General features: G+C 72.5%; 84 protein-coding genes and 4 pseudogenes (1 of these 88 running past the window's edge). 50 read left to right on the top strand and 38 right to left on the bottom strand.

Annotation, left to right across the window (positions count from 1 at the left end; translation table 11 throughout):
• The 3 genes in view from ABEA82_RS10300 to ABEA82_RS10290 are tightly spaced (at most 5 nt apart) and all read left to right on the top strand, a layout consistent with a single transcriptional unit that may run on beyond the window.
• A protein-coding gene (locus tag ABEA82_RS10300) for a carboxyl transferase domain-containing protein (protein WP_345661091.1) crosses the window boundary here: on the top strand, positions 1–1150 show its 3' portion. The gene continues 455 nt to the left of window position 1, outside the view; 1150 of the gene's 1605 nt are visible here — the last part of the coding sequence; the start codon falls outside the window, past its left edge; its stop codon occupies positions 1148–1150.
• 5 nt (positions 1151–1155) lie between these two features.
• Entirely contained in the window at positions 1156–3141 is a 1986-nt protein-coding gene (locus ABEA82_RS10295; RefSeq protein ID WP_345661090.1) for an acetyl/propionyl/methylcrotonyl-CoA carboxylase subunit alpha, read from the top strand.
• Complete coding sequence (locus ABEA82_RS10290; RefSeq protein ID WP_345661089.1) at positions 3138–4412, top strand: ATP-grasp domain-containing protein; 1275 nt, start codon at positions 3138–3140, stop codon at positions 4410–4412. Before ABEA82_RS10295 ends, ABEA82_RS10290 begins: the two co-directional genes overlap by 4 nt.
• A gap of 594 nt (positions 4413–5006) precedes the next feature.
• Here the strand turns inward: ABEA82_RS10290 and ABEA82_RS10285 are convergent.
• Entirely contained in the window at positions 5007–5204 is a 198-nt protein-coding gene (locus ABEA82_RS10285; RefSeq protein WP_345661088.1) for a hypothetical protein, read from the bottom strand.
• Positions 5201–5479 (bottom strand): hypothetical protein, encoded by a 279-nt coding sequence (locus ABEA82_RS10280; protein ID WP_345661087.1) that lies wholly within the window; start codon positions 5477–5479, stop codon positions 5201–5203. The genes ABEA82_RS10285 and ABEA82_RS10280 overlap by 4 nt, the downstream gene beginning before the upstream one ends.
• A gap of 962 nt (positions 5480–6441) precedes the next feature.
• On the opposite strand from ABEA82_RS10280, the pseudogene ABEA82_RS10275 reads away from it, so the two are divergent.
• Positions 6442–7122, top strand: a pseudogene (locus ABEA82_RS10275) (AfsR/SARP family transcriptional regulator); the annotation flags it as partial.
• 114 nt (positions 7123–7236) lie between these two features.
• Positions 7237–8928, top strand: a complete 1692-nt coding sequence (locus ABEA82_RS10270) for an AAA family ATPase (RefSeq protein ID WP_345661692.1) — start codon at positions 7237–7239, stop codon at positions 8926–8928.
• Here the strand turns inward: ABEA82_RS10270 and ABEA82_RS10265 are convergent.
• From ABEA82_RS10265 to ABEA82_RS10255, 3 genes are all read right to left on the bottom strand, one after another.
• Positions 8905–10092 (bottom strand): cytochrome P450, encoded by a 1188-nt coding sequence (locus ABEA82_RS10265; RefSeq protein WP_345661086.1) that lies wholly within the window; start codon positions 10090–10092, stop codon positions 8905–8907. The two genes, ABEA82_RS10270 and ABEA82_RS10265, sit on opposite strands and share 24 nt — an antisense overlap.
• Positions 10093–10273: 181 nt before the next feature.
• Positions 10274–11809 (bottom strand): flavin monoamine oxidase family protein, encoded by a 1536-nt coding sequence (locus ABEA82_RS10260; protein ID WP_345661085.1) that lies wholly within the window; start codon positions 11807–11809, stop codon positions 10274–10276.
• Between the two features lie 248 nt (positions 11810–12057).
• Positions 12058–12951 carry an NAD(P)-dependent oxidoreductase gene (locus ABEA82_RS10255; RefSeq protein WP_345661084.1) on the bottom strand — a complete coding sequence of 298 codons (894 nt, stop codon included), beginning with the start codon at positions 12949–12951 and terminating at the stop codon, positions 12058–12060.
• A 153-nt stretch (positions 12952–13104) separates the two neighbouring features.
• On the opposite strand from ABEA82_RS10255, the gene ABEA82_RS10250 reads away from it, so the two are divergent.
• On the top strand, positions 13105–14124 hold the full coding sequence (locus ABEA82_RS10250) for a GlxA family transcriptional regulator (RefSeq protein ID WP_345661083.1): 1020 nt from the start codon (positions 13105–13107) through the stop codon (positions 14122–14124).
• A gap of 62 nt (positions 14125–14186) precedes the next feature.
• Here ABEA82_RS10250 and ABEA82_RS10245 read toward each other — a convergent pair whose 3' ends face one another.
• The 6 genes and pseudogenes from ABEA82_RS10245 to ABEA82_RS10220 all read right to left on the bottom strand — a co-directional run bounded on the left by ABEA82_RS10245 (position 14187) and on the right by ABEA82_RS10220 (position 43645).
• A complete protein-coding gene (locus ABEA82_RS10245; RefSeq protein ID WP_345661082.1) occupies positions 14187–14615 on the bottom strand; it encodes a YybH family protein in 429 nt (142 codons plus the stop codon).
• A gap of 175 nt (positions 14616–14790) precedes the next feature.
• A complete protein-coding gene (locus ABEA82_RS10240; RefSeq protein WP_345661081.1) occupies positions 14791–15627 on the bottom strand; it encodes an NAD(P)H-binding protein in 837 nt (278 codons plus the stop codon).
• 84 nt (positions 15628–15711) lie between these two features.
• Positions 15712–17058, bottom strand: coding sequence for an NAD(P)/FAD-dependent oxidoreductase (locus tag ABEA82_RS10235; protein ID WP_345661080.1), 1347 nt, complete (start codon positions 17056–17058; stop codon positions 15712–15714).
• Positions 17059–17112: 54 nt separating this feature from the next.
• Positions 17113–23595 carry a type I polyketide synthase gene (locus tag ABEA82_RS10230; RefSeq protein WP_345661079.1) on the bottom strand — a complete coding sequence of 2161 codons (6483 nt, stop codon included), beginning with the start codon at positions 23593–23595 and terminating at the stop codon, positions 17113–17115.
• Between the two features lie 84 nt (positions 23596–23679).
• Positions 23680–29250 (bottom strand): annotated as a pseudogene (locus ABEA82_RS10225) (type I polyketide synthase); the annotation flags it as partial.
• Positions 29251–29374: 124 nt separating this feature from the next.
• A complete protein-coding gene (locus ABEA82_RS10220) occupies positions 29375–43645 on the bottom strand; it encodes a type I polyketide synthase (protein ID WP_345661075.1) in 14271 nt (4756 codons plus the stop codon).
• 297 nt (positions 43646–43942) lie between these two features.
• On the opposite strand from ABEA82_RS10220, the gene ABEA82_RS10215 reads away from it, so the two are divergent.
• Positions 43943–45526 carry an aspartate aminotransferase family protein gene (locus ABEA82_RS10215; RefSeq protein WP_345661073.1) on the top strand — a complete coding sequence of 528 codons (1584 nt, stop codon included), beginning with the start codon at positions 43943–43945 and terminating at the stop codon, positions 45524–45526.
• Between the two features lie 136 nt (positions 45527–45662).
• Here the strand turns inward: ABEA82_RS10215 and ABEA82_RS10210 are convergent, their stop codons facing one another.
• Positions 45663–46094 (bottom strand): PPOX class F420-dependent oxidoreductase, encoded by a 432-nt coding sequence (locus tag ABEA82_RS10210; protein WP_345661072.1) that lies wholly within the window; start codon positions 46092–46094, stop codon positions 45663–45665.
• A gap of 148 nt (positions 46095–46242) precedes the next feature.
• On the bottom strand, positions 46243–47118 hold the full coding sequence (locus ABEA82_RS10205) for an AraC family transcriptional regulator (RefSeq protein ID WP_345661071.1): 876 nt from the start codon (positions 47116–47118) through the stop codon (positions 46243–46245).
• Between the two features lie 212 nt (positions 47119–47330).
• Here ABEA82_RS10205 and ABEA82_RS10200 point away from each other — a divergent pair, with 212 nt between their 5' ends.
• Both ABEA82_RS10200 and ABEA82_RS10195 read left to right on the top strand, forming a co-directional pair.
• Positions 47331–48224, top strand: a complete 894-nt coding sequence (locus tag ABEA82_RS10200) for a glycosyltransferase family 2 protein (RefSeq protein ID WP_345661070.1) — start codon at positions 47331–47333, stop codon at positions 48222–48224.
• Between the two features lie 395 nt (positions 48225–48619).
• Positions 48620–50434, top strand: a pseudogene (locus tag ABEA82_RS10195) (AfsR/SARP family transcriptional regulator); the annotation flags it as partial.
• A gap of 192 nt (positions 50435–50626) precedes the next feature.
• On the opposite strand, the gene ABEA82_RS10190 reads toward ABEA82_RS10195, so the two are convergent.
• From ABEA82_RS10190 to ABEA82_RS10180, 3 genes are read right to left on the bottom strand one after another with little or no spacing between them, the layout of a single operon-like run.
• Positions 50627–52318, bottom strand: a complete 1692-nt coding sequence (locus ABEA82_RS10190; protein ID WP_345661069.1) for a bifunctional 3'-5' exonuclease/DNA polymerase — start codon at positions 52316–52318, stop codon at positions 50627–50629.
• 58 nt (positions 52319–52376) lie between these two features.
• Entirely contained in the window at positions 52377–53120 is a 744-nt protein-coding gene (locus tag ABEA82_RS10185) for a Clp protease N-terminal domain-containing protein (protein ID WP_003991953.1), read from the bottom strand.
• Positions 53121–53177: 57 nt separating this feature from the next.
• Positions 53178–53822, bottom strand: a complete 645-nt coding sequence (locus tag ABEA82_RS10180) for a LysE family translocator (RefSeq protein WP_345661068.1) — start codon at positions 53820–53822, stop codon at positions 53178–53180.
• Positions 53823–53971: 149 nt separating this feature from the next.
• On the opposite strand from ABEA82_RS10180, the gene ABEA82_RS10175 reads away from it, so the two are divergent.
• On the top strand, positions 53972–55072 hold the full coding sequence (locus ABEA82_RS10175) for a DUF2786 domain-containing protein (RefSeq protein WP_345661067.1): 1101 nt from the start codon (positions 53972–53974) through the stop codon (positions 55070–55072).
• A gap of 7 nt (positions 55073–55079) precedes the next feature.
• On the opposite strand, the gene ABEA82_RS10170 is transcribed toward ABEA82_RS10175, so the two are convergent.
• From ABEA82_RS10170 to rpmB, 4 genes are all read right to left on the bottom strand, one after another.
• Positions 55080–55622, bottom strand: coding sequence for a DUF4232 domain-containing protein (locus ABEA82_RS10170; RefSeq protein WP_345661066.1), 543 nt, complete (start codon positions 55620–55622; stop codon positions 55080–55082).
• Between the two features lie 137 nt (positions 55623–55759).
• The gene (locus ABEA82_RS10165; RefSeq protein WP_425588503.1) at positions 55760–56320 is read right to left on the bottom strand and encodes a hypothetical protein; all 561 of its coding nucleotides are present in this window, start codon (positions 56318–56320) and stop codon (positions 55760–55762) included.
• Positions 56321–56563: 243 nt separating this feature from the next.
• Positions 56564–56869: a 30S ribosomal protein S14 gene (gene rpsN, locus ABEA82_RS10160; RefSeq protein ID WP_345661065.1), complete on the bottom strand. Its 306-nt coding sequence runs from the start codon at positions 56867–56869 to the stop codon at positions 56564–56566.
• Positions 56869–57105: a 50S ribosomal protein L28 gene (gene rpmB, locus ABEA82_RS10155; protein WP_345661064.1), complete on the bottom strand. Its 237-nt coding sequence runs from the start codon at positions 57103–57105 to the stop codon at positions 56869–56871. Before rpmB ends, rpsN begins: the two co-directional genes overlap by 1 nt.
• A gap of 65 nt (positions 57106–57170) precedes the next feature.
• On the opposite strand from rpmB, the gene rpmG reads away from it, so the two are divergent.
• The 5 genes from rpmG to ABEA82_RS10130 all read left to right on the top strand — a co-directional run bounded on the left by rpmG (position 57171) and on the right by ABEA82_RS10130 (position 60005).
• Positions 57171–57335: a 50S ribosomal protein L33 gene (gene rpmG, locus ABEA82_RS10150; protein ID WP_003991959.1), complete on the top strand. Its 165-nt coding sequence runs from the start codon at positions 57171–57173 to the stop codon at positions 57333–57335.
• 2 nt (positions 57336–57337) lie between these two features.
• Entirely contained in the window at positions 57338–57595 is a 258-nt protein-coding gene (locus ABEA82_RS10145; protein WP_345661063.1) for a type B 50S ribosomal protein L31, read from the top strand.
• A 3-nt stretch (positions 57596–57598) separates the two neighbouring features.
• Complete coding sequence (locus ABEA82_RS10140) at positions 57599–58936, top strand: CobW family GTP-binding protein (protein ID WP_345661062.1); 1338 nt, start codon at positions 57599–57601, stop codon at positions 58934–58936.
• Between the two features lie 6 nt (positions 58937–58942).
• A complete protein-coding gene (gene rpsR / locus ABEA82_RS10135; RefSeq protein ID WP_345661061.1) occupies positions 58943–59176 on the top strand; it encodes a 30S ribosomal protein S18 in 234 nt (77 codons plus the stop codon).
• A 610-nt stretch (positions 59177–59786) separates the two neighbouring features.
• The gene (locus ABEA82_RS10130; RefSeq protein ID WP_086847633.1) at positions 59787–60005 is read left to right on the top strand and encodes a DUF397 domain-containing protein; all 219 of its coding nucleotides are present in this window, start codon (positions 59787–59789) and stop codon (positions 60003–60005) included.
• Positions 60006–60098: 93 nt separating this feature from the next.
• Here the strand turns inward: ABEA82_RS10130 and ABEA82_RS10125 are convergent, their stop codons facing one another.
• The gene (locus ABEA82_RS10125) at positions 60099–60614 is read right to left on the bottom strand and encodes an ATP-binding protein (RefSeq protein WP_345661060.1); all 516 of its coding nucleotides are present in this window, start codon (positions 60612–60614) and stop codon (positions 60099–60101) included.
• Between the two features lie 342 nt (positions 60615–60956).
• On the opposite strand from ABEA82_RS10125, the gene ABEA82_RS10120 reads away from it, so the two are divergent.
• The 6 genes and pseudogenes from ABEA82_RS10120 (at position 60957) to ABEA82_RS10095 (ending at position 66468) form a co-directional block, all read left to right on the top strand.
• On the top strand, positions 60957–61781 hold the full coding sequence (locus tag ABEA82_RS10120; RefSeq protein ID WP_345661690.1) for a helix-turn-helix domain-containing protein: 825 nt from the start codon (positions 60957–60959) through the stop codon (positions 61779–61781).
• A 96-nt stretch (positions 61782–61877) separates the two neighbouring features.
• Positions 61878–63341, top strand: a complete 1464-nt coding sequence (locus tag ABEA82_RS10115) for an aldehyde dehydrogenase family protein (RefSeq protein WP_345661059.1) — start codon at positions 61878–61880, stop codon at positions 63339–63341.
• Between the two features lie 143 nt (positions 63342–63484).
• Entirely contained in the window at positions 63485–64036 is a 552-nt protein-coding gene (locus tag ABEA82_RS10110) for a DinB family protein (RefSeq protein WP_345661058.1), read from the top strand.
• Between the two features lie 10 nt (positions 64037–64046).
• Entirely contained in the window at positions 64047–64688 is a 642-nt protein-coding gene (locus tag ABEA82_RS10105; RefSeq protein WP_345661057.1) for a PadR family transcriptional regulator, read from the top strand.
• A 73-nt stretch (positions 64689–64761) separates the two neighbouring features.
• The gene (locus ABEA82_RS10100) at positions 64762–65712 is read left to right on the top strand and encodes an ATP-binding cassette domain-containing protein (RefSeq protein WP_345661056.1); all 951 of its coding nucleotides are present in this window, start codon (positions 64762–64764) and stop codon (positions 65710–65712) included.
• Positions 65709–66468 (top strand): annotated as a pseudogene (locus ABEA82_RS10095) (ABC transporter permease). Before ABEA82_RS10100 ends, ABEA82_RS10095 begins: the two are co-directional and overlap by 4 nt.
• A 36-nt stretch (positions 66469–66504) precedes the next feature.
• On the opposite strand, the gene gad reads toward ABEA82_RS10095, so the two are convergent.
• Entirely contained in the window at positions 66505–67911 is a 1407-nt protein-coding gene (gad, locus tag ABEA82_RS10090; RefSeq protein ID WP_345661055.1) for a glutamate decarboxylase, read from the bottom strand.
• Positions 67912–67954: 43 nt separating this feature from the next.
• A complete protein-coding gene (locus ABEA82_RS10085) occupies positions 67955–69241 on the bottom strand; it encodes an ion channel protein (RefSeq protein WP_345661054.1) in 1287 nt (428 codons plus the stop codon).
• A 102-nt stretch (positions 69242–69343) separates the two neighbouring features.
• Between ABEA82_RS10085 and ABEA82_RS10080 the strand changes: the two genes are divergently transcribed.
• The 5 genes from ABEA82_RS10080 to ABEA82_RS10060 all read left to right on the top strand — a co-directional run bounded on the left by ABEA82_RS10080 (position 69344) and on the right by ABEA82_RS10060 (position 75145).
• Positions 69344–70117 carry a MerR family transcriptional regulator gene (locus tag ABEA82_RS10080; RefSeq protein ID WP_345661053.1) on the top strand — a complete coding sequence of 258 codons (774 nt, stop codon included), beginning with the start codon at positions 69344–69346 and terminating at the stop codon, positions 70115–70117.
• A gap of 215 nt (positions 70118–70332) precedes the next feature.
• Entirely contained in the window at positions 70333–72267 is a 1935-nt protein-coding gene (locus ABEA82_RS10075) for an ABC transporter ATP-binding protein (RefSeq protein WP_345661052.1), read from the top strand.
• Complete coding sequence (locus ABEA82_RS10070; RefSeq protein WP_345661051.1) at positions 72264–73757, top strand: phytoene desaturase family protein; 1494 nt, start codon at positions 72264–72266, stop codon at positions 73755–73757. The genes ABEA82_RS10075 and ABEA82_RS10070 overlap by 4 nt, the downstream gene beginning before the upstream one ends.
• Positions 73758–73995: 238 nt before the next feature.
• Positions 73996–74754: a class I SAM-dependent methyltransferase gene (locus ABEA82_RS10065; protein WP_345661050.1), complete on the top strand. Its 759-nt coding sequence runs from the start codon at positions 73996–73998 to the stop codon at positions 74752–74754.
• A gap of 28 nt (positions 74755–74782) precedes the next feature.
• Positions 74783–75145 (top strand): helix-turn-helix domain-containing protein, encoded by a 363-nt coding sequence (locus ABEA82_RS10060; protein ID WP_345661049.1) that lies wholly within the window; start codon positions 74783–74785, stop codon positions 75143–75145.
• A gap of 52 nt (positions 75146–75197) precedes the next feature.
• On the opposite strand, the gene ABEA82_RS10055 is transcribed toward ABEA82_RS10060, so the two are convergent.
• Positions 75198–75380 (bottom strand): hypothetical protein, encoded by a 183-nt coding sequence (locus ABEA82_RS10055; protein ID WP_345661729.1) that lies wholly within the window; start codon positions 75378–75380, stop codon positions 75198–75200.
• On the opposite strand from ABEA82_RS10055, the gene ABEA82_RS10050 reads away from it, so the two are divergent.
• From ABEA82_RS10050 to ABEA82_RS10035, 4 genes are all read left to right on the top strand, one after another.
• Positions 75336–76241 (top strand): alpha/beta fold hydrolase, encoded by a 906-nt coding sequence (locus ABEA82_RS10050; RefSeq protein ID WP_345661688.1) that lies wholly within the window; start codon positions 75336–75338, stop codon positions 76239–76241. The genes ABEA82_RS10055 and ABEA82_RS10050 overlap by 45 nt on opposite strands.
• Positions 76242–76243: 2 nt before the next feature.
• Positions 76244–76825: a hypothetical protein gene (locus tag ABEA82_RS10045; protein ID WP_345661687.1), complete on the top strand. Its 582-nt coding sequence runs from the start codon at positions 76244–76246 to the stop codon at positions 76823–76825.
• A gap of 141 nt (positions 76826–76966) precedes the next feature.
• Complete coding sequence (locus ABEA82_RS10040; protein WP_158681081.1) at positions 76967–77140, top strand: linaridin family RiPP; 174 nt, start codon at positions 76967–76969, stop codon at positions 77138–77140.
• Positions 77141–77281: 141 nt separating this feature from the next.
• Complete coding sequence (locus tag ABEA82_RS10035) at positions 77282–78160, top strand: hypothetical protein (protein WP_345661048.1); 879 nt, start codon at positions 77282–77284, stop codon at positions 78158–78160.
• Positions 78161–78248: 88 nt separating this feature from the next.
• On the opposite strand, the gene ABEA82_RS10030 is transcribed toward ABEA82_RS10035, so the two are convergent.
• Positions 78249–78623, bottom strand: coding sequence for a YbjQ family protein (locus ABEA82_RS10030; protein ID WP_345661047.1), 375 nt, complete (start codon positions 78621–78623; stop codon positions 78249–78251).
• A 136-nt stretch (positions 78624–78759) separates the two neighbouring features.
• Between ABEA82_RS10030 and ABEA82_RS10025 the strand changes: the two genes are divergently transcribed.
• Entirely contained in the window at positions 78760–79623 is an 864-nt protein-coding gene (locus ABEA82_RS10025) for a DedA family protein (RefSeq protein WP_345661046.1), read from the top strand.
• 117 nt (positions 79624–79740) lie between these two features.
• On the opposite strand, the gene ABEA82_RS10020 is transcribed toward ABEA82_RS10025, so the two are convergent.
• Both ABEA82_RS10020 and ABEA82_RS10015 read right to left on the bottom strand, forming a co-directional pair.
• Positions 79741–81438, bottom strand: a complete 1698-nt coding sequence (locus ABEA82_RS10020; RefSeq protein WP_345661045.1) for a threonine/serine exporter family protein — start codon at positions 81436–81438, stop codon at positions 79741–79743.
• Between the two features lie 123 nt (positions 81439–81561).
• Positions 81562–82053, bottom strand: a complete 492-nt coding sequence (locus ABEA82_RS10015; protein WP_003991985.1) for an inorganic diphosphatase — start codon at positions 82051–82053, stop codon at positions 81562–81564.
• A gap of 79 nt (positions 82054–82132) precedes the next feature.
• Between ABEA82_RS10015 and dacB the strand changes: the two genes are divergently transcribed.
• From dacB to ABEA82_RS09980, 7 genes are all read left to right on the top strand, one after another.
• Positions 82133–83713: a D-alanyl-D-alanine carboxypeptidase/D-alanyl-D-alanine endopeptidase gene (gene dacB, locus ABEA82_RS10010; protein ID WP_345661044.1), complete on the top strand. Its 1581-nt coding sequence runs from the start codon at positions 82133–82135 to the stop codon at positions 83711–83713.
• 647 nt (positions 83714–84360) lie between these two features.
• Complete coding sequence (locus ABEA82_RS10005) at positions 84361–85488, top strand: zinc-dependent metalloprotease (protein ID WP_345661043.1); 1128 nt, start codon at positions 84361–84363, stop codon at positions 85486–85488.
• Positions 85489–85683: 195 nt separating this feature from the next.
• Positions 85684–86760, top strand: coding sequence for a tRNA lysidine(34) synthetase TilS (gene tilS / locus ABEA82_RS10000; protein ID WP_345661042.1), 1077 nt, complete (start codon positions 85684–85686; stop codon positions 86758–86760).
• Positions 86761–86821: 61 nt separating this feature from the next.
• Positions 86822–87382 (top strand): hypoxanthine phosphoribosyltransferase, encoded by a 561-nt coding sequence (gene hpt, locus ABEA82_RS09995; RefSeq protein WP_345661685.1) that lies wholly within the window; start codon positions 86822–86824, stop codon positions 87380–87382.
• 184 nt (positions 87383–87566) lie between these two features.
• Complete coding sequence (ftsH, locus tag ABEA82_RS09990) at positions 87567–89609, top strand: ATP-dependent zinc metalloprotease FtsH (RefSeq protein ID WP_345661041.1); 2043 nt, start codon at positions 87567–87569, stop codon at positions 89607–89609.
• A 130-nt stretch (positions 89610–89739) separates the two neighbouring features.
• Positions 89740–90345, top strand: a complete 606-nt coding sequence (gene folE, locus ABEA82_RS09985; protein ID WP_345661040.1) for a GTP cyclohydrolase I FolE — start codon at positions 89740–89742, stop codon at positions 90343–90345.
• 69 nt (positions 90346–90414) lie between these two features.
• Positions 90415–91404, top strand: a complete 990-nt coding sequence (locus ABEA82_RS09980) for a hypothetical protein (protein ID WP_345661039.1) — start codon at positions 90415–90417, stop codon at positions 91402–91404.
• 12 nt (positions 91405–91416) lie between these two features.
• Here ABEA82_RS09980 and ABEA82_RS09975 read toward each other — a convergent pair whose 3' ends face one another.
• From ABEA82_RS09975 to ABEA82_RS09950, 6 genes are all read right to left on the bottom strand, one after another.
• Positions 91417–91905: a DUF3180 domain-containing protein gene (locus tag ABEA82_RS09975; RefSeq protein WP_345661038.1), complete on the bottom strand. Its 489-nt coding sequence runs from the start codon at positions 91903–91905 to the stop codon at positions 91417–91419.
• A gap of 60 nt (positions 91906–91965) precedes the next feature.
• Positions 91966–92577, bottom strand: coding sequence for a 2-amino-4-hydroxy-6-hydroxymethyldihydropteridine diphosphokinase (gene folK / locus ABEA82_RS09970; protein ID WP_345661037.1), 612 nt, complete (start codon positions 92575–92577; stop codon positions 91966–91968).
• The gene (folB, locus tag ABEA82_RS09965) at positions 92574–92933 is read right to left on the bottom strand and encodes a dihydroneopterin aldolase (protein ID WP_345661035.1); all 360 of its coding nucleotides are present in this window, start codon (positions 92931–92933) and stop codon (positions 92574–92576) included. Before folB ends, folK begins: the two co-directional genes overlap by 4 nt.
• A gap of 295 nt (positions 92934–93228) precedes the next feature.
• Positions 93229–93732: a nuclear transport factor 2 family protein gene (locus tag ABEA82_RS09960; protein WP_345661034.1), complete on the bottom strand. Its 504-nt coding sequence runs from the start codon at positions 93730–93732 to the stop codon at positions 93229–93231.
• Entirely contained in the window at positions 93729–94619 is an 891-nt protein-coding gene (gene folP, locus ABEA82_RS09955; protein ID WP_345661033.1) for a dihydropteroate synthase, read from the bottom strand. Before folP ends, ABEA82_RS09960 begins: the two co-directional genes overlap by 4 nt.
• 62 nt (positions 94620–94681) lie before the next feature.
• Positions 94682–96526 carry a phosphatidylglycerol lysyltransferase domain-containing protein gene (locus ABEA82_RS09950; protein WP_345661032.1) on the bottom strand — a complete coding sequence of 615 codons (1845 nt, stop codon included), beginning with the start codon at positions 96524–96526 and terminating at the stop codon, positions 94682–94684.
• Positions 96527–96764: 238 nt separating this feature from the next.
• Between ABEA82_RS09950 and ABEA82_RS09945 the strand changes: the two genes are divergently transcribed.
• Together ABEA82_RS09945 and ABEA82_RS09940 are read left to right on the top strand one after the other, a co-directional pair.
• On the top strand, positions 96765–97883 hold the full coding sequence (locus ABEA82_RS09945; protein ID WP_345661684.1) for an alpha/beta hydrolase: 1119 nt from the start codon (positions 96765–96767) through the stop codon (positions 97881–97883).
• A 145-nt stretch (positions 97884–98028) separates the two neighbouring features.
• Positions 98029–99255: a hypothetical protein gene (locus ABEA82_RS09940; RefSeq protein ID WP_345661031.1), complete on the top strand. Its 1227-nt coding sequence runs from the start codon at positions 98029–98031 to the stop codon at positions 99253–99255.
• 73 nt (positions 99256–99328) lie between these two features.
• Here the strand turns inward: ABEA82_RS09940 and ABEA82_RS09935 are convergent, their stop codons facing one another.
• Together ABEA82_RS09935 and ABEA82_RS09930 are read right to left on the bottom strand one after the other, a co-directional pair.
• Positions 99329–100624: a PH domain-containing protein gene (locus ABEA82_RS09935; protein WP_345661683.1), complete on the bottom strand. Its 1296-nt coding sequence runs from the start codon at positions 100622–100624 to the stop codon at positions 99329–99331.
• Between the two features lie 410 nt (positions 100625–101034).
• Complete coding sequence (locus ABEA82_RS09930) at positions 101035–101610, bottom strand: PH domain-containing protein (RefSeq protein WP_345661030.1); 576 nt, start codon at positions 101608–101610, stop codon at positions 101035–101037.
• A 31-nt stretch (positions 101611–101641) separates the two neighbouring features.
• Between ABEA82_RS09930 and ABEA82_RS09925 the strand changes: the two genes are divergently transcribed.
• On the top strand, positions 101642–102793 hold the full coding sequence (locus ABEA82_RS09925; RefSeq protein WP_345661029.1) for an NADH-quinone oxidoreductase subunit D: 1152 nt from the start codon (positions 101642–101644) through the stop codon (positions 102791–102793).
• Positions 102794–102818: 25 nt separating this feature from the next.
• Here ABEA82_RS09925 and ABEA82_RS09920 read toward each other — a convergent pair whose 3' ends face one another.
• Positions 102819–103829, bottom strand: coding sequence for an SAM-dependent methyltransferase (locus ABEA82_RS09920; RefSeq protein ID WP_345661028.1), 1011 nt, complete (start codon positions 103827–103829; stop codon positions 102819–102821).
• Positions 103830–103947: 118 nt separating this feature from the next.
• On the opposite strand from ABEA82_RS09920, the gene ABEA82_RS09915 reads away from it, so the two are divergent.
• Entirely contained in the window at positions 103948–105138 is a 1191-nt protein-coding gene (locus ABEA82_RS09915) for a sensor histidine kinase (protein WP_345661027.1), read from the top strand.
• 53 nt (positions 105139–105191) lie between these two features.
• Positions 105192–105863, top strand: coding sequence for a response regulator transcription factor (locus tag ABEA82_RS09910; RefSeq protein WP_345661026.1), 672 nt, complete (start codon positions 105192–105194; stop codon positions 105861–105863).
• Between the two features lie 34 nt (positions 105864–105897).
• On the opposite strand, the gene ABEA82_RS09905 is transcribed toward ABEA82_RS09910, so the two are convergent.
• A complete protein-coding gene (locus ABEA82_RS09905) occupies positions 105898–107010 on the bottom strand; it encodes a DUF5937 family protein (protein WP_345661025.1) in 1113 nt (370 codons plus the stop codon).
• A 159-nt stretch (positions 107011–107169) separates the two neighbouring features.
• On the opposite strand from ABEA82_RS09905, the gene ABEA82_RS09900 reads away from it, so the two are divergent.
• Positions 107170–107391 carry a hypothetical protein gene (locus ABEA82_RS09900; protein ID WP_039933360.1) on the top strand — a complete coding sequence of 74 codons (222 nt, stop codon included), beginning with the start codon at positions 107170–107172 and terminating at the stop codon, positions 107389–107391.
• Here ABEA82_RS09900 and ABEA82_RS09895 read toward each other — a convergent pair.
• Complete coding sequence (locus ABEA82_RS09895) at positions 107381–108565, bottom strand: threonine aldolase family protein (protein ID WP_345661024.1); 1185 nt, start codon at positions 108563–108565, stop codon at positions 107381–107383. The genes ABEA82_RS09900 and ABEA82_RS09895 overlap by 11 nt on opposite strands.
• A gap of 194 nt (positions 108566–108759) precedes the next feature.
• On the opposite strand from ABEA82_RS09895, the gene ABEA82_RS09890 reads away from it, so the two are divergent.
• From ABEA82_RS09890 to ABEA82_RS09865, 6 genes are all read left to right on the top strand, one after another.
• Positions 108760–109689: a Rossmann-like and DUF2520 domain-containing protein gene (locus ABEA82_RS09890; RefSeq protein WP_345661023.1), complete on the top strand. Its 930-nt coding sequence runs from the start codon at positions 108760–108762 to the stop codon at positions 109687–109689.
• Positions 109686–110678 carry a pantoate--beta-alanine ligase gene (panC, locus tag ABEA82_RS09885; RefSeq protein ID WP_345661022.1) on the top strand — a complete coding sequence of 331 codons (993 nt, stop codon included), beginning with the start codon at positions 109686–109688 and terminating at the stop codon, positions 110676–110678. The genes ABEA82_RS09890 and panC overlap by 4 nt, the downstream gene beginning before the upstream one ends.
• On the top strand, positions 110675–112438 hold the full coding sequence (locus ABEA82_RS09880; RefSeq protein WP_345661021.1) for an L-aspartate oxidase: 1764 nt from the start codon (positions 110675–110677) through the stop codon (positions 112436–112438). Before panC ends, ABEA82_RS09880 begins: the two co-directional genes overlap by 4 nt.
• Positions 112439–112443: 5 nt before the next feature.
• Entirely contained in the window at positions 112444–113418 is a 975-nt protein-coding gene (nadC, locus tag ABEA82_RS09875) for a carboxylating nicotinate-nucleotide diphosphorylase (protein WP_345661020.1), read from the top strand.
• A 14-nt stretch (positions 113419–113432) separates the two neighbouring features.
• Positions 113433–114230 carry a type III pantothenate kinase gene (locus tag ABEA82_RS09870; RefSeq protein ID WP_345661019.1) on the top strand — a complete coding sequence of 266 codons (798 nt, stop codon included), beginning with the start codon at positions 113433–113435 and terminating at the stop codon, positions 114228–114230.
• A 525-nt stretch (positions 114231–114755) separates the two neighbouring features.
• On the top strand, positions 114756–115343 hold a 588-nt coding region (locus ABEA82_RS09865), incomplete at its 3' end, for a hypothetical protein (protein WP_345661018.1).

Below are 115343 nucleotides of genomic sequence, written 5' to 3'. Positions count from 1 at the left end.
CCAGGAGGATCTGTTCCCCGGCGAGCACCACCTGGGCCGGATGTTCCGCAACATCGCGGAGATGTCCGCCCTCGGCCTGCCGCAGATCGCCGCCGTCATGGGATCGTGCACCGCGGGCGGTGCCTATGTTCCCGCCATGTGCGACGAGACGGTCATCGTCCGCGGGAACGGCACGGTCTTCCTGGGCGGCCCGCAACTCGTGCGCGCGGCCACCGGCGAGGTGGTGGACGCGCAGACCCTCGGCGGGGCCGATCTGCACACCCGGGTCACCGGTGTGGCCGACCACCTCGCGGAGAACGACGAGCACGCCCTGGACATGGTCCGGGACATCGTGCGGCGCAGTGGCGCACGGCCGGTCGCCCCGCCCCCGCAGGCACCCCGGCCGCCGCTGTACGACCCGGCCGAGCTGGCCGGCATCGTCAGCGCGGGGCTGCGGGAGCACATCCCGGCCCGCGAGATCCTGGCCCGGCTGCTCGACGGCAGCGAGTTCACCGAGTACCGCGCCCGGTACGGCCCGACCATCGTCTGCGGCACCGGACATGTGGGCGGCTACCCCGTGGGGGTCGTCATCAACGACGGCGTGTTGTTTCCGGAGAGCGCGCAGAAAGCGGCCAATTTCATCGAGCTGTGCGTCCAGCGGGATCTGCCCCTGCTGTTCCTGCACAACATCAACGGGTTCATGGTCGGCGCCGAGTACGAGGCCGACGGCATCACCAAGCACGGCGCCAAGCTCGTCAACGCGGTCTCCTGTGCCGCTGTACCCAAGTTCAGCCTGGTCATCGGCGGCAGTTACGGGGCCGGGAACTTCGCGATGTGCGGCAGGTCCATGGGCCCCCGGCTGATGGCGATGTGGCCGAGCGCCAGGTCCACCGTCGTCGGGGCCGAACAGACCGCGACAGTGATGGCCCTCATCCGCGGCGACCAGCTCGCCAAGGAGGGGAAGACCCTGTCCCCGCAGGAAGAGGAGGCCATCAAGCGGCCCATCATCGAGACCTACGAACGGCAGTCGACCCCGCTGTACTTCGCGGCCCGCCTGTGGGTGGACGCCGTGGTGGACCCGACCGACACCCGGGAATGGCTGGCCCTCTCCCTGGCGATGGCCGCCGACGCCCCCCGACAGGACACGCGTTTCGGCGTGTTCAGGATGTGACACCCATGCCCAAACGTGTCCTGATCGCCAACCGAGGCGAAGTGGCCCGCCGTATCGCCCGCACCTGCCGTCGGCTCGGCGTCGAGTACGTCACCGTGTACTCCGAAGCCGACCGGGACGCCGCGCATCTGGAGGGCGCCGTCGACCGGATCCGGATCGGCGGGGCCGCCGCGGCCGACAGCTATCTGAACACCGGTGCGCTCGTCGACGCGGCGCTGCGCACCGGCTGCGACGCCGTCCACCCCGGCTACGGCTTCCTGGCGGAAAGCCCGCGGTTCGCCTCGGCCGTCGCCGAGGCGGGTCTGGTGTTCGTCGGCCCGTCCCCGGCGACGATCGCGGCCATGGGCGACAAGGCGACCGCCCGGGCGCTGATGGCAGAAGCGGGCGTGCCGGTCCTGCCCGGCTCCGGCGAGGCGACCGAGTCGGCCGAGCGGCTACGGGCCGACGCCCGCCGCATCGGCTTCCCGGTGATCCTGAAGCCCGTCGCCGGCGGGGGCGGCAAAGGCATGCGGGTCGTGGAGAGCGAGGACGGCATGGCCGAGGCGGTGGCCGCCGCCGTCCGGATCGGCCGCAGCGCCTTCGGCGACGGGCGGCTGCTGGCCGAGCGCTATGTCGCCCGTCCCCGCCACATCGAGGTCCAGGTCTTCGGCGACACGCACAGCGGCGTCGTGCACCTCTTCGAGCGGGAGTGCTCCCTGCAGCGCCGCCATCAGAAGATCGTCGAGGAGGCGCCCGCCGTGGGCCTGCCGCCCGGCGTACGCGAAGAACTGCTCGACGCGGCGGTGCGCGGCGCGAGGTCGCTCGGCTATGTGGGAGCGGGCACCTTCGAGTTCATCGTGGATCCGAACGGCGGCTTCTTCTTCCTGGAGGTCAACACGCGCCTACAGGTGGAGCACCCGGTAACCGAGGAGATCACCGGCGTCGACCTGGTGGAATGGCAGCTCAGGGTGGCCGACGGTCGGCCGTTGCCGCTGGCCCAGCACGAGATCACCGCGAGCGGGCACGCCGTGGAATGCCGCGTCTACGCCGAGGACCCGCGGTCCGGGTTCCGGCCGGCCCCGGGCCACGCCCAGGTGGTGGAGTGGCCCGCGGGTGTGCGTGTGGAGGCGGCCTTCGACGAGGCCGGGACCGTCCCGGCCTTCTACGACCCCATGTTCGCCAAGCTGATCGCGCGAGGCCCGGACCGGTCGGCAGCCCTGCAGCGGCTCGTGGCGGCGGTGCGCGACACCTCGGTGATCGGGCTGACCACCAACCTCGGCTTCCTCGCCGGTCTCCTGCAGGCCGAGCACGTCGTCACCGGACGGCTGGACACCCATGTCGTCGACACCTTCGTCACCGAGAACGCACCCGACGACCACCTGGCCGAGGCGGCGGCGTGCGCGGCGGCGATGGAACTCCCGGTCACCGACCTGCCGTACGCCTCGCCCTGGCTGGGCACCGTCGGTCCCGCCGACCGCCGCCACCTGGACCCCGACGCACCGCTGGGCCGACTCACCGTGCTGCACGGCGGCCGGGAGCTGCGGGCCGCGCTGACCGGCCGCCGCGGCGACTCCGTGCGCGTGGACTGCGGCGACGGCGAGCTGGCTGTGACCGTGGCCCACCGAGACGGACTGTTCCGCGGCACCGTCGGGGAGCACCGCTGGACAGGCCTGCGGACCGCCGAGGGGTACGAGCTGGTCGTCAGCGGCGGGCGGGTCGCCCTCGCCTCCAGAACGTACGACGCCGTGGGTGCCGAGGCCTCCGACAGTGCCGTCAGGTCTCCCATGCCCGGCACCGTCGTCGGACTGCCGCGTGCGGCAGGCGACGTCGTCGAAGCCGGCGAGGTGCTGGTGATCGTCGAGGCGATGAAGCTGGAGAACCGCGTACTCGCACCCCTCCGGGGACGCGTCGACGAGATCAGGTGCGCCCTGAACGACATCGTCTCGGCCGATCAGATCCTTGTCTCGCTCACCCCCGAACCTGCCACCCCACCATCGAAGGGCTCGCCGTGACCGACCTGCCAACTCCCCCGTCCCTCCTGCTGGTCGGCGGGGCACGACCGGTGTCGATCAGCGTCGCCATGGTGCTCGAAGCCCTGGCCCAGGCCCGCGCCCGGGGTCTGCGCACCCATGTCACCGGCCCGGCGGAGGCACTGGCCGCCACCGCACAGGTCGGCTCCGCCGCGGACGCGGTCTCCGCGGTCCGGTTCGTGCCGCCCGAGGAGACCGCCGACTGGGCGCGGCGCCAGGCCGCCCAGGGCGAGCGCTTCGACGCGGTCTTCGCCCTTCAGGAGATGGCCCAGATCGCCACGGCCCAGGCAGCCGAGGCGATCGGGGCGCCGGGGAATCCGCCCGACGCGATACGCCGCATCCGCACCAAGGACGCCTGCCGCGCCGCACTCGCCGCCGCAGGCTTCGCGCAGCCGCGGGTACGGCTCTGCGCCGGCCTGCGGGAGGCGGAGGCCTTTCTGCAGGAGTCGCGCGGCCCCTGGATCGTCAAACCACGGGATGCCATGGGAAGCATCGGTGTGAGCCGGGTGACCGGGCCCGACGGGCTGCCCGCCGCGCTGGAACTGCTGCCCGACACCGCGCCGTTCCTGGTCGAGGAGTTCGTCGAGGGGCCGGAGTTCAGTGTCGAGGGCGTGTTCTTGGGCGGAGCGCCCCGGATCCTGGCCGTCACGGCCAAGGAGAAGGTGGCGCCCCCGCACTTCGTCGAGGTCGGGCACGTCCTGCCCGCCGAGCTCCCCGACCAGGACCGGCGGAGGATCGAGCAGCAGGTGTCCTCTGCCCTCACCGTCCTGGGACTGCGGACCGGGGCGTTCCACGTCGAGCTCTGGCTCACCCCTCGGGGCGTCGTCCTGGGCGAGGTGCACGGACGCTTCGGCGGCGACTGGATCCACCGCATGGTCGAGTACGCCATCCCCGGCTTGGAACTCTTCGGTCTCGTCTACGACGACATGCTGGGCCGTGCCGATGGCCCCGGCCCCTTGGAACCGCTCCGCGGCGCCGCTGTCCGCTACCTCACCCCGCCCCCGGGCCGGCTCCTGGCCGTCCACGGCTGGGATGCGGTCCGGGCCCACGGCGCCGTCCTCCACGCCGAGCTGACCGTGTCACCCGGCGACGTCATCCACCCCCTCCACCGCTCCAGCGACCGTGTGGGCCTCGTCGTCGTCGGCGCCGACACCGCGGCCCGGGCCCACCAACTCGCCCTGGAGCTGACTGAGTCGGTGCGGTTCGAGACCGATCCAGTGCCCGCCGGTACGGTGCCGGCGACACACCGCTGAGGCCCCATCTGGGAGACAGGGCGGACCCATAGCCGCGTCCAGGTATCCGCACGGGTGGCGTTCACGAAGGAAGTGGACGCCATCCTGCGGGAGGGCCGGGCGATCACATGGCCGAACGGCATCCGGCCGGAGGGTCGGACGGCATCGCGGATGTCGTCACGCTCAGGGCGCGGTCGATACGACTCCAGCGACGAACGGAAGAAGGATCCGGCGACCTTGTGCGCGCCGAAGTCGGCGGGACGGCATCCTGCGTGCCGTCCCGTCTGTCCAATCCAGACAAACCGCGTCAGCATGGTGTGAGCGAGAGGCTGTCCGTGCACGTGTACCGCTTCGCCAGGGGATGGGGAGCGCACGGGGAGCGCGGACGCCTTTGGACGGTGCAGCACGCGACGCGATGAGCGGGATCGTGATACGCACTCTGATCTGCGAAAACAGGATCCGGCAGGGTCGTGCGGCACGCGTAGGTCTCGGGTTCGAATCCCGAAGGCGGCTCCATGGGAAACCGCAGGTCAGGGCAATGCGTAGGTCAGAGGTTTCGCCCTCCGGCATGGTGGCGTGCCTATCGCGCCCTGGCTGGCCCGGCATCGCAATGTGTCAGATTTTGATTACACGGATGCCCGGGCCGCACAGCATCAGGAGGTCCTCGGGGTCGGAGGTCAGGACGGTCACGGGGGAGGGCGAGGCGATCGCGGTGGCGGCCACGATCGCGCCGACGGCGTACTTGTGGCCGTCGGGTGTGCGTCGTACGAGTTTGGACAGGCCTTCGCAGTCGAGGACGAGGGTGCCGCTCACGCGGCGTCCGTCGAGCCGGCTGCGTCACCGCGCAGGATGGCCCGCTTGGCCTCGACCGCGGCCTGGTCGACGGCTCCGTGTTCGGCTTCGGCGGCCTCGATGAGTTCGCGCAGCCGGTCGCGCTCCAGCTGTCGCTGGATGAGGGCTTCGACGTAGGCGGACATGCCGCGCTTGCCGGTACGCGCCTTGAGAGCGGCGATGGTGCCTTCGTGGAGGGAGACGGAGACCGGGCGGACGGGGCCTTCGCCGGGAGCGGGGTCGGGGGTGGTGGCCATGAAGCCAGATTCGCGAAACTCTTGTTATTGGGTGGGGTGATTCTGCGACCGTGCGGCTTGGCAGGAGGGCAGGTGGCGGATTGACTCGCGGGGTACTCGGCTGTCACGCCCGAGGCGGAAGGAGGCGGCCTTCCGTCGAGCCGCTGCCGTTGCTGTGTGTGCTGCTCTGCTCGTCGGCGTGAGGCGTGTGTGCGGGAAGGCCGGGCGCGGTGGCGGTGGCGTGGTCGCGCGAGGTGAGGGGGCGTGGTGAAGAAATGCCGGGCGGGATGTGACGTCGGGATGCGACGATGTGGGTGGATGCACGAACCTGTTCGAGAGGTTCCTGAGTGTCTGGTGAGGTGCGGAGGCGCCGCGCCGCGTGCGCTGTGAAGATCCCCCCGGTGCGGAGACCTGGGGCTGGTCGAGGTGAGCCAACAACGGAACGTCTGGTTTAGACGCTTCCCGCGACCGTGGACGTAGCGGCCGTACGGCTCGCCCGGCGGCATGGCCGCCGCCCGGGAAAGGGGCCGGGACCGGCCTGTGGGCGACGCCGAACCGGTCCGGCGGACAGGCGGGTTGGGTGGCGCCGCCGCGCTGCTCCTCGACGGCCCGGAGCTGCTGGAGCTGATCCCGCGAGGGCGCCCCGGTCGGCCCCCGATCGGCCCCCGTCGGCCCCCGATCGGTCCCGGTCGGTGGACCACTACCGACCTGGGTGGCCGGCCTTTATCACCGGCCTCAGTCTGTGCGGAGCCTGTGAGCCGCCTGGATTCGGCCATAAAACGACCCGCTTCCAGAGAAAACTTGACCGGAAGACAAGGCTCGTGGGTCACTTGGAGAAAGGTATTCGTGATCGACTCGGCGGGTCGACTTGCGGACACGGGGGACACGGGGGTGGCACGGTTGACACCTGGGTATGCCTGTGCAAGGGGACCTCGAAGGCGATCGCTTGCAAGAACTTAGTAATCTTGTAATGGGGGAAAGCGATGCGGTTTCGAATGCTGGGCCCATTAGAGGTCGTTTGCAGCGACCACTTGGTCGGACTGGGCGGAACGAGGCAGCGCGCGACACTCGGGTTTCTGTTGTTGAACACCAACCGGGTAGTGGCGAGCAGTCAGTTGATAGAGGCGTTGTGGCCGGTCGGTAAAGCACCCAAGTCGGCCCGGAAAATATTGCAGAACTCCGTGTGGAGGCTACGCAGGGCGCTCTCCCCGGACGAGCGCGACGCCGGGTGTGTGGAGCTGCTGAGCCAGGCCCCGGGCTACATGCTGCGTGTCGCGCCCGACCGGACGGATCTCCACAACTTCCGTGGACTGGTCGAAAAGGGGCGTGCGGAACTGGCGGCGGGATCGCCGGAGAAGGCTTCCCTGCTGCTGCGCGACGCACTGGCCCTTTGGCGGGGACCGGTGTTGGCGGATCTGGTTGAAACAGGAATTGACTGGCCCGAGCTGACTTCCGTCAGGAACGCCCGGCTGGACGCTCTGGAGGACTATTTCGAGGCGGAGTTGGCATGCGGTCACCATCACCGGATCATTGCCGAGTTGGAGAAAACCGTCACTACCGATCCGCTGCGGGAGCGGCTGCTCGGGCAACTCATGCTGGCGCTCTACCGATCGGGGCGGCAGACGGACGCGTTGGATGTTTACCACAGCGCTCGCACCGAAATGGTGGAAAAGCTCGGACTTGAACCGGGCCATGCCCTCAAGGCATTGCAGCAGGCCATTCTCGCCCATGACCGTGCACTGGTCCCGGCAGGCGTTCGGCAGCAGATCGATTTGCTCATGACGGGCGCCCCCCGGGACCGCGCGGAGCCGGCCCTCCAGAGGGTGCCGGACAGTCCGGACGGCGTATCCGCACCGCCGGAGAACCCCGCCGCAGTGGCCGTACCCCGCGAGCGCAGGCTCGACCAGGGCCCGGCCCCCGAGGAGCCGGCCACCCGGCCGCCGACCGTCGAACTGCCGCCGGTGGACACCCCCGTGCTGCGGACCATGGTGGCCGAACGCAAGGACGTCAGCGTCCTCATCGTGCGCGCCCAGCTCAGCACGGAGGACGGCGACAGCGATCCGGAGCGGATCGACGAGGCCGCCGAGAACGCGGCCACGGTCATCCGTGAGGAGGTCGAGTGCCTCGGCGGTACGGTCGCCGCCTCGATCGGCCCGATCTGGCTCGCCCTGTTCGGGGTGCCCCGCACCGGCGAGGACGACGCCGAACGGGCGGTGCACGCGGCGATGACGATCCGCGACCGCCTCGGTGTCGCGGCGTCCCCCGCCGGATCGGCCACGGCCGCCGCGCGCGGGGTCTCCATCCAGGCGGCGGTCGCCACCGGCGAGGCGCTCGTCCGCTACCAGCCCGACCGCGGCGAGGTCCCTCCGTCGGTCAACGGCGCTCTCCTCGACGAGTGCCACACCCTGCTGTCCCTCACCCCCGTCGGCGAGATCCGGGTCTGCGACGACACCCGCCGCGCCACCGAGTTCGCGGTCACCTACCACCGCGGCGACTCCTCGCCCGGCTGGCAGGTCGGAGGCTTCCGTCAGGAGTACGTCGCCCTGCACGCCGTACCCGTGATCGACCGGGAGTACGACCTGGACGTGCTGCGCGGCCTGCTCCAGCGCACCCGGCACCAGGCGACGCCCCATCTGGTGACGGTGCTGGGGGAGCCCGGCATCGGCAAGACCCGGTTCATCATGGAGTTCGAGCGCCGGGTCGCGGCCAACCCGGAGGCCGTACGGCTGCTGGTGGTGCGCAGCCGGCCCGTCATCGGCGAGGAGCCGCTGGAAGTCCTGTACGACCTGGTGGCGTCCTGCTGCGGGATCCTGCGGGGCGACTCGGCCGAGACGGCACGGGCCAAGCTCACCGCCACCGTCGAGCGGCTGGTCGAGTCCGAGGAGGAGCGGCAGTGGATGCGGACGTGTCTGCACCCGCTCCTCGACGCCGAGGTCTGCGCGAGCACCCGGGTCGCGGTCGGCGACGCCCTGGCCGCGGCGCGGCAGCTGCTCGCGGAGATCGCGGGGCGGGGCCCGCTGGTGGTGGTCTTCGAGGACCTGCACTGGGCCGACGACGTCCTGGTGGACTTCGTCGAGGACCTCGCGCCGTCGGTGGGCTCACTGCCGCTGCTGGTGATCGCCACCACCCGGCCGGAGCTGCTCAAACGGCGCCCGGAATGGGGCAGTGGTATCCGGCACGGACTCACCCTCACCCTGGAGCCCATCTCCGACGCGGCCATCGACCGGCTGCTGGAGTTCCTGATGTCCACCACGGCCGGCGGTCTGAACACCTCCGCCGGGGGACTGCTGGAGGCGCTGCTGGAGGGGGCGGGTGACGATCCGGGCGCCCGTCGCGCCCAGTTGCGCCGCATCCTGGCGTCCGGCTCGGCCTCGCTCAGGGACGAGCGGTGCGGCCCCGGCGCGGGCGGTGCGCACACCGCCGCGCCGGACCTGTGCCTGCCGAGGTCAGCCGGACACCCGTATCGGTAGCCGAGTGGGCGAGATCAGCTGCCTGGGGTTCTCGAACTCCAGGGAGCCGGTCTCGTCCACCGCGATGTCCCGGTAACGGTCCATCAGGATGTTCAGGGCGATCTTCGCCTCGAGTCGGGCCAGCGGCGCGCCGAGGCAGAAGTGGATGCCCTGCCCGAACACCAGGTGGCTGGTGGTGCGGTGGATGTCGAACCGGTCGGGGTCGGGGAACCGGGAGCCGTCCCGGTTCGCGGCCCCGATCCACGGCGTCACCAGCGACCCGGCGGCGATCGTGTGACCGCCCAGCTCGGTGTCGGCGGTGGTGATCCGGGCCAGCCTCGGGAACGGCGGCCGCAGCCGCAGCACTTCCTCCAGCGCGCCCGGCAGCAGCGAGCGGTCCGCGCGCACCGCGCGCGCGACCTCCGGGTGCTGGTCGAAGAGGAGGACGGCGTTGCCGATGAGGGCCATCGTGGTGGCGTGCCCGGCGAACATGGTCAGACCGGTCACCCCGACGATCTCACCGTCGTCCAGGTACGTGCCGTCGACCTTGGCGCCCGCGAGCCTGCTGAGCACGTCGTCGGTCGGGTTCTTGCGCAGCCGCCGTACGTGCTCCAGCAGATAGGCGTTCATCTCCCGCACCGCCGGGGCGACTTCGTTCTCCAGCTGCTCCGGGGGGACGGTCGCGGCGTCCACGGTGCCGAGGGCCTCGCCCCACACCCGGAACAGCGGCTCGTCCTCGACCGGCAGGCCCAGCAGTTCCAGGATCACGTTGATGGGCAGGGCGTAGGCCAGTGAGTCGATCAGGTCGAAGCGGTCGGCGCCCTCCACCCCGTCGAGCAGGGCGTTGGTGATCTTCTCGATCCGGGGCGTCAGTCCGGTCACGGCCCGTGCGGTGAACACGGAGCTGATCACCGAGCGGAGCTGACGGTGCCGGGGCGGGTCCGTCGTCACCAGATTGCCCATGTCGAAGAAGTCGAGATCGGGCTGCGGCGGATTGAACGCGCGGGCGGTGTCCGAGGAGAAGGTGGTCGTGTCGGCGAGGATCCGGGAGATGTCGGAGTAACCGAACACCTGCCATCCCTTTTCCGGGTCCCGGTACACCGGCTGGGTGTCGAGCATCGAACGGAACCAGGCGAACAACGACTCCGCCGGATCCTTTGCGAGAGTATCCGAAGTTATGCTCATGGTCCTGACCTTATCCTCGCGTTTCTCGGCCCACGGTGAATTCCGCGGGCATAAAAGGAATGCGTGAGAGATCTGAAACCGACAGCGGACCGAAGTCCGCTGTCGGTGGTACGGCGCCGATGTCCGGAGACCGTCCGTAGACCGTCGGAAGATCAGGGGGAGACCGGGCCGGGAGTGCGGCTCAGAACGCCGACATCGAGCGGTACAGCCGGCGGTCGACCTGCGGGGCCCGCAGGGCCGCCGCGCTCGTCAGGCGCTGGATCTCGGCGGTGGTCAGGAGCTTGCCGCCGGCGACACGGATGCCCGACTCGACGGCGCCGTCCATGTAGCCGCTCCAGCCGTCGGCGATGTCGCCGCCGGCGAACTTGACGCGGCCGTGCGGCTGCTGGATGGCGCGGTGCAGCCGGGTCAGCTGGAACGGCTGACGGAAGGCGCCGACGCCCAGCGCGAACTCGTCCGTGTGCCAGTCGTGGGCGGTGTAGCCGACCAGTTTCGCGTCCGGGAGGATGTCCTTCACCGCCGCCTCGACCTGCTTGGCGTCCCGTACGTCGAAGGTGTCCTTCACACTGAAGGCCACCACCGGCTGGCCCACGTCGAAGCGGCCCATGATGCAGATCGGGTGCCCCTCCGGGGCCTCGGCGACGAAGCGGTCGGCGGGCTGCTTCAGGTCCAGCCAGAGCTTCTTCTCGTGCGGCACGCCGATTCCCGCGGCGGAGGCCGTGCGGTGCGCCTCCGGCAGCCCCGGGGTGAACTTGATCGTCTTCCACACGTTGACCGGTACGGCCATGATGACCTCGGGGGCGACGAACTGCTCCCCGGCGCGGGTGACGACGCGGACCCGGGCGCCGTCCTGCTCGACCGAGGCCACCGGGGAGTTCAGGCGCAGCGTGGGCGCCGCCTCCGCCAGGATGGCCTTGAGCAGGGAGATCGTGCCGTCCTTCGGACGGTAGGTGTTGACGCCGTGGAAGCCGTCGAAGTTCCACCCGGACAGCGCCCACCACTGGGTGAGGTGGGTCAGCGCGCCGCGCTTGCTGGAGCCGCCGTACAGCGAGGTCGTGCTGGTGAGCCGGATCTCTTCCTCAGGGGCGTACTTCAGCTGGTCGAGCCGGTCGCGCAGCGAGAACCCGTCGTGCTTGCGCACCAGGTCCTCGCGGTAGAGCGGCTCGTAGGGGCGCTCGAAGTACTCCCGGTTGCCGTCCTCGAAGAACGGGGTGAACAGCTCCTTCTGGCGGGCGTACGCCTCGGCCGGGTCGTACTCCTGGAACCCGTCGAGGGTGGGCAGGATGCTTCGCTCGACACCCGCGTCGGCGACGATCGGGACCTTGTAGCGGGTCAGCTCCCGCCACACGTACGGCTGGAGCGGGTCGACCCAGGCGCCGCCGCGCTCGATCTGGTGCCCCCGGTAGGTGTCGGTCCAGGTCCGCCCCCCGATGCGGCCCCGCGCCTCCAGCAGGAGGACTCGCTTGCCCTGGGCCTTCAGTTCGCGCGCGGCGGTGACACCGGCGAGGCCGGCGCCGACGACGATGACGTCGAAGTCCTCCTTCAGCTCCGCCGCCGCGGCCGGCCGCGTGACGGCCGCACCCGTGGCGGTGACGAGCGTGGTGGCTCCGGCCGCTTTCAGCAGGGCGCGCCGCGGCAGCCGTGACGCGGTCCGGCCGGAACCGGACGCCGTGTTCTCGTTGGCCGATATCGCGCCGTGCTCGTTGGGTGTACTCACGTTTCTCCTCGATGTGTCGCCGGCATGAATGCCGGGCACTCCCCCGGATCCTCGGACTGTGTCCGGAAAACGCTGCCAAACGTAGTCGAGCAGCGGCGATTTTCGGTCTTCCACGGGTAATTCCGTTTGGCGGACCGCAGGGGGATGGTCGGGGATTGAAATGTGAGAATTGCATGCAGCTGGAATGCAAAAAGCCTCCGGGGCACGGCTGGTGGGCCGTACCCCGGAGGCCGGGTGGAACGCGTCCGTCAGGCGGAGGGCTTGCGGAACTGCTCGATCATTGCCGCGTAGCCGCTGTCGGCGTGGCCGTCGGCCACCGCGCGGTCGGCGAGCGCCTTGAAGAAGCGGGGCAGTTCGGCGCTGATGCCGAGGGTCTCGCTCTCCTCGGCGAGGTGCGCCATCGCGTCCTGGTGGACCGTCATGGTGGCGTCGCCGGCCGGGTACTTGCCCTCGTCGATCTGCGGGGCGTACGTGGTCACGTACTCGGTGATCACGTTGATCATGGTGTTGGCCAGCGGGGCGAAGGTGGTGGCCTTCACCTTGGCGGTGCCCAGCAGGGCGGCGCCCTGGAGGAAGCCGTTGAGGACACCCCACATGATGCCCAGCAGCGACATGTCGTAGAGGGCGGACAGTCCGTGGTCGGTGTCCAGGTAGGTGGTGCCCGCGGCGCCCAGCGCGCTCAGCGTCGCCTCGTGTTCGTCGAAGGCGGCCTTCGGGCCGCTGTACAGCAGGACGGCGGCGTCGGTGGCGATGTCCGGCGGGATCGCCATGATGGCGCCGTCGAGGTAGGTGGTCTCCACGCCCGCCGCCCACTCGGCGGTCTCACGGGCCTGCGTGGAGGTGCCCGTGGTCAGGTTCACCACGACCTTGCCCTTGAGCGAGCCGGCCAGCGGGTCGAGCAGCTCGCGCACGGCGGTGTAGTCCGTGACGCAGACGACGACCAGCGGACTCGCGGCGATCGCGTCCGCGACCGAACCGGCGCGGGTGGCGCCGTCGGAGACGAGCTGATCGGCCTTGGCGGCCGTGCGGTTCCATACGGTGGTGGGGTGCCCCGCCTTGAGGAAAGCAGCGGCTAATGCCTGGCCCATCAGGCCCAGGCCGATGACCGACACCGGAGCTTGGGCTGCGTTGGTGTTCGACATTGCGTACTCCCGTTTCGATTCACACTGTGGTTTGCATGGTTTGCATCTCGGCGATGGCCAACCCGCTGCTCGCAACCCTCGCACCGCGGTGCGGGCGACGGACAGTGGCAGAAGTGCCGACCTTCGCAAAATTCCTGCCGTAGGCTTGGCGGTATGAATCCTGGGTCGGTCGCCATCGCTCTGGTCAATGACACGGACATGCAGGTGTGCGAGATCTACGAGACGGCCATCGCCTACGCGGTCTTCGGCGATCCCCAGCCGGACCTCGCCGACCCCTGGTACGACCTGCGGGTGTGCTCGGTGACCCCGCCCTCCGCCGCCGGCCCGGCACGGGGGTTCTCCGTCCGCACCAGCCACGGCGTCGAGGACCTCGTCACCGCCGACACGGTGATCGTGCCGTCGGTGCCGGACGCCGTCGTCAACCAGGGGGCCTCCCTGCCGGCCGAGTTCGTCGACGCGCTGCGCCGCGCCTACGACGCCGGCGCCCGCGTGGTGTCCCTGTGCACCGGGGCGTTCGCACTCGCGGAGGCCGGTCTCCTGAACGGCCGCCGGGCCGCCGCGCACTGGCTGAACACGGCCGACCTGGCCAAGCGTTACCCCGAGGTGGAGGTCGACGACTCGGTCCTCTACGTGGACGAGGGCCGGGTGCTGACCAGCGCCGGCATGACGGCCGGACTCGACCTGTGCCTGCACATCGTGCGCCACGACCTCGGCGCCCATGTCGCCAATCAGCTCGCCCGCCGGCTGGTGGTCTCCGGGCACCGGCCCGGCGGGCAGAGCCAGTTCGTGGACCTCTCCGTCCCGGTCACCGACGACGACAGCCTCGCCCCCGTCATGGACTGGGCCGCCCGCCACCTCGACCAGCCCCTCACCGTCGACGGCATGGCCAAGCAGGCCGGGATGAGCACCCGGACCTTCTTCCGGCGCCTCCAGGCCGCGACCGGGATGACCCCGCTCAAGTGGCTGCTCAACCAGCGCCTCGCGCACGCGCAGACCCTGCTGGAGACCACCGACCTGCCGATCGAGCGGGTCAGCGAGTTCAGCGGCCTGGGCACGGCGGCCAATCTGCGCCGCCACTTCACCCTCCACGTCGGGGTGACGCCCACGGACTACCGCCATTCCTTCGGCGGAGCCCCGGCCCGCCGCAACGTCCTCGCCGACGGGCGCCGTTGAACCCACGGGGCCGTTGAACCCACGGGGGCCCGGACGCCCATCGCGCCCGGGCCCCGCGGGGGCTACGCTCCGGCGGCCTCCTCGGCGCTGCGGGGGCCGCTGACGCCGTAGGGGTTGTCGATGAGGTAACGCCAGTTGCCGTCCTCGCCGCGCTGGAGGACGTCCACCGCGACACCCTCCAGGTGCTCCGGATTGCCGTCGGCGTCCTTGGTCTCCATCGACCACTCGACGATGAGCATCGCCGTGTCACCGGTCACGAGGGTCTGGAGCACCTTCGCGTCCACGCTCGGGCCGTAGGACATGAACTCCTTGACCCGGTCCCGGCGGGCTTGGCCCGCCAGCGGCACACCCGGGTCCCAGACACCGACGGCGTCCTCGGTGTACATGGAGTTGACGGCGTCCGCGTCACCGGAGTTGAACGCCTCGCCGAACATCTCCTGATGCGTCTCGATGTCTCTCGACAAATACTTGTCGTACTTTCCGCTGGCCATGGATGAGCCGCTCCATTCACTCCCTCGCTGGGGAGTCGGACGAGAGTTGACAGATGGACATCGGGCGGATTGGGCATCGCGCCGCGCATTTCGACTCCGTGAACGCTACTGGCCGCCCGGAACGACCGGGCCTTACCCCGGTAACCGCCCCTGACCAGCGGTGGAGTATCGGCGGTTACTGTTTCGAGACCGCGCTCCAATCCGTCTCGGCCGCGTACTCGCGGAAGTCGCGCGGCTCCCGGCCGAGAGCGCGCCGCACACCGTCGGAGAGATAAGCCGTCCGGCCGTCACGAATGGTGTCGAAGAGCTCGTTCATGAAATCCGCGAAATCCCGTGGGTAGCCTCGCCCGACCAGATGCCGGGCGTATTCCTCGCGGTCCACCACGACCGGGCGGATCTTCCGGCCCGCCGCCTCGGCGATCAGGTCGACGCACTCGCCGAACGTCATCAGCCGCGGCCCCGACAGGACGTACAGCTCGCCCGCGTGCCCCTCCTCGGTGAGCGCGGCCACGGCGACGGCCGCGATGTCCTCGGCGTCGATGAACGGCTCCACGCCCTGACCGTCCGGCAGGATCACCTCGCCGGCGGCGACGTCCGGCGCCAGCAGCCGGTCCTCGCTGAAGTTCTGCGAGAACCAGGTGGGCCGCAGGATCGTCCACTGAGCCCCCGACTCCCGCACCGCCCGCTCGGCGGCGAACCGGTCCTCGTCGTGCGCCCACTGCTCGAGCGTCCGGGCGGACAGGAACACCAGCCGCCCGACGCCCCGCCGGGTGGCGAACGCGGCGAAGTCGGCGAGGAGTTCCGCCGCGTGGGGCCCCTGCTCGTCCACCACGTAGACCGCCTCGACGCCCTCGACGGCCGCCGCCCATGTCTCCTTGTCCCGCCAGTCGAACCGCTGGGGGCCCGAGCGGGACGCCACCCTGGCCGTACGCCCGCGCTCGGCGAGCTGCCGCGCGACGCGGCGGCCCGTCTTGCCTGTACCGCCGAGCACCAGAACGGGAGTGTCGTTCATGTCACCTGCCATCAGAGAGAAGCCGTCACAGAGAAAGCCGTCGGGGAAGTTCGCGAAAGGCCGGGGAAGGCCGGAGGCGAAGGGTCAGCGGGGCTCGGCCGCCAGGGGGGCATCCGGGGACGCCGCGCGGACGGCCGCCTGGATCTCCGGGGCGACGAGCGCTTCCGGCGGGTCGACCAGGAAGACCACACGGGCGTACGCGGTCAGCAGCGAGTGGTCGCGGGTGGCCGCCTCCAGGAGCTGTCCGACGTACGACTGCTCCTGGTGCCACTCCTCGGTGCGCTCGCCCTCGACGCCCGGGAAGGCGAGATCGGCGCCGGTCGTCATCGACCACACCGCGTCCACCGCCCCCTCCGCGAGCTCGGCGAAGTACTCCTCGGCACGCGGCACGCCCGGCCGGGACACATGGTCGCGGAGCACCATGGCACCGAGGGCGGCGACCGTCATGCCCTGCCCGTACACCGGGTTGAAGCTGCACACCGCGTCGCCGAGGACGAGCAGCCCGACCGGGAACGAGGTCATCAGCTCGTAGCGGCGGCGCAGGTTCGCCGGGAAGCGGTACGCCACCGGGTCGCCCAGCGGCTCGTGGTCCTTCACGGTGTCGTAGATGTCCGTCCCCGACAGTGACTTCAGGAACGCGAGGAACCCTTCCGAGCCGTGGGGCGGGTAGTCGCCGAGGAAGCCGTACGCCGTCACCACCGTGCGGCCGCCCTCGATGCGGGCGCAGATCGCGCCGCGCCCGGTCTCCGGCGTGGCCACCACGTCGATGGAGATGTCGTCGCCCATCGACTCGGGCGGCAGCCGGAAGTACTGCGTGGCGTAACCGACCCCGATCCGCTGCTCGACCTCCTCCACCTCCGGGAACCCCAGCTCCGCCAGCCACGCCGGGGTGCGCGAGCGCCGCCCGGTGGCGTCCACCACCAGGTCCGCGGCCAGCTCGCGCGACCGGCCGTCCTCCACCACCGACACCCCGGCCACCGTCCGCCGGTCGTCCGACGTCAGCAGCCCGGTGATGTCGTGCCGGTGCAGGAACGACACGTTCGGCAACGCCCGCACCCGGGCCCGTACCCGCTGCTCCAGGTGCGGCCGGCTCATCGACAGCAGCAGCATGTCCGAGTGGGGCTGCGGCATCCGCCGCCCCTCCATGACCCAGCGCACGTTCCCGGTGACGTCACCGGTCACCGCGCCGGTGGAGACCAGCTCGTCGGTGATGCCGGGCAGCAGCTCCTCGATGATGTGCCGGCCACGCGCCAGCAGGGCGTGGACGTGGTTGCCCTGCGGCACGCCCTTGCGCGGCAGGTCGTCGTCCCTCAGCTCGTCCCGGTCCACCACGACGACCTCGTCGTAGGCGTCCGCCAGCACACACGCCGCCAGCAGCCCGGCCATGCTCGCGCCCAGCACGATCGCGCGGCTCCGCTCAGCTGTCCCCACGGTTGTCGCTCCTCACTGTGTAGAAATCCGAAGCCGCGCGAAGGGGGGCGCGGCTCATGCGCCGACCGCCGGCACCAGGTGGGCGCCGGCCTTCGGGAAGTAACCGGCGCGCTCGAAGAACCCCACGTACTTCTCGAACAGTTCGCGCCCGATCTCCGGGCACTCGACGCCGGTGCCGGCCAGCGCTCGCTCCGTCTCCGACACGTCCAGCGGCGGGTAGGTCGCGCGGCCGTCGCCCGCCATGAGGGCCTCGAAGGCGTCCAGCAGCGGCACGAGCGCGTTGTCGCGGTCGGCCCGGACCCGCTCCCGCCAGCTGTCCCAGTCCAGGACCGGCAACGCGTAGCCGTAGGACCGGAGATGGCCGACGAAGTCGGCGAAGGCCTGGTCCTGCTCGTTGAACAGGTGGAACGTGCCGCCCGCGGCCTCCTCCCGCGTCGCGAGGGTGGTGATCGTCGCGCTGACGTAGTCCACCGGCACCATGTGGAAGGACCCGGCGAGCCGGTCCGGCACCGCGCCCGCCTGGAGCAGGCCCTTCAGGCTCAGCCAGACGAAGTCCTTCGTCTGGCAGGCACCGGCCCGCTGGTCGCCGCAGACCACGTCCACCCGGTACACCGAGACCGGCAGCCCGCGCTCCCGCGCGATCCCGATGACCTGCTCGGCGACCCACTTGCTCTGCAGATACCCGTTCCACAGCTCCTCGGCGGGGCCGGTCGGGTCGGTCACCTTCGCCGGGACGCCCTCGGCGCCGGGCGCCGGCGCCGGGAAGACACCGCTCGTCGAGACGTGGTGCACGGGCACGGTGCGATGCCGGGCGGCCAGCCGCAGGACCTCCCGCGTCCCGTCCACGTTGGACCGCCGCAGCTCGGTGTACGGCCGCAGCCAGCTCACCGTGGCGCCCGCGTGGTAGACGACGTCGACGAAGCGCGCCAGATCGTCGAACCGCTCCTCCGTCAGCCCCAGCCGGGGCGCGGAGAGGTCGCCGACGACCACCGAGATCCGGTCCGCGTCCACCTCGTCGAGGACGCCGTACCACTCCAGGTTCGCCCGCAGCCGCTGTTCGGCTTCGGCCCGGTCGGCGCCACGCACCAGGCAGTGCACACGGGCCCGCGTCGAGCGCATCAGGTCGCGCAGGAGGAACGCCCCGAGGAATCCGGTGGCGCCGGTCAGCAGGATCTCGCGGGGGTCGACGCAGACCCGGCTGATCTCGTCGGCCGGCCGCACGTCGTCGTCGAGCCGCACCTCCGCGGCGAAGTCCACGACGGCGGTGGCGGGAGCCGCTTCGGGGGCGCCCGTGAGCAGTTCGGCGCACAGGTGCCGCGTCAGCGCGGCCGGGGTGGGGTGCTCGAAGACCACGGAGGCGGAGAGGCGGAGTCCCGTCGCGGCGCCGAGCCGGTTGCGCAGTTCCACCGAGATCAGCGAGTCGAAGCCGAGCTCGGAGAAGAGCCGGTCGGCGCCGATCCCGGACGCGTCGCGATGGCCGAGCACCAGGGCGACCTCGCCGCGCACGAACTCCGCCACGACCTCGCGCTGCCGCTCCCTCGGCAGCCCGTCGAGGCGCTGCGCCAGCGACCGCGTGCCCGCGGCGTCGTCCCGGGCGGACGGGCGGGCCGGTGTCCGCGCCAGACCGGCGAGCACGACCGGGACCTGGGCGGGGCGGGCGCGCAGGGCGGCCACGTCGAGCGGTGTGGCCACGAGCGCCGGCCGGCCCAGCCGCAGCGCGGTGTCGAGGAGCCCCGGGCCGTGCTCCTCGGTCACCGGCAGCAGACCGGTGCGGGCGATCCGCTTCAGGTCGGCCTCGCTGAGGGCGCCGCCCATGCCGCCCGCCGCGTCCCAGAGGCCCCACGCCAGCGAGGTCGCGGGCAGACCGCTCGCGGCACGGTGCTCGGCGAGCGCGTCGAGGAAGGTGTTCGCGGCGGCGTAGTTGGCCTGGCCGGGACCGCCCACGAGACCCGCCACCGACGAGAACAGCACGAACGCCGACAGATCGTGGCCGCGCGTCAGCTCGTGCAGGTTCCACGCCGCGTCCACCTTGGGGCGCAGCACGGCCGCCAGCCGTTCGGGGGTCAGATCCGGGATCAGGCCGTCATCGTTCACCCCGGCCGTGTGCACGACCCCGGTGAGCGGGTGCTCCGCCGGGACGGTCGCGAGGAGGGCGCCGAGGGCCTCCCGGTCCGCCAGGTCGCACGCCGTGATCATCACCTTGGCGCCCAGCTCGGCCAGCTCGTCGGCGAGTTCGTCCGCACCGGGGGCGGCCGGCCCGCTGCGGCTGACCAGCAGCAGCCGGGAGACCCCGTGCTCCCGGACGAGGTGCCGCGCGAAGAGGGCGCCCAGCGCGCCCGTACCGCCGGTGATCAGGACCGTGCCGTCGCGCCGCCAGGGCGTGGGCGCCGGCTCGTCGTCGGCCGGTGCCAGGCGGGTCACACGCGGGACCAGCACCGTGCCGCCGCGCACCGCGACCTGGGGTTCGCCGGAGGCGACGATCGAGGGCAGGGCCTTGGCCGACGCCGGGTCGTCGTCCAGGTCGACCAGCACGATCCGGCCGGGCATCTCCGACTGGGCCGAGCGCAGCAGACCCCACACCGGGGCGGCGGCCAGGTCGGACACCCCGGCCCACCGGCCGGCACCCCGGCCGGTGGCGACCGCGCCCCGGGTCACCACGACCAGCGGGGTGTCGGCGGACCGCTCGTCCGACGGCCACGACTGGACGAGAGCCAGTGCCCGCCGGGTCGCCTCCCGCGCCCGCGCCGCCTCGTCGCCGCCCGGCGCGAACACGAACGGGGCGAGCAGCGCGTCGAACGGGGCCGGCGAGTCCAGGGCCGCGTCCACATCGGCGAACCTGCGGACGTCCTCGAACCCGAGGTCCCCGCTGCCCGTTTCCAGCACGGCCAGCGCGGCGCAGTCCCGGCCCTGGGGAACGACCGGGTTCCAGGCGACCCGGAACAGCGAGTCCAGCGGCCGCGACCGGGCCACGGCGACCTCGGCCGCGTCGGCCGGGCGGGTCACGGCCGAGGCGACCGACGCGACCGGCCGCCCGGCCGGGTCGGCGAGCCGTACCGCCCAGCTGCCCTCGGCCCCGGGAGTCAGCCGCACCCGCAGCGCGCCGGCGCCGACCGCGTGCAGCCGGGCCCCGCGCAGCTCCGCGACGACCCCACCCTGCCCGGCCGCGCGCAGCGTGCCGTGCAGGGCGGCCTCCAGCAGCGCCGGGTGCAGCCCGTACCCGGTGACGTCGGTGTCCTCGTCCAGTGCCACCTCGGCGAACAGCTCCCCGTCGCGGTGCCAGACCGCCGAGACACCCGGGTACGCCGCCCGCTGCCCGCCGGCCACGTCCAGGGCCTGTGCGCCCGCCGGCGGCCACGCCCCCAGCTCGAACGGGGATTCCCGGCCGGCGGGGCTCAGGGTCCCCGAGGCGGCGACGGTCCACGCCGGGTGGTCCTCGTCGGCGCCCGTGTGGACGCTGAAGGCGCGGGTGCCCGTGGCGTCCGGCGCGCCGACCGTCAACTGGACACGGACCCGGGAGCGTTCGGGGAGGACGATCGGGCGGCGTACGGTCAGCTCGTCCACGATCGTGCAGCCGACCTCGTCGGCCGCGCGGACCACCACGTCCAGCAGCGCGGAGACGGGCAGCACGACCTCGCCGTGCCGGGTGTGCCCGGCGAGCCAGGGGGCCGAACGGGCCGTGAGCCGGGCCGTGAGGACCAGTTCGTCACGGCCGGCGATCTCGACCGCCGCGTCCACGAGCGGATGACCGGCCGCGCCGCCGGAGCGCCCGGACGCCTCGGTGGGGCCGGACTCCAGCCAGTACCGCTTGCGCTGGAACGCGTAGCTCGGCAGGTCCACCCGCTTCCGGGGCCCGGCCGGGGCGAAGAAGGCCGGCCAGTCCACCGTCACGCCCGCGCTCCACAGCCGCCCGAGCGCCGCCACCGCGGCCATGGGCTCGGACAGACCGGACCGTACGGCGGCCACGGCGGTCACGGCACCGACGCCGGACACACAGTCGTCGACCATCGCCGTGAGCACCCCGGCCGGGCCCAGCTCCAGGGTGGTGGTCACCTGCCCCTCGGCGAGGGTGCGGACCGCGTCCACGAAGCGGACCGGCTGCCGTACCTGCTGGATCCAGTAGTCGGGCGAACGCAGTTCCGCCTCGGTGGCGACGCGGCCGGTGACCGTGGACACCAGGGGGATCTCCGGGGCGTTCAGCGACACGCCCCGCACGACCCGGCCGAACTCCTCCAGCATCGGCTCCATCAGGGGGGAGTGGAACGCGTGGCTGACCACCAGCCGCTTGGTCGCGCGGCCCCAGGAGCGGACCGTGGACGTGATCCCGGCGACCGCTTCCTCGTCGCCCGACACCACCGTGGACGACGGGCCGTTGAGCGCCGCGACGCCCACGCGCCCGCCGGCCCCGGCGAGGAGCGGCTCGACCTCGTCGGCCGTGGCCTGAAGCGCCACCATCGCCCCGCCCCTCGGCAGGGCCTGCATCAGCCGGCCCCGGGCGGCCACCACGGCCGCCGCGTCCGCGAGGCTGAGGACACCCGCCACATGCGCGGCGGCCAGCTCGCCGATCGAGTGCCCGGCGAGCAGATCGGGCCGTACGCCCCAGGACGCGAACAGCCGGAACAGCGCCACCTCGACGGCGAACAGGGCGGGCTGCGCGTACCCCGTCTCGTCGAGCCGGTCGCCCGACGCGATCACCTCGCGCAGCGGCCGGTCCAGCAGCGGGTCGAGGTGCGCGCACACCTCGTCGAAGGCAGCCCCGAACGCCGGGAACGCGGCGTGCAGTTCGAGGCCCATCGCGGCTCGCTGGGCGCCCTGCCCCGTGAACAGGAAACCCAGTTTGCCCGTGCCGGCCGCGCCGCGCGGCAGGGCCGGAGCCACCGCGTCCGGCGTGAACGCGCGCAGCGCGGCGAGGAGTTCGGCGCGATCGGCGCCCACCACGACGGCCCGGTGCTCCAGCCCGGCCCGCGCGGTGGCCAGTGCGTGCGCCACGTCCTCGGCCGGCACCTCAGGGTGCCGCTCGACGAACTCGGCCAGCCGCTCAGCCTGCGCCCGCACGGCACCGGCCGTCCGCGCGGACAGCGTCCAGGGGATGGCGGGCAGAGGGACCGGGGGATCGGGGAGCCCGGCGTCCGGCGCGGTGTCCGCCGGTGCCTCCGTCGGCTCGGGGGCCTGCTCGATGATCACGTGGGCGTTGGTGCCGCTCACCCCGAACGCGGAGACGGCGGCGCGGCGCGGGCGGCCCGTCCGCGGCCAGGGGCGCTCCTCGGTCAGCAGTTCCACCGCGCCGTCGGACCAGTCGACCAGCGGTGTCGGCCGGTCGACGTGCAGGGTCCTGGGCAGCACCCCGTGCCGTATCGCCTGGACCATCTTGATGACGCCGCCCACCCCGGCCGCGGCGACCGCGTGCCCGATGTTGGACTTCAGCGACCCCAGGTACAGCGGGCGCTCCGCCGGGTGGGCGGTGCCGTACGTGCCCAGCAGCGCCTGAGCCTCGATGGGGTCGCCCAGCCGGGTGCCGGTGCCGTGCGCCTCGACCGCGTCCACGTCGGCCGCGTCCAGCCGCCCCTCGGCGAGCGCCCGGCGGATGACCCGCTCCTGGGAGGGGCCGCTGGGCGCGGTGAGGCCGTTGGAGGCGCCGTCCTGGTTGACGGCGGTGGCCCGCAGCACGGCCAGGACGCGATGCCCGTTGCGTACGGCGTCGGAGAGCCGTTCCACGAGGAGCAGTCCCACGCCCTCCGACCAGCTGGTCCCGTCGGCGGCGGCCGCGAACGACTTGCACCGGCCGTCGGCGGCGAGGCCCCGCTGCCTGGAGAAGTCGACGAACCCGCCCGGCGTACCACTGATCGTCACCCCGCCCGCCAGGGCGAGCGCCGACTCCCCGCTGCGCACGGACTGCGCCGCGAGATGCAGCGCGACCAGCGACGACGAGCACGCCGTGTCCACCGTGACGGCGGGCCCCTCGAACCCGAAGGAGTACGAGACCCGGCCGGAGACCACACTGCTGAGCTTGCCGGTCATCAGATAGCCCTCGAACTCCTCGGGCCCCTCCAGACCGAGGTAGGTCTGGTCCACCGCGCCGACGAAGACCCCCACGTTGGACGTCGTCAGCCCCGTCGGGTCGATGCCGGCCTGCTCGAAGGTCTCCCAGGCGGTCTCCAGCAGCACCCGCTGCTGCGGGTCCATCGACAGCGCCTCACGCGGCGAGATCCCGAAGAACGCGGCGTCGAAGTCGGCCGCGCCGTCCAGGAACCCGCCCTCGCGGGTGTACGACGTGCCGGGCGTGTCCGGGTCGGCGTCGTACAGCCCCTCCAGGTCCCAGCCCCGGTCGGAAGGGAACTCCGAGACGGCGTCCCGGCCCTCACGGACCAGTCGCCACAGATCGTCGGCCGAGGCCACCCCGCCGGGGTAGCGGCAGGCCATGCCGACGATCGCGACCGGCTCCAGCCGTCCGGACTCCAGCTCGGCGATGCGGCTGCGTGCCTTCCGCAGGTCGGCCGTGACCCATTTCAGGTAGTCGGCCAGCTTCTTCTCATCCGCCATGGGGCAACTCACATCTTCTCGGGGACGGCAGTGACAGCGGTGCGGGACACCGGGGCGTGCGGGACGTCGCGTGCGCGCGGGACATCAGCTGCCCGCGCGGCCGAGCTCGTTGTCGATGAAGTCGAGGAGCTCGTCGGTCGAGGCCGACTCCAGCGGGTCCGTAGGGCCGGCGTCGCCGGGCGTGCCGCCCCAGGCGTCCATCCAGCGCGACAGGATCGTCTGCAACCGGACGGTGACGGCGGCGCGTTCGTCCGCGTCGGCGGCGCCGGCGTTCTCGGTGTCGCCGGCCGTCGAGAGGATCTCCTCCAGCTTGTCGAGCTCGGCGAGGAGCGGGGAACGCTCGGTGGGCTCCGGCCCGGACCCGAGCCCGGCGAGCAGGAACGCGGTGAGGGCCGCGGGGGTCGGATGGTCGAACACCACGGTCGCCGGCAGCCGGACGCCGCTGACAGCGCCCAGCCGGTTGCGCAGCTGCACGGCGGTGAGCGAGTCGAAGCCCAACTCCTGGAAGGGACGTTGTGCCTCGACGGCGGCCGGGTCGCGGAAGCCCAGGACGACGGCCACCTCGCCGCGCACCAGGTCCAGCACGAACTCCTGCCGCTCGCCCGCGTCCATCCCGGCGAGCCGCTCCGCGAGGGGCGTACCCCCCTCGGCGCCTGCCCGCTCCGGGCGGCGGTCGGCCGTCGGCACCAGGGCTCGCAGCAGCGGCGGAACCGGACCACCGGAGGCCCGCACGGCCGCGAGGTCGAACGGTACGGCCGTGAGCGCCGGGTGCCGTGTCGTCAACGACGCGTCGAACAGCGCCAGCCCCTCCGCCGTGCTCGTCGGCACGAAGCCGTCCCGGGCGAAACGGGACCGGTCGGCCGGGGTCAGCCCCGCGTTGATCCCGCCCTCGACCTCCCACAGCCCCCACGCCGGCGAGCTCGCCGGCAGGCCCTCGGCGCGGCGCCGCTCGGCCAGCGCGTCCAGGAAGGCCCCGGCCGCCGCGTAGTTGGCCTGGCCCGGACCGCCGAACACGCCCACGACCGAGGAGAACAGCACGAACGCCGCCAGCTCGTCCTCATGGGTCAGCTCGTGCAGATGCCACGCGGCGTCCGCCTTCGGGCCCAGCACCGCGTCCAGCTGATCGGACGTCAGCGCCGGGAGCAGATCGTTGTCCAGGACCCCGGCCGCGTGCACGACCCCGGTCAGAGCCTGCTCGGCCGGTATCTCGGAGAGCAGCGCCTTGAGCGCGTCACGGTCGGCGACATCGCACGCGGCGATCCGGACCTCGGCTCCGAGCCCGGTGAGTTCGGCACGCAACTCCTGGGCCCCCGGCGCCTTTTCGCCCCGGCGGGAGGCCAGCAGCAGCCGCCGGACGCCGTGCTCGACGACGAGATGCCGGGCCACCGCGGCGCCGAGCGCCCCGGTGCCGCCGGTGACGAGGACCGTGCCGTCCGGTCGCCAGCGGGGGGCCGTGCCGTCGCCCGTGTCGGCCCGGGCGACCCGGTGCAGCCGGGGCACCAGGAGCCGGCCGTCGCGTACGGCGGCCTGCGGTTCGTCCGTGGCGAGCAGGGCGGCCAGGAGCGCCGGGGGGACGGGCGCGGCGTCCGCGCCCGTGCCGGGGGCGTCCACGAGGACGATCCGGCCCGGGGTCTCCGACTGCGCCGAGCGCACCAGGCCGCCGACCGCCGCCGCGTCGAGGTGCGGCACCTCGCCGGGGGCGGCGGCCACCATGCCCTTGGTGACCAGCACCAGCCGGGTCGCGGCCAGCCGCTCGTCGGCCAGCCAGGCCTGAAGCAGGGCCAGCGCCCTCCCGGTCGCCGAGTGCACACCGTCCACGACCTCGGTGTCGTTGCCGGCCGACGGGAGAGGGGCGAGGAGGGCGTCTACGGCCGTACCGGACTCGATCGCACGTCCGAGGGCGGCGAGGTCCTCGTAGTAGGGGACGCCGGACTCGCCGTCGTACGCCCGGTGCGCCGCGTACGACGTACCGGGCTCCTCGTCCGGCAGGCGCCCGAGGGCCGCCCAGGCGACCGGCCGGTCCGGTCGGCGGGGGGTGAGCGGCGTCCAGGTGACGTGGTGCAGGGCCCGCAGCGGGCCGGGGCCGCCGATGAGTTCGGACGGCTCGGGGGAGCGCCGGACGACGGAGTCGACGGTGGCGACGGGCGCCCCGTCCGGACCGGTCAGCACGACCGACACGGCTCCTTCCTCCGCCGCGGCCTCCCCGGCCGGGGCGAGCCGGGCCCGTACGGCCGTGGCGCCGGTGGCGTGCAGCCGCACCCCGCGCCAGCGGACCGCGAACGGCTCGCCCCCGTCCACCGCGAGTGCGGCCTCCAGCAGCGCCGGGTGCAGGACGTGACGGCCGGCGTCGGCGGCGTGCTCCTCCGGGAGCCGCACCTCGACGCCGTCCGTGCTCTCCGCGAGGCCGGCGGCCGTGCCGTCCTCGGCGCGCAGGGCCCCGGAGGCCAGCTCCACCCACTCCCCGGTGCCGGGGTCGGGCAGGGCGTGCACGGTGACGGGGCGCCGGCCGGAGTCGTCCGGTGCGCCGACCCGCACCTGGAGCGGGATCTCGGCCCTGTCGGGGACGGCGAGCGGGGCCCGGACGGCCAGTTCGTCCACCACCGGGCAGGCCACCTCGGCGCCCGCCCGGGCGACCGCGTCGACCAGGGCCGCCGACGGCAGTACGACGGTGCCGGACACGGTGTGCCCGGACAGCCACGGCTGGGCGGCCGCCGCGACCCGGCCGGTGAACAGCACCTCATCGGCGCCGGCCACCGTGACCGCCGTGCCCAGCAGGGGGTGGTCCGAGGGGCCGGGGCCCGCCGCGTAGGCGGGCGCCGACTGCTCCAGCCAGTACCGCTCGCGCTGGAACGGGTACGTCGGCAGCTCGACGGGGCGCACCGGCAGGTCCTCGAACACCACCGTCCAGTCCACCGGGACCCCGGCCACGAATGCCTCGCCCAGCGCGGTCAGCACCCGGTCGGGCCCGCCCTGGTCACGGCGGAGCGAGCCGACGCCGACGACGGCCGTGCCGACGGTGTCGGCGGTCTCCTCGATGCTGTGCAGCAGCACCGGGTGCGGGCTGCACTCGACGAAGACACCGTGGCCGCCGTCCAGCAGGGTCCGCGTGGTCGGCTCGAACAGCACGCTCTGCCGCAGGTTGGTGTACCAGTACGTGGCGTCCAGGCCGGTGGTGTCGAACAGGCCGCCGGTGACGGTGGAGTAGAACGGCACCTCGCAGGGGCGGGCCTCGATGCCCGCCAGGTCGGCCAGCAGCCGTTCACGGATCGACTCGACGTGCGCGCAGTGCGAGGCGTAGTCCACCGGGAGGCGCTTGGCACGGCCGCCGTCGGCCACGACCGTCTCGCGCAGCTCGTCGAGGGCGTCGGCGTCACCGGAGAGCACCACGGACGCGGCGCCGTTGACGGCGGCCACGGCGACCCGGCCGCCGTAGCCGCCGATCAGTTCGCGCACGCGGGGTTCGGGCAGCGCGACCGACATCATGCCGCCCCGGCCGGAGAGGTCCTCGGCGATGGCGCGGGCCCGCAGGGCGACGACCCGGGCGCCGTCGGCCAGGGACAGCGCGCCGGCCACGCACGCGGCGGCGATCTCCCCCTGGGAGTGGCCGATCACGGCGGCGGGTCGTACCCCGTGGGCGCGCCACACCGCCGCGAGCGACACCATGATCGCCCACAGCGTCGGCTGGACCACGTCCACCCGCTCCAGCGGCTGCCCGGCCCGTACGGTCTCGATCAGATCCCAGTCGGTGACCGGTGCCAGCGCCGCCCCGCAGTCGGCCATGGCTGCCGCGAACGCCGGTGAGGAGTCCAGCAGTTCGGCCGCCATGCCGGCCCACTGGGACCCCTGACCGGGAAACACGAACGCCACCCGCGACGCCCCCGCACGACCACCGCGCACCACGTTCGGAGCCCCGCCACCCTCGGCGAGCGCGGCCAGCCCGGCGGTCAGTGCGTCGAGATCGGCACCGACGACCACGGCCCGGTCGTCCAGCGCGGCCCGCGTGGTGACCAGGGCGTGGGCGATGTCGGCGACAGGGGCGGGGCCGTCGCCGGCGCCCCGGGCGGTCTCGCCGACGGCCAGGAGGTCGAGCAACTGCCGGGCCCGCGCGGCGAGGGCGCGCTCGCCCTTGCCGGACAGGACCAGCGGCAGGGGGCGGCCGGGCCAGGCGGAGGACTCGCCTTGGGCGGGATGCCGCGGAGCCCGCGCGGGCCCGCCCTCGCCCTTTCCGGCGGTGGCCCCGACGCCGGCCCCGATGTCGGGCCCGACGTCGGCCCCCTCACCGTCCTCCGTCGTCGTGTCCTCCGTCGCCTCCTCCACGATGACGTGGGCGTTCGTGCCGCTGAAGCCGAACGACGAGACGGCGGCGCGGCGGGGTCGTCCGGTCTCCGGCCAGGTGCGCGGTTCGGTGAGGAGGGCGAGCGCGCCCGTGTCCCAGTCGATGTGCGGGGAGGGCTCCTCGGCGTGCAGGGTCTTCGGGAGGACTCCGTGGCGGATCGCCTCGACCATCTTGATGATGCCGCCGACGCCGGCCGCGGCCTGCGCGTGCCCGATGTTGGACTTGAGCGAGCCCAGCCACAGCGGCCGGTCGGCGGGCCGCTCCGTGCCGTACGTGGCGAGCAGGGCCCGCGCCTCGATCGGGTCGCCGAGCGTCGTCCCCGTGCCGTGCGCCTCGACCGCGTCGACGTCGGCCGGCGACAGCCCCGCACTCGTGAGCGCCTGACGGATCACCCGTTCCTGCGCGGGGCCGTTGGGCGCGGTGAGCCCGTTGCTGGCGCCGTCCTGGTTGATCGCCGAACCCCGGATCACCGCCAGCACGGGATGTCCCTCGCGCCGTGCGTCGGACAGCCGGGCGAGCAGCAGCAGACCGACGCCCTCGGCCCAGCCGGTGCCGTCGGCGGACGCGGCGAAGGACCGGCACCGCCCGTCGGGCGACAGTCCGCGCAGCCGGGAGAACTCCACGAACGACGTGGGCGTGGACATCACCGTCACCCCGCCCGCCAGCGCGAGATCGGCCTCCCCCCGGCGCAGTGCCGTCGCCGCCAGATGCAGGGCGACCAGCGAGGACGAGCACGCGGTGTCGACCGTGACCGCGGGGCCCTCCAGGCCGAAGGTGTAGGCGAGCCGGCCCGAGGCGACACTGCCCGCGCTGCCGCCGTAGAGGTAGCCCTCGAACTCCTCCGCCGGCAGATGGGGCCGCGAGCCGTAGTCGTTGTACATCGCCCCGACGAACACCCCGGTACGGCTGCCCCGCACCGCATCCGGCACGATCCGCGCCCGCTCGAACGCCTCCCACGCGGTCTCCAGGAGCAGCCGCTGCTGGGGGTCGGTGGCCAGCGCCTCACGGGGCGACATCCCGAAGAACTCCGGATCGAACAGGTCCGCGTCGTGCAGGAAACCGCCGTACCGGGTGTACGACTTGCCGACCGCGTCCGGGTCGGGGTCGTGGAGGTCGTCGACGTCCCAGCCGCGGCCCTCGGGGAAGGCCGACACCGCGTCGACGCCGTCGGCGACGACCTGCCACAGGTGCTCCGGGGACCGCACGCCGCCGGGGTAGCGGCACGCCATCCCGATGATCGCGATCGGCTCCTGCGCCCGCTCCTCCACCTCACGCAGCCGCTTGCGGCTCGCGCGGGCGTCGGCGACCGCACGCTTGAGGTACTGGCGGAGTTGGTTCTCGTCGGTCGTCACGTCGTCTCAGCTCCATGGGGAAGTCGAAGTCGTGGGGGCGCCCGGGCCCGTCCGGGGGAGGGGACGGGCCCGGGCCGTGCGGCCCGGCGCGCTAGTCGAGTTCGTCGACCAGGGCGAACAGGTCCTCGTCGGTCGCGGAGTCGAGGTCGGGCAGGTCGTCGTCGCGGAGCGGGTCGACGCGGTCGGCGAGGTCGAGCAGTTCCCGCAGCCGGTCGACGATGCTCCGGTGCGCCGCCGTGTCGGAGAGCGCGTCCGGCAGCGCGGCCTTCAGCCGGTCGAGGTCCGCCAGCACCGGATCGGCGGGGGACCGCTCGGCGACCTCCACGACGAGCTCGGCGCGCAGATATGCCGCCAGCGCGTCCGGGTTGGGGTGGTCGAAGACGACCGTGGTGGGCAGCCGCAGCCCGGTGGCGCTGTTCAGCTGGTTGCGCAGCTCGACCGCGGTGAGCGAGTCGAAGCCCAGCTCGTTGAAGGCGCGGGTCGTCCCGATCGAGGTGGCGTCGGGGTGCCCGAGGACGGCGGCCGTCCTCGCCCGCACCAGGTCGGTGAGCACCTGCCGCTGTTCCGCCGGCGGGAGCGCGGCCAGCCGCTCCGGGAGCGGCACCTGCTGCCGCTCGGCCCGGGGCGCCGGACGCGGGGCGAGCCCCCGCAGCGCCGCCGGCAGGTGTTCGGCCCTGCGCAGCGCACCGGTGTCGATCCGGGTGACCGCGTGCACGGGCCGGTCGAGGGCGAGCGCCGCGTCGAACAGCGCGGTGGCCTCGGCGTTGGTGAGGGGTAACAGTCCGAGGCGGGCCAGACGGTTGAGGTCCGCGCCGGACAGATGGGTGCTGAGCGCGCTGCTCTCGGCCCACAGCCCCCATGCGAGGGAGTGCGCGGGAAGGCTGTTCGCGTGCCGGTGGTGGGCGAGCGCGTCCAGGAAGGTGTTGGCGGCGGCGTAGTTCGCCTGACCCGGTGTGCCGACGACACCGGCGACGGACGAGTACAGGACGAAGGCCGACAGGTCCGCGTCCTTGGTCAGCTCGTGCAGGTTCCACGCGCCGTCGACCTTGGGCCGCAGTACGCCGTCGAGTTGTTCCGGTGTCAGCGAGGTGACCGTCGCGTCGTCGGTGATGCCGGCGGTGTGCACGACCGCGGTCAGCGGGTGGTCGTCCGGGATGCCGGCGAGCAGTGCGGCCAGCGCGTCCCGGTCGGCGGCGTCGGCGGCCACGACCTCGACGTGGGCGCCGAGCGCGGTCAGCTCCTCGGCCAGCTCCCGGGCGCCGGGGCCGTCGGGTCCGCGTCGGCTGGTCAGCAGCAGGCGACGGGCGCCGTGCTCGGTGACCAGGTGCCTGGCGAGGACGGCGCCGAGGGCGCCCGTCCCGCCGGTGACGAGTACCGTGCCCCGCTCCCAGCCCGGGCCGGTCCCGCCGGGCCCGGCGGGGGTGGTGTCCGGTTCGGCCGGGGCCAGTCTCGGGGCGAACACCTCGCCCGCCCGGAGGAGGAGCTGGGGTTCGCCGGTGCGCAGCGCGGCGTCGAGGGCCTGATGGGAGCCGGGGTGGTCGTCGAGGTCGACGAGCGTGAACCGGTCCCGTTGCTCGGCCTGCGCGGAGCGCAGCAGACCCCAGGCCCCGGACCGCGCCAGATCGGTGACGTCCTCGCCGTCCGGGGCGACGGCCCCCCGGGTGAGCACCACCAGCCGGCTCGCCGCGAACCGGTCGTCGGCCAGCCAGTCCCGTACGGTGCCGAGCAACTCGTGCAGCACCGCCCGGGCCCGCGCGGCGAGCCCGCCGGCACCGTCCGAAGCGTCCGCACCGGCCGCCTGCGTGCCTGCCGTACCGTCCTCGCCGGCCGTCCTGCCCGTACTCGCCGCGCGGTCCGAGGCGGCCCCGCTCTCAGAGGCGTCCTCGGCCGGCGGTGGCAGCAGGGGAAGCAGCACCGTCGACGGGACCTCGGCGCCGCCGTCGACCGCCTCCCGCAGCGCGGCGAGGCCGTCGTACGACGGGACCGGCCGGGCACCGGAGGGCAGTGAGAGCCGATCGCCCAGCACAGCCCAGGGGCCGTCGTCGGCGGTGCCGGCCGGGTCGGTCGGCACCGGGGTCCACCGCACCCCGTACAGCCCCTCCCGGGCCCGGGCGCCCGCGGCGGCCAGGTCGCCGGGGGAGAGGGGGCGCAGCCGGAGTTCGTCGATCGTGGCCAGCGGCTGCCCCGTCTCGTCGGCGAGGTGCAGGGCGACCACCACGCTCGTGTCGTCGGACTGCGTCACCGCGAGCCGGACCCGCAGCGAGCCGGGGCCCGTCCCGGCCGGGGGCACGCTGATGCCGGACCAGGAGAACGGCACCATCGGCCCGGAGGACACGTCCGCCACCCCCGGCAGCAGCGGGTGCAGGGCCGCGTCGAGCAGCGCCGGGTGCAGGGCGAAGAGCGCGGCCTCGGCCCGGTGCTCCTCGGCGAGGGTGACCTCGGCGTACAGGTCGTCCCCGTGGCGGGAGAGCCGGCGCAGGTTCCGGAACAGCGGACCGTACGCGTACTCCCGTGCGGCGAGGGCGTCGTAGACCCCGTCGAGGCCGGTCTCCACGGCGTCGGCGGGCCGCCGTACGCCCTCGGAGAGGGCCGGGGCGGGCTCCGCGATGCTCAGCGTTCCCTCGGCGTGCCGGGTCCAGCGGTGGTCGCCGTCGGCCCGTGCGGGACGGGAGTGGACGGTCAGCGGGCGTCGGCCGGAGTCGTCCGGGGAGCCGACGGACACCTGGATGCGTACCTCGTCGTCCTCGCGGAGCACCAGGGGCGCGGTCAGGGTGAGTTCGTCGACCAGGGTGCAGCCGGCCCGGCGGGCGGCGTGCAGCGCGAGGTCCACGAACGCGGTACCCGGCAGCAGCACGGTGCCCATGACGGCGTGGTCGGCGAGCCACGGGTGGGTGCGCGGGGAGATCCGGCCGGTGAGGACGACACTCTCGCGGTCGATCGACTCCACCGCCGCGCCCAGCAGCGGATGGCCGGGAGAGTCGAGGCCGAGGTCGGTGGCGTCACCGGAGGTGGCCGGGGCCGTCAGCCAGTAGCGCTGCCGCTGGAAGGCGTAGCCGGGCAGGGGGGTGCGCCGGGCGCCGGGGAAGACCGCGTTCCAGTCGGCGTGGGCCCCGCCCAGGGCGAGCAGCGCCAGAGCGGCGGCGACGGTACGCGTTCCGGGCCGTCCGGCCCGCAGCAGCGGGCCCACCGTCCCCGCCGGTGCGGTCAGACACGGCTCGACCAGCGCGGAGAGCACCCCGTCGGGGCCCAGCTCCACATAGTCGGTGACCCCGGCGGCCTCCAGCCGCCGTACCCCGTCCTTGAACCGCACCGCCTGACGCACCTGGGCCACCCAGTACTCCGGGGTGCACAGCCGGGCGGCGTCCACCAGGTCGCCGGTGACCGTCGACACGATCGGCAGCGTCGGCGGGTGGAAGGTCACGCCACGGGCCGCCTCGGCGAAGGCGTCGAGCATGCCGTCCATGCGGTGGGAGTGGAAGGCGTGCGAGACGACGAGACGCTTGACCTTGCGCCCCTCGGTCCGCCAGTGCTCCTCCAGTGCCGCGACCGCGTCCTCGTCGCCCGAGACCACGACCGCCTCGGGGCCGTTGACGGCGGCGAGGCTCACGCCGTCGGGCAGGGTGATCTCGTCCTCCGCCGCCGCGACGGCGAGCATCGCGCCGCCCTCCGGCAGGGCGTCCATGAGCCGGCCCCGGGCCGCCACCAGCGCGCACGCGTCGGGCAGTGACAGCACCCCGGCGACATGCGCCGCCGCGAACTCGCCGACCGAGTGGCCCAGCAGAAGGTCGGGTGTGAGGCCCCAGGACTCGGCGAGCCGGAACAGCGCGACCTCCAGCGCGAACAGCGCGGGCTGCGCGAACACCGTGCGGTTCAGCTCGTCCCCGCCGTCGAACACGAGGTCTCGCAGGGGTCGTTCGAGGTGGGCGTCCATGTGGGCGCACACCTCGTCGAAGGCGGCGGCGAACGCCGGGGAGGCCGCGTACAGGTCGCGTCCCATGCCGGGGCGCTGGCTGCCCTGCCCGGTGAACAGGAACGCCCTCCTGCCCCTCGTACCGCCGCCGTCACGGACGACGGCGGGTGTGTCCTCGCCCCGCGCCAACGCGTCGAGGGCCTTCAGGAGTTCGTCTCGGTCGTGCCCCAGCACGGCGGCCCGGTGCTCGTGCCGGGTCCGGCCGGTGGCCAGGGAGAATCCCACGTCGGCGGGTGCGAGTCCGGGCCGGTCGAGCACGAACGCCCGCAGCCGCTCGGCCTGCGCCCGCAGCGCCGCGTCCGACTTGGCCGACAGCAGCCAGGGCAGGGCGATACCCGGGGCAGGGCGGTCCAAGACCGCCGCCGAACCCGACGCCGCACCCCCGGAGCCCGGGTCGCCGGCGGCACCCGCTGTGCCCGCCCCGTCCGCTGAAGCCTGGGCGCCGGCTGTCAAGGGCTCTTCCTCCGCCTGCTCGATGATCACGTGTGCGTTGGTGCCGCTGATTCCGAACGACGACACGGCGGCCCGGCGCGGACGCCCGGCCTGCGGCCACTCGCGGGCCTCGGTGAGCAGGGCGAGGGCTCCGCTGTCCCAGTCGACGTGCGGCGAGGGCTCGTCGGCGTGCAGGGTCTTCGGGAGGACCCCGTGGCGGATCGCCTCGACCATCTTGATGACGCCGCCGACCCCGGCCGCGGCCTGCGCGTGCCCGATGTTGGACTTCAGCGAGCCCAGCCACAGCGGGTGCTCGGCGTCGTGGTCGGCGCCGTACGTGCCCAGCAGGGCCTGCGCCTCGATCGGGTCGCCCAGCGCGGTGCCGGTGCCGTGCGCTTCCACGGCGTCGACATCGGCGGCCCGCAGCCCGGCGCCCGCGAGGGCCTGCCGGATCACCCGCTCCTGGGAGGGGCCGTTGGGCGCGGTGAGTCCGTTGCTGGCGCCGTCCTGGTTGACGGCGGAGCCGCGCAGCACGGCGAGCACCTGGTGCCCGTTGCGCCGGGCGTCGGACAGCCGCTCCAGCAGCAGCAGGCCCACGCCCTCGCTCCACACGGTGCCGTCGGCGTGCGCGGAGAACGACTTGCAGCGGCCGTCCGGCGCGAGCCCCCGCTGCCGGCTGAACTCGACGAACGAGCCCGGCCCCGCCATCACGGTCACCCCGCCCGCCATCACCAGGTCGGACTCCCCGGACCGCAGCGCCTGCGCCCCCAGATGCAGGGCGACCAGCGACGACGAGCAGGCGGTGTCCACGGTGACTGCGGGGCCCTCCAGCCCGTACGCGTAGGCGAGCCGCCCGGAGATCACGCTGGAGGTGTTCCCGACCAGCAGGAACCCCTCGAACTCGGCGGGCACCGACGGCAGCCGCGACGCGTAGTCGTCGTACATCGCGCCGACGAACACCCCGGTGTTGCTGCCGCGCAGCGCGGCCGGATCGATCGCCGCGTTCTCGAAGGCGTCCCAGGCGGTCTCCAGGAGCAGCCGCTGCTGGGGGTCGGTCGCGGTCGCCTCACGCGGCGAGATCCCGAAGAACTCCCGGTCGAAGAGGTCCGCGTCGTGCAGGAACCCGCCCTCGCGGACGTACGACGTGCCGGTGCTCCCGGGGTCCGGGTCGTAGAGCTTCGCCAGGTCCCAGCCGCGGTTGGTGGGGAAGCCGCTGATCGCGTCCGTCCCGGAGGACACCAGCCGCCACAGGTCCTCCGGCGAGCCCACCCCGCCGGGGTAGCGGCACGCCATCCCGACGATCGCGACGGGCTCGTCGGTGCCGGTCGCGGACGGCGCCTCGGCCACGGCGGCCGAGGTCTCGCCCGCGATCCGGCCCAGCAGATGGCGGGCCAGCGCGTCGGGGCTCGGATGGTCGAAGACGACCGTGGACGCCAGCCGCAGCCCGGTCGCGCCGTTCACCTGGTTGCGCAGCTCGACGGCGGTGAGCGAGTCGAAGCCCTGCTCCTTGAACGCCCGTGTGGCGTCCACGGCGTCACCGGAGGCGTGCCCGAGGGCCAGGGCGGCGGACGTACGCACCACGGCGAGCACCGCGGCGTACCGTTCCTCCTCCGGCAGCGCGGCGATCCGCGCCGACCAGTCCCCGGTGCCGGGGGCGCTCGCCGCGTGCGCGACCCGGCGGGTACGGACCAGGCCCCGCCAGACGGCCGGGACCCGCTCGGAGCCCGCACCGGCTCGCCCCGGCCGCAGCGCGGCGGGCACGACGAGCGCCCCGGCATCGGCCAGCGCCTCGTCGAACAGCCGCAGCCCCCGCTCCGCGTCCAGCGGTACGACACCGGTCCGCTTCCAGCGGGCCACGTCCGCCTCGGAGAGCGTGCCGCCCATGCCGGCGGTCGCGTCCCACAGCCCCCACGCCAGCGAATGCGCCGGCAGGCCCTGGGCGCGCCGGTGGTGGGCGAGTGCGTCGAGGAAGGTGTTGGCGGCCGCGTAGTTGGCCTGGCCCGCCATACCGGTGATACCCGACACGGAGGAGAACAGCACGAACGCCGCCAGGTCGTGACCGCGCGTCAGCTCGTGCAGATGCCACGCCCCGTCGACCTTGGGCCGCAGGACCGTCTCCACCTGCGCCCCGGTCAGCGAGCCGACCGTGGCGTCGTCGAGGACACCGGCCGTGTGCACGACGGCGGTCAGCGGATGCTCCGCCGGTATGCCGTCGATCAGCTCGGCCAAGGCGTCCCGGTCGGCGGCGTCGACGGCGACGATCCGGACCCGCGCGCCCAGCCCGGTGAGTTCCTCGGCGAGCGCCGACGCGCCGGGGGCGTCGGGTCCGCGCCGGCTGGTCAGCACCAGCCGGCGGGCGCCGTGCCCGGACACCAGGTGCCGGGCGAACAGCGCGCCGAGACCGCCCGTACCGCCGGTGATCAGCACCGTGCCGTCCGGGTCGAGCAGCGGCGGATCGGTGCGGCGGTCCGTGGCGCGGGCCAGTCTCGGGGCGTGCGACCGCCCGTCCCGTACGGCTGTCTGCGGTTCCCCGGTGGCCACGGCGGCGGCCACCAGTGCCCGCGCGTCGCCCTTCCCGTCGAGGTCGACGAGGACGATCCGGTCCGGGTGTTCGGCCTGCGCGGTGCGCAGCAGACCCCACAGGGGCGCGTGCACCAGGTCGGTCACGTCGTCGCCGGGCAGCGCGGCGACGGCACCGGTGGTCACGACGACCAGCCGGGACCGCGTGAACCGCTCGTCGTCGAGCCACCGCTGCACCAGCTCCAGCGTCCGTACGGTCGCGGCGCGCGCGGCGGCGGGCGTCGCCTCCCCGTCCGCGGCGAGGGTGACCACCACGAGGTCGGCCGGTGCGACGGCGGACAGGCCGGCCGGATCGGTGAGGTCGCTCCGGCTCCAGGCGGGGACCTCGGGTGTGGGCAGCGCGGGCCAGTCGACGGTGAACAGGGAGTCGTCGCGGGCGGCGGTGGCCGTGGCGAGCCTGCCGCGGTCGACCGGGCGCAGCGCGAGGGAGCCGACGGTGACGACGGGAGCTCCCGTGCCGTCGGTGACCGTCAGCCGGAAGGTGTCCGTGCCGAGGGGCGAGATCCGCACCCGCAGCGCGGTGGCCCCGGCCGCGTGCAGCCGGACCCCGGCCCAGGAGAACGGCAGCCGGATCCGCTCCGGGTCCTCGGCCGCCGACGGCAGCAGCGGGTGCAGCGCGGCGTCGAGCAGCGCCGGGTGCAGCCCGAACAGCGCGGCCTCCTCGCGCTGTTCGTCGGCGAGCGCCACCTCCGCGAGGAGGTCGTCGCCGAGCCGCCACACGGCCCGCACGCCCTGGAACGCGGGCCCGTAGTCGTAGCCGAGGTCCCGCAGCTCGGCGTAGGCGTCGTCGAGCGGCTGCGCCACCGCGCCGGCGGGCGGCCAGGCGCCAGGGTCACCGGTCGTCACGGCCGGACCGGCGGTCGGCGCGAGGACACCGGTGGCGTGCCGGGTCCACGGCCGGCCCGTGGCCGTGTCGTCGTCGGCCGTGGCCGGGCGCGAGTGGATCGTGAACGACCGGGCGCCCGTGCCGTCCGGGTCGGTGACCCTGACCTGGACGCGCACCGAGTCCCGCTCGGGCAGCACCAGCGGTGTCTCCAGGGTGAGGTCCTCGACCGTGTCCGCGCCCACGCGCTCTCCGGCGGCGAAGGCCAGCTCCAGGAAGCCCGTGGCGGGAAACAGCACCGAGCCCTCGACGACGTGGTCCGCCAGCCATGGGTGCGTACGCGACAAACGGCCGGTGAGGACGAGGTCCTCGCCGCCGGCCATCTCCACCGCCGCGCCGAGCAACGGGTGACCGGCCGGGTCCAGCCCGAGCCCGCGGGCGTCCGAGCGGGCGCCGGGGGCCAGCCAGAAGTGCTCGCCCCGGAAGGCGTACGTCGGCAGGTCGATCCGGGCGGCGCCGGGGAAGTACGCGGTCAGGTCGACCTCGCCACCGGCCGCGTGCAGGTGCGCGAGGGCGGTCGTGTACGTGTCGGTCTCCGGCCGCCCGGCCCGTGAGAGCGCGACGCTCGTGACGGAGCCGTCGTCGTCCTCGTCCTCGGCGAAGGCCTCCCGCGCCATGCCGGTGAGGACGGCGTCCGGGCCCACCTCCACGAACAGCCCGGCCCCGAGCGCCCGCAGCGACCGTACGGCGTCGTGAAAGCGGACGGTGGCGCGGATCTGGCGGGCCCAGTAGTCGGGGGAGCACAGCAGCTCGGGGCCCGCGGCTTCCCCGGTGACCGTGGAGACGACGGGGATCGTGGGCGGGTGGAAGGTCAGGGACCGGGCCACCTCGCGGAACTCGTCGAGGATGCCGTCCATGTGCGGCGAGTGGAAGGCGTGGCTCACCTGGAGCCTGCGCGTGCGGCTGCCGCGCTCGCGCCACTCCTGCGCGATCCGGGTGACCACCGGCTCGTCGCCCGCGAGGACCACGGAACGGGGCCCGTTGACGGCGGCGAGGGAGACGGCGTCGGCGTGCCCGGCGATCGACTCGGCGACCTCGTCCGGGTCGGCCTGGATCGCGATCATCGCCCCGTCCGAGCGGGCCTCCTGCATCAGCCGGCCCCGGGCCGCGACCAGCACGGCGGCGTCCTCGAGCGACAGCACGCCGGCGACGTGGGCCGCCGCCAGTTCGCCGATCGAGTGCCCGGCGAGCAACGCGGGCACGACGCCGTCCCGTTCGACCAGCAGCCGGAACAGGGCCACCTCCACGGCGAACAGCGCGGGCTGGGTGTACCGCGTGCGGTGCAGCAGCTCCGCCGCCGCACTGCCCTCCTCGGCGAACAGCACCTCGCGCAGCGGCCGCTCCAGATGTGGGTCGAACGCCGCGCACACCGCGTCCAGGGCCTCGGCGAACGCCGGGAACGTGCCATACAGCTCCCGGCCCATCCCGAGGCGTTGGGCGCCCTGCCCGGTGAACAGCAACGCCGTCCGCCCCGTCTCGCCGGCGGTGCCGCGCACGACGTTCGGCGCTCCTGCCCCGTCGACGACCGCGTCCAGCCCGGCCAGCAGTTCGCCTGCGTCCGAGCCCAGCACCACGGCCCGCCGCCGGAACGCCGTCCGCGTGACCGCCAGCGCCAATCCGACGTCCCCGACGCGCACCCCGCCCGCACCCCCGACGAACTCCCGCAACCGCCCGGCCTGCGCGCGCAGACCGTCCTCGGTGGGGGCGGAGAGCACCCAGGGGACATGGAGGGCCGGGGAAACCGCAGCCGTGTCGGCCGAGGGGACCGCGCCCGTGCCGGTCGCCGGAACCGCATGCGCGCTGCCTGCGGCGGCCAGGCTGGCACCGGCGGTCCGTGCCTCGCGGCCGTCGCCGGCCGACCCCTCCGCCGTGCCTCCCATCGGCGCCAGGGCCACCGTGTCCGTGCCTGCCGGCGGCGCAGGGTCCGCCGTGTTCGTGCCTTCCGGCGGCGGCGGGGCTGCCTTCTCCGTGCCTGCCAGTGGCGCCGGGACCGCCGTGTCCGTGCCGCCCGGCGGCGCCGAGGCCGCCGTGTCCGCGCCTGCCGGCGGCGCCAAGCCCGGCGTGTTCGCGCCTGCCAGTGGCGCCGGGTCCGCCGTGTTCGTGCCTGCCGACGGCGCCAGGGCCGCCGTGTCCGCCCCGGCCGGTTCCGTCACGTCCCCCTGTTCCACGATCACGTGTGCGTTCGTGCCGCTGATTCCGAAGGAGGACACGGCGGCTCGTCGGGGGGCGGCGGTGTGCGGCCAGCGTCGTCGCTCGCGGACCAGTTCGGCCGCGCCGGACGCCCAGTCGACGTGCGGGGTCGGCTCGTCGACGTGCAGCGTGGCCGGTACGACGCCGTGTCGCATCGCCTGGACCATCTTGATGACGCCGCCGACCCCGGCCGCGGCCTGCGCGTGCCCGATGTTGGTCTTCAGCGAACCGAGCAGCACCGGCTCCCGGCCCTCCCGGTCCCGCCCGTACGTGGCGAGGACGGCCTCCGCCTCGATGGGGTCGCCCAGCGCGGTGCCCGTACCGTGCGCCTCCATGACGTCGACGTCGGCCGTGGTGAGCCCGGCGTCGGCGAGCGCCTGCCGGATCACCCGCTGCTGCGACAGCCCGTTCGGGGCGCTCAGCCCGTTGGACGCGCCGTCGGAGTTGACGGCCGAACCCCGCACCACCGCGAGGACCCGGTGGCCGTTGCGGCGCGCGTCGGAGAGCCGCTCCACGACCAGCAGGCCCACGCCCTCCGCCCACGCGGTCCCGTCGGCCGCCGCCGCGAACGCCTTGCAGCGCGCGTCCGCCGCCAGCCCGTGCTGGCGCGAGAACTCCAGGAACATGCCGGGTGTCGACATGACCGTCACCCCGCCCGCGACCGCGAGACTCGACTCGCCCCGCCGCAGCGACTGCACCGCCAGATGCAGCGCGACCAGCGAGGACGAGCACGCCGTGTCCACGGTCACCGCGGGCCCCACGAACCCGAACTGGTAGGCGATCCGCCCCGACATCACGCTCGCCGCGCCGCCGGTCAGCAGATGCCCCTCGACGCCCTCGGGCGCGTCGTGCATCCGGGGCCCGTAGTCCCCGGCCGTCGCGCCGACGAAGACCCCGGTACGGCTGCCGCGCAGCTCCCGCGGGACCAGTCCGGCCCGCTCCAGCGCCTCCCAGGCGGTCTCCAGCAGCAGCCGCTGCTGCGGGTCCATGGCATGGGCCTCGCGTGGGGAGATCCCGAAGAAGGACGCGTCGAACCGGCCCGCGTCGTGCAGGAACCCGCCCTCGCGGACATAGCTCTTGCCGGACCGCTCGTGGTCCTGGTCGTAGAGGTCCTCGGCCCACCCTCGGTCGGTCGGGAACGCGGAGATCGCGTCGTCGCCCTCGGCCACCAGGCGCCACAGATCCTCGGGCGAGGCGACACCGCCGGGGTACCGGCAGGCCATGCCCACGATCGCGATCGGCTCGTCGTACCCGCCCTGTCCACCCGAGCCCGCACCGGCCCCGGCCACCGCCCCCGGCAGCACCGCACCGGTCCCGCCCGTGTCCGCTCCCGCCAGCTCGGCCGCGACGAACTCCGCCAGCGCCCTGGGTGTCGGATGGTCGAACACCAGCCCCGTCGGCAGCCGCAGCCCGGTCGACGCGGCGAGGTTCTCGCGCAGCTCCACGGTCATCAGGGAGCTGAACCCGAGGTCCCGGAACGGCACGTCCATCTCGACGGCCCGCCCGGCGGCGTACCCCAGGACGGCGGCGACATGCGAGGTCACCAGCTCGACCGCCGACAGCCCACCCACCGCACCCGAGGGCAAGGCTCCGGGCCGGAGCGCGGGCACGGCGGACACACCGGCCGCGGCGCCCTCCGCGCGGCCCGGATCCGTCACCCAGTACCGCTCCCGCTGGAACGCGTACGTCGGCAGATCGATCCGACGCCCCCCGGCTCCCTCGAACACGGCCTCCCAGTCCACCGCCGCGCCGCGGACGAACGCCCGCGCCAGCGCCGTCCAGGCCGTCCGCTCCTCGGGCCGCCCCGGACGCAGCGCCGGTTCGGCGGCGACGGAGTCCTTGTCGAGCACGCTCTCGGCCACCATCGCCGAGCAGACGCCGTCGGGCCCCATCTCGAGGACGGTCCGTACGCCCTCCGCCTCCAGGGCCCGCGCGGCCCGCAGGAACCGCACCGGACGGCGGACCTGCTCGACCCAGTACTCGGGGGAGGTCAGCAGCTCGGGCGCCGCGATCTCGCCCGTCACCGTGGAGACGACGGGGATACGGGGCTGATGGAAGGTCAACCCGGTGACCACCCGCCGGAACGCGTCGAGCATCCCGTCCATGTGCGGCGAGTGGAAGGCGTGGCTCACCGTCAGCCGCTTGGTCTTGTGTCCCCGGCCCTTCAGAGCGGCGGCGATCTCCAGCACCGCGTCCGTGTCCCCGGAGAGCACGAGGGCCGCGGGGCCGTTGACGGCGGCGACCGCCACCTCGCCCTCCCGGCCCGCCAGCAGCGGCAGCACCTCGTCCTCGGCGGCCTGTACGGCGACCATGGCGCCCGCGGCGGGCAGTTCCTGCATCAGCCGGCCCCGGGCGGCGACCAGTGCGCAGGCGTCGGTGAGCGAGAGGACCCCGGCGACATGGGCGGCGGCGACCTCGCCGATGGAGTGCCCGGCGAGGAGGTCGGGCCGTACGCCCCACGACTCGAACAGCCGGAACAGCGCCACCTCGACGGCGAACAGCGCGGGCTGGGTGTACCGGGTCTCGTCGAGTCCCTCGCCGGTGGCGACGACCTCGCGCAGCGGACGCTCCAGCAGCGGGTCGAGATGGGCGCACACCGTGTCGAAGGCGGCCGCGAACCCCGGGAAGGCGGCGTGGAGTTCGCTGCCCATCCCGGTCCGCTGGGCGCCCTGCCCGGTGAAGACCATGGCGAGCCGGCCCGTCGCCTCGGCCCCCGTCACCACCCCGGCGGCGGGCAGCCCCGACTCCAACGCCCGGAGCCCGGCGACCAGTTCGTCACGGTCGGCGGCCAGTACGACACCACGGTGACCGAGCAGTGACCGGGTGAAGACCGACGACCGGCCGACCGAGGCGGGCTCGGCGTCGCCGTGGCTCTCGACGAACTCGGCGAGCCGTCCGGCCTGGGCGCGCAGCGCCTGCGTACCCCGCGCGCAGACCACGACGGGCAGCACGGCGTCCGCAGGGCGGGTGCGCGGGGCGGTCAGGGGTTCCCGGGTACCGGGTGCCTCGCCCACGACCACATGGCAGTTGGTGCCCCCCATGCCGAAGGAGCTCACGCCGGCGACCAGCGGGCGCTCGGGGTGCGGCCACTCGCCCAGCCGGTCGTTGACCGACAGGTTGAGCGAGTCGAGCGGGATCTTCGGGTTGGGCGTACGGAAGTTGAGGCTCGGCGGGAGCATGCGGTGGCGGACGGAGAGGACCGTCTTGATGAGTCCGGCGATGCCGGCGGCCCCTTCGAGGTGCCCGATGTTCGTCTTCACCGAGCCCACCCGCAGTGGGTCCCCGGCGGCCTTGAGCGCACTGACCGCCGCCCCGAGCGCGGCGGCCTCGATCGGGTCGCCGACCGGGGTTCCGGTGCCGTGCAGCTCGACGTACTGGACGGCGTCCGGCACGACCCCCGCCCGCTGGTGGGCGAGCCGGACCACCTTCTCCTGTGCGGCGGCGCTGGGCACGGTGAGGCCGGGCGTGGCACCGTCGTTGTTGACCGCGCTGCCGAGGATCACGCCGTGCACCCGGTCGCCGTCGGCCACGGCCCGCCGCAGCGGCTTGAGTACGACCATGCCGGCGCCCTCGCCGCGCACGTAGCCGTTGGCCCGGGCGTCGAAGGTGAAGCAGCGCCCGTCCGGGGAGAGTCCGCCGAACCGCTCGGCGCCCACCACTCCTTCGGCGAGGAGGTTGAGGTTGACGCCCGCCGCGAGCGCCAGTTCCGCCTCTCCGGCGCGCAGGCTCTCGCACGCGAGGTGCACGGCGACCAGCGAGGACGACTGGGAGGTGTCGACGGTGAGGCTCGGTCCGTTCAGCCCGAGCGCGTACGAGACCCGGCCCGCGATGATGCCGCGGTGGGTGCCGGCGACGGTGTGCTGGGTGATGGCGGCGGAGCCCTGCCGGTAGAGCAGGCTCGTGTAGTCCTCGCGGGCGGTGCCCACGAACACGGCCGTGGGGCTGCCGTCGAGGCTCGCCGCGGCGATCCCCGCGTCCTCCAGCGCCTCCCAGGTGATCTCCAGCAGCAGCCGTTGCTGCGGGTCCATGACGACCGCCTCGCGGGGCGAGATCCCGAAGAAGGCGGCGTCGAACTCCTCGACGGCGTCCAGGAATCCGCCCCGGCGTATCTCGCTGTGGGCGTCCGCCGAGATCGGCTCCCACCGGTGCCCGGGCATCTGCGTGACGGCGTCCCGGCCCTCGCGCAACAGCCTCCAGAACTCCTCGGGACCGGCGGCGCCGGGCAGCCGGCAGGACAGGCCGACGACGGCGATCGGTTCCTGCCGATCCAGTGGGTCGATTGCCGCGGAGTGTCGCTCACTCGTCATTTTCGCTCGGCTGCCCTTCCATTACTGGAAATCACCTCGGGTAACGAACATGCGCTCCCGGCGAGCGTATCCGGAGTTTTTTCGAGGCGATCCAAAATCCAGTCCCGGCCCGGTAACGTGCCGTTCGCTCCGTCATGAAAGCTCCGCGAGGACGGATCATTACCGGAGATGTTCCCGAGACTTATCGGAGAGCGGGAGGTTACTGGCCCATTACGGCAGAACCGGCAGGTGGGGAGATGTGAATGTTAGGGTCTGCCGAAATCGGTCGGGCAGAAAACAATCGGAGAGGAAAACCCGGTGGTCGAGAAACTCGAACTGGCGGAACCGCACCTTGCCGGATGGCTGTCCTCACTCGGACTCGGCGTCGAATACATCCGCTCCCAGGGAAACACCCTCTTCTACCGTGACGACCAGGGCACGGAAATCCCCGTCCTCGACCTGGTGGGCGGCTACGGCTCGGCGATACTCGGGCACAACAACCCGGACATCGTGGCCTACGCCAAGTCCCTGCTCGACGAGGGGACCCCGATCCACGCCCAGTTCTCCCGGCACCCGTACGCCAACGACCTCGCCTGGAAGATCAACGGCATCATCCAGCGGGAGTTCGGCACCGACGAGCACTATTCGGCGGTCTTCGCCAACAGCGGCGCCGAGGCCGTCGAGGTGGCGGTCAAGCACGCCGAGCTCGACCGGGTGATGAAGGTGGCCGAGCTGACGGAGAGGATCGAGGCCCACCTCGACGAGGCCCGCGCGGCGGTACGGTCCGGTGCCCGCATCGCCACCGACGGCGCCGTCGACCTCCTCGGACCCGACCTCGCGCCGGGGGACGCCGGCGACATCGACCGCCTGCTCGCCGCGGTCCGGGCCGCCAACAGCGAGCGCCTGTCGGCCCGTCCGGTGTTCCTGGCCCCGGAGGGATCCTTCCACGGCAAGCTGGTCGGCAGCGTCCAGCTCACCCACAACGTCGGCTACCGCAGCCCGTTCAGCGCCCTGGCGGCCCAGTGCCGCTTCGTGCCGCTCGACCAGCCGGACGCGCTGGAGAAGACCGTGGCGCAGGAGCGCAGGACGGTCCTGGACCTCACCGTCGAGGACGGCGTCGTCCGCCTGACCGAACGGGAGCTGCCCGTCATCTGCGCCTTCATCCTCGAACCCATACAGGGCGAGGCCGGCATCCGGGTCCTCGACCGGGCCGCCGTACGCCGGGTCCAGGAGGTCTGCGCCACGATCGACTGCCCGATCATCGTGGACGAGGTGCAGAGCGGCATGGGCCGCTCCGGCGCGTTCTTCGCCAGCTCGCGTCTCGGCCTCCAGGGCGACTACTACACCCTCGCCAAGAGCCTCGGCGGCGGCGTCGCCAAGGCCGCGCTCACCCTGATCCGCGGCTCCCGCTACCGCACCGACTTCGAACTCGTCCACAGCTCCACCTACGCCAAGGACAGCTTCTCCACCCTCATCGCCGGCCGCACCGTGGACCTGCTGGAGGCCGACGACGGCAGGGCGTACCGGCTGGCCGCCGAGCGCGGCGACCGACTCCTGGCGATGCTCGGCCGGTTGCGGGAGGAGTTCGGCGACATCGTCAAGGACGTCCGAGGCAAGGGCCTGATGATCGGCCTGGAGTTCCACGACCAGTCCGAGTCCGCCTCGGAGATCATCCGCGACCAGGCGCAGGCCGGCCTCCTCGGCTATCTCTTCGCCGGCTACCTGCTGCGCGTCCACGCGATCCGCATCTTCCCCACCGCGAGCGCCACGAACACCCTGCGCCTCGAACCGTCCGTGTACCTCACGGACGACGAGATCGCCCGGGCCGACAAGGGTCTGCGCGACCTGATCGCGGTCCTGCGGAAGCAGGACGGCGAGACGTTGCTGCACGCGCACGCCTGAGCGGCGACGGAGCGCACGGACACGGGAAAGCGGGCAAGACCGAACGGGAACGGCCGTCGGCCCTCGAAACCCCAGCGGGTTCGAGGGCCGACGGCCGTTCCTGTGACCGCGGGGTGCTCCCGCGCCCACCGTCCCGTCAGCTGATGTCGGCCCCGTAGACGTGGTCGACCGTCATCGTGATGAGCACCCGGCGGTCGGAGACCATCACCGCCCGGTACTCGTCCCAGTCCGGGTGCTCCCCGGCGGCGACCCGGTAGTAGTTCACCAGCGCGTCCACCTCGGGACCGTGGGGGTCGGTGCCCGGCCCGGTGAGTGTGGCGATGCCCTCGGCGGTGGCCCACGACATGCCGTCGGGGCTGGTCACCTCCAGCGTGGCCCGGGCGTCCCGCCGCAGGTTCGCCACCTTGGCCGCGCCCGCACTGGTGGACACAAGGATCACGTTCGCCGACTCGTCGTAGAACGGCTGGACGGGGGAGAGCTGGGGTCGCCCGTCCGCCTTGATGGTCGCAAGCACACCGATCTGGCTCTTCGCGAGCAGCGCATGGGGGTTGAAAGATGTAGCGGTCATGCCCCGGTTGTCAACCTTTCGTATCGCCTTGTGGTTGGCGCAGGCGTGCTGCCGCCCTTCCTTCGGCCTTCATACCAGGGCGAACCCGTGTACTCCACGGCATGACCAGCCATTCTGCGGAGAACCGGTGGGCGTTCTTTTCGCGTTCTCAGCGGGAGGACTCCCGCTCCACCGGCAGCCACAGCTCCGCGTCCGCCTCGGAGCCGTCGGCCGACAGCTCCGTCCGCAGGATCTCCGGGCCGGGGCGGCTGCGGTACGGGTTCGACGGGAACCATTGCGTGAAGACGTCCCGCCAGAGCTCCTGTACGGCTTGGGGAGCCGGGCCGGAGGTGGTGAAGACCGCCCAGGTGCCGGGTGGGACCGGGAGGGTCGTCGTGCCTTCGGGCGCGGGGGTGGGGGAAGAGGTGATCACGCCTTGGTAGTAGTCGAGTTCCGTGCCCTCCGCCCGGCTCGGGTCCAGGTCGTCGCAGACCGCGACGATGCCGTTCGGCTCCTGGTCGGACAGTTTCCCCAGCTGCTCCAGGGCCTGCTTGTCGAGCCCGCGGACGAAGTCGATGATCGCCTGGTTCGGGCCGGAGTGGATCAGTGGGACCCGGGCCTTGAAGCCCGTGACGGTGAAGGACGGGCGGTCCACCACTCGGTAGTGCATGCTGCTGCTCCCTTCGATGGTCAGGCGGAAGGTCAGCCGGGGCTGGGAGACGAGCGCGGCGCCGGTGCGCCGGGCCTCGCCCGGGCCCACGCCGTGCATCGCGCGGAACGCCCGTGCGAACGCCTCGCCCGAGCCGTAGCCGTAGCGCACCGCGATCTCCAGCAGCGTCTCGTCCCCCGCGAGCACCTCGGCGCCCGCCACCGTCAACCGCCGGCGGCGGATGTACTCCGACAGGGGCATGCCTGCCAGTGCGGAGAACATGCGGCGCAGGTGGTACTCCGAGGTGCACGCCGTACGCGCCAGGTCCGCCGCGTCGACGGTCCGGTCGAGATGGCTTTCGATGTGCGCCAGGGCCTGATTGAGCCGATCCAGCACGTCCGGCCTTCCTTCCTTCCTTCTCGTGCCTTCACGCTAGGCAGCGGGCGCCCTCCCGCACCCGACATCCTGTGCCCGGTCCGGTCGGGTGCCGCGTCGGCCGAACGGCGTAGGCGAACCGCCGTCCGCCCGGAGTACTTAAGGGGTCCTTACCGTGAACGGATAGCATCGCCCGTCAACCCGTCAGTTGCCGACCGGGACGAGGTGAGGACATGGGGGCGCCCAGGATCGCCGTCGCCGTGGTGACCATGGGCAACCGGCCGGAGGAGGTCGACGCCCTGCTGCGGTCCGTGGCCAAGCAGGACGTGGCGCCCGAGCGGATCGTGATCGTCGGCAACGGCTGCCCGCTGCCCGAGTTCGCCGAGCGGCTCTCCCTGCCCGGCGAGGTCACCCCCGTCGAGCTCGACGAGAACCTGGGGTGCCCCGGTGGGCGCAACGCGGCCCTCGCGCGGCTGCGGGAGTTCGGCGACATCGACGTCGTCGTCGATCTGGACGACGACGGTCTGCTCGTGGACGCCGATGTGCTGCGCCGCGTGCGCGAGCTGTACACCGCCGACGACCGGCTCGGCATCGTCGGCTTCCGCATCGCCGACGAGCTCGGCGAGACGCAGCAGCGGCACGTGCCCCGGCTCGGCAAGTCGGACCCCCTGCGGGGCGGGTACGTCACCGGGTTCCTCGGCGGCGGGCACGCGTTGCGGATGGCGATGCTCGACGAGGTCGGCGACTGGCCCGCCGAGTTCTTCTTCGCGCACGAGGAGACCGACCTCGCGTGGCGCGCGGCGGATGCCGGGTGGCGCATCCTGTACGCCCCCGAACTGCTGCTCCAGCACCCGAAGACCTCACCCGCCCGGCACGCCATCTACTACCGCGTGAACGCCCGCAACCGGGTCTGGCTCGCACGCCGCCGGCTGCCGGTCGCGCTCGTACCCGTCCACCTCGGCGTGTGGGTGCTGCTCACCCTCCTGCGGAACCGGTCGGGCGCCGGACTGCGGGCATGGTTCGGCGGGTTCGTGGAAGGCGTGCGGGAGCCGGCCGGGGAGCGGCGGCCCATGCGCTGGCGTACGGTCTGGCGGCTCACCCGGCTGGGGCGCCCGCCGGTCATCTGACGTCGATCGGCCGATGCCGCGGAGGCCGATCGGCCGACGGGGCGCGGGAAAGAAGCGGGCCCCGGTCGTTCACCTCTGCCGACCGGGACCCGGACCCGGCCGCGGCGGCGACACTCCCCCGAGTTGCGCGTTCAGACGCGCGCACCCCCGGGCCAGATCCGATGCAGAGATCACATCAGGCATTGCCAACGGATCGCTAACATATGGCCAATGGTTCGCCGTTGCGTCGTCTGCCGATTGACCGGAAGTCGCTGAACCTGGATCGAAGAAGGCCGGGCAGAGGCTCGTTCCGGCGGAATGGACGAAGGCCGGGGTGGCGGAAAACCGCCGCCCAGGGGTGGAAACTCGTCAAGGGCGGAGGCGCTGGAAGGCAGGGGGCGAGGGTGCGGTTCGGGCTGCTGGGGCCACCGGTGTTGTACTGCGACGTCGTGGGCGGCGGGGGTGGGAGAGAGGCCCGGGGCATCGCGAGCCCCAAGTCCCGTGTCCTGCTGGCCGCGTTGCTGCTCGACGCCGGGCGGATCGTGTCCGTCGAGTCGCTCGAGGACGCGCTGTGGGGCGAGGACCCGCCGGTTTCCGCCCGGGCCTCACTGCACAATCACGTGGCCCGGCTGCGGCGGCTGCTCGACGATCCAGCACGGCTGCGGACCGTACCGACCGGGTATGTGCTGCGGGTCGACGAGGGTGAACTGGACGTCCATGTGTTCGACGCCCGTGTCGCCGCCGCGCGTGCCGCGCACACCGGCGGGGACTGGGAGCGGGTCGTACGCGAGTGTGCGGTCGCACTCGCGCTGTGGCGGGACGTGCCGCTCGCCGGGCTGCCGCCCGAGGTGGGCGGGTACGCCTTCACCCGGCGGCTGCTTGAGGCACGGCTGCTGCTCCTGGAGTGGCGTCACGACGCCGAGTTGGCGCTCGGCGGCCCGCGACTCCATGAGCTCGTCGCGGAACTGGCGGCGCTGACCGCCGAGTATCCGCTGCGGGAGGTGTACCACCGGCAGCTCATGCTCGCCCTGCACCGCACCGGCCGCCAGGCCGAGGCCCTGGCCGTCCACCACGACCTGCGCGCCCGCCTCGTCGACCGGCTCGGCATCGAGCCCGGGCCGGGTGTGCGGGCGGCGCATGTCGAGGTGTTGCGGGGGTCCGTGAAGTCGCCGTCCTCTCCCGTCCAGTCGCCTCCCTCTCCCGACCAGTCGCCCTCCCCTCCTGCCAAGCCGCCGCCACCGCCCGCCCAGTTGCCGCCGCCCCCCGCCCACTTCACCGGCCGTGCCCTCGTACGCGCCTCCCTGCGCCACACCCTCACCGCACCCGGTCCGCACCCCACCACCGTCATCAGCGGTATGCCCGGCGTGGGCAAGAGCGCCCTCGCGCTGCACCTCGCGCATGAGGTGGCGGAACGTTTCCCCGATGGGCAGCTCCACCTCGGCCTGCACGGCGCCACCCCGGGCATGACCCCTCTCACCCCCGGCCAAGCGCTCACCGCCCTGCTGCGCGACCTCGGCGTGGAGCCCCGCCGTGTCCCCGAACTCCCGGACGCGGCATCCGCCTTGCTGCGCTCGCTGCTCGCGCCGACGCGCACCCTCCTGGTGTTGGACGACGCCGTGAGCGCCGCACAGGTCCGGCCGTTGCTGCCGGGCGGCGCCGGGTGCGCGGTGATCGTCACCAGCCGGTCGCCGCTCACCACCCTCGACGGCGTCGCCCGCTTCCCGCTCGCCCCCCTGTCGCGGGAGGAGGGCGCGGACCTGCTGCGAGCGGCCTCCGGTCGCGACGGCCTGGACGGTTCGCAGGCCGCGCGTGCCCTCGTCGAACTCACCGGCCGCCTCCCCCTCGCCCTGCGCGTCGTCGCCGCGCGGCTCGCCGCCCGGCCCGCCCTCACGCCGGAGACGCTCGCCGGCCAACTGGCCGACCGGGAAGGACGATTGCGGCACCTGGAGTACGACGACCTGAGCGTGCGCCGCTCGCTGGCGGTCGCGCACCGCGCGCTCGCCGGCTCCGAGCGTGAGGCCGACCGGGACGCCGCCCTCACCCTGCGCCGTATCGGTTCCCTCGATCTGCCCGAGTACGGCGCACCCCTGCTCGCCCGCCTCACCGGCACCGGCGAACGCCGCACCGAGGCCGCGCTGGACCGCCTGGTCGACGTGGCGCTGCTCCAGGAGCCGGCGTACGGCCGCTACGCACCGCACGACCTCGTACGCGACTTCGCCCGCGAACTCGCCACGGAGCGGGACGCGGACCGTACTCACCCCGCGACCGGCACCGTCATGCGCGGCGCCCCGACCGGTCCGCGTCAGGCCGTGCCCGACCGGCCTCCCCTCCCGCACCCGGCCGATCCGCCCGCCCTCCCGCACCCGGCCGATCCCCCTCCCCTCCCTCACCCGGCCGACGACCTGGTCCGCGCCGCCGAGTGATCACTTGGCGTCCGCGTAGCACTCCACCACCGCCGTCGTGAACGGGAACCGCACCGGCGTCTGCCCGAAGGTGAGCCGCCCGGCCAGGGCCGCCGCCTCGCGGATCGCCGTCACGACCGCCGCCGTCTCCTCCTCGGGGCAGTGCACGATCACCTCGTCGTGCTGGAAGAAGACCAGCTCGGCCGACAGCTCCGCGCACGTCTTGCGCAGCGCGGCGAGCAGGAGCAGCGCCCAGTCGGCGGCACTGCCCTGGACGACGAAGTTGCGGGCGAAGCGGCCCCGCGCGCGGGCGTTGGTGGAGGCGTACCCGGGCACCCACTGCTGTGCGTCCTGCTGTGCGACGTCCTCCGGGAGCGGGATGCCCGCCTCCTCCGCGGCCTCGTCCGTCGCCCGGGCCGCGGGAGGACAGGTGCGCCCCAGCCAGGTCCGCACCAACCGCCCCTCCTCGCCGGCGCGGGCCGCCTCGTCGACGTACGCCACCGCCCTGGGGAAGCGGCGCCGAAGCGCGGCGAGGTTCTTCAGTCCGTCGCCGGAGGTCTGGCCGTAGACCGCGCCGAGCACGGCGAGTTTGGCCTGGGAGCGGTCGCCGGAGAAGGCGCGGTCGGAGACCGACTGGTACAGGTCGCTCTCCCGGCCGGCCACCTCCATCAGCCCGGGGTCGCGGGAGATCGCGGCGAGCACGCGCGGCTCCATCTGGTCGGCGTCGGCGACGACCAGCCGCCAGCCGGGGTCGGCGACGACGGCCCGCCGGATCACCTTGGGGATCTGGAGCCCGCCCCCGCCGTTGGTCACCCAGCGCCCGGTCACCGTCCCGCCCGCGAGGAACTCGGGCCGGAACCGCCCGTCGCGCACCCAGTCCTGGAGCCAGGACCAGCCGTGGGCGACCCAGATGCGGTACAGCTTCTTGTACTCGAGGAGCGGTTTCACCGCCGGGTGGTCGACCGACTCGATCTCCCACTTACGGGTCGAGGAGACCTTGATGCCGGCCTGCGCGAACGCCTTGACCACGTCCGCGGGCAGGTCGGGGCGGACCCGGCGGCCGAACGCGGCGGACACCTCGTCGGCCAGTTCGGCCAGGCGGCGCGGCTCGCCGCCCCCCGCGTACCGCTCGCCCAGCAGGTCGTGCAGCAGCGCGCGGTGCACCTCCGCGCGCCAGGGCAGCCCTGACCGGTTCATCTCGGCGGCCACCAGCATGCCCGCCGACTCGGCGGCCGTCAGCAGGCGCATCCGGTCGGGGTGCTCGGCCCGCTGGTGCCGCCGCTGCTGCTCGGCGTAGACCGTGAGGAGGTCCGCCAGGGGCAGGTGGACGCCCTGGGGTTCGAACAGGGAGGACTGCGAGCCCGGTTCGGCGGACCGCTGCGGCGGATCGGGCGGTACGGGACCGCCGCGCAGCCGGGCCAGGGCGGCGGCGGCCGAGCGGGGCTCCCCGTACCGTCCCTCATGGCCGAGGAGGAGTGTCTCGGCGGCCTCGATGTCGTAGCACCGCTCGACTCGCACCCCCGTGGCGAGCAGGCGGGGGTAGACCTCGGCGGTGGACCGCCACACCCACCGTGTGACCCCGGGCCGGCTCCGCACGGCCTCGGCGGGGTCCGGCTCCCGCGTCACCGGCCCGGCGGGCAGCCCGTCCGGGCCGAGGGGGGCGACGTCCACGCCACCGTCCTCGGCCGGAGCGAGCGCCCACCGGTCGGCCATGTCGCGAGTGTGGCAGGAGGGTCTGACAACGCCCCCTCGCCACCGCCCACCCGGGCGGTCAGGACTCGTCCAGCACGTCCTTCTGGGCCTCCGCGATCTTCTCCAGCACCCGGGCGAGGTACTGCTCGGTCCGCTCCTTGCCGATGCCGAGGCCGCTGAGGACGCCCTCGCCGTTCTCGTGCTCCAGCAGGGCGAGCAGGATGTGCTCGGTGCCGATGTAGTTGTGGCCGAGGCGCAGGGCCTCGCGGAAGGTGAGCTCCAGGACCTTCTTGGCGGCCTGGCCGTAGGGCACGAGCTCGGGGGCCTCGTCGACGGCCGGCGGGAGCGCCGCCGTCGCCGCCTCGCGGACGCTGTCGAGGGATACGCCCTGCTCGACGATCGCCTTCGCGGCGAGGCCCTCCGGTTCGGCCAGCAGTCCGAGGACGAGGTGCTCGGGCAGGCCCTCGGCGTTGTGCGCGGCCTTGGCGGCGTTGTGCGAGGCCATCACCGTGTTGCGGGCGCGGGGCGTGTAGCGGTTGAAGCCCTGGCTCGGGTCGAGGTCGGCCGACTCCTTGGGCACGAAGCGCTTCTGCGCCGCCTGCCGGGTGACCCCCATGCTCTTGCCGATGTCCGTCCAGGAGGCGCCGGAACGCCGGGCCTGGTCCACGAAGTGGCCGATGAGGTGGTCGGCCACCTCGCCGAGGTGATCGGCGGCGATCACGGCGTCCTGGAGCTGCTCGAGGGGCTCCTGGTGCACCTTCTTGATCGCCGCGATCAGGTCGTCGAGGCGTACGGATGACGTGATGTTCGGGTTCGTCGTCATGGTGTCAACCGTAGGTTGCACCCCTCAGGGTGTCAACCAAGAGTTGACACTCTGCGGCTACTTCGGCGAGGTCGCCACCAACCGCACCGCCAGCCCCGTGAACACCGTCCCGGAGACGATGTTCAGCCAGCGGTTGACCCGCGCGCTGCGCCTCAGGAGCGAGGCCAGCCGCCCCGCGAGCAGGCCGACGCTGCCGTCCCACAGGAAGCCCATCACCACGAGCGTGGCGCCGAGCAGCAGCAACTGCCCCTGGACATGGCCGAGCGACGGGTCGACGAACTGCGGCAGGAACGCCACGTTGAAGAGGATCACCTTCGGGTTGAGCAGGTTGGTGATCGCGCCCTGCCAGAACGCCCGCCGCATCCCGGAGCGCCGCCCTCCCGGCCGCTCGGCGTCCGCCTCGTCCTCCGGCACCGATGTGTCGCGGAACGCCTTCACCGCCAGGTAGAGCAGATACGCCGCGCCCGCCCAGCGCAGCACGTGGTACAGCGTCGGCAACGCCGTGAACAGGGCCGACAGGCCGAGGGCCGCCGCGACCGCGTGCACGAGCATCGCGCAGGCCACGCCGAACGCGGCCATCACCCCGGCGGTGGGTCCGCCCCGGCCGCCCATCGCCACGATGAACATCATGTCGGGGCCGGGAGTGATGCAGAGCGCGAAGGCGGCGACGAGGAACGCCGCGTAGAGAGACATGTCCACCATGAGGGCCATGCTCGAATCCCCGCCGCGGCCGTACGACCCAATTCCGGGGAGTGAGACGTAGGAGGTCACGGGTGCCCGGTACGGGGTGGGCGGGGGCACCGGGCCGACGCGACGCGGGCCCCGGGGCGGCGGCGTGGCACCATCGGCCCGTGAGTACGTCCAGCACCGTCGACCGCGCGTTCGAGGCAGCCCTGTACGAGACCGGCGAGACGGCCCTCGACACCGGCGCGTCCCTGCTCGCCTCCGATCCGGCAGCGGACGCCGAACTCGCCCGTCGTGGCGAGGAGTTCGTGGCCGCCGCCTGGCGACGCGGCTGGCAGCCGGCCGATGTCGTGCGGATCGTCCGGCGCGAGCTGGACGACGTCCACGTACGCCTTGCGGCGGAGCTGATCCGCGCACAGTCCGGGCGCGACCGGGCCCGAGGCCGCCGCTGGAGCGCGCAGCTCGCCGAGCTCCCCGCGGACGCCCCGTCCCGCACCGACCGCTTCTCGCATGCCACCGCCGTGCTGGAGCTGTACCGCCTGCTGCTGCGGCTGCCCGCGCTCGAGGCCCTCGACGAGTCACCCGGCGAGCCGAGGACCGAGTCCCGCATGCTCACCCGCATCCGCGCGCTGCTCGCCAAGGCGGAGGCCACCGGGTTCCCGGAGGAGGCCGAGGCGCTCAGCGCCAAGGCGCAGGAGCTGATGGCCCGGCACAGCGTCGACGAGGCGCTGCTCGCGTCCCGCGCGCCGTCGCCCGACACGCCAGGCGCCTGCCGGATCGGTGTCGAACCGCCGTACGAGCAGGCCAAGGCGGTGCTGCTGGACGCCGTCGCCACCGCCAACCACTGCCGGGCGGTGTGGAACGAGCCCCTCGGCTTCTCCACCGTCGTCGGCTTCGAGACGGACCTGGAAGCGGTCGAACTCCTTTACACCTCACTCCTCGTGCAGGCGACGACCGCCATGACGAAGGCGGAGGCCGCGCAGCGCGCCGGCGGCCGCAAGCGCACCAAGACGTTCCGGCAGTCCTTCCTCGCGGCCTACGCCCACCGCATCGGCACGCGCCTGGCCGAGGCCGCCGGGAGCCAGGTCTCCGACGACCTGCTGCCGGTGCTCGCCTCCCGCGACGTCGCCGTCACCGGCCGGCTGGACCGGATGTTCCCGGAGACGACCACCACCCGTCTGCGCGGGGTGCGCGACGCGGCGGGCTGGAACGAGGGCGCGCAGGCGGCGGACCGGGCCCAGGTCGGGCATCGGCCGCCGCTGCGCTGACGTCCCGTCAGTCGCCGGAGGACTCGAAGCCGCTCACCGAGGCCTGTGCCGCGCCGCCGGCCCCGTCCCTCCGGGCGACCTCGCCGTACGACCACGTCAGGGTGTGCGCGTCCCTTGTGGCGCCGGGCAGGGTGAAGGACGCCTTCCGCACGGGGAGGCTCTTCGGGGAGCCCGCCTCGCCCCGGACGTAGGTGATGGTGAAGGACGTGGTGCCGCCCTTGCCGAGCGTGAGCGACTGGGCCTTCGCGCCCTCGTCCGGGGACACGGACGTCGTGCTGTCGTCGGCCATCAGGTCCACGCCGGGGAAGCCCTTCAGCGTGCACTGCGCGCCCTTGTTGGTGAGCGTCACGGTGACGGTGCCGGTGTCGCCGGCGGCCGGTGCGGCGCCGGCCGCGACCTCCACGCCCATGTCGCCGATCGCGCACGCCGAGCCGGCCGGCCGGTCCGCGGTCTTGGCGCCGCCGTCGGCGGACTTGCCGTCGTCGCAGGCGGTCAGCAGGAGCGCCGCGGTGAGGGCGGCGGCCAGGGGGAGGGGAGAAAGGGTGCGCATGGGGACCTCTGGTGCGTGATGGCGAAGAGCGGTTCCGACGCGTGGATCATCTCCGACGCGGGGGCCCTCACGCACCCGGGCAGGCCGAAACGCCCTGCCGTGAGGCCACCCGCGTGAGCGGTCTCGACGGCAGGCCCCTAGCCGAGGCCCCCCGTCGGCAGCCCGGTCGGCAGCTTGCCGCCCTCGGCCTTGGTGTACGTCTCCTCGCCCCGGCCGCCCTCCCAGGTGACCTTCAGGGTGCTCCCGGACACCGAGTCGACCATGCCGGTCGTCCGGTCCTTGCTGCCGTCCGTGCACTTCAGGCGGATCATCTGCGTCCCGGACTGCTCGCCCGCGGAGCCGCTGCACACACTGCCGCCGGTGGCGAAGAGCGCGGCCTGCTTGCCGGTGACCACCAGGGCCACGGCCTTGCCGTCGGTCGTCGCGAGCCAGCTGCCGGCGAGCTTGCCGGCGGCCGATCCGCCGGAGCCGGAGCCGGAGCCGCTGCCGGATCCGGTGCCGGAGTCGGCCGAGCCGCCGCCGGTTCCGGCGGACGACGCGGCCGAGGGGGACGGGCTGGACGCCGCGTCGTCCCCGGAGCCGCCGCCGTCGCCGCTGCACGCGGTCAGCGCGAGCGCGCCCGCGAGGCCGGTGGCCGCCGCCGCGACCCGCAGCCGCCGACGGGGTCCCGGGCGGCGCGAGAAGATCACCGAAGTCACTGCAAGCCCCCAAGCTGTAGCCGGCCGACCGGCCCGGACCGGACCCACCGGCCCTGACCGGAACGATCGCAGCAAGCTACCAGCACCGGTCAAGAGCCCCCGGGGGCGAGGTCCCCCGGGGTCTCCGGCCGAGGCGGCAGGCCGGCGGGACCGGCAACGGAGCGACCGGCTCCCAAGGGCCGGCCTCCGCCCCACCTCGGGGACGACCAGCCCCCGGCCATCGACTGCGCGGCGCCCGGCCCCTCACCAGGACGCCTTCCGCACCCCGGGCAGATACCCTGCGTGCGCCTGCCCCCGCAGACTCACCCGGGACAGCCCGAACGCCCGGAAGTATCCCCGCGGCCGGCCGTCCACCTGGTCGCGGTTGCGTACCCGCGTGGCGCTCGCGTCGCGCGGCTGCCTGCGCAGCTCCGCCTGGGCGGCGAGCCGCTCCGCCTCCGTCGAGGACGGCCGCCGGACGATCTCCTTCAGCTCGGCCCGCCGGGCGGCGAACCGGGCGACGGTCTCCCGCCGCTTCTCGTTCTTCGCGATCTTGCTCTTCTTGGCCATCAGACCCTCACTCCCCGGGCGCGGACCCGGGCGACGGCCGCCTCGACCCCGATCGCGTCGACCGTCCTGATCCCCCTGGCGCTCAGCCGGAGGCGTACGTACCGGCCCTCGCTCGGCAGCCAGTAGCGCTTGGACTGGATGTTGGGGTCGAACCGGCGGGACGTGCGCCGGTGGGAGTGCGAGACGCGGTTGCCGAAGCCCGGCCGGGCCCCGGTCAGCATGCAGTGCGCGGACATGGGTGGTGACGTACCTCTCTGCCTCAGGTGCTGGAAATGGAATTCATTTTCAGTACTATAGCGGCATGGCACGCAACGAACTCCGGCCGGTCATCAAGCTCCGGTCCACCGCCGGGACCGGCTTCACCTACGTGACCCGAAAGAACCGCCGCAACGACCCGGACCGACTGACCCTGCGCAAGTTCGATCCGGTCGCCGGCCGCCACGTCGACTTCCGAGAGGAGCGCTGACCATGCGCCAGGGAATCCACCCGGAGTACGGCCCCGTCGTCTTCCGCGACCGTGCCGCGAACTACGCCTTCCTCACCCGCTCGACCCTCTCCGCCACGGCGGGCGAGAAGACCGTCGAGTGGGAGGACGGCAACACGTACGCCGTCGTCGACGTCGAGATCTCCGACGTCAGCCACCCCTTCTACACCGGCACCGCCCGCGTCCTGGACACCGCGGGCCGCGTGGAGCGCTTCGAACGCCGGTACGGAAAGAAGGGCTGACCGGTGCCCGACCTCTCCGTCGCGATCGTCGGCGGGCTGCACGCCGACGCCCGCAGGGCGGCCGTGGCGCGGCTGCTCGCCGACGTGCCCGGCAGTGTCGTGCTCCACCACGACCTGGCCACCGCCGCGGCCGGCACCGTCGTACGGACCGTCCGGGACGCCACCGGCGTCCTGGACGCGGGCGAGGCGCCGCTCGTCAACGACTGTGCCTGCTGTGCCCTGCGCGAGGACCTGGTGCCGGAGCTGGAGCGGCTCGCGGAGGCCGGGCGGACGCCGCTGGCCGTCGTCGAGCTGTGGGACTCCGTCGAGCCCAAGGCCATGGCCGAGGTCGTCACGGCCGGCGGGTTCACCGTCACGGGGGTCGTCACCGCCGTCGACCCGGCCCTGGTCCTGCCGTACCTCGGCAACGGCGACGACCTCGCCGACGGCGGTCTCGCCGCCGCCGCCACAGATCAGCGCACGGTCGCCGACACCTTCGCCCGCCAGCTGGAGTACGCCCCGGTCCTCGCGGTCGCCGAGTCCCCGGAGGCCGACGACGAGGACCGCGAGCTGCTCGCCCAACTCCACCCGACCGCCCACCAGGTCCCGATCGACCACACCCCCCGGCCGAACCCACACGAGCCCACAGACCCCCTGTGCCCGACCAGCACTGCTGATCCGGACCCCGGCTTCTCGCCCGCGGATGGCTCCGCGCCCGCCCCCGGGCTTCCGCCCACCCCCGGCGGCTCCCCCTTCCACGGTGGCCGCACACCCGGCCCCGCCGACGACGGCCTGACCGTGCCACCCCCACGCCGGCGCCCGCTCCCGCCCCTCGCCCGGGCGGCCCTGGCCGGCTTCGATGTCGAGGCGGCCGCCGCGGCCCAGCACCCGGCCTGTGCCCTGCTGCCCGTCGAGGCCGACGCGCACGGCGTCTCCACGCTGGTCTGGCAGCGGCGCCGCCCCTTCCACCCGGAGCGCCTCTACGCCGCCCTGGAGGACCTGACCTGCGCGGCGGCCCGCAGCCGGGGACGGTTCTGGCTCGCCGACAAGCCCGACACGCTGTTCCACTGGGACGCGGCGGGCGGCGCCCTGTGCGTGGAGAGCGCGGGGCCCTGGCTGGCCTCCCTGCCGGACGCGGCCTGGGAGATGATCCCGCCGGTGCGCCGCGCCGCCGCCGCGCTGGACTGGCACCCCGAGCACGGCGACCGCGGCCAGCACCTCGTCTTCACCTCGCCCGGCCTCGACCGGGACGGGTTGGAACGCCTGCTGGAGTCCTGCCTGCTGACCGACGCCGAGTACGCCGCCGGGCCGGATGCCTGGCAGCGACTGCCGCACCCCTTCGACACCCTCCTGGAGGTCTGACCCGAGATGCCCCGCAAGCCCGACCGCACGCCCGCGAAGAACCGGCCCAACCCCCTGGACCAGGCCGGGATCACCTACGTCGACTACAAGGACACCGATCTGCTGCGGAAGTTCATCTCCGACCGGGGCAAGATCCGCAGCCGCCGGGTCACCCGGGTGTCGTCCCAGCAGCAGCGGCAGCTGGCCCGGGCGATCAAGAACGCGCGCGAGATGGCGCTGCTGCCGTACTCCAGCCGTTGAGGGCGTCCGACCCGGGTGAGGTTCCCCACGCTTGACGGGTGGGGAACCTCATGCACGCCGTCCGGCCGTGGCGAACGGCCCTGCCGACCTGCCGTTCCGCAGGATTGACGGGCAGTCGGGGGGCCGGACGGCCGACCCGGTGTCGGGCGATGGTGCGAGCCGGGTCCCGTACGCGGAGACGACCTCGCGCTCCTCCGTGTGCACCATTTCTCCCTGCCCCCGCCCGCCGCCGCGGGCTTCCGTATCAGTGCAGGCAGGCCCGGTCGGCGAGCCTCTCCGGGCCGCTCCCAGCTCCCGCTTCTTCGACGCCCGGCCGCCCGCCGCAGCCGCCTTGCGGATGCTCCGCCTCCATACGACCTCCCCCGAACCCGCCGACTTCGGCGCCGGGCCCCGGGAACGCGAGGCAGTGTGGGTCCGTCAAACAGGCGAGAGCTTCGGTCAGCGGTCGTCAAAGCTGTAACCGCAGGACCACCCCGCGTGCACGTGCATCTGCCCATGCATCTGCACATGAACAGGGCTATGATCCGGGTCAGTTGACCACTGCATCAATGGCCACATCAGCCAGTGCACCACCGGGGAGCGACCTGTGGACCACGACGCGTACAACGGGATGGCGGCCACCAGGCTGCGTGGTGTGGCCTGGCAGAAGAGTCGGCACAGCAACTCGCAAGGCTCGTGCGTGGAGTTCGCCCGGCTGCCGGGCGGTGACGTGGCCGTGCGCAACTCGCGCTTCCCCGACGGCCCCGCACTGGTCTACACCCGCGCGGAGATCGAGGCCATGCTGCTGGGTGTGAAGGACGGCGAGTTCGACCACCTCGTGGGGGGCTGACAGCCGGGAGGTCCCCGGCGAAACCGGGGCAATCAGGGACTTGACGCGCTGTAACGCGCGTAGAACCGCGACGCGCGGAAGCGTCGCGGCTTCTTATTCCGCGGTCGGGTCCGAACCGGTCCGCGGCAGCCGGAACAGCGCCCAGACCACCTTGCCGCTCAGCGCGCCCGCGAGCGGATGCCAGCCCCAGCTGTCGCTGAAGGAGTCCACGAGGAACAGTCCGCGGCCCGACTCGGACGAGAAGTCGTCGGTCTCCCGGGCGACGGGACTGTCATGGCTGGGATCGCGCACCGCGCACACCAGCCGCTCGGTCCACCGCATCAGATGCAGCCGGACGGGAGGCTCATGACCGTTGACGCCAGGGGTGCTGCCCGGCAAGCCGTGCCGCAGGGCGTTGGTGACGAGTTCCGACACGACGAGACAGACGTCGTCGAAGCTGTCGCCCATGTCCCACTGGTCGAGGGTTCCGCGCGTGAACTGCCGCGCCTCGCGCACCGCTTCGTAGCGGGCGGGCAGGGCGCAGGAGGCGGCGTCGGACACGGCCGCAAGATCAAGCGGCGGAAGGCCCTGCCGTAACGGCTCGAGCATGGTCGATCCATTCGTCCCCATGCGAGGCACTCCCGGGAATTCGCGGTCGGTGCGATGCAGCGGTGGTGCGGCACCATGGTTTCGGATGCGTACAGCAGATGCAAGGGCAGATGCACGTGCACGTGACCGGAATGAGATGGCCCGTACCGCTTGTTGGCCAATTTTTCCCCTGTCTTCCTGCCCAACTCCGGCCGTTCGCTTGCCTCTTTCTTTCCTCCGCGCGCGAGCGCCTGCCGTCTGGATTCCGTTTCCGTAACCGGACGAGTACTGCTCGGAGTGTTTTAGTGGCAGACTTCGGCCCCTGAGACGTTGGGGAGGCTGGCGAACGTGAGCGCGGGAGAGCCGGGATCGGTGGTGCGGCGCATGCTGCTCGGATCACAACTCAGGCGTCTGCGTGAGGCGCGAGGCATCACGCGCGAGGCGGCGGGCTACTCGATCCGCGCCTCCGAGTCGAAGATCAGCCGGATGGAGTTGGGCCGGGTGAGCTTCAAGACCAGAGACGTCGAGGACCTGCTGACGCTGTACGGCATCACGGACGAGCAGGAGCGCGCCTCCCTGCTGTCGCTGGCCAAGGAGGCCAACGTCGCGGGCTGGTGGCACAGTTACTCCGACGTGCTGCCCAGCTGGTTCCCGACCTACGTCGGCCTGGAGGGCGCCGCCTCGCTGATCCGGGCCTACGAGGTGCAGTTCGTGCACGGCCTGCTCCAGACCGAGGCGTACGCCCACGCGGTGGTCCGGCGGGGCATGCAGGGCGCGAGCGAGGCCGACGTCGAACGGCGGGTGGCGCTGCGCCTGGAGCGGCAGAAGCACCTGGTCGACGAGCGGGCGCCGGACTTCCACATCATCCTGGACGAGGCCGCGCTGCGCCGCCCCTACGGCGACCGCGAGGTGATGCGCGGCCAGCTCCAGCACCTCATCGAGATCTCCGAGCGGCCCAACGTCCGCCTCCAGATCGTGCCGTTCAGCCTCGGCGGCCACTCCGGCGAAAGTGGCGCGTTCACGATCCTCAGCTTCCCGGAGTCCGACCTGTCGGACGTCGTCTACCTGGAGCAGCTGACCAGCGCGCTCTACCTGGACAAGCCCGAGGACGTCGCCCAGTACGAGAAGGCGCTCAAGGAGCTCCAGAGCGACAGCCCGGGACCCTCGGAGAGCCGGGACCTTCTCCGGGGCCTCCTCCAACTCTCCTGAAGGTCCCCTCCAACTCGCCTTAGACATCAGTACGATGACGTGTGATCAGATCGTGAAGGCGCGATCAGAGGTCTGCCAGGGATCGAGGGATCACTAATGTCGTCGTCCTACTTCACCGACCTTGCACAGCAGTACATCGACGGTGAGTGGCGCCCGGGTACCGGTTCCTGGGACATCATCGACTTCAACCCGTACGACGACGAGAAGCTCGCGTCGATCACCATAGCCACGGCCGACGAGGTCGATCAGGCGTACCAGGCCGCCGCCCGCGCCCAGAAGCAGTGGGCGGCGACCAACCCCTACGCCCGTCGCGCGGTCTTCGAGAAGGCCCTGAGGCTCATCGAGGAGCGCGAGGCGGAGATCTCCGAGGCCATCATCGCCGAGCTCGGCGGCACCCGTCTGAAGGCGGCCTTCGAGCTGCACCTCGCCAAGGAGTTCCTGCGCGAGGCGGTCCATCTGGCGCTGGCGCCCGAGGGCCGGATCATCCCCTCGCCGGTGGACGGCAAGGAGAACCGCGTCTACCGCGTGCCGGTCGGTGTGGTGGGCGTGATCAGCCCCTTCAACTTCCCGTTCCTGCTGTCGATCAAGTCCGTCGCACCGGCGCTCGCGCTCGGCAACGCCGTGGTGCTCAAGCCGCACCAGAACACGCCGGTCGTCGGCGGCTCCCTGGTCGCGAAGATCTTCGAGGACGCGGGGCTGCCCGGCGGTCTGCTGAACGTCGTCATCACCGACATCGCGGAGATCGGCGACGCCTTCATCGAGCACCCGGTCCCCAAGGTCATCTCCTTCACCGGCTCCGACCAGGTCGGCCGGCACGTGGCGACCGTCTGCGCCCGGCTGTTCAAGCGCTCCGTGCTCGAACTGGGCGGCAACAGCGCGCTGGTCGTCCTGGACGACGCCGACCTCGACTACGCGGTCGACGCGGCGGTCTTCAGCCGGTACGTCCACCAGGGTCAGGTCTGCATGGCCGCCAACCGGGTCCTGGTGGACCGTTCGGTCGCGGACGCGTTCACCGAGAAGTTCGTCGCCAAGGTGAAGACCCTCAAGGCGGGCGACCCGCGCGACCCGGAGACCGTCATCGGCCCGGTGATCAACTCCTCGCAGGCGGACGCCGTCTCCGGTGTGGTCGAGCAGGCCCTCGCCGAGGGCGCCACGGCCCTGGTGCGCGGCGGCCGGACCGACAACCTGGTCGAGCCGTCCGTACTGACCGGCGTCCCCGCCGACTCGGCGCTGCTGCGGCAGGAGGTCTTCGGACCGGTGGTCTTCCTCGTCCCGTTCGACGGCGAGGAGGAGGCCGTGCGCATCGTCAACGACACGCCGTACGGCCTGAGCGGTGCCGTCCACACCGGGAACGTGGAGCGGGGCGTCGCCTTCGCCAAGCAGATCGACACGGGCATGTTCCACGTGAACGACGGCACCGTCCACGACGAGCCGATCGTCCCCTTCGGCGGCGAGAAGCACTCGGGCATCGGCCGGCTCAACGGCGACACGATGCTGGACTCCTTCACCACGACCAAGTGGATCTCGGTGCAGCACGGGCGCAGCGGCTTCCCCTTCTAGACCTCGTACCGGCCTCGTACCGGATCTTGTACCGGACCTCGTACGGCACGGCGGGGCCCTTGCGGACGGCATCTGACCGCAAGGGCTCGTAGCTTCGTAGGTGTCAGGGGGAGACGCCCCCGGTCCGGCGAAAGGCGGCGGTCATGGTCACTCACGTTCCCGCGGAGGCACCCGGCGACGAGCGCGGAGCGCTCCTGTCCTTCCTCGCCGAGCAGCGCGGCGGCATCCGCCGGGCGGTGCTCGGACTGACCGCCGAACAGGCCACGAGCACGCCCAGCGCCAGCGAGCTGTCCCTCGCCGGGCTGGTCAAGCACGTCGCCGAGGTCGAACAGATGTGGATCTCCATGGCCAAGGGCGAGCCCCCGGCCGTCGTGCGGGACCAGAGCAACTGGCACGAGTGCTTCCGGCTGGTCGAGGGCGAGAGCGTGGAGTCACAGCTGGCGTACTGGGAGAAGGTCGCGGCCGAGACGGAGGACTTCATCCGCTCCGTGCCGAGCCTCGACGACACCTTCGCGCTGCCCGCCCAGCCCTGGTTCCCGCCGGACGGCCGCGTCTCCATGCGCTGGCTCTGTCTCCACCTCATCCGTGAGACGGCCCGGCACGCCGGCCACGCCGACATCGTCCGGGAGTCGCTGGACGGCCGGACGGCCTTCGAGCTGGTGGCCGAGGAACAGCAGGTGGCGGCCGGGTCCTAACCTGGACCGCATGTCAGCGATCCGTCTCCTCGTGCTCGGCGCGGTCCGTATGCACGGCCGCGCCCACGGCTACCAGGTGCGCAACGACCTGGAGTACTGGGGTGCGCACGAGTGGTCCAACGCCAAGCCCGGCTCGATCTACCACGCACTGAAGCAGATGGCGAAACAGGGCTTGCTGCACGCGCACGAGATCGCCCCGTCCACGGCCGGCGGCCCGCCGCGCACGGAGTACGAGATCACCGAGCAGGGGACCGAGGAGTACTACCGGCTGCTGCGGGACGCGCTGGTCACCTACGACCAGCGCGGGGACATGAAGACGGCCGCCGTCGGCTTCGTCGTCGACCTGCCGCGGGCCGAGGCCGTCGCGCTGCTGAAGGAGCGGACGCTGCGGATCGAGCAGTGGCGGGCCTCCGTCCTGGAGCACTACGTGCCCGAGGAGGGGCCCGAGCAGCTCGGTCACATCGGCGAGATCATGAACATGTGGGTCCATACGGCCGACTCCGAGGCCGAGTGGACCCACGGCCTGATCGAGCGCATCGAGGGCGGCGCCTACACCTTCGCCGACGAGGGTGATCCGTTCGTCGGCATCCTCGCCGAGGGCCAGGAGAACCCGTACGCGACGGAGGACGAGCACCCCGGGGACGCTCGCTAATCAAGTTTGACGAATGAGCGAGGCGGGGTTACCTTCGAATGTGTAGTCAAGTTTGACTAGCGAGGGAGGGTCAGTGGCCGACGCGGCGATCACCGTCGAAGGCGCGGAGAAGAGGTACGGCGACAAGAAGGCGCTGGACGGGCTCGACCTGCGGGTCGCGCGCGGCACGGTGCACGGGGTGCTCGGCCCGAACGGGGCGGGCAAGACCACCCTGGTCCGGATCCTGTCCACACTGCTGCGGCCCGACGCGGGCCGGATCGAGGTGGCCGGACGCGATGTGCTCGGCCAGGCCTACGAAGTACGCCTGCGCATCGGGCTGCTCGGCCAGCACGCCGCGCTGGACGAGGAGCTCGGCGGCCGCCAGAACCTGGAACTGTTCGGACGGCTGCACCACCTGGGCGCGAAACGGGCACGCGCGCGTGCCGACGAGCTCCTGGAGCGTTTCGACCTGGCCGACACGGGCCGCAAGGCGGTCCGGCAGTACAGCGGCGGCATGCGGCGCCGGCTGGACCTCGCGGCCTCCCTGATCACCGAACCGGAGGTGCTCTTCCTGGACGAGCCGACCACCGGCCTCGACCCGCGGGGCCGCGCCGAGGTGTGGGACTCCGTCCGTTCCCTGGTCGGCGGCGGTACGACGGTCCTGCTCACCACGCAGTACCTGGAGGAGGCCGACCAGCTCGCCGACCGCATCTCGGTCGTCGACACCGGCCGCGTCATCGCGGAGGGCACGGCGGACGAGCTGAAGGGGCTGATCGGCGGCGACCGCATCGACGTGGTCCTGCGGCACGCCGGTCAACTGGGCGCGGCCGTTGCCCTGCTGCCCCTCACCGGGGTCAGCGTCGACGCCGACCGCCGCCTGCTGAGCGCCCCGGTGACCGACCGCATGGAGGCGCTCTCCGGGGTCGTACGGGCCCTTCAAGAGTCCGGGATCGAGGCCGAGGACGTCGCGCTGCGGCGCCCGACGCTGGACGAGGTGTTCCTGCACCTGACCGGGGACGACCGCCGAGTGAAGGAGGCCGTGTGACCGCCTACGCCCTGACCGACGCCTGGACCATGACCCGCCGGGAGCTCTCCCGCTGGGGGCGGCAGCCGGTCCAGCTGGTCGTCAACCTCGTCTTCCCGGTGATGCTGCTGCTCATGTTCGGCTACCTCGTCGGAGGCGGCCGGGGGGTGAACGGCGCATACCGGGACTACCTCATCCCGGGCATGCTCGCGCTCACCATGGCCTTCGGCCTGGAGGGCACGATGCTCGCCGTCACGCAGGACCTCAACAAGGGCGTGATCGACCGCTTCCGTTCGATGCCGATGGCCAACGGAGCCGTCCTGGTGGGCCGTTCCGCCGCCGACATGCTGCAGTCGGCGATGGCCCTGGTGGTCCTCATCGGCGTGGGCGCCGCGCTCGGCTGGCGTGTCCACGGCGGTGGCCGCCTTCCTGGGGGCCGTGGGTCTGCTCCTGCTGTTCCGGTTCGCCATGCTGTGGATCGGCATCCACCTGGCGCTGGTGGCCGGCAAACCGGAGATGGTCCAGGCCGTGCAGATCCTCATCTGGCCGGTCGGCTTCCTCTCCAACGCCCTGGCCCTCCCCGACTCCATGCCCGGCTGGCTGGGCACGGTCGTCGAGTGGAACCCGATGTCCCACACGGCCACGGCCGTACGGGACCTGTTCGGCGTGCCCGGCGCGGAGTCCGGGCACGTGTGGCCGGCCGTGATCTGGCCCCTGGCCCTGCTGGCGGTGTTCTTCCCACTGGCCGTACGGCGGTTCGGGCGGCTGAGCCGCTAGGGCCTTGCCACGCCGGCCTGAGCCGAACGACCGGCCCTAGTGGTGAAACCCGGTGGCCGCGCTCCTGTCCTGGATCTGGGGGTGCGGCTGCCGGCGCAGCTCCGGCAGGAGCCGTTCCAGGTCCTGGGTGAGGAGTTCGGCGAGGTCGGCGGAGAAGCCGTTGCGGCACACCACCCGTAGCACGGACAGGTCCTCGCGGTTGGCCGGGAAGGTGTAGGCGGGCACCAGCCAGCCGCTCTCGCGCAGCCGCCGGGAGAGGTCGAAGACGTCGTACGCCTCCACGTCCGGAGCCGTCGTGAAGGCGAAGACCGGCAGCTGGTCGCCCCGGGTCAGCAGCCGGAAGTCCCCGAGCGCCTCGATCCGCGCGGCCATGCCCGTGGCCACGTCCCGCGCGGCCTGCTGGACGGCCCGGTAGCCGTCCCGGCCCAGCCGCAGGAACGTGTAGTACTGCGCCACCACCTGCGCGCCCGGCCGGGAGAAGTTCAGCGCGAACGTCGGCATGTCACCGCCCAGGTAGTTCACCCGGAACACCAGCTCCTTTGGCAGCGCCTCCGCGTCCCGCCACAGCGCCCAGCCGACGCCCGGGTAGACGAGGCCGTACTTGTGCCCCGAGGTGTTGATCGACGCCACCCTCGGCAGCCGGAAGTCCCACACCAGGTCCTCGTCGAGGAACGGCGCGACCATGGCGCCGGACGCCCCGTCCACGTGCACGGGGACGTCCAGACCGGTCCGTTCCCGCAGCGCGTCCAGCGCCGCGCACAGGTCCGCGATCGGCTCGTAGGACCCGTCGAAGGTCGAGCCCAGGATCCCGACGACCCCGATGGTGTTCTCGTCGCACAGGTCGGCCGCGGCCTGCGGGTCCAGGTGGAAGCGCTCGCCCTCCATGGGGACGAGGCGGGCCTCGACCTCCCAGAAGGTGCAGAACTTCTCCCAGCAGACCTGCACGTTCACGCCCATCACCAGATTGGGCCGGGCGCCCGGGTACCGGTCGGCGTTGCGCTTGGTCCAGCGCCGTTTCAGCGCCATCCCGGCCAGCATGCACGCCTCGCTCGACCCGGTCGTCGAACAGCCCACGGCCTTCGCCGGGTCGGGGGCGTTCCACAGGTCGGCCAGCATCGCCACGCACCGCCGCTCCAGTTCGGCCGTGCGCGGGTACTCGTCCTTGTCGATGATGTTCTTGTCGCGGCACTCGGCCATCAGCAGCCCGGCCTCCGGCTCCATCCAGGTGGTGACGAAGGTGGCGAGGTTCAGCCGCGCGTTGCCGTCGAGCATCAGCTCGTCGCGCACCAGCTGGTGGGCGGTGCCCGGTGCCATCGGCCGGCCCGGGAGCCGGTGCGTGGGCGGGGCCTCGACCATGCCGCCGAGCGGGTCGGCGGGGCCGTAGAAGGGATTGACGGACAGCCGGCGCTCGCCGGACTGGCGGGGGCCTTCGTGGAGCGGCAAGGGAGCCTCCGGTGTCGGGTGGGTTCGGTGCGGGGAGGGGAGGTCATCGGACCGGCGTGCCGTCCGGGCGCAGCTGCATGTGCGGCCGGCCCGTCACCAGCAGCCAGGCCGGCAGTGAGGCGACACAGAGCAGGGTGATGATCCCCGGCTCGGCGACCAGCACCGCGGCGACGAACAGGCTGATCCAGCCCTGCCGGGTGATGGCCAGCAGCGCCCCGAGCACACCGGCGGACACGCCCACCGAGGGGTGCACCCCGGACACCAGGGCGTGCGCGCACAGGCCGAGGGCGGTGCCGGCGAACACGGCGGGGAAGATCCGGCCGCCACGGAAACCGCAGGACGCGGCGACGAGCAGGGCGGCGAGCTTCACCACCGTCATCACGGCGAACTCCCCGGCCGACCAGCCGTCCGGGTCGTGTGCCAGTGTCGCGGTCTCGTCGAGCCCCTTGAACAGCGTCAGATGGCCACCCCAGGCCGCGAGGCAGCCCAGCACGATCCCACCGGCGGGGAGCATCAGCATCGGGTGCCGCAGCCGGCGAAAGGCTCCGTTCACGAAGGGGAAGGCGTACACGGCGCACAGGGCGAGCAGCGCGCCCACCGAGGCGACCACGACCGCCGCCGCCAGGTCGCCCCAGCCGGGACGCCCGAAGGACGGCAGGCCCAGGTCGAAGCTCGGGCGGTCGAGGAAGGCCACCGTCAGGGCACCGGTCGCCGCGGCGACCAGGGGCGCGAACACGTTGTCCCACAGCAGGCCGCGCATCGTCCGCCCGGCCAGCGCCTCGGAGATCACCAGGGCGGCCGCCACCGGCGTGCCGAACAGCGCGCCGATCGTCGCCGCCTCCGCCAGCACCGGCCAGATCCGGCCGGGCGCCCGGGGGAGGGCCCGGGCACCCAGCCAGGCCGCCAGGCCGACGTTCACGGTGATGACCGGGTTCTCGGGGCCGAGGCTGGGCCCGCCGGCCAGCATCAGCGCGGTCGCCAGCAGCAGCCCCGGCAGCACCACGGGCGGCAGGACGGGGGCGTCCAGGCCGATGGTGGCGGGATCCGGGCCCGCGTGTCCCGGCACCTTCCACACCACCAGCCCGACCGCGACTCCGGTGGCGAAGAGCACCGCGAACATCCACGCCACCGAGTACCGGCCGACCCCGAGCGCGTCCGGCACGGTCTGCCACAGCACGTCCTGGAGCTGCTCGGCGGCGGCCTCCACCCCGATCAGGAGCAGGCTGGAGATCACGCCCACGGCGACAGCGGGCACGATCGACGGCAGCAGGGTGCGGGCGGGTGTCGCCGGGGCGACGGAGGGTGTCTGCTGCTCGGAGTCCTGGACCACGGGCTCACGATAAGCGGACAAATATTGACAAACGGGAGACACGCTTGCACCTCACGCGGCGTGAGGCCCGACCGTGGAGCGCGTACCGAGAAGGGAGCGGAAGTGAGCTACTCCGTGGGACAGGTCGCGGGCTTCGCCGGCGTCACGGTGCGCACGCTGCACCACTACGACGACATCGGCCTGCTCGTCCCGAGCGCACGCAGCCACGCGGGGCACCGGCGTTACGGCGACGCCGACCTCGACCGGTTGCAGCAGATCCTGTTCTACCGGGAGCTCGGCTTCCCGCTCGAGGAGGTCGCCGCCCTGCTCGACGACCCGGTCGCGGACCCGCGCGCGCACCTGCGCCGGCAGCACGAACTGCTGACCGCCCGGATCGAGCGGCTGCGGAAGATGGCGGCGGCCGTGGAACACGCCATGGAGGCACGGAAGATGGGCATCGACCTCACGCCCGAGGAGAGGTTCGAGGTCTTCGGGGGCAAGGACCCGGAGCAGTACGCCGAAGAGGTGGAGGAGCGCTGGGGCGGCACCGACGAGTACGCCGAGTCGCGGCGCCGCACCGCGCGCTACACCAAGGAGGACTGGCAGCGCATCCAGGCCGAGACCGCCGACTGGGCGGAGCGCTACGGCGCCCTGATGTCGGCGGGCGAGCCGCCCACCGGCGAGGCGGCCATGACCCTGGCCGAGGAGCACCGGCAGCACATCCGCACCTGGTTCTACGAGTGCTCCCACGAGCTGCACCGCCGCCTCGGCGAGATGTACGTCTCCGACGAACGCTTCAAGGAGTTGTACGACGGGATGCGCCCGGGGCTCGCCGAGCACCTGAAGGACGCGATCGCCGCGAACGCGGACCGCAACCGCCCGGAACAGGCCGAGTAAGAAGTCACCCAAGAAGGCGAGCGCTTAACTTGTGAGGGTCCGCTCGCCTCTTCCCGCACCGCGACGGCCACCCGCTCACCGGTCAATTTACTCATAACTTGAGGCCGGATCAGCGTGTTAGCTTCGAACGCCTTGACGACGGGACTCGTGCGGCAGAGCTGCTTTCCGGAGCGTGCCGATGCCCGAACGACCGTCGGCAAACGGGGGGAGCGCCTGTGGCGAGTCACGTGAAAAACGCGAGCCCGGAAGTCGGGAGCCCGAACCGCGCGGAGTCGGTGGCGAGCGCCGCCAGAGCGCACACCGGGCTGCTGCTCACCGGCGTGCTGCTCGGCCTGCTGGGGGTGGGTGCCTCACTCGCCCAGCCCTGGGCCATCGGCAACCTGATCGAGGCGGCGGGCGGCGGAGCCTCGATGACCGGCCCCGTCGCCCAGCTCGTCGGTCTCTTCTGCGCGGGCGCCCTCTTCTCCTCGCTCCAGGCCTACGTCATCGGACGGGCCGGGGAGAACATCGTCTTCGACGTCCGTCAGATCCTGGTCGGGCGGCTTCTGCGCGCCGATCTCACCGCGTTCGGGAAAGAGTCCCAGGGCGACATCTTCACCCGCACGGTCACCGACACCTCACTGGCGAGAATCGCCCTGGCGCAGAGCCTCGCCCAGCTGATCGTCAGCGGCGCCACGGTCATAGGCGGCGTCGTGCTGATGTTCCTCATCGACCTGTGGCTGATGGTCATCACCATGAGCTGCCTGGGGGTCGCCAGCGTCATCTCCGTCATCCTCGCCCGGAAACTGCGCAAGGCCGCCCTGCGGAACCGGGACGACACCGGCGCCTTCGCCGGCGGCATACAGCGCGTGCTCTCCGCCCTGCCCACGGTGAAGGCGTCCCGCGCCGAGTCCCGTGAGGCCGCCCGCATCGGCGAACTGGCCGCGAGGACACGGCGCTCGGGCATCCGGGTCAACTCCTACAACGCCCTGCTGATGCCGTCCATGAACGTCGGTACGCAGGGCGCCCTGGCCGTCGTCGTGGGTGTCGGGATGTCCCGGGTGGCCCGCGGCGAGATGGACATGGCCGGTCTGACCACGTTCATCATGTACCTGTTCCAGCTGGTGTCGCCGCTGGTGATGCTCTTCATGGGGGTGGGCCAGCTCGTCCAGGGCAGGGCCGCCATCCAGCGGGTGGACGAACTCGCCCGCCTGCCCCAGGAAAGCGACGCCCCGGCCGCCGCGGCGGGCCCCGCGCCTTACGGGCAACTGGCCCCGCACTGGCCGGCGGTCGAGTTCCACGACGTGCGCTTCTCCTACCGGCGAGGCAAGCAGGCGGAGCGGACGCAGGTCCTGGGCGGCGTCTCGTTCAGCGTGCCGACGCGCGGACTGACGGCCGTGGTCGGGCCCTCGGGCGCGGGCAAGACCACCATGTTCCAGCTGATCGAACGCTTCTACCCGGTGGACGGCGGCGTCGTCCGGCTCGGCGGGCAGAACGTCCAGGCGCTGCCCCTCGACACGGTCCGCGGACTGGTCGGCTACGTCCAGCAGGACAGCACGGCCCTGCGCGGCACCATCCGGGAGAACCTGACCTACGCCAACCCCCACGCCGGTGACGACGCCGTCCGCGAGGCGGTGGAGATGGCCGGCCTCACCTCGGTGATCGCCCAGCTCCCGCACGGCCTCGACACCGAACTCGGCGACCAGGGCAGCGGGTTGTCCGGCGGACAGCGCCAGCGCCTGTGCATCGCCCGTACGCTGCTCCAGCGGCCCGCGGTCATGCTGCTGGACGAGGCCACCTCCAACCTGGACTCCGACTCGGAGCGGGACTTCCGCGAGGTGCTGCGCCGGGTCTCCCGCCGGTGCGCGGTCATCGCCATCGCGCACCGCATCTCCACGGTGGTCGACGCCGACCAGATCGTGGTGATGGAAGGGGGCCGGGTCCGGGCCACCGGTGTGCACCACGACCTGATGGAACGCGACGAGCTCTACCGGCGCCTCGCCGGCTCGCAACTGCACGCCGAGCCCGGCCCCGTCGCCCCGCCGCCGCGTCCGCAACCGGTGGAGCCGTGGGCGCCCCCGCCCTCCATCGCCGTCGGCTGGCCCTCGTACGCGGGACTCACCGAGCAGACGTTGCAGCTTCGGCCCATCCAGAGTGAGGAACAGTGGTGAGCACCACCGACGTCGCCATCGTGGGCACCGGACCCAACGGCCTCGCGGCCGGGGTGGTCCTCGCCCGTGCCGGACTGCGCGTGGAGCTGCACGAGGCGGCCGAGACCATCGGGGGAGGGCTGCGCACCGCTTCGCTCTTCGACTCCGGCGTGGTGCACGACATCTGCTCCGCCGTCCACCCCATGGCCGCCGCCTCCCCGTTCTTCCGCGCGTTCGACCTGCCGGCCCGCGGGGTCGAACTCCTGCACCCGGAGATCAGCTACGCCCATCCGCTGGACGGGGGCCGGGCCGCCCTGGCCTACCGCTCGCTGGAGAAGACCTGCGAGCACCTGGGCGTCGACGGGCCCCGTTGGCGCCGGCTGATGGGCCCGCTGCTCCAGCGCAGCGAAGCGGTCGTCGACCTCGTCCTCTCCGACCTGCGCCGGCTGCCCCGGGACCCGGTGGCCGCCCTGCTGCTCGCGAGCCGGGCGGCGGTCCACGGCAGCGGGCTCGGCGCGGCCCGCTTCCGGGGCGAGGAGGCACCCGCCCTGCTCACCGGCGTCGCCGCGCACGCGGTCGGCAAGCTGCCGAGCCTGGCGTCCGCGGGCGTGGCCATGCTGCTGGGCCACCTCGCCCACGGGACGGGCTGGCCGCTGCCGCGCGGCGGCAGCGGCCGTATCGCACAGGCGCTGGCCGAGGACATCACGGCGCACGGCGGTGTCTTCCACACCGGACACCACGTGGCGGACCTCGCCGAACTGGGCGGCGCACGGGCGGTGTTGCTCGACGTCAGCCCCAAGGGCCTGCTGGCCCTCGCGGGCGGCCGGCTGCCCCGTGCCTACGCACGCGCTCTGGAGCGGTTCCGCTACGGTCCGGGCGCCGCCAAGGTCGACTTCCTGGTCTCCGAGCCGATCCCCTGGACCGACCCGGCGGTGGGCCGCGCCGGGACCGTCCATCTGGGCGGCACACATGCCGAGATGGTGCGGCAGGAGACGGCGAACGCCCGCGGGGTGCGGACCGGGGAGCCGTTCGTCCTCCTGGTGGACCCGGCGGCGACCGACCCCGGGCGGGCCCTGCCCGGCAAGCGCCCGGTGTGGGCGTACGCGCACGTTCCGAACGGCGACCCGACCGACCCCTACGACCTGGTCCGGGCGCGCATCGAGCGCTACGCACCCGGGTTCGGGGACACCGTGCTCGCCCACCGTTCCGTCGCCGCCGCCGCGTACGAGGACTACAACCCCAACTACGTGGGCGGGGACATCGGTTCGGGGGCGATGACGCTGTACCAGACGATCGCCCGGCCCGTACCGCGCTTCGACCCCTACCGCACGCCGTTGCCCGGAGTCTTCCTGTGCTCCTCGGCCACGCCACCGGGCCCCAGTGTGCACGGAATGTCTGGATACCTGTCCGCACTATCCGCTCTCCGCCATTGTTTCGGGATATATGACGCACCGGACTTGGCGTTCGACATGTCGTCACTCGAATTCGGGCGGCCCGGCCTGGATCGATGAATTTGCGCCCGAAATCGATGGATCAGGCCATAACGCTTTGGTACGGTGTAGATAACGAAGTCTCCCCACAGGCTCCGTTGAGGCGTTACCGCGCTGATGTCTGACTAACCACGCGGGCGGTTGCGGAGCTTTCCGCCACCGATGTAGCCCGGCATCTCGACGTGCCCGGTTCCAGCTCCTCGGCTTCATGACGCTCCCATCGGCATGTCAGTGGGGACAGCATGTAGGGGGAATATCTGTGGATACCGGAGTCGACGACATAGGCTACGGCAGACAGTTCGAAGGCTGGTACGACCGGCTCATCCCGGACGACCGGCTTACCGCCGAGGCCGTAAAGGGGCTGGTGGCCCGCCACCCCGCTCCCGAGGCGGGAACCCTTGAATTCGGAGTCGGCACCGGGCGGATCGCCATCCCGCTCTCCCGGAGCGTCGGCCAGGTGACCGGCGTGGACTCCTCCCCGGAGATGCTGGACGCGCTGCGCGTCAAGCTGAAGGACGGCGGAGACGTCACTCCGGTGCACGGGGACATACGTGGCTACACCTCAGAGTCCCGTTACGGCATGGTGTATTCCGTGTGCGCGACCCTGTCGTGCCTGACCACCGCCGAGGACCAGCGGCGGGCGGTGCGGCGCGCGGCCGACCTCCTGGTCCCCGGCGGCCGGCTGGTGATCGAGACGCACAACAAGCCGGCGATCGTGGCCCTTCACGAGGGCCTGACCCGCACCTCGTACTTCGTCCCCTACCCGGAGCCGGGGACAGGCGTACAGACCCACTCCACCCTGCTCGACGGCGGCCTGTGGCAGTGCTCGCACATCCTGTACCAGAGCGACGGCACCACCAGGGTGGGCAACGAACTCACCCGGCTGACCACTCCGGACGACGTCGACGGCTACGCCCGCGCGGCCGGGCTGGAGCCCGAGGCCCGCATGTCCCGCTGGGACGGCACCCCCTACAGCGAACAGGCACCCCTGTTCATGTGTTGCTACGTCAAACCCTGAGCGCACTACGCACTGCACACGGTTGGCTATGAGGGGGTTGCACGTGGGGCGTCCGCCAGTACTTCCGGTAGACAAGAAACTCGGCCTGGTCGTCAGAGTGATGAGCGGTGAACTGACCGCGGCGGAAGCCGCGCGGGAAGCGGGAGTGTCCGAACAGTCGGTCTCGAACTGGCGCAGACAGTTTATTGAGGGCGGCCGCAACGGCCTCGCCGGCGAAGGCGGAAGAGACACCGAAGAAGCGTCCCGAATGGCCGAACTGGCCAAAGAGAACGCGCTGCTGAAGACAACGATCGGTGAACTCTACCTGGAACTGCGGAAGTACGGCCGGAGTGCGGCTGTTCGTCCGCCACAGCCGCGAGGCAGGGTCCGCCCGGGTCGGCTGGTCAATTAACTCATTAATTTAGCCCGGCATCACCTGTTAGTGTTTCGGGCAGACAGTCACTTCACATCACGGGGGAGGGAATGTGGCGTCTCTGGAGCGCCAGTTTGCCGTCGGCATTGCTGGATTGGCCGGCGCTAGCCTTCTGACCGGTGCGGTAACTCGATTCACCGGTAAACGCGAGCGTGCGCGTCGCTATCAGCTGCACGAAAGACCGGACGGCAGCCTCGTCGAGGTCGATGTCCATATTCCTCCGCACGCACAGCGCGCCGTTCTGCTGGACAACGGAATGGGCGCCCCCCAGGAATACTGGGACTGGGTCTGCGGCGCACTTCCCGAGGACATGGGATACGTGCGGTTCAACCGCCCCGGCTACGGCCTCAGCACCCCGGGCACCCGGTACGGCCTGGAAGCGCACTTCGAGCTGGTGCAGGAGCTGCGCGACACCTACATCGCCGACCTTCCGGTCGTCCTGGCCGGCCACTCCCTGGGCGGCTACTTCGCCGCCGCCTACGCGTCGCTGCACCCGGACGCGGTGCGGGGCGTGACCCACGTGGTCATGATCGACGCCACCGAAGTGGTCAGCCTGCGCCACGCCCGCCGCACCGACGTGGACCGGTGGTCCCACCAGCGGATGGCGATGGAGCAGGTGTTCGCCGCCACGGGGCTCTCCGTCTTCCGCCCCGCCATGAACGCGCACCAGCAGTACCGCCCGGACATCAACCGGAGCTACCGGGCGTTCCTGGCCACCCCCCGTACGTGGGCCACCGCCCACCGGGAGTACCGGGACGCGCAGACCTACCCGGAACTGACCTCCCTGGACTGCCCGTTGACCGTCATCACGGCGGAGAACAACATCGGCGACAACACCCTGCACGCCGGGATCCAGGCCAGGCTGGCCGTCATCTCCACCCGGGCCCGCCACCACTTCGTCGCCGGCTCCGACCACGAGTCCCTGCTCTCCGTGCGCAAGCACGCCGAAGAGGTGACGGAACTGATCGCCGGCGAACCGCCCTCCGAGTCGCTCGGGACGTCGTGGCGGCCGTCCACCAAGGTGCGCGGGGCCGCCGCCGAGAGCGTCGCCGAGCGGGAGGAGGAACTGGCGTGATCATGAAGGTGAACACCGAACGCGTGAAGACCGCCGCCGTGACGACGTCACTGGCCGCATGGCTGATCGCGACGGCCGTGGCACAGATCCCCGAGCAGCGCTTCGATGGTCTCCTGCACCGCGGGAAGCTGCGTATACCGACCCCGAACTGGCGCTTCTTCGGGCCCAATCCCGGCGTCAAGGACAACCACCTGCTCTACCGCGACCTCACGGACGGCAAGCCCGGCGAGTGGACCGAGGTCCCGATCGTCCAGGACCGGCCGTGGTACGCACTGGCCTGGAACGCCCGCAACCGAAGCCCGAAGGCCCTGTTCGACGCGACCCAGCACGCCCTCGCCCACGCGGTCGCCTTCGGATCGGCGGTACTTCCCGTGACGACGGCGACGGGCTACCGGCTGCTGGGGCGCCACATCCAGCTCCACCTGCCGCACGCCGAGGGCGCCACGCACAGCCAGTTCATGCTGCTCCACTCGTATCCCACGAGCCCGGAGGACCGGCACATCGAACCCGTCTTCGTCTCCATGGAATTCCCCCTGGAGGGAGACGTCACCCCCGCCGAAGCGCCCTCTCGCACAGCCGCGTAGCGAGAACACCGACCCTCTCGACTGGAAGCTGCGAGCTCACTCGGCACCACACCCGTGCCGCGTGAGTCCGCGCCCTCCCGCCGAACGGCTGGAGAACTCGCTCTGCGAATTACTGACAGAAAGAGGACAACAATGTCTGTTGTGGCTGATTTCGCCAACACCGAGCTGGCCGACGTGACCCCGGGCCGTATCGGCAACGACGCGACCCCGACCATGCTCACCCCGCTGGCCGCCCTCGCCACCCCGGAGGGCGTCGCGGTCACCGCCGCGACCGCTTACGCGCTGAACGAGGTCACGAACGACCTCGCCGGCTGAACAACGGGCCGGCAGGCGATGCTGACCGGCATCGCTAGCTCCGTTTGATGAAAGCGGCGGCACGGTACGCCCGATACGCATACCGTGCCGCCGTTTGCCGTATCCACCGTACTCGCATCACACCAACGGGAGCACCTATCCATGTTCCTCAGCGCTCCACCCGAGGTCACGGCACGCCGAGTGGCTTCGCTGGGCACGCTGGTCTCCGCACTGGAAATGCTGAGCCAGACGCGTAAGTTCGAAGAGGGCGAAATGCTGAGCGGCCAGCTGGCCAACATGCGCCCCAAGTTCGCCAAACGCTTTCCCCGGCTGACGCGCGCCCTCGAATCCAAGAAGGCGGCGGTCGCCCTGTACGGGGTGCAGGCGGGTGCCTCCGCCGCCACGCTGATCTGGGCCCACAAGCGCGGAGTGCGCACGGCCGGCAGTGCCGTCCTGGCGGTGACGGGCGCGGCCGGACGGCTGCGCACCCCCTTCGGCGGGGACGGCGCCGACCAGCTCCAGCAGGTGATCAACGTCGTCCTCGCCTCGACCGGCACCTTCAAGGACGGCGAGAAGGCCCGCGACGTGGCCATGCGCGCGCTGGCGCTGGAGACGACCATCTCCTACGTCGCGTCCGGCGTGGTCAAGCTCGTCTCCCCGGTGTGGCTCAGCGGAGAGGCGTTCAGCGGCGTCATCCGCACGCGCAACTACGGCGACCAGCGCGTCTACCGGCTGGTGCACAAGTACCCCACGGTGGGCAAGCTCGTGACCTGGGGGACGATCGCCGCGGAGGTCTCCTTCCCGCTGGTCTTCGTCCTGCCCAAGCCCGCGGCGAAGGCGTTCCTCGGCTCGATGACGCTGTTCCACCTCGGCATCGGCCAGTTCATGGGCCTCAACCGCTTCGTGCTGGCCTTCGGCGCCACCCACCCGGCGCTCCTCCACGTCTTCGCCGAGAGCGACAAGCGGGCGGCCGAGCGGGCGGCCGAGCTGGCCGGAAAGACCCTCGCGGCCATCGCCCCCGCGGCGGCCTCCGCCAGGTGACACACGCGTACGGGCGGGTGCGGCGAGCCGGAATCCCACGGAGCACACGGTGGGGCTCCGGCTCCGGCCACCGCCGGGAACGCCCCGGTCACCCCGTGTGCACGGGCTCGATCACCACGGCCGTCCCGTACGCGCACACCTCCGTGCCCACGTCCGCCGCCTCGGTCACGTCGAAGCGGAACGCGAGCACACCGTTGGCTCCACGCGCGCGTGCCTGCTCGACGAGACGCTCCATGGCCTGGTTGCGGGTCTGCACGAGGGTCTTGGTCAGCCCGCGCAGCTCACCGCCGACCATCGACTTCAGCCCGGCGCCGATCTGGCTCCCCAGGTGCCGGGAACGCACGGTCAGACCGAAGATCTCACCGACCACCTCCCGCACGCGATAGCCGGGTACGTCGTTCGTGGTGACGACGAGGACGTCGGGCCGGGGGCCCTGTCCGCCGCCGTATTCATCGATGCCCATGGTTCACAGCTTTGACCGGGACCGCGCACAGTGCATCCTGAGTACGCCCGTGGAACCTGGGCCATGACGGCTGCGTTGATACTTTGAGGCAGTCAGCCCCAGCCCGTATCCCCCCAGCAGCAGGAGCCACATCCCCGTGACCACGCTTGCGCTCGGCCCCGAGTGGCTCAGCCCGGACTACCTGATCTCCACGTTCAGCCTGCCCGGGATCCTGCTCATCGTCTTCGCCGAGTCGGGACTCTTCGCGTTCCTGCCCGGCGACTCCCTGCTGTTCACCGCGGGCCTCTTCGTCGCCGAGGGCACCTACATCACCCAGCCGCTGTGGCTGGTCTGCACGCTGATCGTGCTCGCCGCCGTCATCGGTGACCAGGTCGGCTACATGATCGGCAAGTTCCTGGGCCCGAAGCTCTTCAGCCGTCCGAACTCCAAGCTCTTCAAGCAGGAGAACCTGGACAAGGCCCACGAGTTCATGGAGAAGTACGGCCCCAAGGCGATCGTCCTGGCCCGCTTCGTCCCCATCGTGCGCACCTTCGCCCCCATCGTGGCCGGCGCCGGCCGCATGAAGTACCGCACGTTCCTCACGTACAACGTCATCGGCGGCATCGCCTGGGGCACCGGCGTCACCCTCGCGGGCTACTGGCTCGGCCAGATCGACGTCATCAAGAAGAACGTCGAGTCGATCCTCGTCCTGATCGTCCTGATCTCCGTCGTCCCGATCCTCATCGAGTACCTGCGCGAACGCTCGAAGAAGAAGCGCGCGGCGGCCGAGGCCCCGGCTCAGGCGCAGCAGCACCCCGTCATGGACGACGCCACGACCCAGCTCCGCCGCATCACCCCGGACGACCAGCCGCCCCACCAGCACCAGCCCCACCAGCACCAGCAGCCCTACGGCGACCAGAACGGCTACAACGACCAGCAGTACTACAACCAGTACCCCCAGTCCCCGGGCTACGGCCAGCAGCAGAACAGCGGCCAGTACCCGTACAACAACGGCTACTGAGCCTTTTGGGGGCGCGGGGCTACATCGATGTGCGGCTCCGCCGCGTGGGCGCGACAAGCCACGAACCACCCGCGGCCGCCAATGGACCCACAGCCCCGACCCCGTAGGCACTCGGAGCTAGAACCCCCTGGTCCGCTTGGCGGCCCGCCGCTTCTCCGCGGACCCGATCCGCAGGAACATCCGCGAGATCTCGGACCCCAGATTCACCCCGATGGCGATGGCCATGGCCAGAGCCACCGCGCTGGACAGCGACACCAGCCCCTCGTCCACCTTGCTCTGCGCGATCCCCAGCAGACCGAAGTACGTGGCGGAACCCGGCAGCAGCGGTCCGATCGCCGCGGTCGTGTAGGGCAGGGCGGAGGCGAACTGGTACCGGGACAGCAACTGCCCGAACAGCCCCACCAGTCCCGCGGCCGCCGCGGTGGACGCCACCGGCGAGATGCCCCCGGCGTAGTGCATCGCCCCGTACACGACCCAGGCGACACCCCCGTTCAGCGTCACCCACACCACGGTGGATCGTTCCTGCTGAAGCAGCACCGCGAACGCGAGCGACAGCAGCATCGACGCACCGATCATCAGCACCGGTTCGTCGGAGGCCCCGAGCGCCGCGTCCGGGTTCAGCCGCGCACCCAGCTGCACGCCGAAGTACAGCACCAGCAGCACACCGGCGACGATGCCCACGAAGAAGTACAGGACCTCCAGCAGACGCGCCGACGCGGTGATGTAGAAGCCGGTCAGCCCGTCCTGCACGCCCGCCACCAGCGCCCGCCCGGGCAGCAGCGCGAACAGTCCACCGGTGATGACCGCGGAGGCCTTCACGTCGACGTGGCCCACCGTCAGCGCGACCCCGATCGCGGCCGGGGGCATCGCGGCCACCGTGAACTGGTAGAACTCCGGCAGCCCACGTCCCGCGCACAGCCACGCCAGCCGGTCACCGAGCATCGCGCCGAGCGCCGCCGCCACGAACACGAGCAGGTCACCGCCGACCAGCACGGAGGCCGCACCCGCCAGCGCCCCGCTCGCCACGGTCAGCGCCCAGCCGGGGTAGGGGTGCCGGTTACGGCGGATCTCCGCCAGCCGCCGGTAGGCCTCCTCCAGGGAGACCGCCGTCTCGTCGTCGCTGAGGTCGTCCACCAGCTGGTACACGGCCGCCAGCCGCGTGTAGTCGGTGCCCCGGCGCCGCACGGTCCGGGACGCCGTCACCGGGTCGTCGACGAGCGACGGCTGGTACGAGATCGCCAGCAGCGTGAAGGTGACGTTCGGCTCGCAGCGGTCCAGGCCGTAGGACCGGCAGACGGCGAACATGGCCGCCTCCACGTCCTCGGCGCCCTCACCGCCCGCCAGCAGCAGCTCGCCGATACGCAGCGTCAGGTCGAGCACGCGCGGCACGGCGGGCCCCGCCTCGTCGGTGTGCCGCTGCACCGGCTCCGGCGCCGGCCGCTCCGCCACCGGCATGCGCAGCATGGTGCGCATGCGGTCCTGCCACGGCACGTCCTTGGTCAGGCTGACCACGGGGATCCCGCTCGGCGGCGTGAAGGCCGACGGCGGGTACTTCGCGCTGTACGTGTTCGGCGGCGTGAACGCCGAGCCCTCGGACTCCGCCGCGGGCGCGTGCGACACGTCCAGCCCGTCCGGCACGGCGAACTCGGACGTCGTCTCGGACTCCGAGACGGCCCCCCGGTGGAGGGCTAGTCCCTCGGGGATCGCGAACTCCGACGTGGTCGACATGTCCCCGTCGACGGCGGTCCCGGCCGGAGGCAGGAATCCACTCCTCGCCTCGTCCGACTTCGGCTTGCGGTCCTCCGCGTCCGTCACTGCCTGGCGCTCCCTGTACGACACGTCAGCCCTCGTACCCCCCACAGCCTCAGTATGCGCACACACGCACGGACGGGCCGCACGCGCACGCGTGCGGCCCATCGGCATCAGGGGAGGGGGAGGTCAGTGGCCGCCCTGCTCCTTGAAGCGCTTGTAGGACCGCTCGATCTCGGCCTCCGCGTCCGTACGGCCCACCCAGTTGGCACCCTCGACCGACTTGCCGGGCTCCAGGTCCTTGTAGACCTCGAAGAAGTGCTGGATCTCCAGGCGGTCGAACTCCGACACGTGGTGGATGTCACGCAGGTGCTCCACTCGCGGGTCGTGCGCCGGCACGCACAGCAGCTTGTCGTCGCCACCGGCCTCGTCCGTCATACGGAACATGCCGATCGCACGGCACTGGATGAGGCAGCCCGGGAAGGTCGGCTCGTCCAGGATGACCAGCGCGTCCAGCGGGTCGCCGTCCTCGCCGAGGGTGTTCTCGACGAAGCCGTAGTCGGCCGGGTAGCTGGTCGAGGTGAAGAGGCGACGGTCCAGGCGGATCCGACCGGTCTCGTGGTCCACCTCGTACTTGTTGCGCGAACCCTTCGGAATCTCGATCGTGACGTCGAACTCCACCGGTGGCTCCTCCATGATCAACACATAGTTCTGGTGGTTAAGTGTCCCTCACGCAGGTGTGTGATCGCGAAAGGGGCTGGTGGTCGTGCCAGAGCTGAGGCCTTGGCGGGCCGCGAGACCGCACGTGGTGCGGATCGCGGACGCCGTACGACCGCGGCTGGCCCGGGCCGCCGCAGCCGCGAAACCACGGGTCGCGCGGCTCGCACGGGCCCGGAAACCGCAGGTCGCGCGGGTCACGCGGCCGAAGACCTGGCAGTACGCCGCAGGCGCCGCCACCGCCGGGCTGGCACTCGCCGCCGGAGTGGTGACCGCCACCGGTCCCTGGGACTCCTCGGGTCAGCGTACGGCCGAGCGGGACCGGGCCGCCGCCCTCGGCCGCGCGGGTGGCACAGATCACGGCCGGGCCCCCGGCGCACCCGCGCAGCCCCGGCCCGCCCCCAGCGCCGGACCGGTGCTGACCGGCCTCGGCGGCATCAGCACCGTGAAGTCCGCCCCGGACGGCAAGGCCCTCGCGCAGGCTCTGACGCCCCTGCTGAAGGACCCGGCGCTCGGCACGCGGCCCGCAGCCTCGGTCGTGGACGTCACGACCGGCAAGCGCCTGTACGGCACGGACCCGGACGCCGCGCTCACCCCGGCCTCCACGACGAAGATCGCCACGGCCGTCGCCGCGCTGTCCGCGATGGGAGCCGACCACCGTCTCACCACCCGCGCGGCCCTGGAACCGGACACGAAGGAAGTCGTCCTGGTGGGCGGCGGCGACCCCACCCTCACGGCCCGCGAGGCCGCCGGCGGGTGGGCCAGCCTCCGCGTCCTGGCCGACAAGACGGCCGCGGCCCTGGCCCAGCGCGGCGTCCGCGAGGTGACGCTCTCCTACGACACGACCCTCTACGCGGGCACCGAAATGCACCCGATCGGGGTCAACCCCAACCTCGCCCCCCTCAGCCCCCTGATGGCCGACGAGGGCCGCACGAACGACTCGACGAGCGGACCGGCCGACCGCGTGGAGGACCCGGCGGCGGACGCCGCCCACCGCTTCGGCGACCTCCTCAAGTCCCGCGGCATCAAGGCCACGGCCCCGGGCCCGTCGAAGGCCACGACCCGCGCGAAGACACTCGCGGCGGTCTCCTCGCCCCCGCTGTCCGCCCTGGTCGAACGCATGCTGACCGACAGCGACAACGACATCGCCGAGGCCCTGGCCCGCCAGACGGCGCTCGCCTCGGGCGACCGCGCCGACTTCGCCGGAGCCGGCCGGGCGATCAGCGCCCGGCTCCGCAAGCTCGGCCTCCCGCTCGACGGCTCCTCCTTCAAGGACGGCAGCGGCCTCGACCGCGCCGACCGGCTGACACCGGCCCTCCTCACCGCCCTCCTGACCAAGGCGGCCGACCCCGCCCACCCCGAACTCCGCCCGGCCCTCACCGGCCTGCCCGTCGCCGGCTTCACCGGCACCCTGACCTCCCGCTACACGGACGGCGCAGCCGGCGCGGTCCGCGCCAAGACAGGCACCCTGACGGGCGTCAACACCCTCGCGGGCACGGTCGTCGACCAGGACGGCCGCCTGCTGGCCTTCGCCTTCATGGCCAACAACACGCCGAACCCGTCAGAGGCCCAGAAGGCCCTGGACAGAGCGGCAACGACCCTGTCCAACTGCGGCTGCCGCTAGCACCCCAACCCCGCCGCAAGCCGACCGCCGCACCGCAGCGGGGCGTCTGCTGCACCCGTGGCGAGCCGGCCGCCCCACCCGCCGCGGGGCGACCGCTGCGCCCCGCCCTGGACGCCGTAAGTCGGTCGCTCGCCCCGCCGTGAGTCGGCCCCTGTGCCCCGCCCTGGGCGCCGTGGGCCGGCCGATGGGCCCCGCCGTGGGCCGGCACTGAGCTCCCGCTGTGAGCTGGCCGCTGGGCCTCGCCGTGGGCCGGCCGCTCGCTCCGCAGCGGGGCGACCGCTGCGGCCCCGCCCTGGGCGCCGTGGGCCGTCCCGATGGGCCCGCCGTAGGCCGACCGCTGAGCTCCCGCCGTGGGCCGACCGTTGGGCCCTCGCTGTGGGCTGGCTGCTGGGCCTCCGCCGTGGGCCGGCCGCTGTGCCCCCGCCATGAGCTGGCTGCTGAGCCCCGCCGTGAGTCGGCCGCGCGCCCCGCCCTGGGCGCCGTGGGCCTGCCGATGGGGCCGGCCGATGGCCCCCGCCGTGGGCAGTCGTGCCGCTGGGGCGGCACGGGTGGGCACGGCACGAACGCCGAGCACCAGGCGACGCACCCCGGCCCCCGCCCACCTCTCTGCCCTGCCCCACCGGCGAAGGCTCACGTACGGTTGACGCATGACGAGCATCGGTGGTGCTTCAACCGGCATGGTCGACTGGAATCTCGCCGTCGCGACCGCGACCCGGCTCGTACGGCCGGGCCCCGACGTCAGCCGCGACGAGGCGAGGGCCGTCGTCGCGGAACTGCGGCGGCACGCGAAGGCCTCGGAGGAACACGTCCGGGGCTTCACTCGTCTGGGCACGGAGGAGGGCCACGACACCCCCGTCCTGGTCGTCGACCGCCCGGGCTGGATCCGGGCCAACGTCGCCGGCTTCCGGGAGCTCCTCAGGCCCCTCCTCGACAAGATGCAGGAACGGCGCGGCAACACCCCCGGCGGCGCGGTCATGAGCGCGGTCGGCGGCAAGGTCACCGGCGTCGAGCTCGGCATGCTGCTGTCCTTCCTCGCCTCCCGCGTCCTCGGCCAGTACGAGACCTTCGCCCCGGCCACCCGCGACCTCCCGGCAGGCGGCAACGGCGGCGGCCGGCTCCTGCTCGTCGCCCCGAACATCGTGCACGTGGAGCGCGAACTCGACGTCGACCCGCACGACTTCAGGCTCTGGGTCTGCCTGCACGAGGAGACCCACCGCACCCAGTTCACGGCCGTGCCCTGGCTGCGGGACCACCTCGAGGGCGAGATCCAGGCGTTCCTGGAGGAGACCGACGTCGACCCCATGACCGTCCTGGAACGCGTCCGGGAAGCCGCCCAGACGCTCGCCGGGGGCCGTCCCGAGGGCGAGGAGGACGACGGCGGCCGCTCCCTCGTCGAGATCGTCCAGACCCCCGCCCAGCGCGAGATCCTCGGCCGCCTCACTGCCGTGATGTCCCTGCTGGAGGGCCACGCCGACTTCGTGATGGACGGAGTCGGCCCGGACGTCGTGCCGACCGTCGGCGAGATCCGCGAGAAGTTCCAGCAGCGCCGCGCCAAGGGCGCCTCCCGCCTGGACCTGGCCCTGCGCAAACTGCTCGGCCTGGACGCCAAACTCCGCCAGTACCGGGACGGCGAGCGCTTCGTGCGGGCCGTCGTCGACGAGGCCGGCATGGACGGCTTCAACCGCGTCTGGACCTCGCCCAACACCCTCCCCACCAAGGCGGAGATCGCCAAACCGGCGGACTGGATCGCGCGGGTGCATCGACGGGCCGAGTAGTGAACGACGCGGGAAGGTCGTGAAGGGAAACCGGCGGACGGCAGGCGAACGCCCCTCCAATCACCCGTCCGAGGGACCGTGAGCGAGGGGTAGGCGTGCAATGCTCGGGGAACGGCCCGGTTCTGTCACCATCTACACACTCTGCGTGACTGGCATCGGGCTCACCCCCCGAAAACTTCATGAAGGGAACCGGACATGGGTCCCCATCCTGCGGTCGCGGCGATACGCCTGGCGGTCCGCCGCGTCCTCCACGACCTCCTCACCGAGCACAACGGCGCCACAGCCGCGCCCCCGCACGCCCCCTCGCACGAGCCTCCCCCAAGCTCTCGGCTGCGCTCGAGCAGGGAGGTACCCCCACCCTCGCCGCTCGTGCTCGTGGCATGCTCCGGCGGCGCCGACTCCATGGCCCTGGCCTCCGCCCTCGCCTTCGAGGCCCCGAGGCTCGGCATCCGTGCCGGCGGCGTGACCGTCGACCACGGACTCCAGGCCGGCTCCGACGTACGCGCCGCGGAAGTCGTCCTGCGCCTGCGCGAGCTCGGACTCGACCCCGTCGACTCCGTCACCGTGACCGTCGGCCGGTCGGGCGGCCCCGAGGCCGCCGCCCGCGACGCCCGCTACGCCGCCCTCGACACCGCGGCCGAGCGCCACGGCGCCGCCGCGGTCCTGCTCGGCCACACCCGCGACGACCAGGCCGAAACCGTCCTGCTGGGCCTGGCCCGGGGATCCGGCATCCGCTCCCTGTCCGGAATGGCCGCGGTCTCGGGGGCCGACGGCCGTTACCGGCGCCCCTTCCTGGAACTCGACCGGCAGACCGCCCGCAAGGCCTGCATGGTCCAGTCCCTGCCCGTCTGGGACGACCCGCACAACGCCGACCCGGCCTACACCCGCTCCCGGCTCCGCCACGAGGGCCTGCCCGCCCTGGAGAAGGCCCTCGGCAAGGGCGTCGTCGAGGCCCTGGCCCGCACGGCCCGGCTCTCCCGCGACGACGCCGACGCCCTCGACAGCTGGGCCGACCAGGCCGAGGCCGGAGTCCGCGACGCCGCCGGCCTCCTGGAGTGCGCCAAGCTGTACGCCCTGCCGCCCGCCGTACGCCGCCGCGTCCTGCGCCGGGCCGCCATCGCCGCCGGTGCCCCCGCCGGTTCACTGTTCGCCCGCCACATCGAAGAAGTCGACCGGCTGATCACCGGCTGGCGCGGTCAGGGAGCCATCAACCTCCCCGGCAAGGTCGTGGCCCGGCGGCAGGGTGGCAGACTGGTGATTCGGCAAGGCTGAACCACGACCCCTCCGAGCAGTCGCTCGAGGGGCCGCTCGGCCGGTGGGACGACCGAAAGTGATGCGGGTGGACGCGAAAGACATGGGTGCCGACCTCGAGAAGGTGCTCATCACCAAGGAAGAGATCGACGCCAAGCTGGCCGAGCTGGCAGCGAAGATCGACGCGGAGTACGCGGGCAAGGACCTCCTGATCGTCGGTGTCCTCAAGGGCGCGGTGATGGTCATGGCCGACCTCGCCCGGGCGCTGTCCACCCCCGTCACCATGGACTGGATGGCCGTGTCCTCGTACGGGGCGGGCACCCAGTCCTCCGGTGTGGTGCGGATCCTCAAGGACCTCGACACCGACATCAAGGGCAAGCACGTCCTCATCGTCGAGGACATCATCGACTCCGGCCTCACCCTGTCCTGGCTGATCTCCAACCTCGGCTCGCGCGAGCCCGCATCCCTCAAGGTGTGCACCCTGCTGCGCAAGCCCGACGCCGCCAAGGTCGCCATCGACGTGGAGTGGGTCGGCTTCGACATCCCCAACGAGTTCGTCGTGGGCTACGGCCTGGACTACGCCGAGAAGTACCGCAACCTTCCGTTCGTCGGTACGCTCGCGCCCCACGTGTACGGCGGCTGAACCCCGGCCGGGGTGCCGTGAACGTGATCGGGAACCCCAGCGCCCTTCCCGCCGTTGGAGCATGCGTAGACGGACGCCAGCCGTCCCACGCAGCTTCAGGTGACAATGCTGGGGTACCGTCCGAAGAACAGTCTTTATCAAACTCACTATGGCAGGAGGGACGGGGCGACATCGCTCCGTATGGATGGACGTGAAGCGATACTTCCGTGGGCCGGTCATGTGGATCGTGCTGGCCGTCCTTGCCGTGGTCGTGTTGATGCAGGTCGTCGGCTCGTCCGGCGGCTACAAGACGGTGGACACCGGCCAGGTCGTCCAGGCGATCAACCAGAACAAGGTGGAGTCGGCCAAGCTGACCACCGGTGACGAGCAGACCATCAAGGTCACGCTCAAGGACGGCGTAAAGGTCGAGGGCAGCTCGAAGATCCAGGCGAGCTATATCGGCGACCAGGGCGTGGACATCGCCAACACGCTGCAGAACAAGTACCAGGACAAGCAGATCTCGGACGGCTACACGGTCTCGCCGTCCAAGCAGAACCCGTTCATCGGGATGCTGATCTCCTTCCTGCTGCCTCTGGTCCTCATCGTGGTCATCTTCCTGTTCCTGATGAACCAGATGCAGGGCGGCGGCTCCCGCGTCATGAACTTCGGCAAGTCCAAGGCGAAGCTCATCACCAAGGACACCCCGAAGACGACCTTCTCGGACGTCGCCGGATCGGACGAGGCCGTCGAGGAGCTCCACGAGATCAAGGAGTTCCTCCAGGAGCCGGCCAAGTTCCAGGCCGTCGGCGCCAAGATCCCCAAGGGCGTGCTGCTGTACGGCCCGCCCGGCACCGGCAAGACCCTGCTCGCGCGTGCCGTCGCGGGCGAGGCGGGCGTGCCGTTCTACTCGATCTCCGGTTCCGACTTCGTCGAGATGTTCGTCGGTGTCGGTGCCTCCCGAGTCCGTGACCTCTTCGAGCAGGCCAAGGCGAACGCCCCGGCGATCGTCTTCGTCGACGAGATCGACGCGGTCGGCCGCCACCGCGGCGCCGGCCTCGGCGGTGGTCACGACGAGCGCGAGCAGACGCTGAACCAGCTGCTCGTCGAGATGGACGGCTTCGACGTCAAGGGCGGCGTGATCCTCATCGCCGCGACCAACCGGCCCGACATCCTCGACCCGGCGCTGCTGCGCCCCGGCCGCTTCGACCGGCAGATCGCCGTCGACCGCCCGGACATGCAGGGCCGTCTGGAGATCCTCAAGGTCCACCAGAAGGGCAAGCCGGTCGCGCCCGACGTCGACCTGTCGGCCATGGCCCGCCGTACGCCCGGCATGACGGGTGCCGATCTGGCCAACGTGCTGAACGAGGCCGCCCTGCTGACGGCCCGCAGCGACAAGAAGCTGATCGACAACCAGATGCTGGACGAGGCGATCGACCGTGTGGTCGCGGGCCCGCAGAAGCGGACCCGGATCATGTCGGACAAGGAGAAGAAGATCACCGCGTACCACGAGGGCGGACACGCCCTGGTCGCGGCGGCCTCCCCGAACTCCGATCCCGTCCACAAGATCACGATCCTGTCGAGAGGCCGCGCCCTCGGCTACACGATGGTGCTCCCGGACGAGGACAAGTACTCGACCACGCGCAACGAGATGCTCGACCAGCTCGCCTACATGCTGGGCGGCCGCGCGGCCGAGGAGCTCGTCTTCCACGACCCGACGACGGGTGCCGCCAACGACATCGAGAAGGCCACCGGCCTGGCTCGGGCCATGGTCACGCAGTACGGCATGACCGAGCGCCTGGGTGCGATCAAGTTCGGCGGGGACAACACCGAGCCCTTCCTCGGACGTGAGATGGCTCACCAGCGCGACTACTCGGAAGAGGTCGCCGCGCTGGTCGACGAAGAGGTCAAGAAGCTCATCGAGACCGCGCACAACGAGGCGTGGGAGATCCTGGTCGAGAACCGCGACGTCCTCGACAACCTGGTGCTGCAACTGCTGGAGAAGGAGACGCTGGGCAAGGAGGAGATCGCCGAGATCTTCGCCCCGATCGTCAAGCGTCCGCCCAGGCCCGCCTGGACCGGCTCCTCCCGCCGTACGCCGTCCACCCGTCCGCCGGTCCTCTCCCCCAAGGAGCTGGCGCTGACGAACGGGGCGAACGGCGCGACGCCGGCGATCAGCACCGCGAAGAGCACCGCGGCGGAGCCCGCCCCGGCGCCCGAGCACGCCCCGGAGGAACGCCCCGAGAGCTGACCATCGCTCTCCCGGCGCCCTCACCGGGCCCGGAATGAAAGCCGCGCCCCCCAGGTTTTAGCCTGGGGGGCGCGGCTTTCCGCCATTCCCGCAGGCCGCCCCCGAGATGGACACAGGAACGAGGCACCACATGACCGACCCAGTGACGCTGGACGGCGAGGGCCAGATCGGCGAGTTCGACGAGAAGCGAGCCGAGAACGCCGTCCGCGAACTGCTGATCGCGGTCGGCGAGGACCCCGACCGCGAGGGCCTCCGGGAGACGCCGGCGCGGGTGGCGCGGGCGTACCGGGAGCTCCTGGCCGGGCTTCGCCAGGAGCCTGAGGATGTCCTGACGACTACGTTCGACCTTGGGCACGACGAGATGGTCCTGGTCAAGGACATCGAAATCGTATCTTTGTGCGAGCATCATTTGCTGCCGTTCCACGGCGTGGCTCACGTCGGCTACATCCCGGCGGAGACGGGAAAGATCACCGGTCTCTCGAAGCTGGCACGTCTTGTCGAGGTGTTCGCCCGGAGGCCGCAGGTGCAGGAACGACTCACCACGCAGATCGCCGACTCCCTCATGAAGATCCTCGAGGCGCGGGGCGCGATCGTCGTCATCGAGGCGGAGCACATGTGCATGTCCGTGCGCGGCATCCGCAAGCCGGGGGCCAAGACCACGACATCGGCGGTCCGCGGCCAGCTCCGGGACGCTACGACGCGTGCCGAGGCGATGAGCCTGATACTGGCACGCTGACCCGATTGTCAGTGGTGCCCGATATCGTCCTTTGATCAGTGGGGCTGGTAGCTGATCGAGGGGGTTGCGGTGGACTACGGGCTGCCGAGCAAGCAGACGGTGAACGCAGTCGGTGGTCGCCTGCCCGCGTGCCACGTCCACACCGGCTGCCGTGTGTGGACGTTGGACGGAGACCGCACCGTACCGACGACGGTCATGGAAGTGGCGACCGCGCGGGTCCGCGAGGTGGTGGACGTCGTGACAGATCATGTGACGTTCACTGTGGCGCCGGATCAACTGCTCGGCACGCCGGACGGCTGGGTTCACGCACGAGATGCCGAAGACACCGTTCTGGCCTGGACGCCTGCGCGGAAACTGTGCAGGGAACGGCTGACGATCAGGCCGGGATACGAATTCGGCTACCTGGTCGGAGCTACGTGCTCAGACGGCACGGTCGGCAAGAACTACGTGTCGCTGGTGGTTAACGACCGGGACTTCGCCGCACGCTATGCGGCGTGTCTGACCGCGGCGACCGGGCTGCCCGCTCGGCTTGAAGCGGTGACGCGGCCTTCCGGCTACCTGCAGCGGGAGGTTCCCGGGTTCCGTGTACGAGTGGTCTCGTCGTACCTGGCGGACCTGGTGAGGCAATACGTGGGCGGGGACGCGCACCACATGCGGCAGCGGTTCCCTCGCGTTGTTCTTCGGGACAGCGAAACCCTTGAGGGCTTCCTGGACGGATACGTGGACGGGGACGGATACCGCCCCAAGACGTGGCCAGGTCGCTTGCTGGTCAGTGCCAATGTGCCGTTTCTTTCGGAGCTGGCACAGGTGGTCGGGGCGAGATTCACCCCCCGCCCGAGGGGGTCGGCCTCACATCTTGCTGTAGTCGACAGCTGGCCTGCACGGGGGACATTCAAGGCCGAACAGCACTCGCTGCAACTCCGCGAGGCCACCTGGGCACAGGTGCACGCGGTAAGGCGTCGGTTGACCACGAACAAGCCGTTCACCCTGTACAGCTACCGCCTGAGCCCCCACTCCGGGTTCTTGGTCAACGGCCATCTCGCCCGGCAGCCCTGGTGAGCCTGGGGCGGGTCACGTCGTAGGGGCCGTGCCTGCGTTGTTGTGTTCGTCGTCGTCCGGGAGTTTGCAGACTCGTTCCAGGAAGAGGGCCGCCGCTATGACGGCGATGCCGGTGAGGACGGAGACGCCGGCGTAGATGGCCTGGTCGCGGCGGGCGGGGATGTCCAGGGACTCCAGGAGGAAGACGCCGGTGCCGCCGTACATCCCGGCGACGAGGGCCGCGACGAGGGCGCTGGCATGGCCGAAGACGACCGCGCGGGCCGCCATCATGGGGTCGACGCCCTTGGCGTCCGGCTGCCGCTCGCGCTGGGCCTTCAGGCGGGCGCGCAGCGAGAGCGCCGTGGCCAGCAGGATCACGGCGATCGCGGCGAGGACGATGGGGGCGGCCATGGGCACGCTGGGCAGGGTCCCGACCGCGTTCCACAGACGGGCGCCGGCCCAGGACAGGACCCCGGCCACGACGAACACGCCGGCCAGCACCCTGATGCGCAGCTCTTTCACGGTGTCCCTTCGGTTCCCCCGGCTCCGGCCCCGGTGCCGCGGCCGTCTTGACCTTAACGGCTATTCGGGCAGCCGGAGTTCCAGGTCCCCGCGGGGCGCCACGCCTTCACGGGTGACGACGTCCAGCAGACCGGCGACGGGCCCGCGGCCGGGCAACTGCGCCTCGGGGTCCAGATCGTGCCAGGGGGCCAGGACGAAGGCGCGCTCGTGGGCGCGGGGGTGGGGGAGCGTGAGCTGCGGGTCGTCGGAGACGACGTCCGCGTACGACACGATGTCGACGTCCAGGGTGCGGGGGCCCCAGTGTTCGTCGCGGACGCGGTGGAAGGCCTCCTCGACCGCGTGCGCGCGCTCCAGGAGCGAGGACGGCGGGAGGGTGGTCTTCAGGACGACGACCGCGTTGAAGTAGGCGGGCTGGCTGCCGGGCTCCACGCCCCACGGCTCGGTCTCGTACACGGGGGAGACGCCCTTGATGCGGACGCCGGGGGTGTCCTCCAGGGCGTCGATGGCGCCCTGGAGGGTCTCCAGGCGGTTGCCGAGGTTGGAGCCGAGGGCGACGACGGCCCGTTTCGGGTTGGACAGCGTGGTGTCGGCGGCGTCGACCTTGTCGACGACGGAGGCGGGTACCGGCTGTACGGTCGGGTCGCTGGGACCCTTGATGAACGGTGCAGTCATACTCGGCTCCGGATGATGGTGACGGTCACGTCGTCGAAGGGGACCGTGATCGGGGCGTCCGGCTTGTGGACGCACACCTCGACCTGCTGGACCCCGTCGTGCTTCAGACACACCTGGGCGATGCGCTCGGCGAGCGTCTCGATGAGGTTGACGGGCTCGCCCTCGACGACGGCCACGACCTCCTCCGCCACGATGCCGTAGTGCACGGTCTTCGCCAGGTCGTCGTCGGCCGCGGCCGGTCGGGTGTCCAGGCCGAGGACGAGGTCCACGATGAAGGTCTGGCCCTCCTCGCGTTCCCTCGGGAACACACCGTGGTGCCCGCGGGCCTTCAGGCCGCGCAGCGCGACACGATCCACGCGAATCACTCCTGCAATCGTCGGTCACGGCCGGGCGGTGCCGTGTGCGGGCGGCACACCGGCCTCGGTCGAATCTACCTGCGAGCCCGGACGGGGCCGGGCCACGGGGGGTGTGGGCCCGGACCGGGCCCGGAAGGATTCATCCAGCGTTTCCCCTGGCGAACCCGGCGGCTCATGGGTTGGTAGCCGCCCATACCCGGAGGTCCGTGATTCCAACCACTTCTCGGTCCTCGCGGGCGGGCCGTCCCGGCCTCCGTTCCTGGCTCCGGAGGGCCCTTGTCAGGCGACTACCCAGTCAGGAGGGGGTCTCGTCGCCCTCCTCCTCGTCGTTTTCGGCCAGAACGGGGGAAGCGTGGTGCGACCAGAGCTTCCACCCCTGGGGCGTGCGCCGGAACACATTGGTGGCGACCACGAGCTGTCCGACGAGCGGGCCGAGTTCCTCGTCACCCTTGGGGGCGGGTCCGCCGCTGAGGATGTTCTCCGTACAGGTGACCAGGGCGGTGTCGCCGGTGACGGAGACGTGCACGTCGGTCAGGAAGAACTGGATGTAGTCGGTGTTCGCCATGATCAGCGCGTAGGAGCGCAGGACCTCGCCGCGGCCGGTGAGCACGGGCCAGCCGGGGTGCACGCAGGAGACCACGCCGGTGTCGGCCGGGTCGTGGTACTCCTCGTCGACGCCCAGGTCGGAGGGGGTCAGCCAGAGTGACGCCAGTTCCTCGAAGTCGCCCCGCTCCAGCGCCTCGTAGAAGGCGGTGTTGGCTGCCTCGACCTGCTCGACGTCGGTGTGTGGGGCGCTCACCGGGCTCCTTCTGCGCCGGTGTGAGCCGTCCGCGCCGTCTCGATGGCGTGGGCGACCCGTACCGCGTCCGCTGTGGCGCGTACCTCGTGCACGCGTACCGCCCACGCGCCGGCGTGCGCCGCGAGCGCGGAGACGGCGGCGGTGGCGGCGTCGCGTTCGCGGGCGGGCGGGGGAGGGCCGTCCGGTCCGGCGAGGACCCGGCCGAGGAACCGTTTGCGGGAGGCGGCGACGAGCAGCGGGTGGCCGAGGCCGAGTATCCGGTCGAGGCCGGCGAGGAGCGCGAGGTCGTGCCCGGCGTCCTTGGAGAAGCCGAGGCCGGGGTCGACGATGACGCGGTCCGGTGCGATGCCGCCCGCGAGGACGGCCTCCACGCGGGCGTGGAGCTCGTCGGCGACCTCGGTGACGACGTCCTGGTACACGCCCCTGACGTTGCCGCCCTGGAGGAAGCCGCGCCAGTGCATGACGACGAAGGGGGCGCCGGCGTCGGCGACGGCGGGGATCATGCGCGGGTCGGCGAGGCCGCCGCTGACGTCGTTGACGAGGGCGGCGCCCGCGGTGAGGGCCTGTGCGGCCACGGAGGCGCGCATGGTGTCGACGGAGACCGTGACGCCCTCGGAGGCCAGACCGCGGACGACGGGGAGGACGCGGCGGAGCTCCTCGGCCTCGTCCACCCGGGTGGCGCCGGGGCGGGTGGACTCGCCGCCGACGTCGACGAGGTCCGCGCCCTCGGTGACCAGTTCCAGGCCCCGTTTGACGGCGGCCGTGGTGTCGAAGAAGCGGCCGCCGTCGGAGAAGGAGTCGGGGGTGACGTTCACGACTCCCATGACCGCGCAGCGGTCCCATCCCGGCAGGCCCTCGACGCGCCCGCGTCCGCTCTGGTTGCTCATATGTTCAGCGTAGGCCCAGGGGGCGGCCGTCAGGCGCTGCGGCCCGGGCCGGTCCGGGCCGGTCATGCAGCCCGGACGTTCCGCTCCGCCGTCGTGCCGTGGGCGCAGGGGCGGCGGCCGGCCGGGCGACGGCGGCGCAGGAAGCGCGGCAGGGGCAGGGCGAGGTTGACGAAGCCTTCGGCCTGCATGGCGGCGAAGCCGATGCGGGGCAGGTCGGCGGGGGCGCGGTAGACGACGAAGCGGGGTTCCCAGCGGGGCTGGAACTTGGCGTTGAACTTGTACAGGGATTCGATCTGGAACCAGCGGGAGAGGAAGACGAGCAGTCCGCGCCAGGCGCGCAGCACCGGGCCGGCGCCGATCTTCTCGCCGCGTGCCAGGGCCGCGCGGAACATGGCGAAGTTGAGCGAGACGCGGGTGATCCCGAGCTTGGGGGCGGCCTGGAGGGCGGCGACGATGAGCAGTTCGTTCATGCCGGGGTCGGCCGTGCGGTCGCGGCGCATGAGGTCCAGTGAGGCGCCGTCGGTGCCCCAGGGCACGAAGTGCAGGATCGCCTTGAGGTCGCCGTAGGGGCCGGGGTGCTCGTCCTGTTTGTGGGCGGTGGCGATGAGGCAGTCGCCGTCGGCGGGGTCGCCGACGCGGCCCAGGGCCATGGAGAAGCCGCGCTCGGTGTCGGTGCCGCGCCAGTCGTCGGCGGCGCGGCGGATGCGTTCCAGCTCGGCCTCGCCGAGGTCACGGACACGTCGTACCCGGGTTTCGTAACCGGCGCGCTCGATGCGCTTGACCATCTGGCGCACGTTGCGCATCGCGCGGCCGGCGAGTGAGAAATCCTTGACGTCCACCACCGCCTCGTCACCCAGTTCGAGGGCGTCGAGCCCGGTCTCGCGGGTCCACACCTCGCCGCCGGTCTCGGAGCAGCCCATGACGGCAGGGGTCCAGGAGTGGGCCTTGGCCTCGTCCATGAACTGTTCGATGGCGCCGGGCCAGGCCTCGACGTCGCCGATGGGGTCGCCGCTGGCGAGCATCACGCCGGAGACCACGCGGTACGTCACCGCGGCCTTGCCGCTGGGGGAGAAGACGACGGCCTTGTCGCGGCGCAGCGCGAAGTGGCCGAGGGAGTCGCGGCCGCCGTGCTTGTCGAGCAGGGCGCGCAGCCGGGCCTCGTCCTCCTCGGTGAGCTGCGCGGCGGGGTGTTCGGGGCGGAAGGCCAGGTAGATGGTGGTGACGGCGGTGAGCAGGCCGAGGGCGCCGAGCGAGAAGGCGACCGTCCACGAGGTGGTGCCCTGGTAGTCGACGGGCCCCTCGAAGCCGAACAGGCCGTAGACCACGTGGGTGATGCGGTCGGCCAGGCTGGGGTCGCCGACCATGGACTCGCCCTGGACGCTGACGATGAGCAGACCCAGCAGGAGCGAACCCGCGCTCATGAGGACGAAATTGGCGAGTGCCCGCCAGCGGCTGCGCGGGTCGGGCAGGGCGTCGAACTGGTCGCGGTGGCGCAGCAGGGGTGCCAGCAGGGCCAGGGAGATCAGGACGCCCACGATCGAGTGCCGGTAGGTGAACTGCGCGACGGCACCGGCCGGGAGCAGGGCCACGGCCGCCCGCCAGGCCCGGCGCTTGCCGCGTTTGAGGCCGTGGGCGAGCAGCAGCAACAGCACACCGGCGCTGAGGGCCAGGGCGGCCGCGAACGGGCCGAACGCGCCCGGCAGCACCTCGGCAAGCGCGTGCATGCGGCTGTGCCGGAAGCGCGGGAAGACGCCCCCCGCGATGTCCAGGACGCCCACGAGGGCGCACGCTCTGCCGACGAGGAGGGGAACGGCCTCGGGGCGTGGACCGCGCAGCAGCCGGCGTCCCCGGCTCACCCGGTCTGGACGAGCCGCACCGCTGCCGCGACGCGGAACCTCACCCGACATTTCCTCATCTGTCCTGACAGACATCGCATCCCGTAGTTCTGCGAGAGACCTTGGATCCGGTGCCGATTCGGGCATCCGGCGACATTGCGCCCTCTAGGACGTTGTCTCGGGGAGAGAGGTTCACTCCCCACGTCAAAGCCGTTTCAAAGGCCAAGGAAAGTCCGGGACAAGCCCTCGCGAAGGTGTGAGCGCGTCGAGTGACCGGGCGGAAAGCGTGTGCAGGTATTCACCCATGGGTCTGGGTCTCACGAGCAACATGGTGCTGACGCTCGCGGTGCTGTCCGCGGTGCTGCTGTTCGCCGGCACGGTCTGGCTGTGGCCGCGGCTGGCCCGGCGCGGTTGGCGGTCCGTGGGCGGACGCGTCGGTCTGCTGCTGGCCACGCAGGTGGCGCTGTTCGCCGCGGTGGGCCTCGCGGCCAACCAGGCTTTCGGTTTCTACGCGAGCTGGGCGGATCTGTTCGGGCAGGAGAAGGACCAGGGCGTCGTCGTCGACCACATGCCGGGCGACGGCCCGCTGGAGGTGGTCGGCACCGGGCGGGTGCCGGGGGCGGGCGGGGTGCGGCCCCGGTCCGGCGGCCGGATCCAGCAGGTCGACATCGTGGGCCGGACGACCCGGATCGCCACGCCCGCGTACGTGTACCTGCCGCCGGAGTACTTCCAGCCCCGGTACCGCACCCGTACGTTCCCCGCGGCCGTCGTCCTGACCGGTTACCCGGGCACGGCCTCGGCGCTGGTGGAGAAGCTCCACTATCCGCGCACGGCACTGGAGCTGGCCCGGGCGGGCCGGGCGCGGCCGATGATCCTGGTGATGCTGCGGCCGACCGTGGCGCCGCCCCGGGACACGGAGTGCGTGGACATCCCGGGCGGCCCGCAGACCGAGTCGTTCTTCGCCAGGGATCTGCCCGAAGCGTTGCGCGCGCACTACAGGGTGAGCGAAAAGCGGGGCGGGCTGGGCATCATCGGCAACTCGACGGGCGGCTACTGCGCCTTGAAGATCGCCATGCACCATCCCGATGTGTACGCCGCCGGGGCGGGCTTGTCCGCGTACTACAAGGCGCCGATCGACGCCACCACGGGGGATCTCTTCCGGGGTGACAAAGGACTGCGCAATCGCGCCGACCTGTGGTGGTGTCTCAGGCACGAGCCCGCACCCGACACCTCACTGCTCGTCACCAGCAGCAGGTCCGGCGAGTCCAACCACAAGGACACGCTGCGGTTCATCGAGCGGGTGAGGGCCACCGGGCGGACGCGGATCTCGTCGATCATCCTGGAAAGCGGCGGGCACAACTTCAACACGTGGCGGCGCGAGATTCCGGCGACGCTGGAGTGGATCGGGGAGCGGCTGAACGGGCGTTGAAAATGATCTTGGGAATTGAGTGAGGGGCGGATTCCGCTTCTTACCGGGTCTTCCCGAGTTCTGATGCCGTGTGAACGCATCGGTGTGGCTTTGTTTTTGCGGGGCGGCTCACCATGATTCGCCTACGCGCGGTAAGTTTCTGGCCATGCCACGTGGACGTCATCGCCATTCCCCGCCCCTGCACAGGCTGCTGCCCCCGTCGGCGATCGCAGGCGTCTCCCTCGTCTGCGCCCTGGGGCCCTGGGTGTTCACGGAGCCGACGGTGCTCCGCGGTCTCGCCGCTGCCGCCGCTGCGACGGCGGTCGTCGGCGCCGTCGTGCTGCGCCACTGGGACATCCAGGCGGGCAAGCGCGTCGCCGACCTCACGCGCGGGCGGGCGAGCGACGAGTGGCGCTTCGAGGAGCGCGTCGCCGAACTGGAGACCGACCTCGAGGAATCCCGCGAGCTGCGCGGGAAGCTGGAGCAGCGACTGCGCGCGAAGCGCACGGAACTGGCCAAGCTGCGCAACGAACACGCCGCGCTGCTGCGCCGGTACGCCACCGCGGAGGCGGATCGCGCGAGCGTCCTGGAGGAACGCCGGGTCCTCGAGATAGAGGCGACGGCGCCGGTCCGGGCCGCGCTGCCGTCGGGCACGCCGAAGACCGAAGAATCCCCCGCCGCCGAGGCCGAGACGCTCGGCGTCGAGGAGCAGCCCGGGATCCCGGCGGTGTTCTCACCGGAGGGCACCCGGCTGTTCCTGCGGGCCAAGGTGGCGCTCGCCCGGTTCGACGCCGACACGGTCCCGGACCCGGACGGCGGCGGCGACGGCGACGGTGACGGCGTCCCGAAGGGCGAAGAGGCGGAGCCCGCGCAGGCCGAGGCGACGGACGAACAGCCGGAGCAGGCACCGGAGGACGAGCCGCAGGGGCAGTCCGAGGCGGCCGCCGGAAGCGAGCGCGCGAGCGCCGGTACGCCGGGTACGTCCGCCGGTACCTCGGGTACGACCGCCGGTACGCCCGGTACGACCGCCGGAACGCGGGGTATTTCCGCCGACGAGCCGCTCCCGCAGCCTGCCCCACCGGGGCACTACACCGTGCCGACCGCCGTGGCTGTCGCGCCCCAGACCTCCGTGCGACGCCCGCTGACCGAGGGCGGGTTCGACTTCTTCGGCACGAAGCAGGGGACGTCACGGGCCGCCCTGGAGGCGGTGCAGAACGAGGACCTGGCCGACGTCGTCGGGCAGGAGGCCCTCGCCCTGCACAAGGCCGAGGCCGAGGCCCGGTACAAGCCGGCGGACGAGGAGTCACGGGCGGTCGGCCAGGTCATCGACCTGACGGCGCACGACGAGACGGAACAGATCGACGTACAGGGGCTGCGCAGCGCGGTCTCCTGAGACCGGCTTCAGCGAGAAGTCGAGAGAAGGCCCCCCGGCTCCGGCCGGGGGGCCTTCTCACTGCTGCCGCGGGTCACGCCATCCAGCGGTCCGGCCGCGCGTCCCGGCGCCCGGTCCGCGACCGCTCCGCCTGTGCCGCCAGCAGGTCGCGCGCCTCGGCCGCGTCCCGCAGCCGTGCCCGCACCGTCTGGTCCGCGCCCGTGTCCACGCACACGTCGGCCACGCCCCGGGCCCGCTCCCAGGGCCCCTGCGTCATCCGTACGCTCTGCACCTTGGCGTGCGGTACCAGCGCCAGAGTCCGGCACAGCAGCCCGGACCGGGCCGCGAACACCGCGTCGGTGACGGCGAGTCCGTACCCGCGCCACCACAGCGGCACGCACCACCGGGCGCGGCGCGGCGGCGGCGACAGGGCCGCGTGCTGCGGCACGGTCACCCCGGGCAGCACACGCGCGACGACGGCCTCGGCGAGCTCGCGCGGAGCGACGGGTATCAGCAAGGAGTTGGCGGAGCCCGACACGTCCAGCTCCACCCGCACCCAGCCCCGCCGCCGCCACAACAGCGGCTCCACGATCCGCACGCTCTGCACCCGTCCCGGAGGCACCGTCTCGTGGGCCCGGTCCAGCAGGCCGTGGTCGATGCGCAGCCCGTCGGGCGACTCGGCCACCGTCCAGTCGTACTCGGCGACGAAGCGCCCCACACTGCTCGCGCCGGCCGCGCCCAGCAGTGGCAGGGCGACGGCCAGGAGCGTCCACACGCTCTCCGTGGCCAGCCACAGCAGCGGCGGGACGACGAGCGCCGCGGCCAGCGTGCCCCAGGTCGCCCCGCTCAGCACCAGCGACACGGCGAGCACGCCGGGCGGCACGCGCAGCAACTGCCGGGCCGGTGCCTCGCCGACCTCGTGCGCGGTCCCGGGTGCGAAGCCGGCCGCCCGCGCGAGCAGTTCGGCCCGCAGCGCCCGGGCCTCGTCGGCGCCGAGGAAGGCCAGTTCGTCCTTCTTGTCGGTACCTATGACGTCGAGCTTCAGCTTGGCGACGCCCGCGACCCGGGCGAGCAGGGGCTGGGTGACGTCGATCGCCTGGATCCGCTCCAGCCGGATGTGCGCGGTGCGCCGGAACACCAGCCCGGTACGGATGCGCAGTTCGGACTCGGTCACCGCGAAGTGCGTGAACCACCAGGAGCAGAAGCCGTACAGGGCGGCGGCCGGGACGATCACGGCGAGGCCGATCAGCAGCGTGGTCGTCGTCAGCCGGGACAGCTGGCGCTGCGCCCCGTCGGGGTCGTGCACGGCCCAGCCGAACAGCACGGCGACCGGCGCCCAAGCCCGCCTGAGCGGCGTAACGGGATGCAGCCGCCGCTCCACCACCTCCACAACACCCTCCGAGGCGTCGCCGACGGGGGCGAGGGCCCCGGCGGCCTCGATCGACCCTGTCCCGACGGTGGTGGCCCCGGTCTCGGTGGTGGTTCCTACGGGCTTGGCGGCCCCTGCGGGCTCGGCGGTGGGGCGTGTGGTTTCGCTGGCCCCGGGCTCTGCGGCGGCCCTCGCGGGCTCGGAGGTCCCGGTCTCGGCGGCGTCGGCCCCTGGCTCTGCGGCGGCCCTCGCGGGCTGGGTGGCCCTGGTCTCGGCGGCGGTAGTCACGGTCTCGGCGGTGGTTTCCGCGGGCTCGGTGGCCCCGGTCGCGGCGGTAGTCCCAGGTTCTTCGGCGGCCCCGGCGTCCCCTGCGTCCTCTGCGGCCCCCGCAACCCCTGTGGGCTCGCCCGCGTCGGCGGGCTCGGGCGTTGTCACAGTCCCGCCGATCGGGCCTCGCCCAGCTCGGTGAGCCGGTCGCGCAGGCGTTCCGCCTCGGCCGGGTCCAGGCCCGGGATCGTCGCGTCGGTCGCCGCGGCGGCCGTGTGCAGCTGCACGCTGGCCAGCCCGAAGTGCCGCTCGACGGGCCCGGAGGTGACCTCGACCAGCTGCATCCGCCCGTACGGCACGACCGTCTCCTCGCGCCACAGCACGCCCCGGCTGATCAGCAGGTCGTCGGCGCGTTCGGCGTACCGCCAGGAGCGCCAGTTGCGGTCGACCATGACCCAGCCCCAGGCCATCAACGCGAGCGGCGGCAGCGCGAACGCGGCCCAGGCGGGCCCGGCCAGCAGGCCCGGCACCAGCCCGGCGGCCAGCGCGATCAGCCCCAGCCACACCACCAGCAGCAACCGCCGCATCTTCAGCAGCCCCGGCGGCAGCGCGATCCACACCGGCTCGCCCTCGCCCTCGCGCTCGCCCTCGACCGCCTCCGCCGTGCCCTGTGGCCCCACTGTCCCCGCCGACCCCGGCCCAGACCCCGGCCCCGCGTCCCGCGGGCTCCCCGTCTCCATAGGGCCAGCGTACGTAGGAGAGACTGTGTCCATGACTCCTACGACGGAGACCATGGTCGGAATCGGCGGCGCCGCGGAGAGCACCGACATGGTGCTCAACATCGGGCCCCAGCACCCGTCCACGCACGGCGTGCTGCGGCTGAAGCTCGTCCTGGACGGCGAGCGCATCAGGCACGCGGAGCCGGTGATCGGCTACATGCACCGGGGCGCGGAGAAGCTGTTCGAGGCACGCGACTACCGCCAGATCATCATGCTGGCCAACCGTCACGACTGGCTGTCGGCGTTCTCCAACGAGCTGGGCGTCGTCCTCGCCGTGGAGCGGATGCTCGGCATGGAGGTCCCCGAGCGCGCGGTGTGGCTGCGCACGCTGCTCGCCGAGCTGAACCGGGTGCTGAACCACCTGATGTTCCTCGGCTCGTACCCGCTGGAGCTCGGCGGGATCACCCCGATCTTCTACGCCTTCCGGGAGCGCGAGGAGCTCCAGCACGTGATGGAGGAGGTCTCCGGCGGGCGGATGCACTACATGTTCAACCGCGTCGGCGGCCTCAAGGAGGACCTGCCGGCCGGGTGGACGACACGCGCGCGTGCCGCCGTCGCCGACGTACGGTCCCGGATGGACCGGTTCGACGACCTGGTGATCGGCAACGAGATCTTCCGGGGGCGCACCCGCGGCGTGGGCACGCTCACGCCGGAGACCGTGCACGCCTACGGGGTCAGCGGGCCGATCGGCCGGGCCTCGGGCGTCGACTTCGACCTGCGCCGCGACGAGCCGTACCTCGCGTACGGCGAGCTGGGCGACGTCCTGAAGGTGGTCACCCGGCAGGAGGGCGACTGCCTCGCCCGCTTCGAGTGCCTCCTGGAGCAGACCCACAACGCGCTGGACCTCGCCGACGCCTGCCTCGACCGCCTCGCCGAGCTGCCCCCCGGGCCGGTCAACCAGCGGCTCCCCAAGGTGCTGAAGGCGCCCGAGGGCCACACGTACGCCTGGACCGAGAACCCGCTCGGCATCAACGGCTACTACCTGGTCAGCAAGGGGGAGAAGACTCCGTACCGGCTGAAGCTGCGCTCGGCCTCGTACAACAACATCCAGGCGCTGACGGAGCTGCTGCCCGGGACGCTGGTCGCCGACATGGTGGCGATCCTGGGATCGATGTTCTTCGTGGTCGGAGACATCGACAAGTAGCGGCTCGTTCCTGAGAAGTCGCGGCTCATTCCTGGAGCGGGTTCGGGACGCCGATCGGCTGCACCAGCCACCCGAAGTCCCCCAGCCCGCCCGTCGCGGTGAGCTCGGCGGCCTCTCCGGCGCTCGCGAGGGCGCGTACGTAGGCGGCGGGGTCGGTGGACGCCAGCGTGAGCGGGGGGCGCGCGCCGGTCACGCCCAGCGCGCGCAGCGCCTCGCGTTGCGGGAGCAGCAGCCCACCGGGCAGCGCGCACGCGTCGAGCGCGACATGGGCCGTGATGTCGCACGAGCCGTCCGGTACGGCGGTGGTCTCGCGGCCGTCCCGGAAGCCGGTGAGGGTTCCGAACGGCGGTCGCGCGTCCGCCGTGTGCGCGTAGTCGACGGCGACGGCGAGCCCCCGCTCCAGCGTGCCGGCCGCCGAGGCCCAGGCCTCGTCCCGGGGCAGGCCGATCTCGGCCCGCAGCCCCGCCTCGCCGGGCAGTGGCCACCACCGCTCCAGCCACCGGGCCTCCGCCGGGCCGACCGGCTCCCCGAGCCGCTCGCTCCCGTCCTCCCGGACCAGCACCAGCCGCGCCACACCCGCGGCGTCCACCTCCACGACGTCCACCGGTACGTTGTCCAGCCACTCGTTGGCGAACAGCAGCCCGTTCGACCCCGGCGGAGGCGTGTCCCGCCACTCGATCCGGTGATCGAGCCCTTCGGGTCGTTCGGCGACCTCGACGGCGTACGCGCGCGTGCGGGCCGCCACGTCGGCCGGAAGCGCGTCGAGTACCCCGGCGGCCAGCTCGCCCCGCCCGGCCGCCATGTCGACGAAGTCCAGCGCCCCGGGGCGGCCGAGCGCCTCGTCGACCCGGCACAGCAGCCGCGCCACGGCCCCCGCGAACAGCGGCGAAGCGTGCACGGACGTACGGAAGTGCCCGGCCGGTCCCTCGGCCCGGCGATAGAAGCCGCCCGGTCCGTACAGGGCCTCCCGCGCCGCCGTACGCCACCCTCGCCACTCCGGCCACACGGGCCTCTGGCCTCTCTTTCCTGCTGTCACCAGGCCAGGCTATGCGCACACAACGTACGCAACTCCACCTTGCGGAGTACGCGTGCCCGGTGCGGATCGGCCCTCCGGTTGACCCCTGCACCTATCTCGCTTCCCTACGCTGGGTTACGTGCAGCGCCTCTATGACTTCCTCCGCAGGCACCCGATGTGGGTCGACGGCTCCTGGGCCGCGGTCCTCCTCGGGATTTCCGTGGTCGGCGGAGTGGCGGGCGGATACGGCTCACCGGCCGTCGCCGTTCCGCTCACGCTGCTGTTGTGCCTGGTGGTCGCGCTGCGCCGCCGACTGCCGGAGAAGATGCTGCTGCTCGCCACCGCGGTCGGCCTGGCACAGCTGATCACCGACGTCAAGATGGGCCCCGCCGACTTCGCCATGCTGGTGATCGTCTACACGGTCGCGGCGGAGGGCGCCCGCTGGGCCTCCCGCTTCGCCCTCGGCGCCGGCCTGTGCGCGGCCCCCGTGGCCCATCTGCGCTGGCCGAGCGACCAGACGAACGTCGCGGGCAACATCGCCCTGACGATCTTCATGACCGTGCCCTTCGCCCTCGCCTGGGTGCTCGGCGACTCCATCCGCACCCGCCGCGCCTACTTCGCGCAGCTGGAGGAGCGGGCCGCGCGGCTGGAGAAGGAGCGCGAGGCCCAGTCCAAGGTCGCCGTCGCCGCCGAGCGCGCCCGTATCGCCCGCGAGTTGCACGACGTCGTCGCGCACAACGTGTCGGTGATGGTGGTCCAGGCCGACGGTGCCGCCTACGTCCTCGACGCCGCGCCCGACCAGGCGAAGAAGGCCCTGGAGACCATCTCCTCCACCGGCCGCCAGGCCCTCGCCGAGATGCGCCGCCTGCTGGGCGTGCTGCGCACCGGGGAGCACCAGGAGGCCGGCGAGTACGTGCCGCAGCCCGATGTCCAGCAGATCGAGGACCTCGTCGAGCAGTGCCGCGGGCACGGACTGCCCGTCGACTTCAAGGTCGAGGGCACGCCCCGCCCGCTGCCCAGCGGTGTCGAGCTCACCGCGTACCGCATCGTGCAGGAGGCGCTCACCAACACCCGCAAGCACGGCGGGCCCAACGCGGGCGCGAGTGTGCGCCTGGTGTACTTCGACGACGGTCTCGGACTGCTCGTCGAGGACGACGGCAAGGGCGCCCCGCACGAGCTGTACGAGGAGGGCGGGTTCGACGGCCAGGGCCACGGCCTGATCGGCATGCGCGAACGGGTCGGCATGGTCGGCGGCACCCTGGACGCCGGCCCGCGCCCCGGCGGCGGATTCCGCATCAGCGCCCTGCTGCCTCTCAAGGCCGCCGGCTGACGCCCGCTCACCCCCTTCGCCCGCACCTGTAACCGAGAGATGGAAGAGGCCCCATGACGATCCGCGTGATGCTCGTCGACGACCAGGTGCTGCTGCGCACCGGGTTCCGGATGGTGCTCGCCGCCCAGCCGGACATGGAGGTCGTGGCGGAGGCGGGCGACGGCGTCGAGGCCCTCCAGGCGCTCCGCTCGACCGAGGTCGACGTGGTGCTGATGGACGTCCGCATGCCGAAGCTCGACGGCGTGGAGACGACCCGCCGCATCTGCGCGGACACCGACCCGCCGAAGGTGCTCATCCTGACCACCTTCGACCTCGACGAGTACGCCTTCTCCGGGCTGAAGGCGGGCGCCTCCGGCTTCATGCTCAAGGACGTGCCGCCCGGCGAGCTCCTGACCGCGATCCGCTCGGTGCACAGCGGTGACGCGGTCGTCGCGCCCTCCACCACCCGACGGCTCCTGGACCGCTTCGCGCCGATGCTGCCGGGCACCGCGAAGCAGCCCCAGCACCAGGAACTGGAGCGGCTCACCGACCGTGAGCGCGAGGTCATGGTGCTGGTCGCGCAGGGCCTGTCCAACGGCGAGATCGCGGCCCGGCTGGTGCTGTCCGAGGCGACCGTGAAGACGCACGTGGGCCGGATCCTGACCAAGCTGGGGCTCAGGGACCGGGTGCAGGTCGTGGTGCTGGCCTACGAGACGGGGCTGGTGCGGGCGGGCGGCCACGGCTGACCCGTACGCCGGGGTGGCCCGTACGCCGGGGCGGCTATCGGAGGATCCCCTCCAGGAACTCGCTGCCCAGCCGCGCCACCACCGCCACGTCCAGCTGATGCAGCACGTAGCGCCCGCGGCGGCGGGTGGTGACCAGACCCGCCTTCTTCAGCACGGCCAGGTGCCGGGATATCTCCGGGGCCGTCATGCCGTGCGTCTGCGCCAGCTCGCTGGTGGTGTAGGCGCTGCGGGCCAGATAACGGCACATGCGCATCCGCACGGGGTGGGACAGCGCCGTCATGCGCAGGGCGAGCCGCTCCAGGTTGGGCGGGGCGGCGAGCTCGGGGGAGCCGACCGGGTAGTGCAGCACCGGCTGCCAGCCGTGGCGGTACAGGACCATCAGATGCGGCCAGCCGAGGCTCGTCGGGACGAGCAGCAGGCCGCCGCCATCGCCGGTGGCCGTGCCGTCGTCGCGGCCCAGTTTGTCGACCGTGATCCGAGCGGACTCCTCGTCGAGCGTGATCGCCGAAGACACCGCGGCCAGCGCCTCTGCCATGCCCTTGTGCCGCAGGAGATCCGTCTTGTGCCGGGCGTCCGCCGCGAGTTGGTGGCGCAGCCGGGACCAGGCCTCGGCGAAGAACGCCTCGTCGCAGTCCCGGAGGAACTGCCGCAGCCAGGCCCGGATCGCCGGCGGGTCGGCCAGCAGCCGCTCGCTGAACCGCAACTGCTGCGGCCCGCGCGCGGCCGCCAAATCCAGGGTGCGGCGACGCACCTCGGGGTCGGACAGGGCGGTGGGCCCGCCCGAGCCGTACCCGGGCGTACAGGTGAACTCCAGCGCCGCGTCCACGAACTGTTCGTCCGACAGCTTGTCCAGCAGGTCCAGCTCCTCGGCGAGCGTGCCGCCCGGGAGGGTGCCGCGGCCCGGCAGACCCGCGCAGGGCAGGAACAGGTCCGAGAACGTCGTCCGCCACAGGAAGTCGGCCTCGCACATGCGGTCGGCCAGATGCGGGTCGAGCCGGGCGGTCACGCCGGTCACCCAGCCCTGGAGGCCCGGGTGGTGCGCCGGCTCGGACAGCGCGTGCAACGCCATGCCCAGCTCGGCCAGGGGCGACGGCACGACGGCGACCCCCTCCGGCCGCAGCCCCGTGATGTCGATGTGCACGCTCATGCCCTCATGGTGCACCCCGCCACTGACAACGCCGCCGTCGATTGACGGGCGTCGTCAATCGGCGCGACGCCGTCGCCGGCCCCGGCGCACTGTGGGAGCACCGGGGCAGCCGCGGAGCCTTCGGACCTCCATCACCCCGTCCCAGCAAGGCGATTCACCATGAGCATCACGCAGCAGCACCTTCTCGACGCCTACCGTGCCCAGCGGCTCGGCGAGCCCGCCCCGCCCGCGCCCGGCACCAACGACTGGCAGGCCGTACGCGAGTGGCGCGCCGAGCGGCGGTTCCGGGCCGTCGTCGCCGGGCGCCCGGCCCGGCTGCGGACCCGGATACGGCACACCCTGGCCCGTTGGCTGCCCCCACGGCGCCGCCCTAGCCACTGACCTCCCGGGGCAGCCGGGCGACGAAGTCGGCCACCGCCGTCTTCACGTCCTCGGCCCTCCACTCCAGCCCGGCGGACCGCACATGGACGTCGGTGCAGGCCAGGCCCGGCCCGCTCGGCTCCCAGGCGTGGCCGAACAGGACGTCGCCGGTCTCCTCGGCCGCCCGTACCGCCGCCTCCGCGAGGACGCCGGCCTCGTACGGCAGCCACACCTGGAAGTCGTGGGTGTGCGGCACCTCCGGGTACACGCGCGCCCACGGCACCCCGGCCGACGCGAACCCCTCGCGCAGGGCGGCGGCCACCACGCGCGCGTGGGCGACGTACTCCGGCAGCCGCGGCAGTTCCCGCTCCAGCCCGACGAGCGCCGACAGGGCCGTGGGGAACTGCTGGAAGACCTGCCCGCCGTACCGGTGCCGCCAGGCCTTCGCCTCCTCCACCAGCTCGGCCGGACCCGCCACCGCCGCGCCGCCGAACGCCTCCAGGGACTTGTAGAACGACACGTAGACGCTGTCGGCCAGGCCCGCGATCTCGTCCAGGGAGTGGCCGAGAGCGGTCGTGGACTCCCACAGCCGGGCCCCGTCGAAGTGCACCACCGCGTCCCGCTCCCGCGCGGCCGCCACCACCTCGGTGAGCTCTTCCCAGGAGGGCAGCACGTAACCGGCGTCCCTGAGCGGCAGTTCCAGCATCAGCGCCCCGAAGAGCTCCTCGAAGTCGCGCACCTCGGCGGCGGTCGGCAGCCGTGGCTCGCTCGTCACCCGCACCGTGCGCAGCCCGCCGACCTCGCTCAATGCGTTCCGCTCGTGCACCTCGGGGTGGCTGAGCGCGTGCAGGGCGACCGTCCGGTCACCGGTCCGGCCCGCCCAGCAGCGCAGGGCCACCTGCTGGGCCATCGTGCCCGTCGGGAAGAACGCGGCGTCCTCGGTGCCCAGCAGCCCGGCGACCTTCGTCTCCAGCGCCTCGACGACGCCGTCCCCGTAGACGTCGGACAGCTCGTCCAGGTCGTACACGTCCGCCGCCCCGTCCAGCAGCGCGAGCCGCTCCCGGAGCGTGCGGTGGAAGCCGAAGCGCGCGAACACGCGTCGCGCGCCGCGGTGGGCGGCCAGCCGCCTCTCACGTATCCCGGTGCTCCGGTCGTCGCCCGCCACCCGCTCGTCGTGATCCGCCGTGTCAGTCATGCCCGGATCCTCCCTCGCCCGCCCTCGGCCGGGCACCCGCATTTCGGTACACCGTCTCTCGGTACGCCGTCCAGGAACACGGCGTGTGAATACACAGCCTGTGGACAACCGAACGCCCCTCGAACCGATCGCGTTAACATGACGAGAAATCGTCCGGTACCCGGAGCGGACTGGAACGGGAAGGCCGCCGTCGAGTGAACACAACCCCACAGCCAGACCCCAAGGACCGCCCCGCGCGGCTCACCGTCGGCGTCGTCGGCGCCGGACGCGTGGGACCCGCACTGGCGGCGTCCCTCCAGCTCGCCGGGCACCGCCCGGTCGCCGTCTCGGCCGTCTCGGACGCCTCCCGGCGCCGCGCGGCGCAGCTGCTGCCCGACGTGCCCGTGATGCCGCCCGCCGAGGTCCTCCAGCGGTCCGACCTGGTCCTGCTCACCGTCCCCGACGACGCCCTGCCCGACCTGGTCGCCGGCCTCGTCGACACCGGGTCCGTACGGCCGGGGCAGCTCCTCGTCCACACCTCCGGGCGGTACGGCGCGCGGGTGCTCGAACCCGCCCTGCGCGCGGGCGCCCTGCCGCTGGCCCTGCACCCCGCGATGACCTTCACGGGCACGCCCGTGGACGTGCAGCGCCTGGCCGGCTGCTCCTTCGGCGTCACCGCGCCCGAGGAGCTGCGGCTGGCCGCCGAGGCCCTCGTCATCGAGATGGGCGGCGAACCCGAGTGGATCGCCGAGGAGAACCGCCCGCTCTACCACGCGGCACTCGCGCTCGGCGCCAACCACCTGGTCACCCTGGTCGCCCAGTCCCTGGAGCTGCTGCGCGCCGCCGGAGTCGCCGCCCCGGACCGGATGCTCGGCCCGCTGCTCGGCGCCGCCCTGGACAACGCCCTGCGCTCCGGCGACGCCGCCCTCACCGGCCCCGTCGCGCGCGGCGACGCCGGCACCGTCGCCGCGCACGTCACCGAGCTGCGTCGGCACGCCCCGCAGGCCGTCGACGGCTATCTGGCGATGGCCCGCGCGACCGCCGACCGGGCCCTGGCACACGGCCTGCTGAAGCCGGAACTCGCCGAGGACCTCCTCGGGGTACTCGCCCACGGGACCGACGGCACCGAAGGGGATGCCCGATGACCACCGCCCTGCTGCACACCGCCGCCGAACTGCGCGCACGCACGCGTGCGGGCCGCCGCGCCGTGGTGATGACCATGGGCGCCCTCCACGAGGGCCACGCCACGCTGATCCGCACCGCCCGCGCCCTCGCGGGACCCGACGGCGAGGTCGTCGTCACCGTCTTCGTCAACCCGCTCCAGTTCGGCGCGGGCGAGGACCTCGACCGCTACCCGCGCACCCTGGACGCCGACCTCAAGCTCGCCGAGGAGTCCGGCGCGGACGTCGTGTTCGCCCCCGGCGTCGACGAGGTGTACCCCGGCGGCGAGCCCCAGGTCCGCATCAGCGCGGGCCCCATGGGCGAGCGCCTGGAGGGCTCCTCCCGCCCCGGCCACTTCGACGGCATGCTCACGGTCGTCGCCAAGCTGCTGCACCTGACTCGCCCCGACGCCGCCCTGTACGGCCAGAAGGACGCCCAGCAGCTCGCCCTGATCCGCCGCATGGTGCGGGATCTGAACTTCGGCGTGGAGATCGTCGGCGTCCCCACCGTCCGCGAGGAGGACGGCCTGGCCCTGTCCAGCCGCAACCGCTACCTCTCAACCGCCGAGCGGCGCACCGCCCTCGCGCTGTCCGGTGCCCTGTTCGCGGGCCAGGACCGGCACGCCGCGCAGGAGGCGCTGCGCGCCCGGGCCCGTGAGGTGCCCGCCACGCGCGCGCGTGCGGAGGCCCTCAGCGCCATAGGGGAGTCCCGCGCGGCAGCGGACGCCCACGCCGTCGCGACGGCCGTCCCGGGCGGCCCGGCCGCCGTCCGCGCGGCCACCCGCCAGGTCCTCGACGAGGCCGCCCGCCTCGAACCGCCGCTCGCCCTGGACTACCTCGCCCTGGTCGACCCGTCCGACTTCACCGAGATCCCGGACGACTTCACCGGCGAGGCCGTCCTCGCCGTCGCCGCCCGGGTCGGCACGACCCGGCTGATCGACAACATCCCCCTCACCTTCGGAGCCGCCTCGTGACCAGCACAGGCATACGACTGCACGCCCCGGCCCCCGGGTGGTCCATCGCCGCAGACGTCGTGGTCGTCGGCTCCGGCGTCGCCGGCCTGACCGCCGCCCTGCGCTGCGAGGCGGCCGGCCTGCGCACCGTCGTCGTCACCAAGGCCCGCCTCGACGACGGCTCCACCCGCTGGGCCCAGGGCGGCGTCGCCGCGGCCCTCGGCGAGGGCGACACCCCCGAACAGCACCTCGACGACACCCTCGTCGCCGGTGCCGGCCTGTGCGACGAGGAAGCGGTCCGCCTCCTCGTCACCGAGGGCCCCGACGCCGTACGCCGCCTGATCGAGACCGGCGCCCGGTTCGACGAGTCCGCCGAGGGCGACCTGGAACTCACCCGCGAGGGCGGCCACCACCGCCGCCGCATCGCCCACGCCGGCGGCGACGCCACCGGCGCCGAGATCTCCCGCGCCCTGGTCGAGGCCGTACGCGCGATCGGGAGGGGCGAGCGCGAAGCGCTCTCGGGCAAGGATGGCGGTGGGCGACGGGCGGGACTGCGCACTGTCGAGAACGCGCTCGTCCTGGACCTCCTCACGGACGCCGAGGGCCACACGGCCGGCGTGACCCTGCACGTCATGGGCGAGGGCCAGCACGACGGCGTGGGGGCCGTCCACGCGCCCGCGGTGGTCCTCGCGACCGGCGGCATGGGCCAGGTCTTCTCGGCGACCACCAACCCGTCCGTCTCCACGGGCGACGGCGTGGCCCTGGCGCTGCGCGCGGGCGCCGAGGTGAGCGACCTGGAGTTCGTCCAGTTCCACCCGACGGTCCTCTTCCTGGGCCGGGACGCGGAGGGCCAGCAGCCCCTGGTCTCCGAGGCGGTACGCGGCGAGGGCGCCCACCTGGTCGACGCCGACGGCGTGCGCTTCATGCTCGGCCGGCACGAACTGGCCGAACTCGCGCCCCGGGACATCGTCGCCAAGGGCATCCTGCGCCGCATGCAGGAGCGGGACGCCGAGCACATGTACCTCGACGCCCGGCACTTCGGCGCGGACATGTGGGAACACCGCTTCCCGACGATCCTCGCCGCCTGCCGCGCCCACGGCATCGACCCGGTCACCGAGCCCATCCCGGTCGCCCCGGCGGCCCACTACGCCTCCGGCGGCGTCCGCACCGACTCCCACGGCCGTACGACCGTCCCGGGCCTGTACGCGTGCGGCGAGGTCGCCTGCACCGGCGTGCACGGCGCCAACCGCCTGGCCTCCAACTCCCTCCTCGAAGGGCTGGTCTACGCCGAGCGCATCGCGGCCGACATCGCGGCGAGGGGCCTCCACGCGCGCGTGCCGCAGCCGCTCCCGCACCCGGAGACCCCCGAGCACCCCCTGCAGCCCGCGGAGGCCCGCTTCACGATCCAGCGGATCATGACGCTCGGAGCCGGCGTCCTGCGCTCCGAGGAGTCCCTCGCGAAGGCCTCCGAGCGCCTCCAGCAGCTGCACACTGACGCCCGCGACGCCCTCGCCGAGAACGGCAAGACCTCCGAGCCCGGCGTCGACACCTGGGAGGCCACCAACCTCCTATGCGTCGCCCGCGTCCTGGTCGCCGCCGCCCGGCTGCGCGAGGAGACCCGGGGCTGCCACTGGCGCGAGGACCGCCCCGAGCGCGACGACACCAGCTGGCAGCGGCACATCGTCGTGACCCTGAACCCCGACCGCTCGCTGGCCGTGCGGACCACGGACAGCACACACTTCCCTACGACCTTCCGCCCCCAGGCACCCCAGGAGCAGTGACCGACGTGAGCACCCCCGACCTTCCCCTCGCCCCGTCCGGAGGCTGCGGCGACGGCTGCGCCTGCGGAGCGGACGAAGAGGCGTACCTCGAGTGCGGCCTGGACCCCGCGCTCGCCCAGCTCCTGGCCGACGCCGGCCTCGACCCCGTCGAGGTCGAGGACATCGCCAACGTGGCCCTCCAGGAGGACCTGGCGGGCGGCGTGGACGTGACCACCGTCGCCACGATCCCCGAGGACGCGGTGTCCACCGCCGACTTCACGGCCCGCGAGGCGGGCGTCGTGGCGGGCCTCCGCGTCGCCGAGGCCGTCATCTCCGTCGTCTGCGAGGAGGAGCTCGAGATCGAGCGCCACGCGGAGGACGGCGACCGTGTCGAGGCGGGCCAGAAGCTCCTCTCGGTCACCACCCGCACCCGCGACCTCCTCACGGCCGAACGCAGCGCGCTCAACATCCTGTGCCGCCTGTCGGGCATCGCCACGGCCACGCGCGCGTGGGCGGACATCCTGGAGGGCACCAAGGCCAGGGTCCGCGACACCCGCAAGACCACGCCCGGCCTGCGCTCGCTCGAGAAGTACGCGGTCCGCTGCGGCGGCGGCGTCAACCACCGGATGTCCCTCTCGGACGCGGCCCTCGTCAAGGACAACCACGTGGTCGCCGCGGGCGGTGTCGCCCAGGCCTTCAGGGCGGTGCGCGAACGCTTCCCCGACGTCCCCATCGAGGTCGAGGTCGACACCCTGCACCAGCTCCGCGAGGTCCTGGACGCCGGCGCCGACCTGATCCTCCTGGACAACTTCACGCCGGGCGAGTGCGAGGAGGCGGTGGCGATCGCCCAGGGCCGCGCCGCCCTGGAGGCCTCGGGCCGCCTCACCGTCGACGACGCCAAGGCCTACGCGGTCACGGGCGTCGACTACCTGGCCGTCGGCGCCCTCACCCACTCCTCGCCGGTCCTGGACATCGGCCTCGACCTCCGGCCGGCGGAGTAGGCGGGTACGGGGCCATGCTGCTCACGATCGACGTAGGCAACACCCACACCGTCCTGGGCCTGTTCGACGGCGAGGAGATCGTCGAACACTGGCGCATCTCCACGGACGCCCGCCGCACCGCCGACGAGCTGGCGGTCCTCCTCCAGGGCCTGATGGGCATGCACCCGCTCCTGGGTGACGAACTCGGCGACGGCATCGACGGCATCGCGATCTGCGCGACCGTCCCCTCGGTCCTGCACGAACTCCGCGAGGTGACGCGCCGCTACTACGGCGACGTCCCCGCGGTCCTCGTAGAACCGGGCGTCAAGACGGGCGTCCCGATCCTCACCGACAACCCCAAGGAGGTCGGCGCGGACCGCATCATCAACGCGGTCGCGGCCGTCGAGCTCTACGGCGGCCCGGCCGTTGTCGTCGACTTCGGCACGGCGACGACGTTCGACGCGGTCAGCGCGCGCGGCGAGTACGTCGGCGGGGTCATCGCCCCCGGCATCGAGATCTCCGTCGAGGCCCTCGGCGTCCGAGGAGCCCAGCTCCGCAAGATCGAGGTGGCCCGCCCCCGCAGCGTCATCGGCAAGAACACGGTCGAGGCGATGCAGTCGGGCATCATCTACGGTTTCGCCGGCCAGGTCGACGGGGTCGTCCACCGCATGGCGCGCGAGCTGGCCGACGATCCCGACGACGTCACGGTCATCGCGACCGGGGGCTTGGCGCCGATGGTGCTGGGTGAGTCGTCGGTCATCGACGAGCACGAGCCGTGGCTCACCCTGATCGGATTGCGGCTGGTGTACGAACGGAACGTGTCCCGTATGTGAGCGGCCACCCGGCATTGGTGTCAAGGCGGGGGGCATTGCGCAGCCCGGCGTAGCGGGGTGCCGCTGCGCCCACCCTCCCCCAAGCTCTCGGCTTCGCTCGAGCAGGGAGGACCCCCATCGCCCCAGCGGCACGACTGCCCGCAGCACCGGTGCGAGGTGCTCGGCGTCGGTGCCCGGGGCGGGGCGTTGCGCAACTCGGCGGAGCGAGGTGCCGCTGCGCCCACCCGTGCCGCCCCAGCGGCACGACTGCCCGCAGCTAGGGGCACGCATGCCCGCAGCTGGGGCGGATGCGCCCGCAGCCGCCGACGTGCGCAAGGGGCCGTGTCGGGGGGTGTTCGCCCGCAGTGGGCGGCGCGTGTGACGCCAGTTAGTCGGTAGGTGACCTGGTCGCGCCGTTCCGAGGACGGACACCCCCCGGCGCGGCCCCGACCCACAGCCCCCACGGGCCCCACCCACCCGAGTGGTCCCCCACGCCACACCCACCCGCTATGACGGATTTGTCTGATTAGCGCGTATCGTCGCCGCATGCCCACGCCATACGGATCCCGCGGCGGCATGGCGTTCGGCGTGGAGGAGCTGCGTGTGCTCCGCCGCGCTCTCGCCCTCGCCCTTCACCCCACCTCCGCCTCGTCCGACGACGTCCAGGACTGCCTCCGCCTCGCCGAGTCGTTCGACGAGGCGATGCGGGAGGGTGCCAGGCTGCGTGCCTTCCTCGTGGCCGACCTCGGCCGGTACCGCGCCGCCCTCCCAGGCACCGCAGCCGGCTACCTCACACTCCTGGACGAGGCTCTGGGCGCCGGCTACCGCCCCCACCCCGACGACCTCGCCGCCCTGAGCGCCCTGCGCGGCAACCCCACCGCCGCCGCCCTCCTGGACCGCTGCGACCCGTCCGCCGCCGAGCAGCACGCACCCACCGTCCCGGCCTCCCGCACCCGCCTCCGCTCCCTCCCCGGAGGCCTGGCCGACATCGCCCGCCCCCGGCCCGCCGCCGACACCCCCGAGAAGAAGCCCGCACGAAAGCCCCCCGCCTCCCCGAAGCCCGCACCCAAGCCCACCCCGGCCCCCGCCCCACCGCCGGCCCCCGCCCCGGCCCTCGGCACCCCGAAGCCCTCC

Source organism: Streptomyces venetus, assembly GCF_039540295.1.
GTDB lineage: Bacteria > Actinomycetota > Actinomycetes > Streptomycetales > Streptomycetaceae > Streptomyces > Streptomyces venetus.
Note: the sequence above shows the minus strand (reverse complement) of the source record. Positions and strands in the feature narration are given on the sequence as shown.

Excerpts from the sequence above, each read along its gene's own strand:
- ABEA82_RS10295 (WP_345661090.1), top strand. The coding sequence starts at position 1,156 with ATGCCCAAACGTGTCCTGATCGCCAACCGAGGCGAAGTGGCCCGCCGT.
- ABEA82_RS10280 (WP_345661087.1), bottom strand. The coding sequence starts at position 5,479 with ATGGCCACCACCCCCGACCCCGCTCCCGGCGAAGGCCCCGTCCGCCCG.
- ABEA82_RS10270 (WP_345661692.1), top strand. The coding sequence starts at position 7,237 with ATGACGGGCGCCCCCCGGGACCGCGCGGAGCCGGCCCTCCAGAGGGTG.
- ABEA82_RS10265 (WP_345661086.1), bottom strand. The coding sequence starts at position 10,092 with ATGAGCATAACTTCGGATACTCTCGCAAAGGATCCGGCGGAGTCGTTG.
- ABEA82_RS10255 (WP_345661084.1), bottom strand. The coding sequence starts at position 12,951 with ATGTCGAACACCAACGCAGCCCAAGCTCCGGTGTCGGTCATCGGCCTG.
- ABEA82_RS10250 (WP_345661083.1), top strand. The coding sequence starts at position 13,105 with ATGAATCCTGGGTCGGTCGCCATCGCTCTGGTCAATGACACGGACATG.
- ABEA82_RS10245 (WP_345661082.1), bottom strand. The coding sequence starts at position 14,615 with ATGGCCAGCGGAAAGTACGACAAGTATTTGTCGAGAGACATCGAGACG.
- ABEA82_RS10240 (WP_345661081.1), bottom strand. The coding sequence starts at position 15,627 with ATGAACGACACTCCCGTTCTGGTGCTCGGCGGTACAGGCAAGACGGGC.
- ABEA82_RS10230 (WP_345661079.1), bottom strand. The coding sequence starts at position 23,595 with ATGGCGGATGAGAAGAAGCTGGCCGACTACCTGAAATGGGTCACGGCC.
- ABEA82_RS10220 (WP_345661075.1), bottom strand. The coding sequence starts at position 43,645 with ATGACGAGTGAGCGACACTCCGCGGCAATCGACCCACTGGATCGGCAG.
- ABEA82_RS10210 (WP_345661072.1), bottom strand. The coding sequence starts at position 46,094 with ATGACCGCTACATCTTTCAACCCCCATGCGCTGCTCGCGAAGAGCCAG.
- ABEA82_RS10200 (WP_345661070.1), top strand. The coding sequence starts at position 47,331 with ATGGGGGCGCCCAGGATCGCCGTCGCCGTGGTGACCATGGGCAACCGG.
- ABEA82_RS10190 (WP_345661069.1), bottom strand. The coding sequence starts at position 52,318 with ATGGCCGACCGGTGGGCGCTCGCTCCGGCCGAGGACGGTGGCGTGGAC.
- ABEA82_RS10185 (WP_003991953.1), bottom strand. The coding sequence starts at position 53,120 with ATGACGACGAACCCGAACATCACGTCATCCGTACGCCTCGACGACCTG.
- ABEA82_RS10180 (WP_345661068.1), bottom strand. The coding sequence starts at position 53,822 with ATGGTGGACATGTCTCTCTACGCGGCGTTCCTCGTCGCCGCCTTCGCG.
- ABEA82_RS10170 (WP_345661066.1), bottom strand. The coding sequence starts at position 55,622 with ATGCGCACCCTTTCTCCCCTCCCCCTGGCCGCCGCCCTCACCGCGGCG.
- rpsN (WP_345661065.1), bottom strand. The coding sequence starts at position 56,869 with ATGGCCAAGAAGAGCAAGATCGCGAAGAACGAGAAGCGGCGGGAGACC.
- rpmB (WP_345661064.1), bottom strand. The coding sequence starts at position 57,105 with ATGTCCGCGCACTGCATGCTGACCGGGGCCCGGCCGGGCTTCGGCAAC.
- rpmG (WP_003991959.1), top strand. The coding sequence starts at position 57,171 with ATGGCACGCAACGAACTCCGGCCGGTCATCAAGCTCCGGTCCACCGCC.
- ABEA82_RS10145 (WP_345661063.1), top strand. The coding sequence starts at position 57,338 with ATGCGCCAGGGAATCCACCCGGAGTACGGCCCCGTCGTCTTCCGCGAC.
- rpsR (WP_345661061.1), top strand. The coding sequence starts at position 58,943 with ATGCCCCGCAAGCCCGACCGCACGCCCGCGAAGAACCGGCCCAACCCC.
- ABEA82_RS10130 (WP_086847633.1), top strand. The coding sequence starts at position 59,787 with ATGGCGGCCACCAGGCTGCGTGGTGTGGCCTGGCAGAAGAGTCGGCAC.
- ABEA82_RS10125 (WP_345661060.1), bottom strand. The coding sequence starts at position 60,614 with ATGGGGACGAATGGATCGACCATGCTCGAGCCGTTACGGCAGGGCCTT.
- ABEA82_RS10120 (WP_345661690.1), top strand. The coding sequence starts at position 60,957 with ATGCTGCTCGGATCACAACTCAGGCGTCTGCGTGAGGCGCGAGGCATC.
- ABEA82_RS10115 (WP_345661059.1), top strand. The coding sequence starts at position 61,878 with ATGTCGTCGTCCTACTTCACCGACCTTGCACAGCAGTACATCGACGGT.
- ABEA82_RS10110 (WP_345661058.1), top strand. The coding sequence starts at position 63,485 with ATGGTCACTCACGTTCCCGCGGAGGCACCCGGCGACGAGCGCGGAGCG.
- ABEA82_RS10105 (WP_345661057.1), top strand. The coding sequence starts at position 64,047 with ATGTCAGCGATCCGTCTCCTCGTGCTCGGCGCGGTCCGTATGCACGGC.
- ABEA82_RS10060 (WP_345661049.1), top strand. The coding sequence starts at position 74,783 with ATGAGGGGGTTGCACGTGGGGCGTCCGCCAGTACTTCCGGTAGACAAG.
- ABEA82_RS10055 (WP_345661729.1), bottom strand. The coding sequence starts at position 75,380 with ATGGACATCGACCTCGACGAGGCTGCCGTCCGGTCTTTCGTGCAGCTG.
- ABEA82_RS10045 (WP_345661687.1), top strand. The coding sequence starts at position 76,244 with ATGAAGGTGAACACCGAACGCGTGAAGACCGCCGCCGTGACGACGTCA.
- ABEA82_RS10035 (WP_345661048.1), top strand. The coding sequence starts at position 77,282 with ATGTTCCTCAGCGCTCCACCCGAGGTCACGGCACGCCGAGTGGCTTCG.
- ABEA82_RS10030 (WP_345661047.1), bottom strand. The coding sequence starts at position 78,623 with ATGGGCATCGATGAATACGGCGGCGGACAGGGCCCCCGGCCCGACGTC.
- ABEA82_RS10005 (WP_345661043.1), top strand. The coding sequence starts at position 84,361 with ATGACGAGCATCGGTGGTGCTTCAACCGGCATGGTCGACTGGAATCTC.
- tilS (WP_345661042.1), top strand. The coding sequence starts at position 85,684 with ATGGGTCCCCATCCTGCGGTCGCGGCGATACGCCTGGCGGTCCGCCGC.
- hpt (WP_345661685.1), top strand. The coding sequence starts at position 86,822 with ATGCGGGTGGACGCGAAAGACATGGGTGCCGACCTCGAGAAGGTGCTC.
- ftsH (WP_345661041.1), top strand. The coding sequence starts at position 87,567 with ATGGACGTGAAGCGATACTTCCGTGGGCCGGTCATGTGGATCGTGCTG.
- folE (WP_345661040.1), top strand. The coding sequence starts at position 89,740 with ATGACCGACCCAGTGACGCTGGACGGCGAGGGCCAGATCGGCGAGTTC.
- folK (WP_345661037.1), bottom strand. The coding sequence starts at position 92,577 with ATGACTGCACCGTTCATCAAGGGTCCCAGCGACCCGACCGTACAGCCG.
- folP (WP_345661033.1), bottom strand. The coding sequence starts at position 94,619 with ATGAGCAACCAGAGCGGACGCGGGCGCGTCGAGGGCCTGCCGGGATGG.
- ABEA82_RS09950 (WP_345661032.1), bottom strand. The coding sequence starts at position 96,526 with ATGTCGGGTGAGGTTCCGCGTCGCGGCAGCGGTGCGGCTCGTCCAGAC.
- ABEA82_RS09940 (WP_345661031.1), top strand. The coding sequence starts at position 98,029 with ATGCCACGTGGACGTCATCGCCATTCCCCGCCCCTGCACAGGCTGCTG.
- ABEA82_RS09930 (WP_345661030.1), bottom strand. The coding sequence starts at position 101,610 with ATGGAGACGGGGAGCCCGCGGGACGCGGGGCCGGGGTCTGGGCCGGGG.
- ABEA82_RS09925 (WP_345661029.1), top strand. The coding sequence starts at position 101,642 with ATGACTCCTACGACGGAGACCATGGTCGGAATCGGCGGCGCCGCGGAG.
- ABEA82_RS09910 (WP_345661026.1), top strand. The coding sequence starts at position 105,192 with ATGACGATCCGCGTGATGCTCGTCGACGACCAGGTGCTGCTGCGCACC.
- ABEA82_RS09905 (WP_345661025.1), bottom strand. The coding sequence starts at position 107,010 with ATGAGCGTGCACATCGACATCACGGGGCTGCGGCCGGAGGGGGTCGCC.
- ABEA82_RS09900 (WP_039933360.1), top strand. The coding sequence starts at position 107,170 with ATGAGCATCACGCAGCAGCACCTTCTCGACGCCTACCGTGCCCAGCGG.
- ABEA82_RS09895 (WP_345661024.1), bottom strand. The coding sequence starts at position 108,565 with ATGACTGACACGGCGGATCACGACGAGCGGGTGGCGGGCGACGACCGG.
- panC (WP_345661022.1), top strand. The coding sequence starts at position 109,686 with ATGACCACCGCCCTGCTGCACACCGCCGCCGAACTGCGCGCACGCACG.
- ABEA82_RS09870 (WP_345661019.1), top strand. The coding sequence starts at position 113,433 with ATGCTGCTCACGATCGACGTAGGCAACACCCACACCGTCCTGGGCCTG.